This window comes from Parabacteroides sp. AF19-14, from assembly GCF_003635485.1.
GTDB classification, from domain to species: Bacteria; Bacteroidota; Bacteroidia; order Bacteroidales; family Tannerellaceae; genus Parabacteroides; species Parabacteroides distasonis.
This window is the reverse complement of record NZ_QTMJ01000001.1, coordinates 230,686-346,028: the sequence shown is the minus strand read 5'-3', so window position 1 is coordinate 346,028 and position 115,343 is coordinate 230,686. Positions and strand designations below refer to the sequence as shown.

General features: G+C 45.5%; 100 protein-coding genes, 3 tRNA genes and 1 pseudogene (2 of these 104 only partly in view). 52 read left to right on the top strand and 52 right to left on the bottom strand.

Annotated features, from left to right (window positions below):
• The 5 genes from DWX33_RS01500 to DWX33_RS01480 all read left to right on the top strand — a co-directional run.
• Window positions 1-2,455, top strand: partial view of a PD-(D/E)XK nuclease family protein gene (locus tag DWX33_RS01500; protein ID WP_117678479.1) — the 3' portion only. It extends 431 nt beyond the left edge of the window; 2,455 of the gene's 2,886 nt are visible here — the last part of the coding sequence; the start codon falls outside the window, past its left edge; the stop codon is at window positions 2,453-2,455.
• 22 nt (window positions 2,456-2,477) lie between these two features.
• Window positions 2,478-3,638 (top strand): hypothetical protein, encoded by a 1,161-nt coding sequence (locus tag DWX33_RS01495; protein WP_018697426.1) that lies wholly within the window; start codon window positions 2,478-2,480, stop codon window positions 3,636-3,638.
• Between the two features lies 1 nt (window position 3,639).
• Entirely contained in the window at window positions 3,640-4,449 is an 810-nt protein-coding gene (locus DWX33_RS01490; protein WP_117678478.1) for a hypothetical protein, read from the top strand.
• Window positions 4,450-4,951: 502 nt separating this feature from the next.
• Window positions 4,952-5,701, top strand: coding sequence for a polyprenol monophosphomannose synthase (locus DWX33_RS01485; protein WP_008780511.1), 750 nt, complete (start codon window positions 4,952-4,954; stop codon window positions 5,699-5,701).
• 39 nt (window positions 5,702-5,740) lie between these two features.
• On the top strand, window positions 5,741-7,087 hold the full coding sequence (locus tag DWX33_RS01480) for a dihydroorotase (protein WP_122379710.1): 1,347 nt from the start codon (window positions 5,741-5,743) through the stop codon (window positions 7,085-7,087).
• Window positions 7,088-7,122: 35 nt separating this feature from the next.
• Here DWX33_RS01480 and DWX33_RS01475 read toward each other — a convergent pair whose 3' ends face one another.
• From DWX33_RS01475 to DWX33_RS01435, 8 genes are all read right to left on the bottom strand, one after another.
• Window positions 7,123-7,668, bottom strand: coding sequence for a radical SAM protein (locus DWX33_RS01475; protein WP_005868354.1), 546 nt, complete (start codon window positions 7,666-7,668; stop codon window positions 7,123-7,125).
• Entirely contained in the window at window positions 7,655-7,987 is a 333-nt protein-coding gene (locus DWX33_RS01470) for a 6-carboxytetrahydropterin synthase (RefSeq protein WP_005856525.1), read from the bottom strand. Before DWX33_RS01470 ends, DWX33_RS01475 begins: the two co-directional genes overlap by 14 nt.
• 160 nt (window positions 7,988-8,147) lie before the next feature.
• On the bottom strand, window positions 8,148-9,272 hold the full coding sequence (locus DWX33_RS01465) for a hybrid sensor histidine kinase/response regulator (RefSeq protein ID WP_005856527.1): 1,125 nt from the start codon (window positions 9,270-9,272) through the stop codon (window positions 8,148-8,150).
• Between the two features lie 112 nt (window positions 9,273-9,384).
• Entirely contained in the window at window positions 9,385-10,572 is a 1,188-nt protein-coding gene (locus DWX33_RS01460; protein ID WP_005868356.1) for a glycosyltransferase family 2 protein, read from the bottom strand.
• Between the two features lie 9 nt (window positions 10,573-10,581).
• Window positions 10,582-11,637, bottom strand: coding sequence for a glycosyltransferase family 2 protein (locus DWX33_RS01455; RefSeq protein WP_005868357.1), 1,056 nt, complete (start codon window positions 11,635-11,637; stop codon window positions 10,582-10,584).
• Window positions 11,638-11,644: 7 nt separating this feature from the next.
• Window positions 11,645-12,544 (bottom strand): glycosyltransferase family 2 protein, encoded by a 900-nt coding sequence (locus DWX33_RS01450; protein ID WP_122379709.1) that lies wholly within the window; start codon window positions 12,542-12,544, stop codon window positions 11,645-11,647.
• Complete coding sequence (locus tag DWX33_RS01445; RefSeq protein WP_122379708.1) at window positions 12,537-13,721, bottom strand: glycosyltransferase family 2 protein; 1,185 nt, start codon at window positions 13,719-13,721, stop codon at window positions 12,537-12,539. Before DWX33_RS01445 ends, DWX33_RS01450 begins: the two co-directional genes overlap by 8 nt.
• A gap of 409 nt (window positions 13,722-14,130) precedes the next feature.
• Entirely contained in the window at window positions 14,131-14,598 is a 468-nt protein-coding gene (locus DWX33_RS01435) for a glucosaminidase domain-containing protein (RefSeq protein WP_057327201.1), read from the bottom strand.
• A 91-nt stretch (window positions 14,599-14,689) separates the two neighbouring features.
• Here DWX33_RS01435 and DWX33_RS01430 point away from each other — a divergent pair, with 91 nt between their 5' ends.
• Window positions 14,690-14,914: a DUF4248 domain-containing protein gene (locus DWX33_RS01430; RefSeq protein ID WP_005856539.1), complete on the top strand. Its 225-nt coding sequence runs from the start codon at window positions 14,690-14,692 to the stop codon at window positions 14,912-14,914.
• Between the two features lies 1 nt (window position 14,915).
• On the opposite strand, the gene DWX33_RS01425 is transcribed toward DWX33_RS01430, so the two are convergent.
• On the bottom strand, window positions 14,916-15,356 hold the full coding sequence (locus DWX33_RS01425) for an HU family DNA-binding protein (RefSeq protein ID WP_005868367.1): 441 nt from the start codon (window positions 15,354-15,356) through the stop codon (window positions 14,916-14,918).
• 198 nt (window positions 15,357-15,554) lie between these two features.
• On the opposite strand from DWX33_RS01425, the gene DWX33_RS23115 reads away from it, so the two are divergent.
• A complete protein-coding gene (locus tag DWX33_RS23115; RefSeq protein WP_334312122.1) occupies window positions 15,555-15,779 on the top strand; it encodes a DUF6722 family protein in 225 nt (74 codons plus the stop codon).
• Window positions 15,780-16,029: 250 nt separating this feature from the next.
• Here DWX33_RS23115 and DWX33_RS01415 read toward each other — a convergent pair whose 3' ends face one another.
• From DWX33_RS01415 to DWX33_RS01350, 14 genes are all read right to left on the bottom strand, one after another.
• A complete protein-coding gene (locus DWX33_RS01415) occupies window positions 16,030-17,751 on the bottom strand; it encodes a DNA primase (RefSeq protein ID WP_122379707.1) in 1,722 nt (573 codons plus the stop codon).
• The gene (locus DWX33_RS01410) at window positions 17,745-19,202 is read right to left on the bottom strand and encodes a DnaB-like helicase C-terminal domain-containing protein (protein ID WP_122379706.1); all 1,458 of its coding nucleotides are present in this window, start codon (window positions 19,200-19,202) and stop codon (window positions 17,745-17,747) included. Before DWX33_RS01410 ends, DWX33_RS01415 begins: the two co-directional genes overlap by 7 nt.
• The gene (locus tag DWX33_RS01405; protein ID WP_122379705.1) at window positions 19,192-19,584 is read right to left on the bottom strand and encodes a hypothetical protein; all 393 of its coding nucleotides are present in this window, start codon (window positions 19,582-19,584) and stop codon (window positions 19,192-19,194) included. The genes DWX33_RS01410 and DWX33_RS01405 overlap by 11 nt, the downstream gene beginning before the upstream one ends.
• Before the next feature lie 682 nt (window positions 19,585-20,266).
• Window positions 20,267-21,385, bottom strand: a complete 1,119-nt coding sequence (locus DWX33_RS01400; protein WP_005868374.1) for a glycosyltransferase family 1 protein — start codon at window positions 21,383-21,385, stop codon at window positions 20,267-20,269.
• Window positions 21,382-22,827, bottom strand: coding sequence for a lipopolysaccharide biosynthesis protein (locus DWX33_RS01395; RefSeq protein WP_005868375.1), 1,446 nt, complete (start codon window positions 22,825-22,827; stop codon window positions 21,382-21,384). Before DWX33_RS01395 ends, DWX33_RS01400 begins: the two co-directional genes overlap by 4 nt.
• A gap of 14 nt (window positions 22,828-22,841) precedes the next feature.
• Window positions 22,842-23,768, bottom strand: coding sequence for a glycosyltransferase (locus tag DWX33_RS01390; protein ID WP_005868377.1), 927 nt, complete (start codon window positions 23,766-23,768; stop codon window positions 22,842-22,844).
• Window positions 23,753-24,379: a DapH/DapD/GlmU-related protein gene (locus DWX33_RS01385; RefSeq protein ID WP_057327205.1), complete on the bottom strand. Its 627-nt coding sequence runs from the start codon at window positions 24,377-24,379 to the stop codon at window positions 23,753-23,755. The genes DWX33_RS01390 and DWX33_RS01385 overlap by 16 nt, the downstream gene beginning before the upstream one ends.
• Before the next feature lie 12 nt (window positions 24,380-24,391).
• Window positions 24,392-25,504: a glycosyltransferase family 1 protein gene (locus tag DWX33_RS01380; RefSeq protein ID WP_057327206.1), complete on the bottom strand. Its 1,113-nt coding sequence runs from the start codon at window positions 25,502-25,504 to the stop codon at window positions 24,392-24,394.
• On the bottom strand, window positions 25,501-26,712 hold the full coding sequence (locus tag DWX33_RS01375) for a glycosyltransferase family 2 protein (RefSeq protein WP_057327207.1): 1,212 nt from the start codon (window positions 26,710-26,712) through the stop codon (window positions 25,501-25,503). Before DWX33_RS01375 ends, DWX33_RS01380 begins: the two co-directional genes overlap by 4 nt.
• Window positions 26,713-26,716: 4 nt before the next feature.
• Complete coding sequence (locus DWX33_RS01370; protein WP_233570102.1) at window positions 26,717-27,898, bottom strand: O-antigen ligase; 1,182 nt, start codon at window positions 27,896-27,898, stop codon at window positions 26,717-26,719.
• 291 nt (window positions 27,899-28,189) lie between these two features.
• Window positions 28,190-30,349, bottom strand: a complete 2,160-nt coding sequence (locus DWX33_RS01365) for a hypothetical protein (RefSeq protein WP_122379704.1) — start codon at window positions 30,347-30,349, stop codon at window positions 28,190-28,192.
• Between the two features lie 3 nt (window positions 30,350-30,352).
• Window positions 30,353-31,129 (bottom strand): TolC family protein, encoded by a 777-nt coding sequence (locus tag DWX33_RS01360; RefSeq protein ID WP_005868389.1) that lies wholly within the window; start codon window positions 31,127-31,129, stop codon window positions 30,353-30,355.
• Between the two features lie 32 nt (window positions 31,130-31,161).
• Complete coding sequence (locus DWX33_RS22680; protein ID WP_005868390.1) at window positions 31,162-32,337, bottom strand: sugar transferase; 1,176 nt, start codon at window positions 32,335-32,337, stop codon at window positions 31,162-31,164.
• Window positions 32,337-32,702, bottom strand: coding sequence for a PleD family two-component system response regulator (locus DWX33_RS01350; RefSeq protein ID WP_005856577.1), 366 nt, complete (start codon window positions 32,700-32,702; stop codon window positions 32,337-32,339). Before DWX33_RS01350 ends, DWX33_RS22680 begins: the two co-directional genes overlap by 1 nt.
• Before the next feature lie 179 nt (window positions 32,703-32,881).
• On the opposite strand from DWX33_RS01350, the gene DWX33_RS01345 reads away from it, so the two are divergent.
• Both DWX33_RS01345 and DWX33_RS01340 read left to right on the top strand, forming a co-directional pair.
• On the top strand, window positions 32,882-35,371 hold the full coding sequence (locus tag DWX33_RS01345; protein WP_122379703.1) for an alpha-L-arabinofuranosidase C-terminal domain-containing protein: 2,490 nt from the start codon (window positions 32,882-32,884) through the stop codon (window positions 35,369-35,371).
• Between the two features lie 80 nt (window positions 35,372-35,451).
• Window positions 35,452-36,987, top strand: a complete 1,536-nt coding sequence (locus DWX33_RS01340) for a carbon-nitrogen hydrolase family protein (RefSeq protein WP_005868392.1) — start codon at window positions 35,452-35,454, stop codon at window positions 36,985-36,987.
• A gap of 202 nt (window positions 36,988-37,189) precedes the next feature.
• Here DWX33_RS01340 and DWX33_RS01335 read toward each other — a convergent pair whose 3' ends face one another.
• From DWX33_RS01335 to ettA, 4 genes are all read right to left on the bottom strand, one after another.
• Window positions 37,190-39,541, bottom strand: coding sequence for a family 20 glycosylhydrolase (locus DWX33_RS01335; protein WP_122369843.1), 2,352 nt, complete (start codon window positions 39,539-39,541; stop codon window positions 37,190-37,192).
• 129 nt (window positions 39,542-39,670) lie between these two features.
• Window positions 39,671-40,951, bottom strand: coding sequence for a serine hydroxymethyltransferase (gene glyA, locus DWX33_RS01330; RefSeq protein WP_005856586.1), 1,281 nt, complete (start codon window positions 40,949-40,951; stop codon window positions 39,671-39,673).
• A 131-nt stretch (window positions 40,952-41,082) separates the two neighbouring features.
• Window positions 41,083-41,736, bottom strand: coding sequence for a DUF1080 domain-containing protein (locus DWX33_RS01325; RefSeq protein WP_036651046.1), 654 nt, complete (start codon window positions 41,734-41,736; stop codon window positions 41,083-41,085).
• A gap of 26 nt (window positions 41,737-41,762) precedes the next feature.
• Window positions 41,763-43,451 (bottom strand): energy-dependent translational throttle protein EttA, encoded by a 1,689-nt coding sequence (gene ettA / locus DWX33_RS01320; RefSeq protein WP_005856590.1) that lies wholly within the window; start codon window positions 43,449-43,451, stop codon window positions 41,763-41,765.
• A gap of 495 nt (window positions 43,452-43,946) precedes the next feature.
• On the opposite strand from ettA, the gene DWX33_RS01315 reads away from it, so the two are divergent.
• Window positions 43,947-44,019, top strand: a tRNA-Lys gene (locus DWX33_RS01315).
• A 425-nt stretch (window positions 44,020-44,444) separates the two neighbouring features.
• Window positions 44,445-45,866: a PLP-dependent aminotransferase family protein gene (locus DWX33_RS01305; RefSeq protein ID WP_008772066.1), complete on the top strand. Its 1,422-nt coding sequence runs from the start codon at window positions 44,445-44,447 to the stop codon at window positions 45,864-45,866.
• Here DWX33_RS01305 and DWX33_RS01300 read toward each other — a convergent pair.
• Window positions 45,854-47,050 (bottom strand): PLP-dependent aminotransferase family protein, encoded by a 1,197-nt coding sequence (locus DWX33_RS01300; protein ID WP_005856630.1) that lies wholly within the window; start codon window positions 47,048-47,050, stop codon window positions 45,854-45,856. The two genes, DWX33_RS01305 and DWX33_RS01300, sit on opposite strands and share 13 nt — an antisense overlap.
• 117 nt (window positions 47,051-47,167) lie before the next feature.
• On the opposite strand from DWX33_RS01300, the pseudogene DWX33_RS01295 reads away from it, so the two are divergent.
• A pseudogene (locus tag DWX33_RS01295) lies at window positions 47,168-47,452 on the top strand (response regulator transcription factor); the annotation flags it as partial.
• A gap of 223 nt (window positions 47,453-47,675) precedes the next feature.
• Here the strand turns inward: DWX33_RS01295 and DWX33_RS01285 are convergent.
• On the bottom strand, window positions 47,676-48,884 hold the full coding sequence (locus tag DWX33_RS01285; protein WP_122379702.1) for a hexokinase: 1,209 nt from the start codon (window positions 48,882-48,884) through the stop codon (window positions 47,676-47,678).
• Between the two features lie 215 nt (window positions 48,885-49,099).
• On the opposite strand from DWX33_RS01285, the gene DWX33_RS22450 reads away from it, so the two are divergent.
• Complete coding sequence (locus tag DWX33_RS22450) at window positions 49,100-49,273, top strand: hypothetical protein (protein ID WP_005856636.1); 174 nt, start codon at window positions 49,100-49,102, stop codon at window positions 49,271-49,273.
• A 202-nt stretch (window positions 49,274-49,475) separates the two neighbouring features.
• On the opposite strand, the gene DWX33_RS01280 is transcribed toward DWX33_RS22450, so the two are convergent.
• Window positions 49,476-49,994, bottom strand: coding sequence for a cupin domain-containing protein (locus DWX33_RS01280; RefSeq protein WP_199713237.1), 519 nt, complete (start codon window positions 49,992-49,994; stop codon window positions 49,476-49,478).
• Between the two features lie 200 nt (window positions 49,995-50,194).
• On the opposite strand from DWX33_RS01280, the gene DWX33_RS01275 reads away from it, so the two are divergent.
• Entirely contained in the window at window positions 50,195-50,812 is a 618-nt protein-coding gene (locus tag DWX33_RS01275; RefSeq protein WP_005862072.1) for a helix-turn-helix domain-containing protein, read from the top strand.
• 6 nt (window positions 50,813-50,818) lie between these two features.
• Window positions 50,819-51,094 (top strand): zinc ribbon domain-containing protein, encoded by a 276-nt coding sequence (locus DWX33_RS01270; protein ID WP_122115036.1) that lies wholly within the window; start codon window positions 50,819-50,821, stop codon window positions 51,092-51,094.
• Here the strand turns inward: DWX33_RS01270 and DWX33_RS01265 are convergent.
• Window positions 51,056-52,144, bottom strand: a complete 1,089-nt coding sequence (locus tag DWX33_RS01265) for a winged helix DNA-binding domain-containing protein (RefSeq protein ID WP_122379742.1) — start codon at window positions 52,142-52,144, stop codon at window positions 51,056-51,058. The genes DWX33_RS01270 and DWX33_RS01265 overlap by 39 nt on opposite strands.
• Before the next feature lie 111 nt (window positions 52,145-52,255).
• Between DWX33_RS01265 and DWX33_RS01260 the strand changes: the two genes are divergently transcribed.
• Window positions 52,256-52,855 carry a recombinase family protein gene (locus DWX33_RS01260; RefSeq protein ID WP_005856646.1) on the top strand — a complete coding sequence of 200 codons (600 nt, stop codon included), beginning with the start codon at window positions 52,256-52,258 and terminating at the stop codon, window positions 52,853-52,855.
• 9 nt (window positions 52,856-52,864) lie between these two features.
• Here DWX33_RS01260 and corA read toward each other — a convergent pair whose 3' ends face one another.
• From corA to DWX33_RS01245, 3 genes are read right to left on the bottom strand one after another with little or no spacing between them, the layout of a single operon-like run.
• Window positions 52,865-53,941 (bottom strand): magnesium/cobalt transporter CorA, encoded by a 1,077-nt coding sequence (corA, locus tag DWX33_RS01255; RefSeq protein WP_008772072.1) that lies wholly within the window; start codon window positions 53,939-53,941, stop codon window positions 52,865-52,867.
• Window positions 53,942-53,956: 15 nt separating this feature from the next.
• On the bottom strand, window positions 53,957-56,425 hold the full coding sequence (locus DWX33_RS01250) for an endonuclease MutS2 (RefSeq protein WP_008772073.1): 2,469 nt from the start codon (window positions 56,423-56,425) through the stop codon (window positions 53,957-53,959).
• Window positions 56,426-56,440: 15 nt separating this feature from the next.
• Window positions 56,441-57,871, bottom strand: coding sequence for a DUF4136 domain-containing protein (locus DWX33_RS01245; RefSeq protein WP_005862083.1), 1,431 nt, complete (start codon window positions 57,869-57,871; stop codon window positions 56,441-56,443).
• 216 nt (window positions 57,872-58,087) lie between these two features.
• Here DWX33_RS01245 and DWX33_RS01240 point away from each other — a divergent pair, with 216 nt between their 5' ends.
• The 3 genes from DWX33_RS01240 to DWX33_RS01230 all read left to right on the top strand — a co-directional run bounded on the left by DWX33_RS01240 (window position 58,088) and on the right by DWX33_RS01230 (window position 60,570).
• Window positions 58,088-58,672, top strand: coding sequence for a nucleotide exchange factor GrpE (locus DWX33_RS01240; protein WP_005862085.1), 585 nt, complete (start codon window positions 58,088-58,090; stop codon window positions 58,670-58,672).
• A gap of 30 nt (window positions 58,673-58,702) precedes the next feature.
• A complete protein-coding gene (dnaJ, locus tag DWX33_RS01235) occupies window positions 58,703-59,857 on the top strand; it encodes a molecular chaperone DnaJ (protein ID WP_005856657.1) in 1,155 nt (384 codons plus the stop codon).
• Between the two features lie 140 nt (window positions 59,858-59,997).
• Window positions 59,998-60,570, top strand: a complete 573-nt coding sequence (locus tag DWX33_RS01230) for a cob(I)yrinic acid a,c-diamide adenosyltransferase (protein WP_122379701.1) — start codon at window positions 59,998-60,000, stop codon at window positions 60,568-60,570.
• On the opposite strand, the gene DWX33_RS01225 is transcribed toward DWX33_RS01230, so the two are convergent.
• Complete coding sequence (locus tag DWX33_RS01225; RefSeq protein WP_122377407.1) at window positions 60,567-61,412, bottom strand: histidinol-phosphatase; 846 nt, start codon at window positions 61,410-61,412, stop codon at window positions 60,567-60,569. The genes DWX33_RS01230 and DWX33_RS01225 overlap by 4 nt on opposite strands.
• Window positions 61,413-61,490: 78 nt before the next feature.
• Window positions 61,491-62,681 carry a glycine C-acetyltransferase gene (gene kbl / locus DWX33_RS01220; RefSeq protein WP_005856664.1) on the bottom strand — a complete coding sequence of 397 codons (1,191 nt, stop codon included), beginning with the start codon at window positions 62,679-62,681 and terminating at the stop codon, window positions 61,491-61,493.
• Between the two features lie 179 nt (window positions 62,682-62,860).
• Between kbl and DWX33_RS01215 the strand changes: the two genes are divergently transcribed.
• Window positions 62,861-63,814 carry an NAD-dependent epimerase/dehydratase family protein gene (locus tag DWX33_RS01215; protein WP_005856666.1) on the top strand — a complete coding sequence of 318 codons (954 nt, stop codon included), beginning with the start codon at window positions 62,861-62,863 and terminating at the stop codon, window positions 63,812-63,814.
• 88 nt (window positions 63,815-63,902) lie between these two features.
• On the opposite strand, the gene trmD is transcribed toward DWX33_RS01215, so the two are convergent.
• Window positions 63,903-64,577: a tRNA (guanosine(37)-N1)-methyltransferase TrmD gene (gene trmD / locus DWX33_RS01210; protein WP_008772076.1), complete on the bottom strand. Its 675-nt coding sequence runs from the start codon at window positions 64,575-64,577 to the stop codon at window positions 63,903-63,905.
• Between the two features lie 254 nt (window positions 64,578-64,831).
• On the opposite strand from trmD, the gene pheT reads away from it, so the two are divergent.
• From pheT to DWX33_RS01180, 6 genes are all read left to right on the top strand, one after another.
• Window positions 64,832-67,294, top strand: coding sequence for a phenylalanine--tRNA ligase subunit beta (pheT, locus tag DWX33_RS01205; RefSeq protein WP_122143780.1), 2,463 nt, complete (start codon window positions 64,832-64,834; stop codon window positions 67,292-67,294).
• A 39-nt stretch (window positions 67,295-67,333) separates the two neighbouring features.
• A complete protein-coding gene (locus tag DWX33_RS01200) occupies window positions 67,334-68,065 on the top strand; it encodes a YebC/PmpR family DNA-binding transcriptional regulator (protein ID WP_005856672.1) in 732 nt (243 codons plus the stop codon).
• A 146-nt stretch (window positions 68,066-68,211) separates the two neighbouring features.
• Window positions 68,212-68,976, top strand: coding sequence for a hypothetical protein (locus DWX33_RS01195; protein WP_005856675.1), 765 nt, complete (start codon window positions 68,212-68,214; stop codon window positions 68,974-68,976).
• Between the two features lie 132 nt (window positions 68,977-69,108).
• Entirely contained in the window at window positions 69,109-70,167 is a 1,059-nt protein-coding gene (locus DWX33_RS01190) for a DUF4621 domain-containing protein (protein ID WP_122379700.1), read from the top strand.
• Between the two features lie 36 nt (window positions 70,168-70,203).
• A complete protein-coding gene (locus tag DWX33_RS01185; RefSeq protein ID WP_005862097.1) occupies window positions 70,204-71,610 on the top strand; it encodes a DUF5723 family protein in 1,407 nt (468 codons plus the stop codon).
• Window positions 71,611-71,751: 141 nt separating this feature from the next.
• Window positions 71,752-72,936 carry a glycosyltransferase family 87 protein gene (locus DWX33_RS01180; RefSeq protein WP_122369460.1) on the top strand — a complete coding sequence of 395 codons (1,185 nt, stop codon included), beginning with the start codon at window positions 71,752-71,754 and terminating at the stop codon, window positions 72,934-72,936.
• Window positions 72,937-73,026: 90 nt separating this feature from the next.
• On the opposite strand, the gene DWX33_RS01175 is transcribed toward DWX33_RS01180, so the two are convergent.
• The 3 genes from DWX33_RS01175 to yaaA form a co-directional block, all read right to left on the bottom strand.
• Window positions 73,027-76,269 (bottom strand): S41 family peptidase, encoded by a 3,243-nt coding sequence (locus DWX33_RS01175; protein ID WP_122379699.1) that lies wholly within the window; start codon window positions 76,267-76,269, stop codon window positions 73,027-73,029.
• A gap of 85 nt (window positions 76,270-76,354) precedes the next feature.
• Window positions 76,355-77,425: a 6-bladed beta-propeller gene (locus tag DWX33_RS01170; RefSeq protein ID WP_122379083.1), complete on the bottom strand. Its 1,071-nt coding sequence runs from the start codon at window positions 77,423-77,425 to the stop codon at window positions 76,355-76,357.
• A 97-nt stretch (window positions 77,426-77,522) separates the two neighbouring features.
• Window positions 77,523-78,287, bottom strand: coding sequence for a peroxide stress protein YaaA (gene yaaA / locus DWX33_RS01165; protein WP_122379698.1), 765 nt, complete (start codon window positions 78,285-78,287; stop codon window positions 77,523-77,525).
• A 151-nt stretch (window positions 78,288-78,438) separates the two neighbouring features.
• On the opposite strand from yaaA, the gene DWX33_RS01160 reads away from it, so the two are divergent.
• The gene (locus DWX33_RS01160) at window positions 78,439-79,071 is read left to right on the top strand and encodes a DUF4858 domain-containing protein (protein ID WP_008778334.1); all 633 of its coding nucleotides are present in this window, start codon (window positions 78,439-78,441) and stop codon (window positions 79,069-79,071) included.
• A 341-nt stretch (window positions 79,072-79,412) separates the two neighbouring features.
• On the top strand, window positions 79,413-82,001 hold the full coding sequence (clpB, locus tag DWX33_RS01150; protein ID WP_122379696.1) for an ATP-dependent chaperone ClpB: 2,589 nt from the start codon (window positions 79,413-79,415) through the stop codon (window positions 81,999-82,001).
• Window positions 82,002-82,123: 122 nt separating this feature from the next.
• On the opposite strand, the gene DWX33_RS01145 is transcribed toward clpB, so the two are convergent.
• Window positions 82,124-83,215, bottom strand: a complete 1,092-nt coding sequence (locus tag DWX33_RS01145; RefSeq protein WP_048927348.1) for a HAMP domain-containing sensor histidine kinase — start codon at window positions 83,213-83,215, stop codon at window positions 82,124-82,126.
• Window positions 83,216-83,636: 421 nt separating this feature from the next.
• Between DWX33_RS01145 and DWX33_RS01140 the strand changes: the two genes are divergently transcribed.
• From DWX33_RS01140 to DWX33_RS01120, 5 genes are all read left to right on the top strand, one after another.
• Window positions 83,637-83,960, top strand: coding sequence for a hypothetical protein (locus tag DWX33_RS01140; protein ID WP_005856696.1), 324 nt, complete (start codon window positions 83,637-83,639; stop codon window positions 83,958-83,960).
• A gap of 46 nt (window positions 83,961-84,006) precedes the next feature.
• Window positions 84,007-84,687, top strand: a complete 681-nt coding sequence (locus DWX33_RS01135) for an OmpA family protein (protein WP_005856698.1) — start codon at window positions 84,007-84,009, stop codon at window positions 84,685-84,687.
• A 107-nt stretch (window positions 84,688-84,794) separates the two neighbouring features.
• Complete coding sequence (locus DWX33_RS01130) at window positions 84,795-85,856, top strand: endonuclease/exonuclease/phosphatase family protein (RefSeq protein ID WP_005856700.1); 1,062 nt, start codon at window positions 84,795-84,797, stop codon at window positions 85,854-85,856.
• Window positions 85,857-85,964: 108 nt separating this feature from the next.
• Window positions 85,965-86,615 carry a DUF4136 domain-containing protein gene (locus DWX33_RS01125; RefSeq protein ID WP_005862113.1) on the top strand — a complete coding sequence of 217 codons (651 nt, stop codon included), beginning with the start codon at window positions 85,965-85,967 and terminating at the stop codon, window positions 86,613-86,615.
• A 30-nt stretch (window positions 86,616-86,645) separates the two neighbouring features.
• A complete protein-coding gene (locus DWX33_RS01120; RefSeq protein WP_005862115.1) occupies window positions 86,646-87,266 on the top strand; it encodes an outer membrane beta-barrel protein in 621 nt (206 codons plus the stop codon).
• A gap of 78 nt (window positions 87,267-87,344) precedes the next feature.
• Here the strand turns inward: DWX33_RS01120 and DWX33_RS01115 are convergent, their stop codons facing one another.
• From DWX33_RS01115 to DWX33_RS01090, 6 genes are all read right to left on the bottom strand, one after another.
• Window positions 87,345-87,971, bottom strand: coding sequence for a hypothetical protein (locus DWX33_RS01115; protein ID WP_005862117.1), 627 nt, complete (start codon window positions 87,969-87,971; stop codon window positions 87,345-87,347).
• Window positions 87,952-88,758 (bottom strand): metallophosphoesterase, encoded by an 807-nt coding sequence (locus DWX33_RS01110; protein ID WP_087342825.1) that lies wholly within the window; start codon window positions 88,756-88,758, stop codon window positions 87,952-87,954. Before DWX33_RS01110 ends, DWX33_RS01115 begins: the two co-directional genes overlap by 20 nt.
• A gap of 90 nt (window positions 88,759-88,848) precedes the next feature.
• Window positions 88,849-89,571, bottom strand: a complete 723-nt coding sequence (locus DWX33_RS01105; protein WP_008778335.1) for an HAD family hydrolase — start codon at window positions 89,569-89,571, stop codon at window positions 88,849-88,851.
• 22 nt (window positions 89,572-89,593) lie between these two features.
• Complete coding sequence (locus DWX33_RS01100) at window positions 89,594-90,499, bottom strand: CDP-alcohol phosphatidyltransferase family protein (protein ID WP_087342822.1); 906 nt, start codon at window positions 90,497-90,499, stop codon at window positions 89,594-89,596.
• 22 nt (window positions 90,500-90,521) lie between these two features.
• Window positions 90,522-91,385: a hypothetical protein gene (locus tag DWX33_RS01095; RefSeq protein ID WP_122379695.1), complete on the bottom strand. Its 864-nt coding sequence runs from the start codon at window positions 91,383-91,385 to the stop codon at window positions 90,522-90,524.
• A 16-nt stretch (window positions 91,386-91,401) separates the two neighbouring features.
• The gene (locus DWX33_RS01090) at window positions 91,402-92,100 is read right to left on the bottom strand and encodes an NDP-sugar synthase (RefSeq protein ID WP_005856716.1); all 699 of its coding nucleotides are present in this window, start codon (window positions 92,098-92,100) and stop codon (window positions 91,402-91,404) included.
• A gap of 349 nt (window positions 92,101-92,449) precedes the next feature.
• Between DWX33_RS01090 and DWX33_RS01085 the strand changes: the two genes are divergently transcribed.
• A complete protein-coding gene (locus DWX33_RS01085; RefSeq protein WP_005856718.1) occupies window positions 92,450-92,695 on the top strand; it encodes an RNA-binding protein in 246 nt (81 codons plus the stop codon).
• Between the two features lie 123 nt (window positions 92,696-92,818).
• Window positions 92,819-94,057: a hypothetical protein gene (locus DWX33_RS01080; RefSeq protein ID WP_122379694.1), complete on the top strand. Its 1,239-nt coding sequence runs from the start codon at window positions 92,819-92,821 to the stop codon at window positions 94,055-94,057.
• Between the two features lie 99 nt (window positions 94,058-94,156).
• On the opposite strand, the gene xyl3A is transcribed toward DWX33_RS01080, so the two are convergent.
• Entirely contained in the window at window positions 94,157-96,763 is a 2,607-nt protein-coding gene (gene xyl3A / locus DWX33_RS01075; RefSeq protein WP_008780553.1) for a xylan 1,4-beta-xylosidase, read from the bottom strand.
• 205 nt (window positions 96,764-96,968) lie between these two features.
• Between xyl3A and DWX33_RS01070 the strand changes: the two genes are divergently transcribed.
• Both DWX33_RS01070 and DWX33_RS01065 read left to right on the top strand, forming a co-directional pair.
• Complete coding sequence (locus DWX33_RS01070; RefSeq protein WP_005856724.1) at window positions 96,969-97,802, top strand: DUF5032 domain-containing protein; 834 nt, start codon at window positions 96,969-96,971, stop codon at window positions 97,800-97,802.
• Window positions 97,803-97,928: 126 nt separating this feature from the next.
• Window positions 97,929-98,684: a NigD-like protein gene (locus tag DWX33_RS01065; protein WP_005856726.1), complete on the top strand. Its 756-nt coding sequence runs from the start codon at window positions 97,929-97,931 to the stop codon at window positions 98,682-98,684.
• Between the two features lie 143 nt (window positions 98,685-98,827).
• On the opposite strand, the gene DWX33_RS01060 is transcribed toward DWX33_RS01065, so the two are convergent.
• From DWX33_RS01060 to DWX33_RS01050, 3 genes are all read right to left on the bottom strand, one after another.
• Window positions 98,828-98,910, bottom strand: a tRNA-Tyr gene (locus DWX33_RS01060).
• Between the two features lie 19 nt (window positions 98,911-98,929).
• A tRNA-Thr gene (locus DWX33_RS01055) sits at window positions 98,930-99,003 on the bottom strand.
• Between the two features lie 148 nt (window positions 99,004-99,151).
• Window positions 99,152-99,799 (bottom strand): superoxide dismutase, encoded by a 648-nt coding sequence (locus DWX33_RS01050; RefSeq protein WP_005862137.1) that lies wholly within the window; start codon window positions 99,797-99,799, stop codon window positions 99,152-99,154.
• Between the two features lie 196 nt (window positions 99,800-99,995).
• Here DWX33_RS01050 and DWX33_RS01045 point away from each other — a divergent pair, with 196 nt between their 5' ends.
• From DWX33_RS01045 to DWX33_RS01020, 6 genes are all read left to right on the top strand, one after another.
• The gene (locus DWX33_RS01045) at window positions 99,996-100,535 is read left to right on the top strand and encodes a pyruvoyl-dependent arginine decarboxylase (protein ID WP_005856730.1); all 540 of its coding nucleotides are present in this window, start codon (window positions 99,996-99,998) and stop codon (window positions 100,533-100,535) included.
• 107 nt (window positions 100,536-100,642) lie between these two features.
• On the top strand, window positions 100,643-101,119 hold the full coding sequence (locus DWX33_RS01040) for a PaaI family thioesterase (protein WP_005856732.1): 477 nt from the start codon (window positions 100,643-100,645) through the stop codon (window positions 101,117-101,119).
• A gap of 28 nt (window positions 101,120-101,147) precedes the next feature.
• The gene (nfo, locus tag DWX33_RS01035; RefSeq protein ID WP_122379693.1) at window positions 101,148-101,993 is read left to right on the top strand and encodes a deoxyribonuclease IV; all 846 of its coding nucleotides are present in this window, start codon (window positions 101,148-101,150) and stop codon (window positions 101,991-101,993) included.
• Window positions 101,994-101,997: 4 nt separating this feature from the next.
• The gene (gene nhaD / locus DWX33_RS01030; protein ID WP_022192130.1) at window positions 101,998-103,407 is read left to right on the top strand and encodes a sodium:proton antiporter NhaD; all 1,410 of its coding nucleotides are present in this window, start codon (window positions 101,998-102,000) and stop codon (window positions 103,405-103,407) included.
• Window positions 103,408-103,419: 12 nt separating this feature from the next.
• Window positions 103,420-105,060 carry a dipeptidase gene (locus DWX33_RS01025; protein WP_122379692.1) on the top strand — a complete coding sequence of 547 codons (1,641 nt, stop codon included), beginning with the start codon at window positions 103,420-103,422 and terminating at the stop codon, window positions 105,058-105,060.
• A 43-nt stretch (window positions 105,061-105,103) separates the two neighbouring features.
• Complete coding sequence (locus DWX33_RS01020; protein WP_008772096.1) at window positions 105,104-105,586, top strand: porin family protein; 483 nt, start codon at window positions 105,104-105,106, stop codon at window positions 105,584-105,586.
• A 256-nt stretch (window positions 105,587-105,842) separates the two neighbouring features.
• Here DWX33_RS01020 and DWX33_RS01015 read toward each other — a convergent pair whose 3' ends face one another.
• Entirely contained in the window at window positions 105,843-106,481 is a 639-nt protein-coding gene (locus tag DWX33_RS01015; protein ID WP_005856741.1) for an HAD family phosphatase, read from the bottom strand.
• A 112-nt stretch (window positions 106,482-106,593) separates the two neighbouring features.
• Between DWX33_RS01015 and DWX33_RS01010 the strand changes: the two genes are divergently transcribed.
• From DWX33_RS01010 to DWX33_RS00970, 9 genes are all read left to right on the top strand, one after another.
• Complete coding sequence (locus DWX33_RS01010) at window positions 106,594-107,403, top strand: DUF1080 domain-containing protein (protein ID WP_022192133.1); 810 nt, start codon at window positions 106,594-106,596, stop codon at window positions 107,401-107,403.
• Window positions 107,404-107,509: 106 nt separating this feature from the next.
• Window positions 107,510-108,811, top strand: a complete 1,302-nt coding sequence (locus DWX33_RS01005; RefSeq protein WP_121961036.1) for a phenylacetate--CoA ligase family protein — start codon at window positions 107,510-107,512, stop codon at window positions 108,809-108,811.
• Window positions 108,812-108,831: 20 nt separating this feature from the next.
• Entirely contained in the window at window positions 108,832-109,257 is a 426-nt protein-coding gene (locus DWX33_RS01000) for a hypothetical protein (RefSeq protein WP_005856748.1), read from the top strand.
• A gap of 66 nt (window positions 109,258-109,323) precedes the next feature.
• Window positions 109,324-110,133, top strand: a complete 810-nt coding sequence (locus DWX33_RS00995) for an outer membrane protein assembly factor BamD (protein WP_005856750.1) — start codon at window positions 109,324-109,326, stop codon at window positions 110,131-110,133.
• Window positions 110,134-110,157: 24 nt separating this feature from the next.
• Window positions 110,158-110,490 (top strand): DNA-directed RNA polymerase subunit omega, encoded by a 333-nt coding sequence (locus DWX33_RS00990; protein WP_005856752.1) that lies wholly within the window; start codon window positions 110,158-110,160, stop codon window positions 110,488-110,490.
• A gap of 76 nt (window positions 110,491-110,566) precedes the next feature.
• Window positions 110,567-111,028, top strand: a complete 462-nt coding sequence (locus DWX33_RS00985) for a DUF4293 domain-containing protein (protein ID WP_005862150.1) — start codon at window positions 110,567-110,569, stop codon at window positions 111,026-111,028.
• 181 nt (window positions 111,029-111,209) lie between these two features.
• The gene (locus DWX33_RS00980) at window positions 111,210-112,745 is read left to right on the top strand and encodes a sulfatase (protein WP_122379691.1); all 1,536 of its coding nucleotides are present in this window, start codon (window positions 111,210-111,212) and stop codon (window positions 112,743-112,745) included.
• A gap of 19 nt (window positions 112,746-112,764) precedes the next feature.
• Entirely contained in the window at window positions 112,765-113,757 is a 993-nt protein-coding gene (mgrA, locus tag DWX33_RS00975) for an L-glyceraldehyde 3-phosphate reductase (RefSeq protein ID WP_008772101.1), read from the top strand.
• 69 nt (window positions 113,758-113,826) lie between these two features.
• Window positions 113,827-115,343 carry the 5' portion of a PD-(D/E)XK nuclease family protein gene (locus DWX33_RS00970; RefSeq protein ID WP_122379690.1) on the top strand. The gene runs 1,363 nt beyond the window's last position, so the window shows 1,517 of its 2,880 coding nt (coding positions 1-1,517); the start codon lies at window positions 113,827-113,829; the stop codon falls past the right edge of the window.

Below are 115,343 nucleotides of genomic sequence, written 5' to 3'. Positions count from 1 at the left end.
CAAATCAATAATAATAAGTAATATTACGGAAATAATAGATTTCGATAGGCGGCAAAAAGAGTTTTTAAGTACCGAAGAATGGGAAAAGGCACAAATAGCTTTTAGTAAGTTATGTCGTAGCAAAAAATCTACAACGCCACATTCTGGTTGCTATTTTTATAACATGAATTTTCAAAAAACCGACTATAAAGGAAATATCATACAAGGAGAATATCGCATATGGCAATTCTTTTTTTCAAGTTTTTGCACTGCAACCGATTTAGATTACACTCATTTTAAACAGACGCAAGAGAATAACATTAATATAGATAAATATAAGGAGGGAAAAATAAATACCCCTTCTTATATCAACATAGAGATTAGTAACTTTATAAAATCATTGGGTGTCCCTGTGCAAGTAATCGCATATGGGGCTGAATTCGATGAAAATCTTCAAGTTCAGTTTTTAACTCTTGATTTGGCTGTACTTGGATTTCAATCATGTGCTCTCCATCATATAGATGAATTATCTTCAAACTATGTTGTTATTATTGATGGAGTAACAACACAAGACTTGTTTGTAAAAAGATGCGAATCTGTAATACAGAAATTTAAGCATCAAAAGCCCTGTATTGTTTATATTTCTTTAATGAAAGAGTTTTCTCGGGAAGAGATGCAAAAACTCATTGATAAAAAGAACATAGAAGTGCAGCAACAAAAACAAATAAAAGATGAAATCAATTCTATTTCTAATGCATTAAAGTCTGCTGATATTGAGACGGCAAAAGAAAAAGTCAAGAAGGTTAAAGATTTTGCTTTGTCTAAAAGCGTAGATAAAGAATTGATAGATGTCATTTGCAAAACAGAGAAAAAAATAGAAAGTGATTATGCTGTTGGAGTGGTTGATGATTTTGATGTTCAATATGTTGATTATTTGATGCCATCAGTTGTCCAAGATAAGAGTAACTGGAAATATCCAGTAACTAAATATCCTGAAGATGGCTGTATTGTTTTTCCATACAGAAGAAAAGCTATAGCAAGAAGAGGGTTCAGTGAAGCTAAATTCCAAAATTATCTACAAGATACTTTCAGGGGATGTGATTTACTTATACTCGGTGATTGCAATATACTTCCTGTAGAAGATAACAGGCCTTTTGAACCAGATATAGCGATTATATGCAAAAAGCACCCATCTATAAGAATAGACATTGAAATAGACGAACCATATGCTGCATTTACACGAAAACCTATACATTATATAGGATGTGGAGATGATTTTCGTGATGCACTTCTGAATAATATCGGATGGATTGTTATTCGTTTTACTGAATATCAAGTTTTTTCCAATCCTAAGGGATGTGCGGCTTTTATAGCACAAGTTCTTCATTATATACAACCCTCTATGGTTTTACCAATCGATTTTCTCTCATGTTCTACTCCAAAGGAAATTGAACGATGGACAGAAATCGAAGCCAAAGTTATGGCAAGTGAAAATACTCGCGAGAAATACTTGAACCATGAATTTGGTATTGTTGACAATGAGAAACTTGAAATTGCAGACATAACACAAACGGAAAAAGAAAGGGTTTGTGCCAAGAGAATGAAACCATTGGTGTTTTCTTCAAATAGAAAAGTAAACTATAAAATAGGAGAACCTGTTTTTTGCGAAAAAGACGTTCATATTCAATTCTATCCACAAGAACATATTTATCTATATGATGGACAGGAACAATTTATTCCTGTCAGCAGTGTGATATCTTGTTTCTTTAAGCCATTTGATTCATACTATTGGTCAGAATATAAAGCTAATCAACGAAATATATCACAAGGACAGATTCTTGAAGAATGGGATTCAAAAGGTGCGTGTTCACGTGATGTCGGAACTTTTATGCACCAACAAATAGAAAACTATTATAAGGGACTTCCATATCAACAAGAATTCTCTTTCAAATATGACGGAAAATATGTTCACATAGAAGAACAAATTTCTCTTGAACTTGAATATATGCAATTCATAGAGTTTCTCGAAAACCACAAATTTAAACCGTTTAGAACAGAATGGGCTATATATGATGACGAACTAAAAATTGCTGGTACAATAGATATGATACATAAACGTGGAGATGTTTTTGACATATATGATTGGAAACGTAGTCATCGCATTGTCGATTTTTGGGGTAAACCGATTGCGGTAAACAACTATGGCGAGAAAGGGTTAGGTGAACTCAATCAAATTGAGGATACGCCATATTGGCATTATTGTATTCAACAGAACCTATATCGCTATATTCTCGAAAGAAATTATGACATAATTATCGAAAAGATGTATCTTGTGGTTTTCTGTGATGATACAAATGAATACAGAAAATTGGAAGTGCCACGTATGGATGAAGTCATAATTTCTATAGTAAAATCCTGTAAGAACGGGACTGTTAAGAAGCGGTTGATAACATTACAGGGAGAAAATCTATCATAACATTGATAATTAAGTTTTTTGTATGGAAGATAATTATTACATCAAAACTCTCCTTGAGAAAATTGAGTCTGCTGACCCAAAATCGTTCAGTCAATTTGCACATGAACATCCCATTTGTTTTCAAGAGAAAAAGGGCAATTGGCTCTTTCCTATGATGTTTGATTTTTATGTGAATAAAATACACAATGAGTATATCATATCTTTACTTAAAGAGTTGGGACTGTATCTACACAATAAATGTAAGAATTATGAAATGTCTGAAATTACTATGATTGATAGAAGTTTGTGCATAGATGATTCGTTTGTGGATAATTATGTCCTCAAAGTTCAAAATGCACAAAATGACAAGCCTAAATTCAAAGATTTAAATTCTCCTTGGCGTACAAGGGGAATTTCATTAGCATTATATGAAATTCCTACTTTTGTATTAAATTCTATCATATTTGAATTTAAAGATACAGAGCATCCATATATACTTGCTGATATAGCAGGTATGTATATGTATGGGCAAAAGTTCGAAGAAGGGCTAAATTATCTTTATCGAAGTATAAATCAACTTGCAATGTTCCCGAATCGATATTGGAATAGTGATTATGGATTAGCTGGGGCAGCAAATACTTTTAGATTATTACTATTGATGTGCCCTAAAAACCATATGGAACTATATAGAAAGATTTATTCATATGATTATCTATATTTGACAAAATTAGCCTGTACAACAAATGATGAAATCTTTCAACAGGAAGCTTATGTAAATAGGGCATCTATTGCTATGGATTCTATGGCAAGGTATATAATTCCAATAAATATCAATCCTGACTTGTTGTACATTTCTGATATGTACTATGCGCATTATTGTAATGAATTAGCAACCCAAATATCAATATCTTCGGGATGGAAGTATAATATGAAATCACTTACCTATTATCAACACGCATCTATTAAACCTAATGATACGGGAGGATATGTTGATATTGAAGAAAAAACATATAATGAAATTGTATCAGCAAAACACGAGCAGGCAAAATCAATAGCTTTGTTGTTTTATACAGGAATCTGTGCGGAGGATGGCAAATTAACAAGTCGTAATATTGAATCTTTATTTAAGATATTACAATATGAATGTAGGTACAATTACAAAGAAACAAGAAAAAGAGTGTTAAACTTTAAATCATACAAATAACATGGATTTTTTTGAATTTTTATTCGGTAAAAAGGAAGATAAAAATGTGAGTTCACAATCATCTTCAAGTGTAAACAATTGTAAGTCTGAATCTACGATAAAGTCAGTTCTGCAATCAGAAGCTCCATCTATGGACCCTATAGAACAATATGTAAAGGAAAGTGTAACAGACCTGAAAAAACACATGCCTCTTAATACAAAAGACCTTGAAGCAGAAGCTATTTATCTTGCAGCATATCTTTATCTGAAAGGTTCTTATCAGATTGACTTTGAATTAGATTACTTCTCGGAAGGTCTTATTGATAAGATCCCATCAAGAAACTTCAATGTTGCTGATAAGGTGTTTTCATACATGGTAAAATATGGAGAAGGACACTATGGAGTAGAAGAACGGGATTATGGTATTAATGGTTATAAAATGAATATTCAAATGTGTTCTGATTATGGTAGTTATGTGAAGAGCTATTTTATAAGAGCACATAAAATCGGTTCAGGGCAAGATTATAATCACTTTAGTTCACCAAGAAACTGTTTATGGAGAAATGGAGAAAAAACTATAGATAGTCCAACCCAACGAGACATCTACTACAAATTTAGCAAGGGCACGTTTGAATTTATGATACCACCATACAATCCTCTTGTTGTAGGACGTGTAACAAAACAAGATGAATCAACTCTACGTTGTGAATCAAATGATGGAAGAAGAACATTTGTTTTCCACTTTAATGGCGCATTAAAGCCAAGTTGTTTGGATTATATAGAGATGTATCGAAATGATAAGGGAGATATGGTTTCTTATCACAAAGAATAGCCTTTAAAACATTTTTTCTATATCAAAAGAAATTAGACAAATATTCAAGTGCTGTACTATCTAAGGGACATAATAAATAGTACAGTGCTTTTTATATATAAGTAAAATTCGTATCTTTGCAACAAAATAAGAGTTCCTTGTAAGCAATTCAAGGTAGAACGCAGCAGATTGCACAGTTGCCAAGTCATTACCTCAAAAATGGGTAATTCTCCCAAAGTCCTTTGTATAAGGCACTAACGAAAGTTTTCCAGAATTACTGAAAAACGCTGGAATAATCGAATAAAAGTGGAAGAATAAAGCAACTTAATTTGAGTATTAGGCATTTAGGGGGAAATCGGGGAAGTTGGGTGAAAAGCCAAAATACATTTGCTTATCATGGAACAGACGAATGGGCTAACTGGATGATAGATTTACACAGAAAAAATATGTAACTTTGGAGAGTAATTTACAAATGGTTTACAGTCGTATATATAATGAGCTAAAAATTAATTGATTAAAGTATATGTCAGACAGTATCGTCATTATTCCTACATACAACGAGAAGGAGAATATTGAGAATATCATTCGTGCCGTGTTCGGGCTGGAGAAAGTGTTTCATATCTTGGTGATCGATGATGGCTCTCCGGATGGGACGGCGGCTATCGTGAAGGGCTTGCAGAAGGAGTTCCCGGAGCGTCTTTTTATCGTGGAGCGTAAGGGGAAGCTGGGATTGGGTACCGCTTATATCCGGGGTTTTAAATGGGCTATCGAGCATAAATATGATTTTATTTTCGAGATGGACGCCGATTTCAGTCATAATCCCAATGACCTGCCGAAGCTATACGCCGCTTGTACCGCGCAGGGTGCCGACGTAGCCATCGGGTCGAGGTATTGCAACGGGGTGAATGTGGTGAACTGGCCGCTGGGCCGTGTGTTGATGTCTTATTTCGCCTCGGTGTATGTCCGTATCGTCACGGGTATGAAGATACAGGATACGACGGCGGGCTTTAAATGTTACCGCCGTGAGGTGCTGGAGACGATCGATCTGGACCGTGTCCATTTCAAGGGATACGCCTTTCAGGTGGAGATGAAGTTTACGGCTTATAAGTGCGGCTTCAAGCTCGTGGAGGTGCCGATCATCTTTATCAACCGTGCCTTGGGTGTCTCCAAGATGAACTCTTCGATATTCGGGGAGGCTTTATTCGGCGTCCTTCAATTGAAATGGTGGAGTTTCTTCAGGAAGTATCCGAGGAAACATGCGAGCCATGCCTAATGAAAACAGAGTTTGACAATTTATAATAGAATAAGAAAGATGAATAAAATATTAATCCAAAATCCGAGAATCATCAATGAGGGCCGTTCTTTTATCGGCTCGGTGTTGGTGGAGGGGGATAAGATTGCGGCGGTGTTCGAGGGAGAGGTTCCCGGGAACGTGCGTGCCGAGGCGAACCAAGTGATCGACGCTACGGGGAAATGGTTGATACCGGGCGTTATCGATGATCAGGTGCATTTCCGGGACCCCGGGCTTACCCATAAGGGGGATATCGGGACCGAGAGCCGTGCGGCCGTGGCCGGTGGCGTGACGACCTTCATGGACATGCCGAACACGAAGCCACAGACCACGACGATCGCCGATCTGGAATGGAAATTCAACCGTGCCGCCGAGGTCTCCCGTGCGAATTACTCCTTCTTCTTCGGTGGGACAAACGATAATATGGACGAGATCCGCAGGCTGGATCGTAGCCGTGTGCCGGGACTGAAACTCTTCCTCGGCTCGTCTACGGGAAATATGCTGGTGGACAAGAAAGACTCGTTGGAGCGTATCTTCGGCGAGGCCGGTATGCTGATCGCCATCCATGCGGAGAAAGAGGAGGTGATCCGGCGTAATATCCAGTATTACACGAACCTGCATGGCGAGGATCTGGATATCTCTTTCCATAGCAAGATCCGTAGCGAGGAGGCCTGCTACCAATGCTCGGCCGAGGCGGTTGAACTGGCTACCCGCTTGGATTCCCGTTTGCATATCCTGCATCTCTCCACGGAGAAGGAATTATCGTTGCTCGGCAACCGTCTTCCCTTGAGCGAGAAAAAGATAACCGGCGAGGTCTGCGTGCACCATCTGTGGTTTCATGACGGCGACTACGCCCAATTCGGTAATCGTATCAAGTGGAATCCTTCTATCAAGACGATCGAGGATCGCACGGCGCTGCGTGAGGCGGTCAATAACAATACGATCGATATCGTGGCTACCGACCATGCCCCGCATCTACCGGAGGAGAAGCAAGGCTCTTGCTTGAAGGCGGCTTCCGGAGGACCGCTTATCCAGCACTCCTTGATCACGATGTTGGAGCTGGCGATGGAAGGCCGTTTCACGTACGAGAAGGTGGTCGAAAAGATGGCGCATATGCCGGCGGAGCTGTTTCGTATCGATAGGAGGGGATACATCCGTCCCGGATACTACGCCGATATCGTATTGATCGATCCGGAGCAGACTTGGACGGTATCGAAGGAGAATATCTTGTACAAATGCGGCTGGTCTCCTTTCGAGGGCTATACGTTCCACCATGGCGTATGGAAGACTTTCGTGAATGGCGAGTTGGTCTATGGCGATGGAGAGGTGAATGACGCCGTGAGAGGTAAAGAAGTCCGTTATCTATAGCAGTAGAGACGGGGCATGCCCCCGTCTCATCCTATCTATTGGATATCGATCAGTTTATGGGTTTGCAGACTTAGTCTCCACCGGGGATGCCGGAGGATGTAATCCACTACCTCTTTCGTATTTTGGCAGGAGCAGGGTTGCAGGAAATGGTACCGTGCGGGGATTTCGGCGTATGCGGACAGGTCTTGCCCGGTATAAACCACCTTTATCTCGTCGACTCTTTCCAATACCACCGGGGCGTTCTCCTTGGGCGAGCAAGTCACCCAGTCGATGCCGTCGGGCAAGGGGCGTGTGCCGTTGGTCTCGATACAGATCTGTTTCCCCGCCTCACGTAAGCGGGATATAAGCGCCTTGTCGATCCACAGGCTAGGTTCTCCTCCCGTCAGGATTACCATCCGTGCGGGAAAGGAAGATACCTTCTCCACGATCTCCTCGTCCGTCATCATTACGCCCTCCTCGTGGCGGGTGTCGCAGAAGCTACATCTCAGGTTGCAACCGGAGAAGCGGACGAATACGGCGGGAGTCCCCGTATGGAACCCTTCGCCTTGCAAGCTGTAGAATATCTCGTTAATCTTCCTCATAGATCGCCGTGTTACCCTCAGACTCTTTTACCTCTACCTTGAAACAAGACGGGATCTGCTCGTATACCCAAAAGGCTATGTTCTCCGCCGTCGGGTTGAAAGGCAAGATATCGTTCAAGTTCTGGTGGTCCAACAGGGATTTCACCGATCTCTTGATATGACTGAAATCGACTACCATGCCATCGGCGTTTAATTCCTTGGAGCGGCAATAAACCGTGATCATCCAATTGTGACCATGTAGATTCTCACATTTGCTGGGGTAGGACAATCTCAAGCTATGGGAAGCGGAGATCTCCATACGTTTAATTACGGTATACATACGATAATAATGTTTATACGATAAATAATAATGTACCTAATGTCACCTCGGCACACAAAAAAATCCCGGATATTAATCCGGGATGCAAATATACGAAATATTTAGTTTGTTTGTACGACACTTGTCTACGATCGGTAGAGACAGGCGGTACGTCGATCGGCTATGCCTCTTGGTTCAGCGCCTTCATCGAGAACAGGAAGGTCGTTCCTTTGCCCTCGCCCTCGGACTCGAACCAAAGCTTTCCTCCATGAAGCTCCACGAAGTCCTTGCAAAGCATCAATCCCAGACCGGAGCCTTTCTCGTTCTTCGTCCCGTAGGTCGTGAAATGCGAGTCTTGTTTCAAGAGCTTGTCTTGATCCTCTTTCTTGATGCCCTTGCCGGTATCTTTCACGCTAACGGTTACGAAATCCCCCTCGGAGCGTGAGGATAAGGTGATCGTGCCCCCCTCGAAACTAAACTTCATGGCGTTAGAGATCAGGTTACGGATAATCGTCTTGAGCATATCGATATCGACCAAGCCTACCAGCTCTTTATCCAGATTTTCTAGGATAATCTTCACGCCTTTTTGCGCCGCCATCGGGACATACATCTCGGCGGTACTATCGATGATACTGTTTATGTCGGTCTGTTGCTTATATACGTGCTGCTTGTTCAAGCGGTTCTTGGCCCATTTCAGCAGGTTGTCCAGCAAGAGGAAGATCTCCTCGGAGGTCTTGTTCATCATCTGGATCATCTCGTACACCTCGTCGCCTACCCGCTCCTTGTCCACCATCATCAAGATGGCGTTATTCATCATTTTCAACGAGCCTAGCGGGGAACGCAGGTCATGGGCGATAACGGAGTATAGCGTATCCCTAGACTCGATCGTGTTCTCCAGCTCGGCCTTGATGCGCTTGATGCTGTAAAGCTCGTAGCGGTGGGCCACCCTCTTCACCAGCTCCTCACGTTGGAAAGGCTTTGTGACGTATTCGGTGGCGCCCAATTGGTAACCTTTCACGATGCTTTGCATATCGCTTAGGGCGGACATGATAATCACGGGTATATCCGTAGTCTCGGGATTGCTTTTCAGATGCTGGAGGACCTCATATCCGTCCATCTCAGGCATCATGATATCGAGTAATATCAGATTTGGGTGTTTCTCGTTAGCTATGCGTAGCGCTTTTGTCCCGCTGTCGCAAGTCAAAAGCGTATATCCCTCTTTCTTCAGTATGGCTTGTACTAGCATGACGTTTGTAGGGACATCATCTACGATAAGAACTTTATACTCTGAGGCCAATTTATCCATTGTATCTAAATTGTGTTCTAGTTTTCTTGATATTCAAATAGTATCAATAGCGCAAAAGTATTAATTAAAGTCGACATATAACGACTATTTATCCATCTATTTTTTTATTTTTTTATCCCGCGCCTCGTTTGGCTTTTTCCCAAGCGCCTGTGCCTTTATGCTTAGCGAGATAGCTATACCCTCGTATGACATTGATATTCATGAATAAAAAGTAATAAGGAATGAATAATAGCTTGTTCCGGATGTTCCGTTTTTCCATTTTATACCCCAAGTATCCCAGCAGGTAAAACGCTAATTGCAGGGCAAGGATGACCGTGTAAAGGGTATGCCCGGTACAGGCAAGGAGCAGGTTGAGGGGCAGGAGGGCGAAGAGCACGACCGGCGTCAGCGTCCAGCGCAGTACCCGGTGGCTGATGTATTGGAAGCTCAGTATCCCGTACCGGAAGATATTCAATAATCCCCGTAGCCGCCATACCGATTGCAATCCTCCGGCCGATATGCGTACTTTACGTTTCTCCTCCTCCCGCATGTTCAGGGAGGCGCTCTCGAGGGCGTACGCCTCTTTGCTGTAGGCGATCTTGTAGCCTCTCATCGCTATGCGCAGGGAGAGGATGAAATCGTCCAGCAGGGTATCCGGGGGCATCTGCTCGAAGAGGGAGGTACGGATGGCGAAGAGCTCGCCTGCCGCTCCGACGGCGGAGTATAGGCGGTAGTCCAGTCGCTTGAGGGCGGACTCGTATTTCCAGTATATGCCTTCTCCGGCGGTGGCTCCTTGCTCGGCTTGTATCTCTACCCGTTTCTCTCCGGCCACGCAGCCTACCCGTGGGTCGCTGAACTGGCGTATGATCTCCTTGATGGCGCCCTTGTTCAGCATCGTGTTGGCGTCGGTGAAGATGACGTAGGGGGTATTGACGTAGGGGAGGGCTCGGTTCAAGGCGGCGGTCTTTCCTTGTCGCCGCGGTTGGTACAGTACGGTGACCTCCGGGTACTCTTTCAGTCTCTCATTCGTGTTGTCATTGCTTCCATCGGTGATCCAGACCAGTCTCAGCTTATCCGCCGGATAATCCAGTTGTCTGCAATTCACCATCTTGCTCGCCACGATCGCCTCCTCGTTGTAGGCGGCTATCAGCAACGTGGCCTCCGGTAGTGTCTCGGGAAGGCGGGGGAGCCGGGGTTTAACGAACAGCTCCTTGATCTTTACCATAAGGTATAATACGATCCCATACCCCAGATAGGTATAGAAAACGATCCCGATGCCGATCCAGAAGAGGATCTCAATGACTTGACAGCTCTTTTCCATAAAATCTATTTAATTGAAGTGAAACCATTTTTGAAGTATATCCTTGATTTTAAATTTGATGGCTAAATTCACCAAATTGATTTTTATAGTTATAGGTAAACTGTAAAAAATGTATATAGCAAGAAAACGAAGGTAAGAGGTACTACAGATAATTCGGTTAGGTAGTTGGAAATTTCGAGTTAATAAAGAGCATGCGAGTTTTTTCCTTTCTTGTTTTTCCATTTTGTTATCTACGCATAATATTCTGTAGGCATGATATAGGCCCATGAACATGGTATCGAAGAGCAAACAGGGATAAATTGAGTGTGCTCTTAAGTGGGCTATATAGGCTCTTTTTGTTTTTTCTATTTCTGCGTAGCTGATACTTAATTTCATCGAATACCCTTGTGTCTTGATCTTTGAGGTTGTGGATTCTGGATTTATAGTATAATACAAGGTTTGATCGGATATTAATTGGCAAGACTTTGCGGATATAATAACTTGATATGTGAACCAGCAATCCTCTACCAGTTGATGAGGTATACACTGTATATTATGGGATTTTAAAAAGTTTAAATTATAAAGTTTGTTCCAGCTCATTACATATATATCATTGTTTTGTGCATATCGATATTGTGCGACTGGTAAATCATCTCCTTGGATTAAAATCGGGCTATACGTATAAGTAGGGTAGGTCTTTCCTGAGAGATCTTTCTTCATGTGTGATGCTGCGATGAAATCAACAGGATGTTCTTGCATTTTATGTACGAGAATTTCTATGCATGTAGGGATGATCTCATCGTCACTATCCATAAAAAACAGATACTCGCCTTGCGCATTATCGATGGCAGTATTTCTTGTAGCCCCAAGGCCAATATTATACGGATGCTCGATGATACGGACATCCTTTCCTCTTGGATGATCTTTAATAATTCTATGGACAATGTCCATGGAATCATCTTGCCCTTTATCGTCTACTATTAAATATTCTATATTATCATATGTTTGGTTTAATACGGATAGTAACGCTCTTTCTACGAATAGAGACACGTTATAAATAGGTATTGCTAAAGAAACTTTATACATAACTTTGTTATTTTGAGTTATTGTTTATGAAATAAATACCATCTTTTATTCCTTTAAACAAAAATGGAATAAGATGGAATTTTGCTTGAATCGTAAATATTAGAATCTTTTTGCAAAGAGCAAATGTCGTTTGATATATATATGAACATATACGAATTCTTTTTTTTGATAAAATGCGCTGGGCAAATATGAGACGATTTCGGGTGTGATAATATATACGCAAAGGACTCTCAATACCCACACTAGCGCTTTCCTTATGATAGATTATAGCTTTGGGCTCAAACCAAATAGAGAATCCAGTCTTTTGAATTTGAGTACACCAATCTAACTCTTCATAATAAAGGAAGTAGAATTCTGGCATTTTCCCGAATTTTTGTATGTCAATCGCCTTGACTGCCATGGCAGCTCCATGAGCGAATGAGGTTTCATGCGCTTCTTCGAACTGTCCTTGGTCTAACTGATCATAGCCAATGGAGGTGTTCCGGAGCGTTATGTGGCTCATTGGTGTGGAACCTGCGTATTGTAAACGTTCTTTTTCGGGCCAACAAGCTATTTTAGGAGAGACGCATCCTATTCGAGGATTGCTGTCCAGTCTATTTACTAATGCTTTTAGGAATGGTTGGGTAATGATTGTATCATTGTTAAGAAGTAATAAATAATAGCCTGTGGCATATGATATTCCCAAGTTATTACCACCGGCGAATCCAAGGTTTTTCTCACTCCGTATAACCTGTATGTCTGGGAACTTGGATTGGAGAAGCTTATGTTCCAGAGGGTCGGTAGAAGCGTTGTCTACGACAATGATCTCATGAGGATAAGTCTCATGGATAGCCAAGGATTCTATCATCTCGACGGTATCTTTCAACCCGTTATAATTGATAGTGATAATGGAGACTTTTTTAATCATGGCTTTCTTCTTTTTTTATCGTTATGTCATGTGGAGTGCTCTGAAAGCTCGTATCCTTGTTTTTTATCCGGATGAATGAGGCTATATATCCTTTTGTCAAGATGAAAAAAAGGAAGGGAAGCTTCGACAGATTCCTGTAAAGTTTCCGTGTATGCATCTTGCGGGGAATGGCCAGCGTATATGTCAAGATGCTGATTAATATCAGTCCATACCATTTCAGGGCAAGCGGGAAAGTTGTGAGGCTCCATGCCAAGGCGAGGAGAGACGGGATGATCAGTTTTAATATTCTCGGGAGCGGGAACCATTGGACCGCCTTGTCCATATAATTCCAGTTGAGGGTACGGAGGTCGAGATGCCGTATGATCAAAGAGAATGCCAGCAGTTGGGCGTGGAACCAGCGGGATCTTTGCCGTGCCATGACCTCTTGGCGTGAGGTCTTCTCGTCGTACACGAGGATGTCCTCGGCGTAATCGACAAAGATATTTTCCGTGGCGAGATAGATCTCCAGCTCCTTGTCCTCGGCGAAAGTGCCGCATTGGGGCATGTGGGATTTCAGCCATCCGAAGTCGAATACCATGCCGGAGCCTATCAAGGAGGAGGAGATCCCGACATTGACCCGCCCCTTGCGGAAGATGGTGTTGTTGATCTCCTCGGAGATACCGTCCCATACCGCTATCGGCGTATTGTCGTTCTTGAGGGTACGGTGCGCTTGCAGGGCGATGTTGTCTTGCGTGATATCGTTGACCCGGGTCAGGAAATCCGTATCCGTGAGGTTGTCGGCATCGAGGATGACGACTTTATCGATTCCCTCTTTCAGGTATTCCAAGGCGTAGGTGATGGACTTATGTTTCATGCTATGCTTGAAATCCGGCGTGAGGAGCTCGATCGGGAGCTTGGCGAGCGCTTGGTTCGTTTCCTCCCGCATATGGTCCGATACCACGATCACCCGGTATTTGTCCGCCGGATAGTCTTGCAGGAGGATGCGCTCCACGGATTCCTGTATGACTTGGTCTTCCTTATAGGCGGCGAAGATGACGGCGAACTTCTGGAGCCGTATGCTCCGGTGCTTCCGGTGCCTCCTCCGAAAAAAGGACGCCAACGTAAAAAATAGGTCATAGCCTATGAAAAAGGCGATGAAAATGAATAGGGCGATATCTATGTAGATCAACAAGTGCATTCGCTTTTTTTTACAAAAGTACTTATAATTTTCAATAAGAGTTTGATTCTGCCGTTTTTTTCTCACCTAAGGAGGCCATATCTTTCCCAGCGAGCTCAGCACCGCCGAGAGTATCAGCCCCCAGCCCAGCAGGTTCAAGGGGCCGGGCGAGGGGTGGACGAGAGCGAGAGTATCGCCCCGATAGCTGCCAACGCCGCCTCCCGCATGTCTAGCAGGAGGGAGAGTGCCGCCAGCAGGAAGAGGCTGGCCAAGGCGAGCAGGCGGAAGTGGGGGAAAGGGGGGCGTGGGCTCCGTGGGAGTGTCGGTCGTGTCATGGGGCGGTTGTTTTTGGGGCGTGTGAGATCCTAGGTTTAGCAAGAAATCCAGCAGGCTGCGGACGAAGGCTAGTATTTGTCGTATCTTATTCATATCAATTGTTGTTTTTTAGGGATGAGTAAATCGGTTCGATCTCGTGGCAGAGCTGTACCAGCGTCTCCCGGTAGCGCTCCCGGTTGTCACCGTTCAGCTCGCTGATGTAGGGGCTGTAGGCGATGGCCTTGGCGTAGTCGGCGGGGAAACGGCTCATGGCGGCGGCCTGCGGGTAGGAGCAGACGAGGAGGCGGGCGAAGTCGAGGTAGGAGTTGCGTGCCGAGTCGTAGCGGCGGAACAGCAACTCGCCCCGCTTGTATCGGGCGGTGATGCGGCCCCCGTGCCAGAAGGCGTTGCTCGCCCCGTAGCCAGTGATGCCGAAATGGTTGTTGGCCTCCCGGGCTAGGCGGGAGGTGCCCCAGCCGCTTTCTAGGGCGGCTTGGGCAAGGAGGATGATGGGGTTTAGGTGGAAGCGGTCGCCGGCGGACTGGGCGTCGGCAAGGTGGGTGGAGATATAGGCTTGTTTCATGATATATACGATGAATTATGATTTGATTTTTCTTGGAAAATTAATCTTAAATTACTATCTTTGAATAAGTTAATAAATAAACAGCATCAGTATGGAAAAGCGGGAGACCGGTGTCGGCGCCTATTATTTTTGTGATATAGCGATGAGTTATTTTCCCTTATTGTCGAAGAAGAAAGCCTCGGATAAGCTGTCCCGGTGGATACGTGTCAGCGGGAAGTTGATGGAGCGGCTGGAGGAGTGCGGATGGCATCCCCGCCAACGGATCTTATCGCCCCGTCAGCGGGAGTGCATCGTTTCTCATCTAGGGGAGCCTTGAGTCAGATTTCGTCGGGGGATTCGCTGTCGCCTCCTCCCGGGGCGGGTGCGTCGGGCACGATCTTCTCGAACTTGGCGAGGCCGGTGACGCTCTTTAGCGTCACGCTCGGACGGAAGACGATCCGGGGACGTTTGATAAGGGAGGCGTTGAAGTCGGACTCCAGCTTGGTGCCCTTGCTGCCGATCACGGCTTGGAAGTGGCCGAGATCGCCCAGCTGGACGGTCTCCCCTTTCTGGAGGCGTTGCTTGAGGATGTAGAGAAGGCCGTCTACCACGACCTGCACGTCGCCCCGGGAGGCGGTGCTGCGGTCGGCGATCTGGTCGCACAGCTCCTCGAAATCGCAGGTGCCGGTGGACTTGTTCACGGCGTAATACAACTTGGAGCCGGCGGCGGCTCCCTTGGTCATGTCTTTTCGTAAGACTAATCGGTACTTGATCGGCATAATGTCTGGTGTTTTATTGATTACGTCGTAAAGGTACGACATGCCGCCGGTGGGATTCCGGTCAACGGGGACGAAGGGGGGCGAGGTCGGGTGAATGGGGGTAAAGAGGTGGATTTTGAGTGAATAACGCTTGGTTTTCTAACGAAATAAGCGTATGTTTGCTCAATCAAAATTCGATTGACATGAAAAATTTACGGTATGAAAGAGAAAGACAAGCGGCGAGACGCGAGAGGTGAGTCCCGTGAACGGGCGAAGTGCCAGCGTGAGACGTTGGGCAAATATTTTTACGATTTGTCAAAACTGACGTTCACGGCATTGGTGCTGGGTGGAATAGCTATGTTATTCCAATCGGAAAAGATAGAGATAAGTTGGAATGTTCATGGTAGGGATCTTGTTCTCTGTCGGGTTAGCTTTCTGTGGTAATAAAATCTTGAAATAATAAAGAGCTATGAATCCATTGACATTTCTTTTCGGGGTAATGCTATTGATACTTGTGGTGTTTATCGTTTGGATGTACACGCCATCCGGCAAGCGTTGGTTGGATAGCATGAAATAAAAGGACTATCGTATTTCCGGTCCGGACACTACTGTGTTTGGCTCCGGATACTACTGTGTTGGCTTCCCAACGCAATAGTGTTCGGCGCCAAACACGGTAGTTTTTTTTGTCTCCCCCCTATATCCCCTCCGGCAGGATACTTTGGCTTTGCAATTCCCGGGCGATACGGTCGCTTAGGGCGAAGTGATTCTCGAGCGTGGCTTGTAGGCGCAGGCGCTCTTCGGGTGTCGCCGCCGTGCGGACGGACTCCAAGGCCCGGGCTAGCTTCCGGTGCGCGAAGGACTCGCCGTAGAGGAGCACTTGGAAGCGGGTCTCGCCGGGAAGCCGTTCGTCCGGTACCGGCCCGGTATCCTGCGGCGCGGAGGCCCGGAGGGAGAGGACAAGGGCGGAGAGCCGCTCGTCCGCTATCCCGTCCGGGTGCTTGCCCTCGGACAGGAGGTGGAGCAAGCGGGCGTGTTCCGGGTCCTCTAGGGGAAGCTCGTTGTCCGCCAGTTCGCCAGAGACCCATGCGGGCAGGGAAATCTCGCTTCCGTCGGGGTCGTAGAACATCCGGTCATGGTGCGTGAGGCAAAAACGCAGTAACGCCCTTTCTCGTGGCAGGGCGTGCGTGAGGCCTGCGACTTTCTTCCTCGGTGCCGCTGCCGCTACGCTTTTCGGGTCTGTGGCGACAGACATTTCCTGCCGTAATACCTCCATCGGTATACCCGTCGCCCCGGATAGCTCCCCAAGCCTCCGGTACACGGCCAGCGGGGAGGAGAGGAGGCCGATCTCGCCCAACGCCCCGTTGATGGCGGTGGTGTCCGTGCGAGGGCGGGAAGCCGCTTGGCGGATGCGGTAGGAGAGGTAATCGAGGGTACCCTCCCGTGCCAGACACGCCAGCTCGCCGCTCCCTTTCCGGCGGTATACCTCGTCCGGGTCCATGCCGTCGGGTAGGGGAAGCAGGCTGACGGCGCACCCCATGGACAGTAGCATATGGGCGCACCGGACCGTGTTCTGCCGTCCCGCCGGGTCGGGGTCGAGGGAGAGTGTTACCTGCCCGGCCAGCCTCCGTATCGTCCGGACATGCTCCTCGGTGAGCGCCGTGCCGCATAGCCCCACGGCATACCGTATGCCGGAGGCGTGGAAGGCGAGCACGTCCTTGTAGCCCTCGCAAAGCAGGATGCGCCCCTCGGAGCGTACGGCCTTTACCGCCTTGTGCAGGCCGTAGAGGATATGCCCCTTGTGGTAGGCGGGGCTGTCGAGGGAGTTGACGTATTTCCGCCCCTTCTCCGACGGGGTAAGGCTCCGTCCGGCGAACCCGGACACCTGTCCCCCGGTGGTGTGTATCGGGAAGACGAGCCGGCCTAGGAAGGGGCGGAACGCTTGGAGGACATCGGGCGGGCAAAGTCCCACGCCGAAGCTGCGGTAGGTCTCTTCCAGCCCTTGGCGATCCACCTCCGTACGTGCCGTCCCCGCGAGGTCGCCCGGCAGCAAGCCGCCGGCGAACGAGGCGTTCGCCAGCAACAACGCTTCCCGCTCGTCCCGCCGCCGCTCACGACCAGCGGCGGCGGTCTCTTCCACCTCGATATTGTATTTGCGTGCCAGTAGGCGTACCGCCTCCTCGAAGCCGCATCCCTCCATGTGGCACACGAGCCGTATCGGGTCCGCCGCCTCGCCGCAACTGAAGCACTTCCCGATGTTCCTCGCCGGGGAGATGCGGAAGGAGGGATGTCGCTCGTCGTGGAACGGGCACAGCGCCACGAAGTCCTTCCCCGAGCGATGTAGCGTGAGGTAGTCGGAGGCTACCTCGTCGATGCGAGCCGTCTCCCGCACCTTGCGCAGCGTATCGTCCGTCAGCATTCGAAGAGGCCCTTTCCCTTCGGTTTAGGCTCCGCCGCCCGGGCCTTGCGGACGCATGCCGGCTGGGTGTCGTCCCAGAAGGAGGTCACGCCCTCGTTGTGCATGAAGCGCACGTGCCCCAGCTCGCCTTGGCGGTTCTTGGCCAGCAGGATCGTGCCCCTCCCCCGGGTAGGCAGGTGCGTATCCGGGTCCTCGTGTATGTTCACCACGGAGAGGCGGCTGATGAAGGCCACCGTATCGGCGTCCTGCTCGATAGAGCCGGAGTCCCGGAGGTCGGATAGCTGATGCTTGAAGGAGTACGTCCCCCTCGTCTCGCAGTTGCGGTTCAGCTGGCAAAGCAGCACGATCGGTATCTCCTCGTCCATCGCCGTAATCTTGGCCTTGCGGGTGATGTTCGAGATGGCCTCGTTCGGGGTTTGCCCCTTGTCGTCCCGGTTTACCAGCTGCAAGTAATCGATGATGGCGAGGGAACACTTCCCTTGTCGCCTTCTGAGGGAGATATCGCAGCGTATCTCGTCTATTTGGATGTCCGAGCGTTGGTTGATACATATCGGCAATTCTTTCAAGAGGAGGCTCGCCTCCTCCAAGGCCCTCATCTCCTCCTCGGTGGCGGTTCCCTTGTCGATCTTCGAAGGCTCCACGTTGGCTATCTGGCCCAGCATCCTGAAGATCAGCTGTTCCCTCGACATCTCCAGACTGTAGACGCAAACCGGTACCCCTTGCTTAGCGGCGTTCACCGCCATGAAAAGAGCGAAAGCCGTCTTTCCCATGCCCGGGCGGGCGGCGAACACGTGGAGCGAGCCTGTCCGCAACCCTCCCATAAGCCTGTCCAGTCCCCCCAGCCCGGTATGGATACCCGCTGTACCGCCCCGGGCTACCCGCTCGCGTATCTCCCGTACCCGTGCCATGGCCTCGGCGGTGGCGGTAGGCATGTCCGGTATCTCGTGGGTGAGGGAGAGCTGCTCGCCCAGCTCGTCGGCCACCGTTCCCAGCTCCGATATCAGCTTTTGCGTATCCCGGTCGTCGGCCGACGCCTTATGTGCCAGCTCGTGGCACCTCAGGATGAGCCGCCTTGCCACAAAAGCCTCCCTTATGTACTGGCAATGCTGCCGTACGAACTCTCCGCCTATCTCCATGTAGCCGTCTTGCCGGGCCAGCTCGAAGAGGTCGGGCAACTGCCCGGCCCTCTCTGGCGAGAGCCTCCGTATCTCTTTCTCCACCGAGAGTATATCCGTTCCTTCCCCCTTCTCGTGAAGGTTGAGGTAGGCCTCTATCGCCAAGGCGATATCCGGGTGGGTGAACATCTCGGGCCTTATCCTGAAGGCGATCTCGGGAAGGCTCTTGCGTGAGGCCAGCAGCCCGAAAAGCAGGGCTTTCTCCGCTTTCCGCTCTTGTGGCAGCGTGAGGCTGGCGGGGAGGGAGGTAGGGGTTAGCGTTTTCTTATTTGCCATAAGATGTTTTGTTTAGTATGAACGACTGATAATTGATAATTTCCACCGCCATACCGTGATCTAGTTTTTTCTTGGTTATCACGCTGCTTTGTTCTAGGTCTTCCAATCCTTTCCGTATGGCATAGACCGTGCAGCCAAGATAAGCGGCCAGCTCGGGTATTTTCACGATACATTGCCCTTTTTGGATGGTGTACGTGTCATTTTTCCATGGACATTGGTAAGGGCTATAGGCGACTTTGCTGTACAAGTACAGCATGATCCCTATTTGCGCCGGGATCCGCTTTCCCTTGCAACAATTTCTTATGAGCATATCCAAGAAAACTCTGGGATAGCGGATGTAGCCGTTCTTCCGTAGCTCATCCGTGTTGAATAGTTTATACATAATGTTTTGAATTATACCCCTTTAGGGCGTGTTAATAAATATCGTACTCTGAATCGCATTCTAGATCAAACTCTGAACTTCTTAATCCTTAGCGGATAAGCTTGGAATCGTTGCTTTTTTTCGCCACGATTTCGCACCGCTATATATAAATATACAAGGGAGTTATTAAAAGATTTAAATAGGAAACGTGTCGTTTCCGTCTTTTTTGAAGAACCATTTCATTTAGATCGTTTTTTCACAATGGCCGTAAATCATGAATGAATAAATATTCCACTCTTTTTTTATGAAGATCGTGAGGATTTATAATTGTTGTTTAAATCTCTGCAAAGATCGGAATAAAATTGCGATAAAACAAAATATATACGAAGATATTAAATGTTTACAAACATGTGTTATAGTACGCTTTATTTAGATAGTAATAGCTAAATTTATGGAGGATTATTATGTGATGTTAATTGGAAAATAGATATTTTTTTAGGGATTGAATATTTTAATAAACTATGAGTGATTGTGCAGCCTTGAGGCTGATTCTAGACACTAAAATATATTTGTAGATAATGGCCTATAACTCGTGAATTCTAGTCATGTGAATATTATTTATGTATAGTAAGTGCTCCCTACAAATATCATAGGAAAAAGAAGGCGTCTTACCTTTTTGCGAAGGAATAACCATGTTTTTTTCTTATGAGATTTTTATAGAGTTAATTATTTTGTTCATTTGAGTTTCCCATGAGAGAGATCGAATTGATTCCCTGATCTCAAGGGGAGAAAGAGATTGCTTTTCATAAAAATGTATTAATGAGTTTATATCGATGGCGGTTTCATCTGCGGGCACTTTAAGTATATACGGTTTATTCTCAAAGTCGCTATCTGTCTCAGAGTAAATAAAAGAAAGGCCCCGGGCGGCATATTCCCTGTTCTTTAATGTTTTAATATGGGTGATACCGCTACGATGCCGTGCAAGACTACCGATGGCCATGTCTGCTTTCTCAAAAAGCCGGTCAAGCTCTTCGCCGTGCTTAGCGCCGTGAAGGGTTACGTAGTTCTCTAATTTATGCTGTTTGATGATTGGAAGGATATCATCTTTTTCTCGTTGCCCGAAGAAATCTCCTACAATATGGAAAAAGACTTTGTAATTGGGATGTGAATCATAATAATCAGCCAGACCTTTAACCAGACGGTCAAATCCATGCCAGTAATGAATCTCCGCTACTCCTATTAGGTGAAGTTCCTTGTTTGTATCGTTGACCTGTTGTTTCAATTTAATTTGCGAGAAGTCAATGCCGTTCGATATTTGTATAGTGGGAATGCCGAATATGGTCTTATAGTCGGAGAAAGTCACGATCCCGCATAATTGTTTGGCCAAGGAATGACGGAAACATTGATCTATAAATAGTAATTTCCGACGAGAGAAACCTATATATTCTTGGTCATAAGGATAAGTTGGTATTTCCATTACAACCTTTATCCCCGCTTTACGCATTTGATGAACCATATGAATCGTGAATGGATTAGCGTTATGATCAGATCGCATATAAATAAAACTAATATTTTCTTTCTTCGCATATTCAACGATTGAAGAATATTCTATCCTTTTCAGTATTTTACCCTTGAACCCTGCTCCATAATCTTGTAGTACCTCGGAGTCTATCATTCTCAATTTCCTGCCGTTAGACTCATTTAGGTAACAGAGTCTCGTATCAATGCCACATGCTCTTAAGGCATTGACTTGGTAGTAGATCTTCTTGCTGATCCCATTAGCAGGATTAAGACCGTGAAATATCAGGAATAAAGCTTTCATTTCTGTATCTTGGATTTAAGTAGGTTAATAATATCATAAGTTCCACTTAATTGTATATATATGGAAGAAAAAGATATAGCTAACAGAATCTTAACGGATAAGCTTCCTAGCTCAGTCATCTTGTATGATATCTCATATATAGGCCATAGTAAGAGTATCAAAATACTTGTTAATACAATAGGTGATAAAAATTGTCGGATAAAGATTTTCACATTACGCTTTAATGTCACTTTATACATCCATATATAGCATTGGATGAAATTGATCGTAAATGTGATAGTAATGCACCATGCGATCGCTTCGAGCGTTTTAAATACAAATATCCCTATTACAATGCCAGATACGTTTAATAAAGTGGAGAATACGCCGCAAATGAATAAACTTTTAGTGTCGTTGGCCGCTTGGAAAATAGAGCCGGATGTTGATAATATTATTTGTATACCAACAGATATAGATAATATCTGGAATACCGGAACGGAGGGCATCCATTGATCCCCAAACAAAATGAGAGTGATTTCCCTTGCGGAAAACCATAATAACGCAGACAGGGGTAAACCAATAAAGGCTAGAATATGAATAACCTTCTCGTATGAATCCGCTAGCTTATGCAAGTCATCTTGAAAACCGGAAAAGATTGGATGCATGACAGGAGAGATCACATGGGTTATATTTTGCAAAGGAAGCATCATTAGCCGATATGATTTTTCGTAATACCCTAGGGCATTCATATTCATGTATTTTCCGATTAATAATTTATCAAGGTTTCTGCTGAAATAATTAATTACATTAAATAAAAATTGATAGGCTGAGAAACTGAATATCTTTTGGACCGAATCCAGACCGAATGTATATTGTAACTTTTGAGGGTTTTTCCGATATGATATGATAAACAAGAGAATGCTGGAGAAAATAGGATTAATGACTAATGCATATAGTCCGGCACCTGCGATGGCGGCACTGATGGCTATGCTTCCTCCAATAAATTGGATAGTTAAGCTACGATATGCGATAAACTTAAACTCCTTATTCTTGAATAGGAGTGCGTTAGGAACGATGTTTGCCGAAGCAAAAAATAAATTGATGGATAGTAGTTGGCATATTGTCAGTAATGTCTTTTGTTTATAAAAAAAAGAAATGGGCCAAGAGCATAGGAAAAAAAGAATAGATATCATGATTCCCAACCATAAGGTAAAAGAGAATATTCTGTTAAGATCTTTGCCTGTTAAATCCTTATTTTGAATAATAGCGGGCGCAATACCTAGGTCACTGAAAATACCAAAAAAAGAAATAATTACAGTTGCTATTGCTACTATACCAAATTCTTCGGGGGCAATTAAGCGTGCTAATATTCCGGTGACAACCAGAGAAATAATTATTCCGGAATATTTGGATATGGCCGTATATAATACTCCTGATATTAATTCTTTTTTTATGGATGCCATAGTTTCTTTTGTTTTTATAGGAATGATTTGAATAATAAAACTATTAGATTTTTTGTTGTCACGTATTGCCTATATTCTTTTAGACATCGTCTGGCTATTTTCAAGCGATCTTTAAAGGGTATTTTATAGGATAGCCATACTGCGGCGTTGAGCATTCTTGATAAATATAAGTCGATTATTTCACGGAACATTGGGTGTGAGTCCGCGAATTTGCTTAAATGGGCAGTTATCGTAAAGTAACTTTCCATGTTTCGCATTGAGAACTTACTGGTCATGATTGAGTCTTCCCGTAGCCTACGTTTGAAGAAATCCTTGTGTATGGAGGATACTCTTTGGGCCTGTAAATATAACAAGCATGTGAATAATTGATCTTCATGGATGATTCCGGGAAGAAAATCGAGTTGGATCTCTGTTAGGTATTCTCTTCTTATGAAATTAAGACATGGGGATGGAGAATATGCCTTATGATCTATTAGGAGTTTTAAGATATATGGGCCTTGATATACTAACTCCGGATTTGTACAATCTTTTCGTTGATAGTTTAAAGATATGTTTTTATGTTTTTCCTTGTTTAATATGTCCGCATCAAAAAAAACGAAATCTAAAGCCTGTCGTTCACATTTAATATAGCATGTTTCTAAGGCTTCTGGCTCCAGATAATCATCACTATCCATAAAATAAACGTATTTACCTTGGGTATATTCGTAGCCTTTGTTTCGGGTGACTGATGGCCCTTGGTTATACTGTGTATAAATTCGGATACGTTTATCTTCATCAGCTAGGCGTTTTATGATAGATAGACTGTTATCTGTTGAGCCGTCATTTATAACAATGATCTCTATTTCTCGTAAAGTCTGGCACATGATAGATCTTACCGCCTCTTCTACGAACTCCTCGGTATTATATAGGGGTATGATTACGCTAACTAGATTCTTATCCATTTTTGTTTGTTAATATCATAACGTTTGATAACTCTAGCGGGATTACCTATAGCAACGGAGTAATCTGGAATGTCCTTAGTTACTACGCTTCCAGCTCCGATCTGGCATCTCTTACCAATATGGACACCTGCTACGACTACACAGTTTGCTCCAATATGGGAGTCTTCATCTATTACTACAGTTTTCTTTACTAAAGGTTGTTCATTGGAATCCACATTTCCATCCTCATATCCATGATTAAAACCGGAGATGAAAACGTGCTGACCTAATCCGACTTTATTTCCGAATCGTACGGGACCAATCACCACCGAACCGATTCCAATACGGGCGTTGTCGCCTATGATAACATCGCCTGCCCCATTGTTGATGGTCGTGAAATCCTCAATGAGGGAATTTTTACCTACCGTGAACTGATTCCAAGGGAATACATCAATACGGGATCTTCTCCTTCGAATGATAGCTCCTTTTCCTTTCTTATGGATCCAAGGATTGACAAACCATTTTACCCAACAACGAGGTTTAGGATTTTTAGGAGAGGTTATTGAATAGAATACTATTTTCTTCAAAAACTCATTTTGCTTGATTTTCTGTTTGATTGGGCCTATATCCATGACTTATCAGGTTTAAATCGTTTTATATAGGGTCAAAAGATTTTCCGCTGTTTGTGACCAAGAGAATCTTTTGACTCTGTTTAAACCATATTCTATTTGATTTTGATAGAATATTTGATCTCGCTCTAAATATAGTATCTTGTCTGCGATTTCTTTTTCACTCAACGGGTCAACTAGTATTCCGCCTTCTCCAGCTATCTCTGGCATTGCGGATGTGTTCCCCGTAATTACAGGTGTGCCGCAAGCCATGGCTTCTAGCAAGGGAATACCGAAACTTTCCCTTAGGGAAGTATATAAAAAAGCGAAAGCGCCGTTATATAGATAAGCTAGGTCTGTATTAGGGATGTATCCCGGGTATGAGAGAAAGGGCTTGATCTCTTCTATCCGTTGCTCTCGTAGGATAGCGTCTAGTTTATCCTCGCTTAAGTCTGCGATAAGTAGAGGTCGTTTCTTTTCTGAGTGCTTCAAATAAAGGCTATATGCCTTTAACGTGCGGGCGACGTTTTTTTTAGGATCTGTATTGCCTAGGAAAAAAATATAATCGTCATTATTAATATACTTATGGATAATAGATGATATCTCTGGCAGGGGATGAAAGTGCTCGCTATATCCATTATAGATAGCTGTGATTTTATCCTTGGGTAATCGCAATACCTCACGTATGCGATCGCACTCAAAACGAGAGACTGTGATGATCTTCCTACATTGGGGGAGTATGCGAGGAACCACCATGCGGCGATAATACCAACCCATGTTTTGATACCAAGATTTATTTCCTCCCTGACGGGGTTCTAGGAAAATAATATCATGTAATGTCAACACTAACGGGACAGGGCAATTTAGTGGGGCGGTATTACTGGTACAATGCAAGAGGTCTGGCTTTATCTTGCTTACATTTCGTGGAAGCGCAACTTGTTCCCAAAGAGGGTAGGTAGGGCATTTTACCTCAATAATATGTACATTGTCTGTCTCTTCTAGGCAATGATCTTCACCTGGACTGACAAATATAAAATATTCATTTTCCTTGTCGATTTTTTGTAACTCTCGAATACTCTCAAGAGCGACAAAGTCCATCCCATGTTTGTTGGTCCGGAATATACGTTGTGCCTCAATTGCTATTCTCATGGTTTTAAAGAATGTTTAGTTGGATTAAATTTGTGTCCTCCTATACGGAAAATATTGAGGAACATAAGTATGAATAAGACAGGAACGCTCGCTATCGCTTTCTTGAATTTCCTGTCGACAAGATAGTCTGGTACCGCTATACTGAATGTAATACCTAACAAGACCAATAAGAGCCACCACTTGATGGATGTTATAAAATCGAGAACAGTCAAAAATGAGGCTATTAATATAATAAAACCTAGCAGTAATATGCGAGGAGGCATCATCCATTGAAATAATTTGTCGCAATAGTCCCAATTTCCATTAAATATGGCTGCCGGCATTTGGAAAAGACCCGAGAATAAGTTGCTGATTTGAGTTGTCAACCAACGACGGCGCTGGTTATAGAAATCCCTCTTACCTCGAACTTTCTCGTCATAGGTATATACTTCTTCCAAATACTCGATATAAACATTTTGCAACAAAAGCTTTCTTTCCATGTATTTATCTTCTCCTATATCGTGACATTCTTGTATGATATCCTTGAAAAGCTCGTATTCGAAAGCCATGCCGGAGCCGCTAAGGGCGGAAGAGAATCCAAGACGGGTATGGCCTTTACGAAAGATAGAGTTGTTAATTTCTTCGCTGACAGAATCGAGCACAGCGATATTGCTATCACGGTTTTTAGCGACCCTGTGTGTTTGCAATGCGGAACAGCCCGCATAAAGGGCATCGTTTATTTTCTCGAGATAACTTGGTTTTACGATATTATCCGCATCGAGGATAACGACATTATCATACTTTATATCTCCTTTCTCAATATAATGTATGGCTTCTTTGAGAGCCTCGATTTTTGTGCTTTGGGGACTATCCATTTTAACGACTTTCGCCGATAATGCTTTTAAGTTATCTATCGTATCTTGTCGCATTTGATTAGATATAACGATAATGTCGTATCGTTCTCTTGGATATTCTTGAACGAGAAAATTTTTTACGGAGTCTATGATAACTTCGTCTTCTTGATAAGCGGGGAACAAGACAGCGAAACGATACTTCTTCTTGGCAGTAGGATAATTATACTGTGGTTTCCGTTTTGAATAGATGGCAAACACGAATAAATATAGTACAAATATCAGAAAACAAAGGAATAAGATGGCATCTCCTAATTGAAAGGCATATTGTTCCTTATCAATCCAGTTTTCTCCTATTTGAAAGAATTGTTCAATCATAGCGTTATTTATTTGAAACAGTTAATTTTTTTATTCGTATCTCTTTGTCAAAGTAAGGACCGTTTAACACAAATGTTAGCCCCATAAATGCGATTATCATTGTTGGAAATTGACCCCAAAACGAGTTTGCGTATGCGTTAATGAACATACCGAATATACCACAAAGTAATCCGGACAATAATCCTTTTAGTTCAAGATCCTTGATCTGTGTGGCAATGATCCACCCTCCCCATCCTATAGTAAAAAAAATCATACTAAGATAAAGAATCAATCCAACTATGCCTGTTTCTACCCAAATTTTCACGTACCAAGAATCAGTTGGAATAGAAGTGGTAAAACGAGTGGATATTTTTACTCCTAATCCATCTCCAGATAGTCCAAGCCCTTCTCCAAAGGGCTTATATTTGAGATATGTGGCTAATTTTTTTTGATTTTCTTTGCGTACGATATATGAGGCATCTTTGGTTGGGTTAAAAGCGGTTCTAATTCTTCTGATAGATGAGTTGCTTTGTCCTATAGTCGTAAAAGCGAAAAAGATATAGATAAACAATAACATACTTGCTCCCCCAATGACCATTTTAGTTTGTTTGCTGATCAGTGTGTAAAGTGCTAGCCCTGCTAATGGTACGATTATAGCTCCTCTTGTCCCGGAAAGGAACAAAGCATAAAGTGCTAGAATCGCTATACATGAATAATATATCTTGCATAATGCAGATCGCATGTAGAGCGAGGCTATACCGAAAAACATGATGGCGGCACCCATATTGGCACCCATATTACTGGCATCCGTAAAGAATGAGAAATAGCGGATTCCAGACCAAATAATATGCGTTGTGGCTCCTCCGGCATTAAGCCATTTTGTCTCAAAACTATCAAATCCAATAAACTTTTGCATTAATGTCTTAATTATCGCAAATAACGTGAATATGGATAAACAAAATATGATAGCTTTGAGTATGGAATAGCGTGTACATAATAGAGATGTAATAATGACTATAATCAATCCATTGAATATTAATCCTCTTGATAATATCCAACCTTCTAATGAGCTGGTTGGATTGATTATTTCTAAAATGCAATAACCCATCCAGATACATAATGCGATACTTAGGATATTAAATGCTCTACGCCATTCTATGTTTTGGAAAAGGGCAGCTTGAATAAAGATCAGTACCAAAGCTATCATATATAGGATTTCCATAATAACACTGATCCCTTCTATGGGAATGTATCGGGTGATGCCTAATATGAAGTAATTGGTCGTGAATATAACGAATAATATAAGCCATGGATATCTTAATAAAAGGATACCTCCTACACAGAATAATGGAATCAAAGTTATTAGTATGAATACTGGAATTGAGTTATACAGCAAGGATATGCCAATACCTCCCAACCCTAAGACAAGAAAGAGCTGAGATATTTTGAACGAAGTATTGTCCTCTTGTATGTATCTTGATGTTTCCATGTGTTTTCGTTATTTTACAGCGGTATTAGTCGCCGTTAATCCCATATACATCATCCGGTTTGCGAAAGATCGCATAGATGTTTGAGGGGGTAATTGCCCCGTGAAATCTTCCACGGCCTCTCTCGTGGCATTGTTTAGATATAAGTACAATGCCGTGCCTTCTGTAATGTCACGCAGATATTTAACTAACTCCGTATCGCTATTTTTCCAAACCCGGCAAGCGTTAGCTACTAACAAATTGACTTGGCTTGACCCTAGTAAATGGGATGGAACACCATACTGTTGGATAGAAGGATACTCAACGATTAATATATCCGGCCTGCTTTCAAGCTGGATATGTTTGTCTATATGTTCAGCCATGAATAAGGAGGCATCGATTGGGATATCTTGACCGACTCTTAGGTATTTTACGTTGAAGCCAAGCTCTTCCCAAGATTCCTGGAAATATCGTGAGATAAACGTTTTTCCTTCTTTTTCCTCTAGACTTAGTATATTGATACAAAATGTATCGCCCTTTTTGATGTAAGGTGTTAACCGGTTACAAGCATAAGCCGCAGAGATACGGTTACAAGTTTTTACGAATCCACGATATTTTAATTGGGAATTACGTCCTGTGAAAGCCCCTAATATATTCATGCCAGTAAGACGTCTGGCCCGTTCGGCATCCCGGAGCGTACGATCTAGCAACTCGATAACTAGGTTTAATCCGATAATAAAGATAATGCTACCAATAAATGCGGCAACAACTAATAGAAACCGCTTTCCTTTATCACTGAATAAAGGATAGGAGGCATCCGAGATCGTATTTAAGTTTGAAGAGGTTAATTGAAGATTCTTCTGCTTCATCTTTGCCATATTTAAAGCATGAAGTACTTCAAGATAAGATTGCTCGGTTACATGAATCTCACGTTCTTGTTGATTTATTCGTGTACCAATAGGAGAATAATTCTTGTATTGATCTGCAAAATCATTCTTGCGCTCGTTTAGAACCTTCAAATCAGCTTGAGCTTTCGCTTGTATAAGTGTTTGATTTAACCATTCTTGAACTAAACCTTCAATGGCTAAACCTTCTTTACTTTCTTTATAACTATTAATATTATTAGTAATTAGACCTATTTTCTTTTCGGCATCTCGTAGTTCTTCCCTGTATTTTACTAACTCTTGGTCTTTACTTAGCATTTCATCGGAGGTGAAAGTCTCTATTTCTGTTATTTTACCACTAATACGGGATACCTCGGCTAAGGTATTAATGAATTCCTCATTGGACTTAACTAATTTAGTACGAATATCCATGTACTGCTCCAGATTTTTGATAATGCTGGATGAGCTCTCGTAATTTCGCCGTGTCTCCTCATATCGATTCTCAAAGTCTGCGAAAGAGTGGGCGATAGCTTTAGTTTGCTCAATATAGTTAATAACACTATTCTTTACATTATAATCAGTAAGCTCGTTTTCTTGCTTATTCAGTTGTACACGAAGTTTCTTAAGTTCTTCCTCATAATATTTAACAATATCATTTGCGGTTTGATATCGTAAGTTGTTATACGAATATTTTAATTCTTCACTCACCAATTTGACCGTATTCCATGTAATACCGGGATCGGTAGAAGTATAAGCTATCTCTATTAAGTCGCTGTTTCCTTGCCTTCTGATGATAATACTGGATAAGGCATTGTAACTGTAAAATGCACTAGATCCATTAAACAACTCATGTAAATAATTACGACTGTCGCTGTATTTATACTCCTTGAATAAGTTAACGGTTTTGTCAAGAGAAGTTGTATCAACTAAAAGTAAGATCTCTTCTGGCACGGAAGCTATCAACTTTTTATAGTTATTTGCTGTTATATATAGATTATCTATTTCCGGATCTCCATGCATTAAGTTTAGAGCTAGTAATTTCAATGAGACATTTTCTAAGGTTCCTCTTGATTTGGTTAGATTTACCAAGTTATCATAGGTGTTATTCACAGCTTGCCAATCAGGCCGAGTCTCATCATCTAATCCTGTATTAGACGTAATGCCAGTGTAAATTGAGGTGGTAACTGTATATTTTTTTTCTAAGAATTGACTGAAATAAGCAACCAACGCTGTTATTATTAGCGTTCCGAATACTAATTGATGCCGGATTCTATATATAAAACGCGATATATAAAGTGTTATATCCATGGGTTATCGATTTATAATCTTAACATTTGTGAGCATTTCTAATAAAGTTACGGCATTGTGTAAGGTCGCACGACCTTCTTGGTAAGAAATCACGGCACCAGAACGACGTCCACGTTCCATGGATAATGAGATAATATCAATTTTTCCATTAATAAAATCTTGTTCGGAGATTTTCATCTGGGCGTTGTAAAGTGCGGCAGCATCTGATTTAGCTTTTAATGTAGCCAATGCTTGTAAGACACTATTATAAGCTTCCAGTATTCTTAATTTCCGTTCTTCTATGGACATTTCATACTCATAATCCAATTGACGGAAACGAGCTTTCTTCATCCGTACTTTTTGGCCTCGGCTGAATAAGTCTCCGAATGGGATAGACACGGAAATACCTACACTGTAAGTATGCTGATTACTGCCTATACTGGTGAGAAATGAAGGATCTTCTATGGTTTCTCTTGTAGAAAGTTGAACTAATCGCCCATATTGATATTGGCCGTATACCCTGAAATAGTCCAACCATTCTCTTTTTGTAATCTTCATATCGGCGTTAGCCTCATCTCTTTTAGCTTCATAAATTCTGACAGAAGGATGGTCATATACGGATTCCAGAAAAACCGATAGAGGTGGTAATTGAATACGTTCATAGTCATCTAGCATGGCATTTATAGAATCCGTGCCGGAAGTTACTTCTATTGTTGTCGCTTTATCGAAGTATGTCTTCTTTTTTTGTGCGACAATTGAAAAAGCATTTAATATGAATAATAGAATAAATAGTATCTTCATGTGAATTATGTTTGTTATCAGCTATGTATAGTTTATACATCCTCTTTCTGCACGAACGCCGTAAACGTCTTGAATATAATCTTTATGTCTAGCCAGAAAGAAAAGGTATGAGCATATTTGATGTCTAATTGTTTACGTTCCTCGGCGGACATACTACCAGAATTGCCACGTTTCTCTACTTGCCAAAGACCTGTAAGGCCGGCAGGAGCCATGAAGCGTTGTATGTATTCGTCACTGGTCAGTAGCTCAGCCTCGTATATGGGAAGAGGGCGGTTACCAACTATTGACATGTCTCCATTTAATATATTGAATAGCTGGGGGAGTTCGTCAATGCTATATTTCCGGATAATATGGCCGATCTTTGTTATACGGGGATCATTCTCTAATTTGATGAAAGCGTTGGAACGTTCGTGACGCTTTATTTTTAGATAGTCGTTTTCGGGAGTAGCGTCATTATCAGAATATAAAATGATATTTTGTTTATTCTCTTTAAAAAAAGAGGTCGCATTCTGTGAATTCACAGAAGTTGATGAAGAGGCCACGGCCTCTTCATCAATAGATTCCATATACTGATTAAGTTTCTTATATTCAGCCAAGCGCTTGTCCGCGTCCATATACATAGAGCGGAACTTATAAAAATCGAAAACCTTGTAATTGCTGCCTACTCGTTTCGACTTGTAGAAAGCGGGGCCTTTGTCCTCCAGCTTGATCCAAATCACCGTGATGATAAAGATAGGGGAGAGGCAGAGGAGCGCCATGGATGAGAAAATGATGTCGAAGACCCTTTTCCATAAAGGCAGCTTGAAAATGGCGAGATCAGGCTCTTTTATTTGAGGCTTACGCGCTTTTTCCATTCTCTTGCATTTCTCGGCGATACCCAGTAGCTTCACTAAATCTTCCTTAGAGGTAGACTCGGAGATGACACAGTCCGTTCCGGCTTGCAAATAGGATATTTTCTCCTCCCGGGTCATTTCCGGGGCGATTAATACGATATATATATTTTGAAACGTCTTATGCAAATGCATGATCGCAGGAATGTTTAACGTAGGATCTGTTTTCTCGATGAATACACAATAATCCATTTCCTCGGCAGGAAGAAGCGTGTTTTTCATCTGCAGAAGCGTTATACATTCTATGACCCCGGTGCCTAATGCCTTACGTAAACGTTCGGCCAACGGCACGTTATTACCGAAAAAGACATAATTCATTATCTTAATATTCGTTTTACCCTTACCCTTAATTCCTCTGGATTGAAAGGCTTCAAGATAAAGTCTTCCGCCCCTTCCTCAAACAAACGTATTCTATTTGAGCTGCTCTCTACGCTCGATAGGATCAAGACCGGTATATGGCTGAACATATCGTTCGCTTTTAAATAAACCAAGAATTCCTCTCCGGACATTTCTGGCATATTCAAGTCAGAGATGATCAAATCCGGTAAATTGCCTTCTTGAAGCCAAGCGATCGCTTTCAAAGGATTTTCTTTATAGGATACCTTGTAAGTACTTGATAAATAAAGCATGATTATCTTTGCGATTTCTTGCTTGTCATCCACTAAAAGAACAGATTTCTCCATAGAGTCGTATAATATTGTCGTCTTTTGTTTTATCTATTATGCAAATTTAGGATATTAAATTGGAAAAATCTATGTTTTTCAATTGTTTTTTTGAAAAAACAGTTCAGACTTTGAAAATAGGGGAAACTGCGATTTTTTGATTAAGTTTGTACGCACATAAATGAGATGAGTATTCGAAGATGCGTTGGAGGAAATATATAGATTTTGATGTTATTCATTTATTGGTTGGCGCTATTGTCGGGATGGGCTTGTCCTCTTGCCAGCCGGAGATGCCGGTGATCTCTACGATAACCGTGGAGGCGGATGGCCTGACGGTTCCCGTGAACCCGGATCTGTATGGTTTGACCATTGAGGAGATCAACCACGGGATCGATGGGGGGCTGTACGCCGAGCTGATCCAGAACCGGAGCTTCGAGGATGGCGTGCCACCCTTGAACTGCCCTTACGACGCCGCCCGGAACGTCTTGATTACCCCGAATGGATGGACGATCCCTTTCATGCGGGGAGATTCCGTACCGGGATGGAGGCGGATCGTCCCTAATACACAGATATACCCGGATATGAAGGAGCTGGTGAATGATAAGAACCGGCGGTCGTTGCTCGTGGCCGTATCGACTTCCGGGGAGTCGGGGCGCGGAGGCGTGATAGCCGAGGGATACCGGGGGATACCGATCCGGAAAGGGGAACGATACGATCTATCGTTTTTCGCCAAGGGGGCGAATATGGTGCCCCGTACCATCCGGGTGGCCTTGGAGGACTCGATGGCTAATACGGTCTTGAGCGATGTGTTTCAGGTAGCGCCGCTATACGAGTGGAAACGATACAGGCATACGTTTACGGCTACGGAGGATGCGCCGAACGCAGTCTTGACGATCACGGCCGATACCTCCGCCGTGTTTTGGCTGGATGTGGTATCGCTCTTCCCGGAGGATACGTGGAAGGGACGGAAGAACGGGCTGAGACCGGACTTGGCGGCGCTGGTCGATTCCTTGGCCCCTCGTTTTATCCGTTTCCCCGGAGGCAGTTTCGTGGAGGGGTATACGGCGGGTACGTACCCTATCTGGAGGGAGACGCTGGGCGATATCTCGGAGCGTAAGCATTTCTGGAACGTATGGGCCTATGGTACGACGAACGGCATGGGCTACCACGAGTACTTGCAAATGTGCGAGGATATGGGGGCGGAGCCTATCTACGTTATTAATAGCGGGATCACGAGCCAAAGCCGCCGGCCCCGCTACGAGGATATCACGGCGATGGATAAGCTCACGGGAGATGCCTTGGACGCTATCGCCTACGCGAACGCCCCGGCGGATTCCCTGCCGGGCGCCCTGCGTGCGAGGAACGGGCATCCGGAACCTTTCAACTTGAAGTATGTCGAGATCGGCAGCGAGAACTATGGCGGGGAGTATTTCAGGCGCTTTGAGCTTTTCCGCAAGGCGATCAAGGAGGCCTATCCGGAGATTACCGTTATCAGCAGTTCGCCCCTCACGAAGCGAGGCCGTAGCGAGTGGGTGGATTCCCATTATTACGCTGGGGAGAATTTCTTCCTATCGAACTCCGGCCGGTTTAATAGCGACCGGTATTCCCGACGTTCGCCGGCGGTGTTTATCGGGGAGTTTGGGACGACGGAGCGGCCCTTGGCCGGTACGCTCCGGGCGGCGGTGGCCGAGGCCTGTTTCTTGGTCGGGGCGGAGGAGAACCCGGATATGGTACGCCGCTTGGCGTATGCCCCGGTATTGGGCAACGCCGGGTTCGAGAACCAGCGCCATCCGTTGATCTCTTTCAACACCCATCAGGCGGTGGTCTCTCCTTCCTACCATTTATTAAAGATGTTTACCCGCCATCGGGGGGATGAGGTGCTGAAGACGATCGTGGATACCTACGAGAAGCCACAGGTACGTACGGGCCGGGCGGGCGTAGAGATGTTTGATAATAGCTATGAGTTCAAGGACGTGCGGATCGACGGCGTGCCCGTATCGGATATATCCGTGATGAGCGGGGGATGGAGGGTCCCGGAGGCTGGTATGTTGGTGCCGGAGGCCAACCGGTGGAACCAGGTATTGTTCGGCGACTCTACGAGCTACGCCTATGAATATACGGCTACCGTCCGGCGTACGAAAGGTAGCGGGCAGATACAGCTTCGCCTCCGCGACAACGGGCGGACGGGCGAGCAGGCGGATTATATCGCCCTGACGATCGGGGCGGGAACGAGCGAGCTGTACCATCAGGTAGGTGGCGTGAAGGATAGCTTGGTCTCTCCCGTGCGCTTCCCTTTTGAGAGTAACCGGTGGTATACGGTTCGCATGACGTGCGAGTACGAGCGCGTCCGTTGCTATGTGGACGGCGTATTGCTGCATGAGGTGGATATGCGTCCGATCCCGTCGTTGGTATCCGTCGCTACCCTCGACAAGGAGAACCGGGTGATTTACTTGAAGGTCGTGAATACGACCCGCCACGAGGAGAAGACCTCTTTGCGTATTGAGGGAGTGAATATCCGTAACGAGGCGGAGCTGATCCAATTGAGAGGGGAGCCGGAGGCTCGTAATACGTTTGAGAACCCGGGGGCCGTAACGCCTGTCACCGAGCCTATCGTATTCCCGATGAGCGGCCCGTTTATCTATAATTTCCCGCCTAATTCAGTGACGATCTTGAAATTATACATGGAGTAGGTCAGATAGGGCAGGAGGGCCGGTACACTTTATCTGTATTTATCCTAACTTCGCGGCGACTTTAACAAAAAAAATGTGTTATGGAACCAATGCATAAGATAAACAAGGTAGAGCTCCGAAGTTTGCAGCTTGAGGACTATACGCAGTTGTCGCAATCTTTCAAGAGGGTATACGCCGACAAGGATGTTTTCTGGACCCGCAAGCAGATCGAGACGTTGATACGGATATTTCCCGAGGGACAGGTCGTGACGCTGGTGGATGACCGGATCGTAGGATGCGCCCTCTCCATCATCGTGGATTATGACATGGTGAAAGGGGATCATACCTACGCCAAGGTAACGGGCAACGAGACGTTCAGCACGCATAACCCGAACGGGAATATATTATATGGTATAGAGGTGTTCATCCATCCGGACTACCGGGGCCTCCGGCTGGCCCGCCGTATGTACGAGTACCGGAAGGAGCTGTGCGAGAAGTTGAACCTGAAGGCGATCATGTTCGGCGGACGTATCCCGAACTATTATAAATACGCCGATCATATGCGTCCGAAGGAATACATCGAGAAGGTGCGCTCACGTCAGATCTACGACCCGGTGCTCACCTTCCAGCTCTCCAACGATTTCCACGTGCGGAAAGTGATGATGAACTACTTGCCGAACGACGAGGAGTCGAAGCATTGCGCTACCCTGCTGCAATGGGATAATATCTATTACCAGCCGCCTACGACGGATTACGTGGATAAGAAGACAACCGTGCGTGTCGGTCTGGTACAATGGCAGATGCGGCCTTATAAGACACTGGACGACGTGTTCGAGCAGGTGGAGTTCTTCGTCGACGCCGTGTCCGATTACAAGAGCGACTTCGTCCTTTTCCCCGAGTATTTCAACGCTCCGCTGATGGCCAAGTTCAACCATCTGGGGGAGGCGCAGAGCATCCGTGGGCTGGCACAGTACACCGAGGAGATCCGTGAGCGATTCGTGAACCTCGCCATCAGTTACAATATCAATATCATCACCGGTAGCATGCCTTTGCTGAAGGAGGACGGGGCGCTATATAACGTGGGATACCTGATCCGTCGTGACGGCTCCTACGAGATGTACGAGAAGGTACATGTCACCCCGGACGAGCAGAAGAGCTGGGGACTCTCGGGCGGGAAGATGGTGAAGACGTTTGATACGGATTGCGCCCGGATCGGCGTGCTGATCTGTTATGACGTGGAATTCCCGGAGCTTTCCCGTATCATGGCCGACCAAGGGATGCAGATCCTCTTCGTGCCTTTCCTTACGGATACGCAGAACGGTTACTCTCGGGTTCGTGTGTGTGCCCAAGCCCGGGCGATCGAGAACGAGTGCTTCGTGGTGATAGCGGGCAGCGTGGGCAACCTGCCTCGTGTGCATAATATGGATATACAGTACGCCCAGTCGGGTGTGTTCACGCCTTGCGATTTCGCTTTCCCTACCGATGGCAAGCGTGCGGAGGCAACCCCGAATACGGAGATGATCCTTGTATCGGACGTGGATCTTGATTTGCTCAACGAGTTGCATACGTATGGTAGCGTGCGTAACCTTCGGGACCGTCGCCACGACTTGTATGAGTTGAGGGTAAAAAAACAGTAGTGTTTGCGGTTGAACACAATAGTATTCATGGTTGAACACAGTAGTGTTCGCTATTAAACACAATTATATTCGCCGGAAGAATGCAGTAGGGGCGGGATCTGTCCGCCTCCCGTGCCGTGTATGCGTGGGAGGGCGGACGAATCCCGCCCCTGCGGTTTATATCGGGGGGAGGATCGCTCGCTTCCCCCCTTCGGAAATGATCTTAATGACTTAGCATCTCAGCCGTGATCGGCGTGAATTTCTCGGCATCCGATTTACGGAGTTGTACGCTGCCGTCGTTCCAGTTGGAAGGCCAACCTCCGATGATGTGTCCAAGGAATACCAGCTTGATCTCGTGCAAGCCTTTTGCCAAGGCCGCGGAGGTGTCATGACGGGAGAAGCGTTTTACCTCGCCACCGTTATTGACCATCAACTTGCCGTCGATCCATACCTCCTCTAAATCCGAAGAGATGTAATAAACGCCATCCTCCGGGATATTCACGTAGCCGGTAGCGATAGCGGCGTATTGCTTCACGCCTCGCATGGATTCGGGGGCGGGCACTTGGTTGGTCAGTTCACGGGTTGTCTTGATAACCTGTTTCTTACCGGTCTTCTGAGCGGCCTCCAGATTATTTACGCTTAGGTACATGCCATCGAATACCTCCATGTCGAGGCCCGGGGTCGTCTTGGCTACCTCCTTGGCGGGAGCCAGCGTTTGTTTCTCCACGAGGATCGTGCGAGGCTTACCCATCTTGCCGGAAGGCAACACGGAAGCGATCTTCACGGTCGTAGTCTCTGTGATGTCGAAAGGAGCCGTATATACGGTAGATTCCGGGGTAGGCTCGGTGCCATCCAGCGTGTAGACCATCTTCATCGGACGGTTCGTGGTGAATGTCATGGTAGCCTTGTCCGTGAAAGCCACGAAGTTGCAAGAACCGTTCGGTTGCTCGGGCTGCGGGATGTAGTAGTTGATATCGTGTCCGTCTAGGCGAACCTGAGCGTTGTCCAGACGGCGTTCGAAGTCCTTGTAATCCTTCCGGTCCAGCGGGCTCCAAGCGATCTCGGAGAGGGCTAGGATACGAGGATAGATACGGTACTCCATGATGTCCGTGTTATAAAGGTACTCACTCCATACGTTGCATTGCACGCCCTTGATGAAATGTCCTTTACCGGCCGCTGCCAGCGTGTCGGGGACGGGGTTGTATTTATAGACCCGCTCCGCCGTGGTGAATCCTCCGATAGATACCGGGTTGATCTTGTAGTCGCCTTGGAACTGGTCGATATACATACCCTCGCTTCCCGGGGTCATGATCACGTCGTGGTTCATGCTAGCGGCGGCGATACCGCCTTCCTCACCTCGCCAAGACATTACCGTGGCCGATGGAGCCAGACCTCCCTCGAGGATCTCGTCCCATCCGATCATCTTCTTGCCGTGCTTGTTTACGACCTTCTCCATGCGTTGTACGAAATAGCTCTGCAATTTCTCCTCGGCGGAATGTTCGTTGTCGCCTTTCAAGCCTTCCTTACGGATACGGGCCTGACAAAGCGGGCATTTCTCCCAGCTCGTCTTCGGGCACTCATCGCCTCCGATATGGAAATACTCGCCCGGGAATAGGGGAGCTACCTCGGCGATCACGTCCTCGAAGAACTGGAAGGGCTCTTCCTTCCCGGCGCATAATACGATGTCTTCCACGCCCCAGATGATACGGGGAGTACCCTGCTTACCCTCGCAAGACAGCTCCGGATAGGCGGCGATAGCGGCCATCTCGTGTCCCGGAAGCTCTATCTCGGGAACGATCGTGATGAAACGATCCGCCGCGTATTTAACGATATCCTTCACCTCCTCTTGGGTATAGAAGCCTCCGTACTCGGTACCCTCGCCATCGATGCGCTTAGAGCCGATCTCGGTCAGTTTCGGATACTTCTTGATCTCGATACGCCATCCTTGGTCGTCGGTCAGGTGCCAATGCATGCGGTTGATCTTGAACAAGGCCAATACATCCAGCTGCTTCTTGATATTCTCTACCGGGATGAAATGGCGGCAGGGGTCTAGCATGATACCACGGTAGCCGAAACGAGGCTCGTCCTTGATAGATACGGCCGGAGCGGTCCATGCGATACCTTTCACGGCGGAAGGACTCTCGATCTCGGCGGGCAGCAATTGCAAGAACGATTGCATACCGTAGAAAAGACCTTGAGGGGTCTTGGCTTTGATACGGACGCCGCTGTCGGCTACGTCTAACGTGTATCCCTCGTCGTTTACGTCCAGAGAGCCGTCGATAACCAACGAGATACCGTCGGAGGTCTCTTTGTCGGCGGTAGCTATCTGGTAGCCTGTCGCCGTGTTCATTTTAGCCGCGAAGAACTCGGCTACGGTTTTCGCCTCCGGGGTGGAAGCGTAGATCTTCGTGTTTTTGTTTAGCTTGAAGTTTCCCTCGTTCTGCGTAAGGCTGACCGGTGTCGGGATGATGTTGATACCTTGGTTGTAAGCTTTCGCTTTACCGGGAGCATCATCACACGAGGCCATCAGGCCCAAGACAGCGCCGGCGCAGATTGTAGCAAGGAGCTTTTTCATAGAATTAAAAATTGAAAGTTGAAAATTGAATATTGTTTAGATGTTTTTGAGAGTTTAAAAAGAGAATTGAGAGTTGAAGATAAGATGCCGTTTGGCATCCTTTTCAATTCTCAATTCTCAATTTCCTATTTACCATGCGAAGATAGGATATTCCTTCATGATACCGTTCACCTTCTCACGAACGGCGCCGATGGTCTTATCGCATTCGGGAGCGGCCAATACGGTGTCGATCAGTTCCACGATCTCGCCCATAAGCGGCTCTTTAGCGCCACGGGTCGTGATAGCGGGCGTACCCACACGGATACCGGAGGTCTGGAAGGCCGAGCGGCTGTCGAACGGAACCATGTTCTTGTTCACCGTGATGTCGGCGGCTACCAAGGCTTTCTCGGCCACCTTACCGGTCAGGTCGGGGAACTTCGTGCGCAGGTCGATCAGCATACTGTGGTTGTCCGTACCGCCGGAGATGATCTTGTACCCTTTGTCCGTGAAGGCCTTGGCCATAGCGGCGGCGTTCGCTTTCACCTGTGCTTGGTACGTCTTGTATTCCGGCTCCAAAGCCTCTCCGAAGGCTACGGCCTTGGCCGCGATCACATGCTCCAGCGGACCACCCTGGATACCCGGGAATACGGCGGAGTCCAACAACTGAGACATCTTCTTGATCTCGCCTTTCGGTGTCTTCTTGCCCCAAGGATTCTCGAAATCCTTACCCAGCAGGATGATACCGCCACGAGGACCCCGCAGGGTCTTATGCGTCGTAGACGTTACGATGTGAGCGTACTCCAGCGGGTTGTTCAGTAAACCGGCGGCGATCAGGCCTGCCGGGTGAGCCATATCGATCATCAATAAGGCGCCTACCTTGTCGGCTATCTCACGCATACGTTTGTAATCCCAGTCACGGGAATAAGCGGAACCACCGCCAACGATCAATTTCGGTTTCTCACGAAGGGCTACTTCCTCCATTTGGTCGTAGTCCACCCGTCCGGTATCTTCCTTTACATTATATTCGGTAGCGTGATAGAGAACGCCGGAGCTATTTACTGGTGAACCGTGGGACAGGTGTCCGCCATGCGACAGGTTCAACCCGAGGAACGTGTCGCCCGGATTCAATACGGCGAAAAATACGGCTGCGTTGGCCTGCGCCCCGGAGTGAGGCTGCACGTTGGCCCATTCGGCGTTGAATAGCTTTTTCAACCGTTCGATAGCGATCGTCTCACTTTGGTCTACTACCTCGCAACCCCCATAATAACGCTTGCCGGGATATCCCTCGGCGTATTTGTTGGTCAGACAGCTTCCCATGGCCTGCATGACCTGGTCGCTGACAAAGTTCTCGGAAGCGATCAACTCAATGCCTTTCAATTGGCGTTGGTGCTCCTTCTCGATAATGTCAAAAATGATGTTGTCTCTTTTCATTACCTCTTAAATTGGTTATTGCAATGATATGTTCCTCATTGAAAAGGAATCCTCGCGAATGTACTATATTATTTTAATACTATTTAAAAGATTCCGTTTAATTATTACAGATGCGCCGGAAACGGCTCCGCTTACCACTTGGTGAGGGTTACGTTTCTGAACTCAACCTCCTTACCCTCGCTCTGTAGCCCGATATGGCCTTCCTTCACCTTGTTGGTTCCGGTGTTCTGGTATACGCCGTTGATGTAAACGGTGATGACGCCGTCTTTCACGAAGATGTTCGCCTCGTTCCACTCTCCGGCGGGCTTCTCGCTGGACGGGTTCACGTTCTTTACGACAGGGAAGAAGGGACGTTCCTCTCCCGGGCGTTGCTGGTACTCGACAAGGTCGGAGCCTCCCAGCAGTACGAACAATCCGGCCCTCCCGGCTTGCAGATTACACTCGATCCCGTTCGGGAAGGGGTTCTTTAGGTCTGCGATATGCAGGAAGATGCCGCTGTTCGCGTTGGAATCCCCATTCGGCCAACGCCATTCCACGTGCAATTTATAGTCGCTGTATTTCTCCTTGGTGTACATATAGCCGAAAGGCTGGCCGGTGATGAAGATCTTACCGTCGCGTACGGAATAGACCTGATCGGCGGGGACGGAGTTTTTGTCGACTACGAAATTCCAGTTAGACAGGTCTTTCCCGTTGAACAGTTTCTCGGTCTTCTGTGCGTTCGCCCCATCGGAGAAACAGAAGAGGGAAGCGGCTAATACAGCCAAAGATAGCATTCTTTTTTTCATGGCATTAAACTCTATTTATAGTATGATTAATCAACGATTAGTTTGCGATAGCGTACCCGTTTCGGCTCGGCGTCGCCCAAGGTCTTACGTTTGTATTCCTCGTACTCGGAATAGGTCCCTTCGTAGAAGACCACGTTGGAATCACCCTCGAACGACAGGATATGGGTACAGATACGGTCCAAGAACCAACGGTCGTGAGAGACGACGACGGCGCAACCGGCGAAGTTCTCCAGCCCCTCCTCCAAGGCACGTAGCGTGTTCACGTCGATATCGTTGGTCGGCTCGTCGAGCAGCAATACGTTTGCGTCCGCTTTCAGCGTCAGCGCCAGATGCAGGCGGTTACGCTCTCCTCCGGAGAGTACGCCGCATAGCTTCTCTTGATCCGCTCCCGCGAAATTGAATTTAGACAGGTAAGCGCGTGCGTTCACCTCCTTGCCGCCCATACGGATGAATTCTTGTCCGCCGGATACGACTTGGTAAACGGTCTTTTTCGGGTCTATATCCTTATGGGTCTGGTCGGCGTAACCTACTTGTACGGTCTCGCCCACCTCGAAGGTCCCCTTGTCGATGCTTTCCATGCCCATGATCATCTTAAATAAGGTAGTCTTACCGGCACCGTTTGGCCCGATGACTCCCACGATACCGTTCGGGGGAAGCATGAAGTTCAAATCATCGAACAGCAGCTTATCGCCGAACGCCTTCGCCACATGCTGTGCCTCGATCACCTTATTGCCCAAGCGAGGGCCGTTCGGGATGAAGATCTCCAGCTTAGCCTCACGCTCCTTCTGGTCCTCGTTCAAGAGGGCCTCGTACGAGTTCAGACGTGCCTTACCCTTGGCGTGACGGGCCTTCGGCGCCATATTGATCCATTCCAGCTCACGCTCCAAGGTCTTACGGCGCTTGCTGACTTGCTTCTCTTCTTGAGCCATACGCTTCGTCTTCTGGTCTAGCCAAGAGGAGTAATTACCCTTCCAAGGGATACCCTCGCCACGATCCAGCTCAAGGATCCATCCGGCCACGTGGTCTAGGAAGTAACGGTCGTGCGTGATGCAGATAACGGTACCGGCATATTGTTGCAGATGTTGCTCCAACCAGTCGATCGACTCGGCGTCCAAGTGGTTGGTCGGCTCATCCAACAGCAATACGTCCGGCTGCTGGAGCAGCAATCGGCAAAGGGCCACCCGACGACGCTCGCCTCCGGACAACGTATCCACCACCTGATCCTCCGGCGGACAACGCAAAGCGTCCATGGCACGTTCCAGACGGCTGTCGAGGTTCCATGCGTCCGTAGCGTCGATCTTGTCCTGCAACTCCGCCTGACGGTTGATCAAGGCATCCATCTTATCCGGATCTTCCAGCACCTCCGGATCGCCGAATCGCTCGTTCACCTCCTCATATTCTTTCAAGGTGTCCACGATCTCCTGCACGCCTTCCTGCACGATCTCCTTCACGGTCTTGCCCGGCTCCAACTTAGGGTCCTGCTCCAGATACCCTACGGAATACCCGGGGGAGAAGACCACCTCTCCTTGATAATCCTTATCGATACCGGCGATAATCTTCAGCAACGTAGATTTACCGGAACCATTCAATCCAATGATTCCGATTTTCGCCCCATAGAAAAAGGACAGATATATATTCTTTAAAACCTGTTTTTGAGGCGGAAAGATCTTGTTCACGCCTACCATCGAGAAAATAATCTTCTTATCGTCTGCCATATAATTTTTTGTGTGTTAATTGGTTCCTTAACTTAAAATAATGGTGTACAAATCTACGTAAATATCTTTTATTTTACAAATGAACAAAGATCATAGGTATCAGATATCTACCGATTGCCAAGTTTGGCGTGTGGAGATTACTCGGTTTAATTCTCTTGTGCAAGAAGCCGGTAGATATGCTATTCCTCGGAAGTTGAGTTTTAGCGTTATCATAAATGAAGGGTAGGAGAGGTTGTGCGGCGTTGTGGTTAGGACTGTGCGATCATGTGGCTTTAGGTTGTGTGATCCTAACGATTTAGGATTGTGGTTCGTCTTCGTCTCGTGAAGATATGTAACCGGTTTATGCATGATTGTAATACGTGATGTAAAGTGCTTATATCTTGTTTCTTGCATTTGCTCCCCATGAAAAAACTAAAATTTATCCCTCTTGAAATTTGTATAATAAAATAAAACCCCCTATCTTTGCACTCGCATTACAAAAGTAACGCACAGGATGATTCGCTAGCTCAGCTGGTAGAGCACAACACTTTTAATGTTGGGGTCCTGGGTTCGAGCCCCAGGCGGATCACATAGGAACAAAGCCAAACGGCGACAAAAAAGAGACAAGTCCTACAATATCAACGTATTGTAGGACTTTTTTTTATGTTTTAGTCTTGCCTGAAAGACAAAAAAGGGGCACGAAAAGACACGGTTGAGTATCCAAATCGTACCCCCTTCCCCAAAAAACGATTAGGGGGTACGATTGTCGGAAATCACTATCCATGCAGAAGGTTTCAATCTCTGTATTGATTTTAGATATTATCATCTGAAACCTGTTTTACTGTGATTTTTTTATTAATGGTGTTTAAATTCAGTTGTTTACTCGAATACCTTTCTTTTATTTAAGAATAGCAAAGCAATACAAAAGTCATTCTGTAAAAGTAATTCAAAGTCCAAAACAGATACAGACACGATTTTTGTATATTTGCAGGATACAGATAACACCTGACAAGTATGAAAAAAGAAATCCTATATCAAGAAATAGCGAGAACTATTGCCTGTCAAATTAAGAAAGGCGTGTGGAAAGCTGGTGAGAAACTACCTTCTTTACGCACTATTAGCAATGAAAATGGTGTAAGTCTTAATACGGCAATTCAGGCATATTATGAATTGGAAAAAGACGGATTTATAATATCACGCCCAAAATCAGGGTATATTGTCAATTACAAACCCATACGCCTATCTGTTCCAGCGACAACACAACCGTCTGTAAAGCCTGAGAGCAAAGAGGTGATAGATTTGATTGCTGACGTATACAGCTCGTTAGAAATAGGAGATAAATCGATCACTCGATTTTCATTAGGAATGCCCGAAGATATTTTATTACCAATTGCAAAACTTAATAAAGAACTTATAAGAGCTATGCAGGCACTTCCGGGTAATGGAACCCGGTATGATGAAACACAGGGAAATATGCGATTACGTAAATCTATAGCTCGTTTTACGTATAGTTGGAAGGGAAACTTGACAGAAGATGATATAGTGACAACTGCTGGAGTTACTAATGCGGTTGCTTTAGCTTTATCTGTAATTACTAAGGTAGGAGATACTATTGCGGTTGAAAGTCCGGTCTATTTTGGAATGTTACAATTAGCCAATAGTATGGGGTTGCGTATATTGGAATTACCTACCAATCCAGTAACAGGGATTGATCCAGATGCGCTGAAAAAAGTTTTACCACAAATTAAAGCTTGCCTGCTTATAAGCAACTTTAATAACCCATTGGGAAGTTGTATGCCTGATGAACATAAAAGGGTAGTTGTTGATATGCTGGCCGGATATGATATACCTTTGATCGAGGATGATTTATATGGTGATTTATTTTTTGGTAATTCACGTCCTAAGCCCTGCAAGGCTTTTGACAAGAAGGGGCTTGTTTTATGGTGTGGTGCGGTATCTAAAACATTAGCGCCGGGGTATCGGGTAGGATGGATTGCTCCCGGCAAATTTAAACATGCTATTATTCGCCAAAAGAATATTCACCTTATTTCTACGCCTGCGCTTAATCAAGAAGCGGTTGCCAATTTCATGGAGAATGACAGATACGAAAACCATTTACGTAAACTGCGACAAGAATTATACGCAAACAGTATTCATTTTGCCCATTCCATCATGGATTACTTCCCCGAGAATACAAAAATTGTTACTCCACAAGGAGGATTTATGCTTTGGGTGGAATTAGACAAACAGATTGATACAACAGAACTTTATTATCGGGCTATGCAGCGAAAAATAAGCATAGCCCCCGGACGTATGTTTACATTACAAGAGCAATATACCAATTGTATGCGTTTAAGCTATGGACAACGATGGACTCCACTTCTTGAAGAACGTTTAAAACAATTGGGAGATATAATTAAAAATCACTTTAACTGATGTATGTATTCCTTTAGTACTTCCCCTATTACTTGAAGTCCTTTCATGATTCTATCTTCTGGCATATTAGAGTAATTTATTCTAAATGTATTTTCTTTGTGCTCAACAGGATAAAATGAACTGCCGGGTACAAAGGCTATTTTCTGTTCAATGCATTTTTGCAGGATGTCATGCGCTGAAATATTTTCGGGTAATTCAATCCAAGTAAATAACCCGCCTTGAGGATGAGTATATTTTATGTCATTAGGAAAATAGCGTTCAATACATTCTAAAGCTATATCTCTGCGTTTTCTGTAGACTTCTACTATTTTGCTAATATGCTCATCAATATCATATCGTTTTAGATATTCGGCAATAGTCATTTGAGCTATTGTGTTACACTGCAAATCAGTGCCCTGCTTAACTAACACATACTTGCGGATAATATCTTTATCACCTGCAATCCACCCAATCCGAAAGCCCGGACAAAAGATTTTAGAAAAACTACCAGTACATAAGATATTACCTACCTTATCAAAAGACTTTATAGAGGGTAAAGACTCTCCTTCAAACCTTAATTCTCCATAAGGGTTATCTTCAATAACAGGAATATCATATAAAGCAGATAGTTCAGCCAGTTTTTTTCGTCTTTCCAAACTCCATGTTTTTCCAGTGGGATTTTGAAAGGTTGGTATTACATATATTAGTTTTATATTTTGAGTATTATTCAGTACCTCTTCCAAAGTAGCCATATCCATGCCTTCTTCATCTGTTGGAATTTCAATGAAGCCACTCCCATATGATTTGAATGCGCTAATTGCTGCTAAATAGGTGGGGCTTTCACACAATACGATATCACCATCGTCCAGAAATACTTTTCCGGATAAATCTAATCCTTGTTGCGAACCGTGAGTTATAAGAATATTATCCTTATCAAACGATGTCCCTAAGCGTTCATTCATTCGTTTGGCAATCCATTCACGTAAAGGATAATACCCTTCAGTAGTCGTATATTGAAGAGCTTTTGCTCCTGCTTCTTGCAAAACGACCTGATTCATTTTGTTAATTTCATCTATGGGGAATAGCTCAGGGGCAGGTAGTCCACCAGCAAATGAAATAACATCTTCCCGTTCTGTAACTTTGAGTATTTCTCTTATTTCCGAAGCCTTTATATAAGACATTCTCTTGGCAAATTTCAACTTCATAATCATTAAATATATTTGAAAACTAAAATAATGCAAAGTAAAGCATAATAGATAAATGAGAACAGATACAATTTGCACAATATCAGCGGGTACAGATTTTCGGAACCAAGTATTATCCCGATTGTATCGCCTACCGAAAGAATTAAACGGACAGTTATCAATAGAAAGACAGGACTGATACTTGCGTCGACAGTTATTCTAGCCGAACCTCAATTAACCAAGCGTGAGAAAGAAATACTAATATTAATTCGGCAAGGTTTTCTGAGCAAAGAGATCGCTTATAAGCTAAATCTTAGTATTTATACGGTAAATAATCACCGAAAGAATATATTGGCAAAGCTAAATGTAGATAATGCGATCGAAGCTATCAATAAGGCGGAAAATTTCGGTATTCTCTATTGATTACGATATCCAATCCAAACCACTAGCTAATATTGATATGATTGCGGTTATATTTCATCCTCTGGGGCTGAATCCATTTGTGCGATGCGCTATGAGTGAATTATACAATCATTTTTCTGCGGAAAAAGTAGTGCGGGTATCGTATGTAAAGAATACCCGCACTTTCTATTTATTTTGAAAAACGTAATTTTATAGTTCAAGATTCACTTCATTCATATTGATTTCAAGAGAGCGCCGCTATACCTGTTCCTATCAAGTTTGCGTTATTCATATTGTTGATATGGATTTCGACATCCGCTAATGCGGATTCATTAAGGAGTTCTTGTAATTTCTCCAGAACAAGAATGTTATAGTTTTTATCTTTTCTATTCTCGCTCCAAAATAGACTGCCTTCGGCTACTAGACAGATTTTTTGTATATCTTTATTATATGATCTTAGTAACTGAATAAGGCCCAGTAGCGATGCGGCGACTAATTGTGCTGATCTGTTGTAGATCCAATGAGCTACATCTACATATACGTCCTTGTGAATATCCGGATAGTTCATGATAGCGGTCAATTTTTGGGCATCGAATTTATTCTCAAACTCATCCAAAGGGAAAGCCGCTTTCAATATATCGCCTAGATACATACCCGAAACCGCTTTCTCAAACCGCTGTTTTCCAAGGCTGCCTGAAATGGCGTCAACCGTATCATCGACTGTCGTGAGGAATGGAGGATGGAAGTTACCCGACTCTAGGTTGACAGGGACTAAGCCTTGTATATTATAGCTCGGATCTAATTTCTTTATTTTATCCGCCGGAATGAAAGTGGCCATGTTGGTGCCTGTTCCTACGATCAGACCGATATAGGCGTCATAGCTATTGTCGGTTAGGCCGGCAAACAAGCTGGCGATAGTATCGTTTAATACTTTAATACCTGTAAATTTGATTTTACAATGTTCGTTTAGGTAGTCGAGAAGTGGTTTACCTACTAATTGCCCTACCATTTCTTTAATGTCGACTCCTTTTGTCCAACGTAACAATTTGGCGTCTCCACTGAGTACGGATTCTGCTGGATAAGAAAAACAATAGCCGATTGGCATTTCCTCATCCCGTTTTATCCCGACAATCATATCGGCTAATTCTTTAAATAGCTCCTCACGAGTATATCCCGGTGATTTCATGATCGACATGTCTTTTTTCCACCCATTGTTGGGATGGATGGTTGGTGATCCTTGTCCAAGATCGACGGTCGCTACTCTATAGTTGGTTCCTCCTAAATCGAGAACCAATGCTTTTCCATTAATATCAGAGGTTTTGGGAGAGATAAAAGTCGGTATGCATTGTATCTCCGCATTTTCATGTTTTAATCCCTCTTCAACCTTTTCCCGAAATGAACTGGCTATCTCTTTGAGTTGGTCATTTTCTAACCAGAAAATATTTTTCTCCATAAGATTGATTTTTTGATTTTGAAATATCCTTGTTAGTGAATAACAATTTAGAAAGGGATTTGACTATCCTTATTGGTTGATTAAGTTAAGGGGATAAATTTCGGATACTGTAAAATTTGTCGTGTTAAATTTAAATTTTGTATAAACAAAAGGGTGACGATGTCTGTTTAAAACACCAAACAGATGATTTTATTTATTAATCTAAATTAAGATATATGATACCGAAAGTGGAGATAGAAGCAGGCAAGGCGGATTTAATCCGTGAGATTTTAGGCGTTAATGATTTGCAGGACATTAACTTACTTGATGAGTACCGTGATATATTTATAAAATCACAAAAGTCTGCGTATGAGAATGAATCTGTTAATGATATTAATTGCACGGATTGAATTTTGTGAGAAGAATGTCTTATATACAGGGCATAGGATGAGAATATATTATTCAATATTCTGTTTACTAGTATATTATAGTTTCTTTGTATTTCTTTCTTAGGAAACTACAGTTTCCCGCTAGGATAGAAACTGCAGTTTCTTCTAGGGGAAACCGGAGTGTCTTTTAGGCTCGGTTTGTGTAAACGATAAGGAAAATCTACTACTTATCATTTACGGCCTTCCCATATTCCTCATCACTTACCGGCTCAAGCCAAGTGTTTTTATTGGTTTGGGGATTACATTCTACGGCGATATGCGAAAACCAACTGTCCGGTGAGGCGCCGTGCCAATGCTCTATGTTTGGTGCGATTTCGACAACATCCCCGGGTAGTAAACGACGGGCGCTTTTACCTCGTTCTTGATAATAACCCACACCACCTACGGCGATGAGTATCTGCCCTCCTGTATGCGTGTGCCAGTTGTTTCGGCAGTTAGGTTCAAACGTTACGTTAAACATTGGTACGTTTAAATCCTTATTGCTTGTTAATGGCGCCAGCCAAGACTTCCCCGAGAAATATTGTTCAAACCCGGTGTTTTCATTTCCTGTAGGGAATTCACTAATTTTTGGAATTTCAGTTTTCATTTCTTGTGCGTTTATATTGCCAATGGAGATTAATGTGATCAACATGGCAATGGTTATTTTCTTTATATTCATATTTGTTTTCTTGATTTTATTCATATTACAAAATTATTTAAGATATTCCATTGCTTTTGTATACCAATTACTGATAAGTGTAACAGAATTACTGATTTTACAATCTATAGAATCTTGAAGTTGATGGCTTTTAAATAAATATAGGGGAAATCTCAAATTGGCGAGATTGGACAATTGTTAGTCTGTTGGGATTATGTATTTTTGTCATCATAAGAATCTATAGGATGAAGCCTGATACGGAAAACATATATCAACGGAAAATTAATCAAGTAATTGATTATATCAATGCGAATTTGCATCTCCCTTTACGACTGGATATAATAGCCGGGCAGGTAAACGTGTCCGAGCGGCAGCTACTACGTATTATGAAAGGAGCCTTGAATGAGTCATTATATGCTTATGTGGCAAGGCAACGTGTAGAGCGAGCGGTTCTATATATGCATACGGAAGATATGAGTCTGGCAGATCTAGCGAGTCGGGTAGGCTATGATAACCCCCAATCTTTCTCGAAAGCGTTCAAGAAACAATTCAGCGTATCTCCGAAAGCTTATATGGATAAGTTGCGAGCACGTCTGAGAGAAGAGACCGAGAAGTGGAGTAATGCTTCGGTCGGGAAGGAGATTATTCCATCGGGGATGTTCGGTACGATTCGTTTGCAGAAAGGAAAATATGCGGTTTATACCTTAAAAGGTAGTTATGCGGGATTACAAGAACTATATAATACTATAAATATAGATTTCAATTATACCAAGCGGCATGGAATGGCGTTTGAGGAATATGTGAGTTATTCGGAAGAGGATGACGATACGCAAGTGACAAAGATTTATATACCTATAAAATAAATTAGTATGGAAACAAAATTTTGCCAAAGCTGCGGTATGCCGCTGCAAAAGAATGAGGAGTTAGGAACGAACCATGACGGAAGCAAGAATGAGGAATATTGTTGCTATTGTTATAAGGACGGGGCCTTCACGATGGACTGTACGATGGATCAGATGATCGATCATTGTGTCCAGTTTGTCGATGAGTTCAATAAAGATGCGGACCTTCATTATACGAAAGAGGAGGCCGTAGCGAATATGAAATTATTTTTCCCGACATTGAAGCGCTGGGCAGTACAATAAGCCTCTATAAAAAGCGTCTATCTGCGCTTCGGCTTGCTGGATTAGTTTCACTGGAATGCGGGGCTTCTTCTCGAAAAAGTCCATTTCTATTTGAATGGTGTTTTTTTTAATGGAGCGGCTCCAATTACCTATTATCTTTCCGTTATACAAGATAACCGGGTAGAAGGTGCCGAATCGGTTGAACGCTTTTGGATGATGTTCTAGCGGCAATACGTCCGTGCGGTTTTTGTAACTGATCAAGTATTCATCGAAGGCGGGGAGGAGACGCAGTACAGGTTCGCTCTCATTTTTTCCTTTCCATGATTGGTGGATGAAATATTCACGGGAATCGAACGTCTCGGTCATTAACTCCGCCTTGATCAGATTGATAGCGAGCCTACACTCGGTAGCGGTTAGCCCGGACCACCAAACAAAATCTTGTAACTGGGCAGGGGAGTGGCTTTGAAAATATCTGGATGCCAATCTCGCCAGAGCCTCTTCCCTGCAAAGTTCACGAGTAGGAGGGACACGTTCGTCCAATAAGGCGTAAGTCGTTTTCTTTCCTTTATCGATCCCGCTACAGACGATGCCTTCCACCTCACCCCATGTAAGGAAAAGGTTTACGTGATCTATGGTGGGCAAAATCCCGGATTTTTGCAATTCCGCCGTTACTTCTTGTTTGGTCAGGCTTTTGTATCCTTCCAGTATCTTTCCGATCTGATCTAGGCATCTTGTGAACAGCGTTTTTTCTATCTTCCCGAAATGTCCCTTGGCGTACGACATAACGGCAGCCTTGATACGCTCGGAAGATAGCATAAGCATCCAACGGATATCCTCGGCGGCCACGAAATGCCAAGTAGGACGCATCACATGGGTACGTAGAATATCACCTTTGTACAAAGCCTCATTTACCTTTTCAAGGGAAGAGGATCTCAAGCGAATACCGATCGCCCATTTGGCCATCTCATACTCCTGCGCCTGGATAGCGCCCATCCAAGAGACCAACTCTTTCGGGGACTCGAATCGGGGTTGTTCCAATTGTTGGCTAGCTACTCGTATATGTGTTATCATAATATATGAATATAAACGCAAATGTACGAAATAAAGCGTTAAACATCCCATAATCTTGAAGATATACTCATTCTTTTTGTACCTTCACGCTAGAAACAATTAGTGAAATTTATGACGATAGCGTATTTAAATGTGGCTACAGACCGGCAACACTTGGATATTCAAAGGGAAGAGATCTCTTCTTTTGCCGCGGCCAAAGATATCCATGTGGATAAATGGGTCATGGAAGTATCCGGAGAGAAAGCGAAACAGCCGGGACCAAAGTTAAAACTTGTTCTCGAACGCTTGAAGAAAGGGGATGCCTTGATCGTATCGGATATTACCCGTTTGTGTCTTACCTTATATGAGTTGATGGGGATACTTACCGTTTGCATGGAGAAGGACGTGACGGTCTATTGTATAAACGACCGTTATATATTCGATGACCGGATGGATCGCCAATTGATGATTAATGTCTTCAAGCAAGTAGACGAGATTGATCACAGTCTGGTTTCCATACGTACAAAAGACGCCTTGGAACAGGTGAAAAGTACGGGAAAGCGGTTGGGACGTCCTAAAGGCTCGGAATCCAAGTTGTTCTTCTTAGACGCCCATAAGGGGGAGATCATGAACATGTTGGAGCGGGGAGAATCGGTAGGATCGATTTGCGAGCATTTCAACGTCTCTAAGAATACTTTTTATAAGTATAGGAAGAAATTCTTCAGATCGTAAGGATTGGTTTTAATACCAATCCTTTCGTTTCATATATAGCCAAGTCAATACTCCGGTAGCTATCATGACGGCCCAAGCTATGAAATAACCGTAACGCCAATCCAATTCCGGCATTATCTTGAAGTTCATACCCCATACGCCCACCAAGAATGTCAAAGGGATGAAAAGGGTGGAGACAATCGTCAGCCGTTTCATGATGGCGTTCATCCTAAGATCGTTATTGGATATATAAAGATCGACAAGGGAAGAGGTGATTTCCCGGCAGCTTTCCGTTGTTTGGATAACGAATTGGAGTTGGTCTTGCAGGTCATTATAGATCGGCAGGATATCCGGGGTGATAATCCCGTTCTCTGTTCGTAATAGTTTTGAGAATTGATCTTTCAGCGGTAGGCTATTCTTACGGATAATCATGTACTCATGGCGGTGTTGTTGGATTAGGGAACCCATATTACCCTGATCGTTCTTAGGATCGAGCAAAGTCTCTTCTATATCCTCTAGTATCTCTTCTACCTTTGAGGCGGATTCTACTAGATTCGCTATGATGGTGTTTAGAAGGAAAGCGAGCAGCAATCCACTGCCTTTTTTCCGGATGTTCAGCATGTTGGATAGTAGCGCTTTATGAGCGGCCTCGAATACGGGGTTGTTGCTTTCCGTAAAAGTGATAACCGTATTGTTCGCTACCAGTATACTGATGTGCTCAGACCGCATCTCGTTATTGACATCGTAATAGCAGGAGTTTAATACGATAAGCATTCGTCCTTTGTATTCCTCTACCTTGACCACGTGTTGGGGAGTCAAGATATCCTTAGCGTCCAGATTATGCAGTCCGAAATCTTTTACGATACGGGTAATGGCATCCGCGTTGGTCAATCCGCTAACCTCGAACCAATTGATCTGATCCGGGTCGGATAGTTTGCTGAAAGAGGTGTCGGTTATCCGCACCTCTTTCGTATGCAAAGATTGTTCGTTGTATTGCGTGAGACGGATGCCGGTTGCTGTCTCATGTTCGCCGGCGTAATAATACTTGTCCGATAAATGCCGGTTGGATATATGTCTTCTCCTGTGTGTATATTCATTCCGTCTCATAATAAGGATCTCTTTTTAATCGAATTCAACAACGGTGATGCCGGCGCCTCCGAACTGCACATGCTCGTCTTGAAAACGACGGACACCGGGAACCGTGCGCAGATAATCCCGGATTAGCTGACGTAAGATACCCGTACCGGTTCCATGTAAGATGCGAACCTTGCCTGCCCCGACTTGAATGGCGTCGTCGATAAAATAAGTCACGCTTTGCAATGCCTCATCGCCCCTCATTCCTCTCACATCGATTTCTTGCTTAAAGTTTATCTTCTTCTCATGCATATTGTCAGTGGTCTGGGAGCTGACGAACGTGCTTTTCTGGATTTCCCGTTTGATCTGGCCTTTGCTTACCTTTTCCAACTGCTCCAGCTTAACCGTGCTTTTGATCATCCCGAATGCTACTACGGCCTGCTTTCCTTGTAGTTCCATAACGGTTCCGGCGGAAACCTGCCCTTTAAGGCGTACATTGTCGCCGACCTCTATCACCTCTTTATTAAATATCGGCTGGGCCGTCACTTTTTGTTTCTGTTTCTTCCGTTCGTTCCGTTCCTTGAGCTTCGCCATCTTGCGTGCGATCTTATCGTCTTCTTCTTCGGTCGCCATGACGGAGTTCTTGAACTCTTCCAAGGCTTTGCGGGCCAGTTTGGTCTGTTCTTTTTCCGCTTGGGCCTCCTTGATCTCACGGACGGTATTCTCGATCTTGGCGTTAGCCTCCGCTAGAATACGTTGGGCCTCGGCCTTTGCCTCCCGGATGATCTCTTTCCGTTGCTTGTTTACGGCTTCCAAGTCTTGTTCATAACGGGAAGTGACATCTTCCAGTTTTTTCTCCTGCTGACGGATATTCTGCCGTTTGCTTTCCCAGTACCGTTTATCGCGTACGATATCTTGCAGGTATTTGTCCATATTGATATAATCCGCTCCGACGTTCGCGGAAGCGTCGGCTATCACGTCCTCGGGCAGACCGATCTTGCGTGCGATCTCTACGGCAAAAGAGCTACCCGGGTTTCCGATAGAAAGCTTGAACAAGGGCTGCATCAAATGGCGGTCGTACAACATGGCACCGTTTACGATACCCTCCGTATCCTCGGCGAAATGCTTCAAATTCTGGTAGTGGGTCGTGATTACCCCAAAGCTATGATTCCGGTTGAAGCGATCCAATAAAGCCTCGGCGATAGCGCCGCCAATCTGGGGTTCCGTACCGCTACCGAACTCATCGATTAGGATAATGGTCCGCTCGTTACAATTCTTCACGAAATACTTCATGTTGGTAAGGTGGGAACTGTAGGTACTCAAATCGTTCTCGATGCTTTGCTCATCGCCTATATCGATGAATATATGCTCGAAGATCCCGGTTCTTGATCGCTCATGCAAAGGAATCAATAAACCACATTGCAACATGTATTGAAGTAATCCGACCGTTTTCAGGCAAACGGATTTACCACCGGCGTTCGGACCGGATATGATCAAGATCCGTTTTCCCTCGGTCAGCTCGATATCGAGGGGAACTACCTGCTTGCCCTGTTTCTGTAAAGACAGGAATAAGAGCGGATGCACGGCACGTACCCAATCCATTTGTCGCTTATCCTCCACGATCGGCTTGATCGCCTTGACTTGCTCCGCGAATAACGCTTTCGCACGAATGAAGTCAATGTCGGCAAGAAACTCGTAAGATTGTAGGATATCCGGAGCTAAAGGACGGATCACGTTCGTGAATTCCGTCAGTATCTTAATGATTTCCCGGCGTTCTTCCCCTTCCAGTTCCCGGATGCGGTTATTCGCTTCCACGACCACCTCTGGCTCTATAAAGACCGTCTTGCCACTGGCGGACTCATCATGTACGATACCTTTTATCTTTCGTTTGAAGGCCGGGGCTACCGGGATCATCAAACGACCGTCGCGCATGGTCGGTGTCACGTCCTTATCGACAACCCCGTCCGATTGAGCCGCACGGAGGATGGATTGCAGGCTGCGGGATATACCGCTCATCGTGATCGTCATTTCCCTGCGGATTTGCGATAGGGTGGAGGAAGCACTGTCCTTGACCTTGCCGAATTTATCGAGGATGCTATCGATCTTTCCAATCAATTGGGGGAAGACAAAGATATCTCCCGCCAATTCAGTCAAGGCCGGATACTTGATTTCCTCATCGTCCATGGGCTTGAAGAAGCGTACGATGTCATTGATCGTTTGCAAGGAACGTTTGAGGTCGAACAACTCCCGTTCATCCAGCCAAGTACCTTCCGGCCGAATCCGTTTCAAGGAATAGCGCACGTCGAAGAAATAACTGGCGGGGAATTCCGTGTCTCCGTGTAAGATACGGATAAACTCATCGGTTTGTTCCAATCGCTTGGATACGACCTCGAAATCGGCGGAGAATCCCATCTCCGCTACCCGCTCTTCCCCGAGCGGGCTTAAACATTTTTCTGTGATTAAGTGACGGATCTTATCAAAGCCCGTCTTTTGTTCAAAATTTTGTGGATATATCACGTGTTTGTAAAATCTTTATTTGATCTCTACCGTCACTTCAGAGCGAATGGTAGGACGGATAATTACTTCTAATTTTGTCTTGCCACGCTTTATATTAAATGTACAGGCGTTGTTGCCGGACGGATTAATATAAGGGGCGAAATAGTATAAATAAGAGAACGCCGGCAAGTAATCGGAGCTTTGCGACGCATCCGCTATTTGGGGATATTTGAATACGTCCCAAAACATGCAATATTTGAAACCGTTCGCGTCCGTAAACATCGTCTTCGGATCACGATATTGCATCGTGTTCGTGATAAAGCGTTTGTAGGCGGATGAGAACTCCTCTGCCGAATGATCCATCTTATGGCGGCCGATCTTTTCTATAATGTCACGGGGACGGATGCCTGCCGCATAAGCGGGAGAGTTACGATCTACGTCAACCACTTGATCCAATTTATCGATATCGTAGCTGATCCCCGTATAATTATAGGTCTTCTTGCTCACCTTGAACGGTACGTTACGTCCGTATTTCGTGTATGGGTATTGCATACACATCAACGGGACATGCACCCGGGCGTATTCGTCTAAACGATAAGAGTCTTCCAGCAACTCGTTCGCCTCACATTCCCAGAGTACACGTCCGGGGATATCTTTTTGATCGATGATACGGATACCGAATTGCAACAGATATTCGGCTTCCGCTTCGGCGGCGGCGTAATTCAAGAACGGGAATTTCTCCATCTTACTGTGCGAGAAGTTGTACCGGTAAGTCGGTTCTTTTTCTACCAATACTTTATTCGCTCCCAGATAGTTCGGGTTCTTATCGAAAAAATAGAAAGTCTGTATCAATAAATCCGGCTTCGCGATATCAACCGTAAGTCCTTTTTTGGTCAACTCGTTCTCGATGCATTCGTTGATGACCGTTTCCAGTTTACGGTTATTCTCGTCGATGGTCGAGAAGGCGAATGTCTTGAAGTTACCGAAATCTACGCCGTCGGATGTGACAGTAGTCTTGAACGGGCATACGAATTCTTGCTCATTGGTTGTCTCCAAGCTATACATCGCATAGGCGGACGCCAGCTGGTCTTCCGTGATGGCGTTACTTTTCTTGCAGTCCTTCTTTACCAATACTTGTTTAGAAGGAGAGGAAAGGTTGCTGATAGTCAATAGGACATCGTTTCTTCCGGCGGGATTCAGCAGTTGTGGGATCTCATCGACAGATATTTCCGTCACAGGTACACCGTTGATCTCCTCGATCACGTCGTATTTCTTAATACCTGCTTGCTCGGCGGATGAATAAGGGATGACGCTTTTAATGACCGGCTTGTTATTTCCCCAGTTCTTGCTCTGGCTGATATCGTATGTGAAGCCTAGTCGGCAGATGGATGTATTCCTGTTTTGGGCGGAAACCGTACAGACCGCCAATACTAATAGCAACGTTGATAAAATCACACTTCTCATCATATTCTGGAATTTTATTTACTCTAAAAATACCTGTTTCGTTTAAAACATAGGCAAAGGTAAAGATATTTTTGATGTGGTGGAATAGTTGGCAATATATTTGCTGCTATAATAGTGTATGAACTTGATATGGATGCTGTGTATATACTTTTTAAGGGTATTTATGTGGTACCGTATTTCGCTTACAATTAGTTAGTAATGAAAAAAATCAGATAGATTATGAGCAAGATGAATCCAAACGAGAAAAAAGAAAACGCTTCAAAAAACGAAAACGTGAATAATGAGGAAGCGACAAATTTGCAGGAAGAACAGTCAAATGCGGCAGATGAAACTGCCGGCTCTGACAATGTGTCGGGCGAGGTGGAAGCCTTGCAAAAGAAATATAACGAATTGAACGATTCCCACCTGCGCTTGATGGCGGAGTTTGACAATTACCGTAAACGTACGATGCGTGAGAAGGCCGATTTGATCAAGACTGGCGGCGAGGGTGCGTTAAAGAACCTTCTTCCTATTATCGACGATTTCGAGCGTGCTTTGCAGAACGTCCGCACGGCTGAGGATGTAGAGGCCGTTAAAGAAGGCGTGGACTTGATTTTCGGTAAGTTCATGGGCTATCTGTCTCAGCAAGGCGTAAAGCCGATCGAGGCCATAGGTAAGCCGTTCAACACGGAGGAGTTTGAGGCTATCGCTACGATTCCCGCTCCGGAACCGGACATGAAGGGCAAGGTATTGGATTGCGTACAAACTGGATATACCTTATTTGACAAGGTAATACGTCACGCTAAAGTAGTAGTGGGAGAATAATCGGAAAATCGGCAAATAACAAATACAAGGATGGCTAAAAGGGATTACTATGAAGTGCTGGGCGTTGAGAAGAATGCATCGGCGGATGAGATAAAGAAAGCGTACCGTAAGAAGGCGATACAATTCCACCCGGATAAGAACCCGGGCGATAAGCAAGCGGAGGAGAACTTTAAGGAGGCGGCAGAGGCATACGACGTGTTGAGCGATCCGCAAAAGCGTCAGCGTTATGACCAATTCGGCCATGCGGGTGTCGGCGGGGCTTCACAAGGTGGCGGCTTCGGTGGTGGTATGTCCATGGAGGATATCTTCTCCCAGTTCGGCGACATCTTTGGTGGACATTTTGGCGGTTTTGGTGGCTTCGGTGGTTTCGGCGGTTCTCGTGGAGGACGCCGTGTGAACCGTGGATCGGATTTGCGTGTGAAGGTGAAGCTGAACCTGAAAGAGATCGCTAACGGCGTGGAAAAGAAGATCAAGGTGAAGAAGTATGTGCCTTGTTCGCATTGTCACGGTAGCGGGGCGGAAGGCTCGGAGGGTGTGAAGACGTGTGATACGTGTAAAGGTAGCGGTGTCGTTACCCGTATCGCCAACACGATCCTTGGGCAGATGCAGACGCAGACGACTTGTCCTACTTGTGGTGGCGAGGGCAAGATCGTTGTCAAGAAATGTACGGAGTGTAACGGTGAGGGCGTCGTTCGCGACGATGAGATTATCACGATCAATATCCCTGCCGGTGTAGCCGAGGGCATGCAGCTCTCCATGAATGGTAAAGGCAACGCCGCACGACATGGTGGAATCAACGGCGACTTATTGATCCTTATCGAGGAGGAACCGCATCCGGAGTTGATTCGTGATGAGAACGATCTGTTATACAACCTGCTATTGAGTGTTCCGCAAGCAGCCTTGGGAGCCACGGTAGAGGTCCCGACCATCGACGGAAAGGCGAAATTGAAGATCGAGCCGGGTACACAGCCGGGTAAGGTGCTTCGTTTGCGTAATAAAGGACTTCCTTCCATCAATAGTTATGGTACGGGCGATTTGTTGGTGAACGTGAGTGTATATATCCCCGAGACTTTGTCGTCTACGGAGAAAGAGACGCTGAACGGATTGGAGAATTCACCGAACTTCCAGCCTAATAAGACGATGAAAGAGAAAATCTTCAGTAAGTTTAAGCACTTCTTTGATTAACGAATAGGAAAGACTACTGTGTTCGTGTGAGAACACTATAGCATTCGTGGATAAACACAGTAGTGTTTGGAAATGAATACTATAGTGTTTATCGCCGGAATACGGTAGTCTTTTTTCATAAGTCCTAAAATGAGTATCCTATGAGAATATATACCCGTGGAGGAGATAAAGGAAAAACCGGCATACATGGCGGTGAGCGTGTCGATAAGGATGACATCCGTATTGAGGCGAATGGGACGTTGGATGAGTTGAACGCCGAGATCGGCATTGTCCGTACGTTGCTGTCTCCCGATCATGAATGGCAGGTGTTGCTGGGTAGGATACAGCGTGAGATGATGGCCGTGATGTCTCATGTGGCGACACCATCGGCGATCCGTGATAAGAATCCGAATCCGCTTCCCGATGATTTGACCGTCTTTTGTGAGTCCCATATCGATGATCTATCCGCCCAGATGGAGGATAACGGGTATTTTATCCTTCCGGGAGGCACACCTGTTTCGGCGCACCTCCAATTGGCCCGTACGATCACCCGCAGGGCCGAACGCCGCTTGTGGACATTGAATCGGAAAGACCCGGTTCCTGCCGGGATCATGGCGTTCGTGAATCGTTTATCGGATCTGTTCTTTACGATGGCACGTTATGACATGTTTCGCCAAGGGAACGCCGAGGAACGTTGGCAATCCTTCCTGTATAAGCGGAAAAATAAATCCTAGAGGGCGATATCTTGCCATTTGCCTTTCACGAGCTCACGGGTGGACTTGAAGCCGGCTTGCTTCAGCAACTTGAAAGCCTCCTTGCGACCGTCGTTCACCAAATCCGGATAATGGCAATCGGAGTTCACCATGACAGGGATATTCATTTCCCGCATCCGTGATAGGTATTCCACACGGGGGTAAAGCTCTTTTTTCTTGGTCCAGTTCTTGGTGTTGACCTCTACCATCAATCCTTTCTCCTGAACCAGATCCAGACAAGCCTCAAAAGGCTTCCGATACCAATCCTCCTCAAAATTGAAGATCTCGTACTTCTGTCCGTTCATATAGATCTTATCCATATGCCCGACGATATCGATGCCTCCGGCCTCTATCATTTTCATCGTGGTATCGAAGAAACGCTTGACAAGCAACCGGACATCTCCCTCGAAATGACGCTCCACGGAGTGGGCGTATTCCCTGAATGAGCCGTCTATACAGACCATGTTCTCTTCGACCAGACGCTCTGATACGGGCAAGAAATGGATGGAACCGATCCGGTAGTCCAAAGGCAACTCTTGGAAATAGGGGATCGAGGCGTTATAGGTCTCGTCCAGATAATCAATCTCCAGACCGGCATATATTTCTAGTTGATCGCTGTATTTCTGTTTCAGTCGTTTTATCTCTTGCAGATACTCCGGCATATCGTCTTTAGACATATTCCAGAAGGTCTCGAACGGAAGCGGCGAGTGGGAGGAAAAACCGTACGCACGGAACCCGTGTGTTATGGCGAATCTCACGAAATCCTCCGGAATACTTCTTCCATCACAAAAAGTACAATGACTATGGTAGTTACTGAGTTGCATGATTGTTCTTAGTGATTAAAAAGCCACATCCAGATCATCTTGCCCGGATGTGGCCTTGTATGATGAATGAGAGAGGTGTTATTTGATAACGCCTAGCTCTTTTCCTACCTTGATAAACGCGGCGATAGCCTTGTCCAGATGCTCAGTCTCGTGGCCGGCGGACAATTGTACACGGATACGAGCTTGTCCCTTCGGTACTACCGGGTAATAAAAACCGGTTACGTAAATACCCTCTTCCTGCATCTTGGCGGCGAAATCTTGAGACAACTTAGCGTCGTACAACATAACAGCGCAGATAGCGGATTGAGTCGGCTTGATATCGAAACCGGCTGCCAGCATCTTGTCGCGGAAGTAACTTACGTTGTTCATTAATTTCGTATGTAAAGCGTCGCTTTCCTTCAACATCTTGAACATCTCCAAGCTTGCGCCTACGATGGCCGGAGCCACGGAGTTAGAGAACAAGTAGGGGCGAGAACGCTGGCGTAACATATCGATAATCTCCTTCTTTCCGGTCGTGAAGCCACCCATGGCACCACCGAACGCCTTACCCAGCGTACCCGTGAAGATATCTACACGTCCGTAAACATCAAACTGCTCGGCTACGCCATGACCCGTCGGGCCTACGACACCGGCAGAGTGAGACTCGTCCACCATAACCAATGCGTCATATTTCTCGGCAAGCTCGCAAATCTTGTCCATCGGAGCGACATTGCCGTCCATGGAGAACACGCCGTCCGTGGCGATGATACGGTGACGTTGGGCCTGCGCCTCTTGTAGGCAACGCTCCAAGTCCGCCATATCGGCGTTGGCGTAGCGATAACGTTTAGCCTTGCATAAACGAACACCGTCGATGATAGAGGCGTGGTTCAAGGCATCCGAGATGATAGCGTCTTCCTCGCCGAACAATGGCTCGAACAAACCACCGTTAGCGTCGAAACATGCGGCGTAAAGGATCGTGTCCTCAGTCTTGAAATAGTCGGAGATGGCTGCTTCCAATTGCTTGTGCAAATCCTGCGTTCCACAGATGAAACGAACGGACGACATGCCATAACCGTGTGTATCCATGGCTTCTTTCGCGGCCTTGATCAGTCGTTGGTTATCGGACAGGCCAAGATAGTTGTTGGCGCAGAAGTTCAAAACATCACTTCCGGCATTTACTTTGATGTCGGCTCTCTGTGGCGTAGTAATGATACGCTCGTTCTTGTATAAACCAGCGGCTTTGATGCCTTCAAGTTCATTTGTCAAGAATTCTTTAAGTTTTCCGTACATAAAAACTTCGTTTTTTATTAGTATTTAGATGTGAGTAGTAGCTTCGTTGTCAAAGCGACAGACAAAGGTCTGTTTTTTTTTTGAATTTTAATACTAAAAAAGAGAAGAAATTCATGTCTAAACTGTTTTATTCTCTATACCTTTGCCGACGGAAAAAAACTTAAATCTCATTAAACGCGATGAAGAATGTATTAGTAATTGGTTCTACCGGTCAGATCGGATCAGAGTTAACCATGAAATTAAGAAGTATCTACGGTGGGAACATAGTAGCGGGTTATATCCCGGGTGCGGAACCTAAAGGCGAGTTGTTAGAATCGGGACCTTCCGCTATCGTGGATATCACGAACGAGCAGCAGATCGCTGAGACGGTATCAAAATATAATATTGATACGATCTACAACTTGGCGGCTCTTTTGTCGGCTGTAGCAGAGGCTAAACCTCAGTTGGCGTGGAAGATCGGAATGGGGGGCTTGTTCAATGTGCTTGAGGTGGCCCGTGAGATGCACTGCGCCGTATTTACGCCGAGCTCTATTGGCGTTTTCGGTAACAATACCCCGAAAGACAAGACTCCTCAAGATACGATCCGTAATCCTCGTACGATGTACGGCGTGACGAAGGTATCCGGTGAGTTGTTAAGTGATTATTATAATATCCGTTTCGGCGTGGACACACGTTCGGTTCGGTTCCCCGGATTGATCTCTTACGTAACACCTCCGGGTGGTGGTACGACGGATTACGCTGTCGATATTTACTATTCGGCCGCTAAGGGCGAGAAATTCGTTTGCCCGATCGCAGCCGGTACTTTCATGGATATGATGTACATGCCGGACGGCTTGCGTGCCGCTATCGAGATTATGGAGGCGGATTCTACGAAGTTCGTTCACCGTAACTCTTTCAACATTGCCTCGATGAGTTTCGATCCGGAGATCATCTTTAATAATATCAAGAAATATATGCCTGAATTCCAGATGGAGTATGAGGTAGATCCTTTGCGTCAGGCTATCGCCGAGTCGTGGCCGAACTCCTTGGATGATACTTGCGCCCGCCAAGAGTGGGGCTGGAAGCCGGAGTATGATTTGGATGCCATGACAAAAGACATGTTAGCTAAATTGAAAGAACGTTTCAATAAATAAGAGTGATGTTGTAGCCATGATTGTTTGTGGATAGAGGGGCCGGGGTATCATCAGGGGGGATGATCCCCGGCTCTATTTTTTACCGCTGCTATTTCAATAAATCCGGCCGGAGGCGTGCCGTACGCTCTTGTGCTTGTTGCAAGCGCCATTCTTCGATCTTGCGCTGGTGCCCGGATAATAGTACCTCGGGTACTTTCCAACCTTTGTAATCGGCGGGACGTGTATAAACAGGCGGGGCCAGTAAGTCATCTTGGAAGGAGTCGGAGAGGGCGCTTTGCTCGTCGCCGATCGCTCCCGGTATCAAGCGTACCACGGCGTCGGTTATGATAGCGGCGGCCAGCTCTCCTCCGGTAAGGACATAGTCTCCTACGGATATCTCTTTCGTTATCAAATGCTCACGGATACGATAGTCGATCCCTTTATAGTGCCCGCAGAGGATAATCATATTATTTAGTAAAGACATACTGTTGGCCATGGGCTGGTTGAGTGTCTCACCATCCGGGGAGGTATAGATTACCTCGTCATATTCCCGTTCGCTTTTCAACGCTGAGATCGCCCGGTCTATCGGTTCGATCTGCATCACCATTCCGGCCTCTCCTCCGAACGGATAATCATCCACCCGCCTCCATTTATTAGTGGTGTAATCCCGTAGGTTATGTAAATGAATCTCTGCTAATCCTTTATCTTGCGCCCTCTTGACGATAGAGCAATTAATCATCCCCTCGATCATCTCGGGAAGTACGGTAAGTATATCTATACGCATAAAAAATAGTTGTAACGTTAAAACCTCCCGCAAAGGTACATCTTTATTCTGACTCATCGTAAAGTGAGTCTCTATTATCTATGATTCGCGATAGAAAATTAAGAATGAATGAAACGCATGCGTTGGCGCAGTTAAGAGTTCGTAGAAGTTCATGAGGATATTTTTGTATCGTTTGAATTATTATTCGTACTTTTGTCCGTCAATTCGGCGGCTATCAATAGAGGCCGTCTCTTTAGAGAATAAATTTTATAGCGATGAATATATCTTACAATTGGCTGAAAGAGTATCTTGATTTCGATCTGGAGCCAGAAGAAGTTGCTGCGGCGCTTACCTCTATCGGTTTGGAAACCGGTGGAGTAGAGGAAGTTCAAACCATTAAGGGCGGACTTGAGGGACTGGTTATCGGTGAAGTGTTAACTTGTGAGGAACACCCGAATTCTGACCATTTACATATAACGACCGTAAATGTAGGTGGCGAGGCTCCTTTACAAATCGTATGCGGCGCCCCGAACGTGGCTGCCGGACAGAAAGTGGTCGTAGCCGTGAACGGCACGAAACTGTACGACGGTGACGAATGCTTTACCATCAAGAGATCCAAGATCCGTGGCGTTGAGTCCAACGGTATGATTTGCGCCGAGGACGAGATCGGTATCGGTACCGACCATAACGGTATTATCGTACTTCCCGCCGATGCTGTTGTAGGTACGTTAGCTAAAGATTATTATAATGTAAAGAGCGACTACGTGCTGGAGGTGGATATCACCCCGAACCGTGTAGACGCTACTTCCCATTTCGGTGTCGCCCGTGACTTGGCCGCTTATTTGAAGCAAAACGGCAAGCCCGCCGAATTGAGACGTCCTTCGGTAGACGCTTTCAAGATCGATGACGAGACACCGGGCGTAGAGGTCGTGGTAGAGAATACGGAGGCTTGTCCCCGTTATTCCGGTGTTACGATCAAGGGCGTTACGGTGAAGGAGAGCCCGGAGTGGTTACAAAACCGCTTGCGTGTGATCGGCCTTCGTCCCATCAATAACGTAGTGGATATAACGAACTTTATCCTGCATGAGTTAGGGCAGCCTTTACACTCTTTTGACGCGGGTAAGATCAAAGGAAATAAAGTGATTGTCAAGGCGGCCGAGGCTGGTACGAAATTCGTCACGTTGGATGGCGTGGAGCGTACGTTGACCGATCGTGACTTGATGATTTGTAACGTCGAGGAACCTATGTGTATCGGTGGCGTGTTCGGCGGTTTGGATTCCGGCGTGACGGAGGAGACCACCGACGTATTCTTGGAATCCGCTTGTTTTCATCCGACGTGGATTCGCAAGACCGCTCGTCGTTTTGGCTTGAATACGGACGCTTCTTTCCGCTTCGAGCGTGGTTTGGATCCGAACAATACGATGTATGTATTGAAACGTGCCGCCTTGTTGATACAAGAGTTGGCGGGAGGTAAGATCACGGGTGCCGTACAGGATGTTTATCCTACCGTGGTGGAACCGTATACGGTTGAGGTGACTTACGAGAAGATCAATACGTTGATCGGTAAGGATATTCCGGTAGAAACCGTGAAAAGTATCTTGGCAAGCCTTGAGATGGAGATCGTATCCGAGACTGCCGAGGGCTTGACTTTGCATGTTCCCGTATATCGTATCGATGTGCAGCGTGATGTAGACGTGATCGAGGACATTCTTCGTATCTACGGATATAATAACGTGGAGTTCAGCGATAACGTGAAGTCCAATTTAAGTTACCAGACTCCTACGGATCGTAGCTGGAAATTGCAGAACTTGATTTCGGAGCAACTTTGCGGTTGTGGTTTCAACGAGATCATGAACAATTCCTTGACACGCTCCGCTTATTATACGGATCTGTCTGTTTATCCGGAAGCGCATTGTGTCATGTTGATGAACCCGTTAAGCGCTGATTTGAACTGCATGCGTCAGACCTTGTTGTTCGGAGGTTTGGAGAGCATCGAGCATAACATGAAGCGTAAGAATGGCAATGTCCGTTTCTATGAGTTCGGTAATTGCTATGATTATAATATCGATAACAAGAAGGAAGATGAGGCCTTGGCGCAGTTCAGCGAGGATTACCGTCTAGGCATCTGGGTAGCCGGCAACCGGGTGGAGAACAACTGGGCGCATCCGGACGAGAAATCTTCCGTTTATGAGTTGAAGGCTTACGTAGAGAATATCTTAGCCCGCTTGGGCGTGGATATGAAACGGGTTATTTTCGGTAACTTGACGAATGATATCTATTCTTCGGGCCTAAGTATCACGACCGGTTCCGGACGTCAATTGGGTACGATGGGTATCGTAAGCAAGAAACTTCGTAAGATGCTGGATATCGATATGGAGGTTTATTACGCTGAGTTGTCGTGGACCCAGTTGATGAAGGAGATCAAGAAGGCGAAAGTAACCTTCTCCGAGATTTCCAAGTTCCCGGCCGTTAAACGTGACTTGGCGTTGTTGCTTGATAAGAGCGTACAGTTTAGCGAGGTCGAGAAAATCGCTAAGGATAGCGATCGCAAGCTATTGAAGGAGGTATCTCTGTTCGACGTTTACGAGGGCAAGAACCTTCCGGCGGGCAAGAAGTCGTATGCCGTAAGCTTCTTCATGCAAGATGAGAGCAAGACTTTGAACGATAAGCAGATCGACGCTATCATGAAGAAGATCCAGACGAATCTGGAACAAAAGCTAGGTGCTCAATTGAGATAAGAATTTAATTACATAAAATAAAGATAAACTGATAAACATATGGGAAGAGCGTTTGAGTTTCGTAAAGCGAGAAAGTTTAAGCGTTGGGGCAATATGGCCCGTGTATTCACGAAGTTAGGTAAGGAAATCACGATCGCGGCAAAACAAGGTGGGCCGGAGCCTGAGAATAATCCTCGTTTACGTGTGTTGATGCAGAACGCCAAAAAGGAGAATATGCCGAAGGAGAACGTGGAGCGTGCCATTAAACGTGCCGTATCCAAGGATTTCACGGATTATAAGGAGATGAACTATGAGGGATATGGTCCTTTCGGTATCGCTATCTTCGTTGAGACCGCTACGGATAATACGACTCGTACGGTAGCCAACGTTCGTAGTTATTTCAATAAGAACGGTGGTTCTCTGGGAACATCCGGTAGCTTGGAGTTCTTGTTCGATCATAAATGCGTATTCCATATCGCTAAAAAAGAGGATCTTTCTTTAGAAGACCTAGAGTTGGAGTTGATCGACTTCGGTGTAGATGAGGTTGAGGAAGACGAGGACGAGGTTGTTCTTTATGGTGAGTTCGCGCAGAATTCGGCGATCCAGAAATATTTGGAGGAGAATGGTTTCGAGATCTTGAGTAGTGAGTTCGTACGTATTCCGAACGATTTGAAGGAGGTTACTCCGGAACAGCGTGAGTCTATCGAGAAGATTATCGAGAAATTAGAGGAAGACGAAGACGTTCAAAACGTATTCCATAATATGAAGGAAGACGATTCTGAGGAGGAATAACGTACGCTTATACGTAAAATAGTATACTTTATCCGTAAAAAAGCGACATCGAGGCAAATTCGATGTCGCTTTTTCTTTTTTACAACGAATGTTTCATGTTTTTTATTTATTTTTGTGAGTCTAGGGTGAATAACAATTTAACTTATATGGTGAAAATGAAAAGACTATTTCTTCTTTGTGCGTTCGTGAGCATGTTTGCGACGTGTAATTTTATCTCAGCTCAAAAGGAGTTAGGGATTTTCAATTCTGTTTCGGCAGGAGTGGGTGTTGGTTTGACGGGTGTAGATGTGGAGGTCGCTACTCCTATTACGCCTTATCTGGCGTTGAGAGGTGGTCTTACCTTTATGCCGGGTTTCAGCATTAATACGGACGTGGATGTAGATGTTAACGATCCGCGAGCGGGTGTGTATAATGATACATACTCCATGGATGTCAAAGGTAGCTTGAAACGTACTTCCGGACAGTTGTTGGTGAATGTTTACCCGTTTCCTCACGCTTCTTCGTTCTTCGTTGCGGCCGGCGCCTATTTCGGTGGTTCTTCTTTGGTGAAGATAGAAGGGCATAGTGATAAGCTGAAAGACCTGATCGCCCAAGGAGAAAGTGCGGGCATAGTTATCGGTGATTATACGATTCCGGTGGATAATAACGGTAATGTATCCGGTGGATTGAAAGTGTCCGGTTTTCGTCCTTATCTAGGTCTTGGATTCGGTCGTGCGGTTCCTAAGAAACGGGTTGGCGTGATGTTTGAGCTGGGTGTGCAATTCCATGGCAAACCGGAGGTGTATACGGATTCAGGGGATGTAAAGGACTTGTTGAATGAGATAGACGAGGATGATACCTTTACGAAGATCATGGACAAGCTAACGGTTTATCCGGTCATGAAGATTCGTATTTGCGGAAGAATATTTTGATTGTCAAAGATAGTATAAGCTAAGAGTGGCGTTAATAATACGATGCCACTCTTTTTTTATGGCTAAACTTTCATTTATTTTGTTTATTTTTGCGCGCTGTTAGGGTCATAATTTTGATAAAAATAACTTTATATGAAAAACAAACATTTAGTGATGCTATTGCTATCATCTTGCTGTTTAGCGGCATGTGTGGATAGTAAGTATGATTTAAGCGATGTCAATACGGACGATGCGGTAATGGGTGAGTCTTGGGTAGCTCCCCTCGGTACGGGTTATGTAACGTCGGATGACGTTGTGAATGTAGAGAAAGTCCCTTCCATTCGGGAAGTCGACGGGGCTTACGTCATGATCTATGATGGAGAGATGAAGATTAAGGGGAAAAGCTTACGGGCCGCCTCTGATAAAGTGGAGATCGCCTCGGAAGATATAACGACTGGGGATATCGATGGCTTGTTCGATGGCGATTTCGTTTTGGCGTTAACGAACCCCCACATTACGTTAAAGTCGAATGTAAAGAATGCCTCTTTGGATTGTAGCTTGTCTATCGAGGCTGAGAACGCAAGTAAAAAGGAGGCTACTTCCTCTGATTTTACCTTGTCAACGGTGTCTCCTAATATTTGGATCGGCCCTCTTGATCCGAAGACGGATGCTTTTAAGTTTGTCAAGAACGAGAAGTTACCGGGAATCGTACAGATTGTTCCTCAAAAAATACATTTGTCTTTGTCCGCCGATAGCAAACAATGGGCGAACGCTCCTATGGATGCCTTGAGCGAGTTACGCTATGCGGTAGAGCTTCCGTTGACTCCGGCACCGGAATTTAGCGCCGTATCCGTCGAGCGGATCGAGGACGCTTTTGATGAGGATTTCGTAGACTATATTTTCTCGGACGGAAGCGCGAGGATCTATGGAGAGGTTACGAACGAGATGCCGTTCGATATGTCTATCGAGATGGTGATCATGGATGAGAACAATGTACCGGTAGATATCCAATTTCCGGCGCAAGAGGTAAAAGGACAATCCGGAGAGGTTGTCTTCGAGATCACGAAGGAGGATATGCCGAAAATGAAGGACGCACGTCATATAGACCTGAATTTACATTTAACGGGTAGAGATCAAAGCGAGGCTTTGAAGAAAGGCCAGAAAACGACCTTCAACTTGAAACTCAAGAAAGAAGGCGGAATTTCTATTTGATCCCAGTACTAACCATTTAAATTACGAAAAAGAAAGATGAATACTATATATAATATGTATAAGAGAGGTCTGTGCGCTTTATGTTTATTGACCACTGTGGGGATGTCGGTATCCGCCCAGCAAATACGAACTTCTTACTTCATGCAATCCTCTACGGCACGCACGACAATGAATCCGGCGTATCGTCCCGAGAGAGGCTATGTCTCCATTCCGGTATTAGGCGCGGTTGGCGCTTCGTATGGTACGAACGGAATAGCTGTGGATAATTTTATTTATCCGAAGAATGGTGAGACCGTTACGTTCATGGATAACTCCGTGAATACCGAGTCTTTCCTGAATGGCTTGAAGGACGAGAATCAGGTAAACATGGATTTTGGCACGCAGGTTCTATCCGGTGGCTGGTACGCCGGCAAGGGATTCTGGACGGTTGATGTTTCTATCAAGGGCTTGGCGAATATTCGTGCTCCGAAGACATTGTTCGAGTTCATGAAAAAGGGTAATGGATCTCAGAGTACCTATGATATTCGTAATATCAGGGCGTACGCCGAGGCTTATTTGGAGACAGGTGTAGGATATTCTCGTCCTATCACGGATAAGTTGACAGTCGGAGGTAAGGTTAAATTGTTATGGGGCGTAGGTTCTATGGACGCTACGATCGATCAGATGCATGCTGAGATGGGAGAGACTAGCTGGAAAGTTACCTCTACCGGCACCTTGCAGACGAATATGAAAGGCTTGGTCCCGGAAATGGAAGTAGACGAGCAAGGCCGTGATTATTATAATAGCTTTGATTTCGATTCTCCGGGTCTTAGCGGTTTCGGTATGGGAGTGGACTTGGGTGCTACGTACCAATTGACCGAGAATATCATGTTATCCGCCGCTGTCCTTGATTTAGGTTTTATCAGCTGGAGCAAGGGAGGTAGCACGCTAGGTAAGTTGGATGGAACTTTCGACTTTAACGGCTTTGATCTGGCTATTGGCGAGAATAACGGTGATATACCGAGCATGGGCGATCAGTTTGACGCTATCAAGGAAGATTTCGAGAACTTGCTTCATTTCAAGAAAGAGGGTGAGTCCGGAAGCACTACCCGTCTTCGTTCGACAATCAATATCGGTGGCGAGTACCGTTTGCTGGAAAACAAGTTAGGTATCGGTTTATTGTCGAGCACTCGTCTTTATTCCCCGAAAGCCTATACGGAACTGACATTGTCCGGTAATTACCGTCCGGTGAAATGGTTTGAGGCTACGCTGAGCTACTCATTTATCCATAGTAAGTTCAAGACGTATGGTATCGCCTTGAATTTCTCACCGTCTTGGATCAATTTCTTTATCGGATCGGATTATATGTTGACAAAGGTAACTCCACAATGCTTACCGGTCAGCGGTAACGCCATGAATCTTTACATGGGAGTAAGTGTTCCTTTGAAATCATTCGCTAATTAATAGGGAATACTCAGAATAGAGTCTGTATCATAAAGGAAAAGGCTGTCCGGGTTATATACCCAGACAGTCTTTTCTTTTTTATTAGGCTCGTTTTATTAGGTTTTTTATCTTTGTGGACTGATTGAAAGGAAGAAATTGGATATGAGATTAAAGACTTTAGCCACCCATCCGGTATGGAGAGAGCCCCGGGCTGTATTCGGGGTATGGATGCTAACAGGTGTTATTTTTGCTATTGTCAAGTTGTTGATCGGGAAATATAATAATTATAAGATATTTGAAGGAGTCTACTGGCATGCTATCGAAGGCTTAACCTTATATGGGGATCATTATCCGGAATATTATGATTCAAACCATTATGGAGTCTTATTCAGTCTTATCATAGCTCCTTTCGCCCTGTTACCGGAATGGCTGGGTATGATCTTATGGATAGCGGGGAATACCGCCCTATTATTTTATGCGATTAGCCGATTGCCATTGTCGAGTACCCAAAAAATCATTATTTATTGGTATTCGTATTGTGAGTTGATGACGGCTCAAGGAGTACAGCAATTCAATATATCAGTAGCGGCCTTTATCTTATTATCGTTTGTCTTGATACTGGAGAAAAAGGATTTCTGGGCGGCAGGCATTATTATGCTCGGAACATTTATCAAGATCTATCCAATCGTGGGATTGGCGTTCTTTTTCTTCTCAAGGCAGAAAGTGAGATTATTAGTCTCTTGTCTTTTCTGGGGATTGGTTTGCTTTGTGATCCCGGTACTTTATACACCGGGGATTGAGTATGTGATCTCTCAGTATATAGATTGGTTTGAGCGATTGAAGGTGAAAAATATGTTGAATATGTTCGCTGATCCACAAAATATATCATTATTGGGAGTGGTTCGAAAGATATCCGGGAATCCGGACTATAGCGATATGTGGCTTATCATACCGGGCTTGATTTTATTTTGCATTCCATATTTAAGGATCTCGCAATATAAATATCCGGCTTTTCGCTTTATGCTATTAGCTAATGTTTTATTGTTTGTCGTATTATTCAGTACGGGAAGCGAGGCGAGTGGGTATATCATAGCGATGATAGGAGTCGCTATCTGGTATATATGCAGTGTATCGCCCCATAAGAAATATACTTATTGGCTTTGGATAACTACCTTGGTGATTGTTGGCTTATCCACTACAGAGCTGGTTCCATCGATTGTCCGGAATGGACTGATCCGTCCGTATGTGATAAAAGCTTGGCCTTGCATTGTAGTGTGGCTGACCATTTGCTATGAGATGTGTTTCTTGGATTTTAGTCATTCTCCCTATAAGCATATCACGACTTAGGCAGAGTGAATATCGCCTGTTTTTTAATAGAAGGTTACATAATAAAACGAGACTACTCCCGACAGGCGATGAGAGTAGTCTCGTTTTAAACTACTTTTTATCGATCTCTTTCAGCAATTCATTTACCGCTGTTCTCAATTGCGTATCTTCCCCTTTGACAACAGTTTCCGGAGAATTAGCGACTTTAACATCCGGTTCCAGCTGTGTGTTCTCTAAGTAACTACCGTCCGACAGGCGATAACCGGTAATAGGTGTGCCGAATACCAGCGTCGGATCTTGCAGGGTTTCCCAAGAGACGGTAGTCATTGTTCCCGGTACGGGCATACCAACTAAACGTCCGATGTGTTGATGCTTATAAACCCACGGGGTTCCATGTGCGTTACTATAATTAGCCTCGCATTGGAGCATGATGGAAGGTTTATTCCAGCGGCGGCTAGGCATATCGCAAGCCTCCCGGCCACGTGTTATTTGTGTGAGGTATTTCTCTCCGCTGAACAAGATCTCGATATCCTCATGCAAACGTCCACCACCATTAAAGCGGGTATCAATGACGATGCCCTCCCGGTCGTTATATTTACCTAGGATATCGGAGTAAACGGAGCGGAAACTAGGGTCTCCCATGGATTGGATATGGACGTATCCCAATCGTCCGTTCGACCATTTATCCACGTCGGCGGCACGTTGTTTCACCCAGCGGGTATAAAGCAAGTTATTTAACTCACCGTTACTGATAGGCAAGACTACCTCTTCCCAACGTTCTTTGGTTTGTGGATCGTAGAGGGAAACCAAGGTCTTCTTTTTGGCCTTATTGTTTAATAGCTTGGAGTAATCCATGTCCGGGGTTATTTCTTGTCCGTCTATTTTCTCCATGACGGTACCGGCTTTTACCTTGGAACGTGCATGATCGAACGGGCCTTTTTCCACTACCTCAGCGATTAATAAACCTTTGCCGCTATGGTTCCAATCGAAAAGTAGGCCTAGGTTGGCGGTAATATTGCCGCTTGTTTGCGGACGGAAGCGGCCTCCAGTATGAGATACGTTGAGTTCTCCCAGATATTCGCTTAGCAACTCTGCGAAGTCATAGTTGTTATTGATATGTGGCAAGAACTTACGGTAGGCGGCGGTCATAGCGTCCCAATTTACGCCGTGCATATTCACGTTGTAGAACCGTTTTTGCTCTTGTTTATAGACATGGTCGAACATATACTCACGCTCGGCGGCCAAGTCCATTTTTAAGTTCGCTTGGTAATGAATCGGTGTTAGTTTCTCCGATCCCATATCCATTTTTTGCATGGAATTGCTACCCAACAAGAACAGGTTCTTACCTTCCTTATCCATTTCCATGTTCGCCCATCCGGTATTCATCTTGTGGAGTAGCTTGGTCTCTTTCTTGCGCAAGTCCATTTTCCACAGGTCGTATTTGTCTTCGAAAGCCGAGAAATAATATAAGGTCTCGCCATTCTTCGAGATGACGGCGCTACCCATTTCGGAGGAATTAGGAGTAAGACGTAGGATACGATCTTGGGTTCCTTTCAGTTCCACTACGATATCCTTGGGCTTTTCGTCTTTCTTTTCATCGGCTTTATCTTCTTTTTTCTTGTCGTCGGTTTTGTCCCCGGCTACCTCTTTCTGCTCCTTTTCCAGTTCCTTTTGCAACTCATAATCCTCTTTGCTCAAGCGGAATTTATCATAAGCGTCTTGATTCATGAATACCAGCATGGCATCATTCAAGGAACCCCATGAGGCATGCGCACGCATTCCGTAACGCTCGGTGGTGAATAAGATGGCGTTTCCATCCAGTACCCATTGTGGGGAGATGCTGGTGTAACCGCTATTGGTCAGGTTGGTGATCTCCCCGCCTTGCGCGCTAACCAAGCCGATATCCGAATAAGGATCGTGCTTGTTTCCGATAAACCGGAGCGTGAACCATTTACCGTCCGGCGACCATGAGTAATCGAAACCGCCGGCTGTACTATACCATGTGGAGCCATCCGTGACTTGGCGTACTTTCTTCGTCTCAAGGTTGACTACCATCAGCCGCATACGATCTTCTATGAAAGCGAGTTCCTTAGCATCCGGCGAGAATTGAGGATAATTACGCTCTACGGTCTTAGAAGGCAGGAGAACTTCCTCTTCGATAATCGTCGCGTTCGGGAAATTAGCTTCTTCCTTACGGGCGATCTTAGCCAAGTAAAGTTGCCAATTACCACCACGCTCGCTGGCATAAGCCAAGGTACGGTTATCCGGCGAGAAGCATACGCCTGTTTCGGCGGCCGGGGTATTGGTGATTTGTTTGGTCGTGTTGTAATCGGCCGAGGTGACGAATACCTCGCCTCTTAGGGTTAAGGCGATCTGCTTGCCATCGGGGGATACGGTGGCAGAGGTAGCTCCTTTGCTGGAATTCAGATCGCTGATTTGCTCTTGATCGTCACGGATCAAATCAATCCGCACTTTCTGCGGATTGACTCCCGGACGTTGTGTATAGATCTCGCCATCGTATGTGTAGCATAATGTATTGTCGCTACTTGTAGAGAGGAAACGTACGGGATGCGTCTTGAACTTAGTAACCGCCGTTATAGATTGTGGGGTGTTGAGAGGGAATGAATATACATTGAAAGAACCTCCGTTGCGTTCGCTCAGAAAGTAAACCGTCTGTCCATCCGGGGTAAATACGGCGTTGCGGTCTTCTCCCGCATGGTCGGTCAAATTGGTATGTTTTCCAGTTTGCGTATCGTACATCCATATATCCCGGGTGACGGACGAGGTATGATGTTTACGCCATTCATCCTCGAAGCCCTTACGGTCTTGGTATAAGAATGTCTTTCCGGATTTATCGAAGCAAACCATCTCGGCGGGTGTTCCCAATACTTGCTCCGTACGTCCGCCACCGATCGGCACTTTATAAAGTTCCGTCATGGCCGAGGTCGGGAATAAGGCACTCTGGGCGGGATCTTGTATGGATGCGGAGAAGAGTACGTATTTGCCGTCGGGAGTAAAGGCCGATGGAATCTCGGAGGCGGAATGAGTGGTGAGGCACTGTGCCGTTCCACCGTTGGAGGGCATTACGAATAAATCGAAATTGCCGTTACGATCGCTGGCGAAAGCGATTTGTTTTCCGTCTGGAGACCAGATTGGCGTGCATTCATACGATGCTTGGGTGGTAAGTTGTGTCGCTGTTCCTCCTTTGGCCGGTACTTTATAGATATCTCCTTTGTAACAAAACGCTATCTCTGTTCCATCAGGAGAAATTTGTACATCACGCATCCACAAAGGGGTTACAGCGTAGCTGGTAGTCGCAAAGCCCAAGGCAATGCAGGTTAAAAGTTTTTTCATGTACTTAATGCTTTTTTAGAATGGTACGAAGATACATATTATTTTGTACCCATCAGTCTGCTCTCTATTGAAATATTAACTGGATTTACCCTTTCAATTTCACGATAAATAACACGAGGCTTTCCCCTTGGGCCTGTGCGGGGAAAGTATTTCGCAGATCCTCTCCGGATTTGCTGAAACAATAGGAATGGCAATAGGGATCGATAGGGTCCATTCGTCGCACATTACCGGTTTGATAAAAATTATCTTTTAATCCTTCTTTTACCTGCCAGCATCGTTCTTTCTCCGTATCATAACAGAAGGTGTAATTTTTGGACTCATCCTCTGCGTTATAGTAAGTAGATACCCAGAAACGGCTACCCATGCGGATCGGTAGCAAAGGTAGTGTATTCTTTCCGGCAAGGTTCTCCAAGGCTTGGCTTTGCCGCTTTTGCTTAATATATAAAGTGTCCCGTAATAAGTTCCCGGGTTGATAGGAGGGGGCGTAGGCATAAACCGTTCCGCTTCCGGGCTCCACGGCTACTTCCGGGGCGAGACAACCGATCGGGCATGCGGAACGTTCCAGATCGACCGGACGGATCGTATGAGATTGTAATTTATGGAAAGAGGAATCGTATTCAACGATCTGTTTCTCAATCGTGGCGGTTTTCCCTGCCGTATCCCCATGAACACATTCCTCGGTGGTAAATATCCGGTTATTGTGCATGGATATGGATAGCATATGCCTATTCTCCGGAAGGTCGCATTTCAGTTTCTTGCGGGTAAGGAGATCACCATTGAATGAGTAATAGAAAATATCGTCCGTGTTTCCAAGTACGATCAGCTGCTGGTTGGCCGGGTTCACTACATACCCCGCTACCCGTATGTCATCCGGATGGGTGATGCGACAGATAAATTCTCCCTTGCGATTGAAACGGTAAAGCGTCTCATTGCTGATAAGGAATAGGTTGTCTCCCTCTTGACGGATATACTTGGCCTCCTTGATCGAATGCGTCCCTGAGTCCTGTAATGGAATGGCGATTACCTCATCCGCGATGTCAGACAAGGCTCCGGTAGGGTTGCTCCGGATCGATTCATTCGAGATTAACAGGTTATAGGCTTGCTTTCCGCAAACCAATAGAACAAGTAGTAATAAATATGTAAAGGTTCTTTTCATATCACCGCTAAATTAAAGAAGGATAAACCTTTTTATGATTTTTACGAATTGTTCTTATAAAACGTAGATCATCTGATTTTATTGGATAAGCCTAGAATTATTCTTGTAGAAATACCCAATTATCCCCCTCGGACATGGATTCTTTATAGGAAAAGCCTTCCCATGTGAATGCTTTTAATGCCTCCGGGTCAGAAATCCGGTTCTTTATGAGATAGCTGCTCATTTGTCCCCGGCACATCTTGGCATAGATCACGATCGTCTCCGCTTTGCCGTTCTTCCAGATCTTGAACTCGGGCGTGATGATCCGGACGGATCGCTCCACCTCCTTCCACTGGAAAGAGGGTTGGATATCCAAGCTGGCTAGATTCAGTAGGATTCTGTCTCCCTGTCGGACGTCATGGATTAATGTATTTGTTTGCCTGTCCTTCCAGAAGGCGTACATATTCCCGTCGCCTAGTTCCGGGATTTTTACGTCGAACTCCATCCGGTAAGGCTTGATAAGGTCTAATGGGCGAAGTAACCCGTAGCATCCCGATACGAAACGCATATGTTCTTGCGAGAAAAGAAAATCCTCCTCCGTGAAGTCTTTCGGGCTGATATTCTTGAATACGACACCGGTATAGGCGAGTATCGCTTGCAAGGGCTGGTTGTCTTCCGCATGAAAATCTTGGTATCTGCGGTAACATTCCGCCGCCAGTTTCGGGCTGAGCTTGAGGATACGACTTAATTCGTCAATGGGAAATTGGGTCATATGCAGGGCGATCTCGTTCGCCTCTTGCTGGAAACGTGGAGTCGTGCCTTGCGGCGCTTTTATCTTGGATGTCCCGGTCATTGTCTTAGCCGGAGATAATAATATCAACATATCTATATTGGATTTGGATTGATCGCATAAAGGTAATCCATATTAAGATTCAAATAGGGTATAAGCATCCCAATAAATCTTAAAGTATCTCGACTCGAATGGGGGATTTAATGGAGGAATGAGTCTTGGTGATAGAAATGTAATGAGGATTATGAAGATGAGAGATGTGAAGATGCGACCTATATTCCTTTTGATAGTATTCATCCTACCTACGATGGCCCATGCGCAGTGGACGGAACAGGATTCTTTGCGCCTGCAAGAATTTTTATCCGGCAAGGAGGAGATACGTTTGAATCCTGAGTTTCAGAAGGCGATAGAAAGCGGGACTTTTCTACGACCCGATCAACCGGGAACCCATATGTTATCCTCACCAAGTGAGTTGCCGATTACGAAAGACTTCTCGGAATATGTACAGTTAGATACTTTACGTAGGTTGACTAATTATGATTCGATTACCCCAGTCCTATTCATGCTGCTGAATTTTAAGTCACCTTCCCGTTCATTGGCCATACAGAAGCAAGCGCACACGATTAGGCTCCCTAAGAATCAGGATTGGAAAGAGTTTAAGGTAGGTAAGGTTCCTATGGCTGCCAACGTAAAACTGACTAATATATACTCGGATGTCGTGAAGGATGGCCAGCGAAGGGGAGGGGTACTCGCTACCATAAGAGTCTATTTCGACGCAGAGGATTTACTAGAGACTATTTTCTGGAAAAGTGCCCGTGACAAGAAGAGAAACAGGAAACGGGAGAATACGTGGAAGTATTATAATGACTATCCGTAAATTATTGGATTTATAGGATATAACCACTCGAAAAAAACACGTACGTGAATTTCAAAAAACATGTACGTGTTTCCGGAAAAACTCGTACGTGTTTTTTTGAGAACATTGACTGTTTTTACCTAGATACTGTGTGTTTACTATCAAAACCTTTTTCTCTCTCTTTTGTTCTTTCTGAAAAGATACGTCCGAATGACATCCGAAATGGACGGTTTGACGGGAAGTTCTCTATTCTGTTTTATAATATTAAGACAAAATGTCATATTTTCGTTTTGGTATTTCTTTTGTAAGGATATAAGTGTAAAATAAATTTAGAAAAGAATATAAGAAAGGAGCTTAAATACATGAATTTAAACAATTTTACAATCAAGGCGCAGGAGGCTGTTCAACAAGCCGTACAGTTGGTTACTAAAAATAACCAACAGGTTATCGAACCTGTTCACTTGTTGAAAGCTGTCATTATGACGGGTGAGAGTGTTACTAATTTTATCTTTCAAAAATTAGGGGTAAACGCTCAAAACCTGAATATGGTACTGGATCGCCAAATCGAATCTTATCCTAAGGTTTCGGGAGGCGAACCCTATCTCTCTAGCGAGTCGAACGCTGTCTTACAGAAGGCGATCGATTATTCCTCTAAAATGGGGGATCAATATGTATCGTTGGAGCCGATCATCTTGGCGTTGTTTACGGAAAAGAGCACCGCTTCACAGATATTGAAAGACGCCGGCGTGACAGAGAAAGAGTTACGTCAAGCGATCGAGGAATTGCGTAAAGGAAATAAGGTGACAAGCCAATCCGCCGAGGAGACTTACGATGCCTTAGGAAAATACGCCATCAATTTGAACGAGCGTGCCCGTAGCGGTAAGCTAGACCCCGTGATCGGACGTGACGAGGAGATCCGCCGTGTCTTGCAGATATTGAGCCGCCGTACGAAGAACAATCCGATCTTGATCGGTGAGCCGGGTGTAGGTAAGACTGCTATCGCTGAGGGGTTGGCCCATCGTATCGTTCGGGGTGACGTTCCCGAGAACTTGAAGTCTAAACAGATCTTCTCGTTGGATATGGGCGCGTTGATCGCCGGAGCTAAATATAAAGGCGAGTTCGAGGAACGTTTGAAAGCGGTGGTGAACGAGGTTACGAAATCCGAGGGCGAGATCATCCTCTTTATCGATGAGATCCATACCTTGGTAGGAGCCGGTAAAGGCGAAGGCGCCATGGATGCCGCTAACATCTTGAAACCGGCCTTGGCTCGTGGTGAGCTACGTTCGATCGGTGCCACGACGTTGGATGAGTATCAGAAGTATTTTGAGAAGGATAAGGCGCTTGAGCGTCGGTTCCAGACCGTTATCGTAGACGAGCCGAGTGAGTTGGATACGATCTCCATCCTTCGTGGTTTGAAGGAGAAATATGAGAATCACCATAAAGTACGTATCAAGGATGATGCTATTATCTCTGCCGTACAGTTGTCTACCCGTTATATCACGGATCGTTTCTTGCCGGATAAGGCGATCGATTTGATGGATGAGGCCGCCGCCCGTCTGCGTTTGCAGATCGATTCCGTACCGGAGTCGTTGGATGAGGTTTCCCGCCGTATCAAACAGTTGGAGATCGAGCGTGAGGCGATCAAGCGTGAGAACGATACCTCGAAGTTGGAGCAACTCAACAAGGAGATCGCCGACTTGAAGGAGGAGGAGACCAAGCAAAAGGCTCAGTGGCAAAGCGAGAAGGAGCAGATCAATAAGATCCAGCAAAATAAGATCGATATTGAGAACCTGAAGTTTGAGGCTGATAAGGCGGAGCGTGAGGGTGATTACGGCAAGGTCGCTGAGATCCGTTACGGTAAGATCAAGCAAAAGGAAGAGGAGATCAGGGAGGTACAGGCTAAGTTGAAGACGATGCAAGGTGCCGCGGCTATGATCAAGGAGGAAGTGGATAGCGACGATATCGCCGATGTGGTATCCCGTTGGACTGGAATTCCGGTCAGCAAGATGATGCAGAGCGAGAAAGATAAGTTATTACGTCTGGAGTCCGAGCTTCATACCCGTGTGATTGGTCAGGAAGAGGCGATCAACGCTATCGCCGATGCGGTTCGTCGTAGTCGTGCCGGCTTGCAGGATCCGAAACGACCGATCGGTTCTTTCATCTTCCTCGGTACTACCGGTGTGGGTAAGACGGAGTTGGCCAAGGCGTTGGCCGAGTATCTGTTCGATGACGAGAATATGATGACCCGTATCGATATGAGTGAGTATCAAGAGAAATTCAGCGCGACTCGTTTGATCGGTGCGCCTCCGGGATATGTGGGTTACGATGAGGGTGGACAGTTGACGGAGGCGATTCGCCGGAAACCTTACTCAGTTGTCTTGTTCGATGAGATCGAAAAGGCGCATCCGGATGTATTCAACATCTTGTTGCAAGTCTTGGATGATGGACGGCTGACGGATAACAAAGGCCGTGTTGTCAACTTCAAGAACACGATCATTATCATGACAAGTAACCTAGGTTCTTCCTTGATTCGTGAGAACTTCGAGAAGATGACACCCGCCACGCATGACAAGGTGGTAGACGAGACGAAGATCCAAGTACTGGAACTGTTGAAGAAGACGATCCGTCCGGAGTTCTTGAACCGTATCGACGATATCATCATGTTTACTCCGCTGAACGAGGAGGAGATTCGCAAGATCGTATCCTTGCAGTTGAACAGCGTGAAGAAGATGTTGGCTACGAACGGTGTCGCCTTGGACTTCACGAACGAGGCCTTGGACTTTATCGCCGACAAGGGCTTCGATCCTCAATTCGGTGCCCGTCCGGTAAAACGTGTCATTCAGAAGTATGTCTTGAACGAGTTGTCAAAGGCTTTGCTGGGTGGAACGGTAGACCGTAACCGCCCGATCGTGATCGATAGGAAAGACGATGGTCTGGAATTTAAGAACTAAAGTAGACTTGAACGCTTGACGTTAAGCGTGGTGTTTCTATAAAATAATGAAGGTGGAATGATCCTATGTGAATCATTCCGCCTTTTTATTTTTCACTAATAGGTAGATACGGCTTGGTGCGATTATTTCCGGGTGGGAACCGTGCACCAAAATGTAGATCCTTTTCCAACGCTTGACTCCACGCCGATCTCTCCACCTAAATGTTTAATGATTAATTCACAGATAGACAGCCCGAGCCCCGTACCTTGGGTGAAGGAATCTAATTTAGCGAATCGATCGAAAACACGGGAGATATTTTCTTCCGCTATCCCTTTTCCCGTATCGGTAACAAAGAAATAAATATCGTCTTTCCTTATTTCATATCCGATCGTTATCATTCCCTCGAAAGTGTATTTGCAAGCATTATTGATGAAATTAGCCAGTACTTGGGATAAACGGTTTCTCTCAGTATGGATAATGTAGCTTTCCGCAGGCAGTTCCGTGCGGAATTCTACTCCTTCCTTGATCTTGAATCGGTAACTCCGCCATAGGGTTTGTATAAGCTCGTTAATCTCTACTTCCGTATAAAGGAAATCCAATATACCGGCTTCTATTTTTGACATATCGAGTATGTCATTGATTAAATTAAGGAGTAGCTCATTGTTTGCGTGAATGATTTTAGCGAATTCTTTGATCTCCTCTTTATCCTCACTTTCGCTGATAAGGGTCGAGAAACCTACGATCGCATTCAATGGGGTCCGTATCTCATGGCTCATATTGGCGAGGAAAGCACTTGTCAACCGGTTTGATTCTTCCGCCTTCTCACGTAAGCGGATCACTTCTTCGGCCATATTTCGTTCGGTGTCAAGAATGTCTTTCTTATGCCGATGTTCCCTCATCGAAAGGAGGATAAGTAGAAAGGCGATAAGGGCTATCGCCACTATCTCGAATGGGGATTCTATCATGAAACTCGGGACTACTACGAGGCTCATTTGCTTAAAGGTAGAAATAGGGTAAAGTTTGGGGTTGATTGTTGACGTGGAATGGCCGTATGCTTGATCGGTTTTAGACAGGAATGATTTGTAGGCACCTTTCATGGAATGTTTAAGATCGCTTGGCGTGATTGGACTGATTACATATGAGGTCTTGAATAAGTAAGCCTTGATAGGCCCGATTTTGCTCCGGAGAGCTCGGGTACTTGTGGTACTTTGTATTTTAGGTTCCATTGTAATCATAATTTAATACATTTACTGAGTTCTAAAAGAACTTGAGTATCAAATGACTATATGTAAATAAATGATGGGGTGTATTTTGATTTTAACACAAATAAGACTGGCTTTAGTGTTTTTTGTGATCCATAAAGATATTGGAAGTCTCTTTGGGGTACTCGGTTGGAAATATATTCTTTCAAAGAAAATATCATGCGGAACAGTAAATTGCCCGGAAGCTATAAAAAATAATAGGTCTATATGATAATCAAGTATTTTTATTACCTTTGCTTCCTATAAAACCTAAGCTCTTTTAGAACTATGTTCAAGTAAGGGCATTTGCTTTTGTTAAGTCACGTCCGTAAATAAGCTTAATTGTTTTTGGGATATAAAATCAAAATATTTCCGTACATTTGCCGCTATTCAAACCAATTAAACAAGATTAATTATGAGCACGAACAATGACGAGCTACTTTATGACGAGGATGATTCCGTAAAATTTATCCAGAATTATCTTCCCCAAGAACTGAAAGGAAAGTTCAGTAATGACGATATCAACTATATCGTAGACTTGATCTACGACTTCTATGAATCTAATGGCATGCTAGATGATGATGGCGACGATGAGATCGAGATCGATGAGGAAGAGGTTGTAAATTATGTAATTAAGAACGCCCAGAAAGACGGCGTAGGCAAATTCGAACCGGAGGAAATCACTTTTATAGTACAAGGAGAACTTGAATATTGCGATTCGATCAACATGTTTGATTGATATTTGTTATATATATAAAGTTGTTTAAGTGAAATTGTAGAAGATGATGAGGAACATTAAATTATTATCTGTTTTACTGCTATGTATGGCAGTGGTGTTTACGAGTTGCGGAACGTGGAATAACACGGCGAAGGGTACGGCGATCGGTGTAGGCGGTGGTGCCGCTGTCGGAGCTGGCGTTGGTGCCTTGGCCGGAAATACCGCATTGGGTGCCGTGATCGGTGCGGCCGTAGGTGGTACAGCCGGTGCGTTAATCGGTAAGAAAATGGATAAGCAGAAGAAGGAGCTGGAAGCTACCCTGCCTGAGGACACGAAGATCGAAAGCGTGAACAATGGTGAGGCCTTGAAGGTTACTTTTGACTCCGGTATCTTGTTTGCCACGAACTCGAGTACGTTGAGCGACGCTTCCAAGAGTGCCTTGCGTAACTTCGCTACCAGTTTGAAGGCCAATCCGGATACGGATATCCGAATCATCGGCTTTACGGATAACACCGGCAAGGTGGATTATAACCAGACCTTGTCCGAGAAACGTGCGAAGAGCGTTTACGATTACCTGATGATGCAGGGGGTAAGTACGGATCGTATGGTTTATGAAGGCAAAGGTATACATGATCCTGTGGCTAGCAATGACACTCCCGAGGGTCGTTCGTTGAACCGTCGTGTTGAGATCGTGATCTTGGCTAATCAGAAGATGATCCAAGAGGCTCAACAAGGAACGCTTCGATAAGTTTTTTAAAGCTATCCCTGCCGGAAGCGGACAGGTTATAGTGTATGAATTGGGGGACTGTCTTTTCCGGATAGTCCCTTTTTTGTTTAAATCGCAGGATAGGAAGGATGAAGAAGTTGATATATATTTTATTTGTGTTGATTACGATCGCTTTTGCCGTGGCAGCCATAGCCGGATTCGCTACCGGACGTATGAATCCGGAAGGGAAGGAGTGGATCTCGTTTCCCGGATTGGTGTTATTACCGGTATTGGCGGTCAATCTATGTCTTTTCTTGATGTGGTGTGTCTTTAGGAGCCATTGGTGCTGGGTACCTTTGGCGGCGTTATTGTTGAACTGGGAGTTTTTGATATCGATGTTCCAGATACGGGTCTTCCCTAAAGAGATTCCGATAGGGAAAGAAGCGGTTAAGGTGATTACCTATAACGTGAATAATTTCAATACGGACGGAAAGAAACAGCTTCCTAATATAGCGGATTGGCTGAGAAAGGAGGACCCGGATATCGTTTGCCTCCAAGAATGCCCTGTTGAATCGGCCCTGCGGATGGATTCTGTCGCCAAGACCTTATCGTTCCTACCGTATTATTGCTCTACCCGTTCGGCTACGAAAGCGGCGGGCAACGCTATTTTCAGTAAATATCCGATCCTTCGTTTTGAGTCTATCCTATACCCGGAGTCTAGCAATAAATCCTTGTTTGCCGTCATGGATATCCAAGGGGATAGTGTTCGTGTATTTAATAACCATTTCCAAACGACTAGCGTGAATGCCGTAAAGCCTCGTCTTTACCAAGCCCATGCCGAGGGTAAACAATTGGAGGAAACCGAGGCCGCCTTCCATATGGCTTTTCAGATGAAGAAGAATTTCGTGAAACGGGCTACTCAGGCGGATTATATCCGTCAGATGTTGGATGCCGGGGAGGGGCCCGTGATTCTTTGCGGTGATTTTAATGATACACCGGCCTCTTATACGTACCGTACCGTGAAAGGTGATTTAACGGATGGGTTTCGTGACTGTGGCTCCGGTTTCGGGTACACCTTTCGTCAATTAAAGCGTATATTTCGAATTGATTACATAATTTATTCTCCTGATTTTAAGGGTGTAACTTATGATTCTCCTAATTTAGACTACAGTGACCATAAGCCCGTCGTATGGTTAGGATATGTTAATTAACACACCCAAAAGGATAGTTTTAGAACCTTTTTCAACTCATGCTGTTTTAATAGTGACTTATATATAAGCACAAATAATAGTATAAACTGTTTTAAACGTTAAAATGAGATGAAAAAGATTTTTCCTTTTTTTCTGTTAGTTCTTCTGCTGGCTTCTTGCCAAAAGGACCCGGACATGTCGAAATTGGACAATGATTTTCTGGTGTTCACGAATCATGATAAGGACGCGAAATTCGAATCGTTCACTACGTTCTACATTCCGGATAGTGTATTGGTTATCGGCACAAGCGAGAAACCTCAGTTCTGGACAGCCAATGAAGCAGACGATATTATCACTACGTTGGTGAATAATATGGAAAGCCGCGGTTTCAAACGCACGCTAGACAAAGATAACGCCGACTTAGGTCTGCAAGTTTCTTACGTACAAAGTACTCAATATTTCGCTGACTACAACGATGGCTACAACTACCCGTACTGGTGGTGGAACTATCCGGGATATTGGAGTCCGGGTTACTGGGGACCGGGTTGGGGTAATTGGTATTACCCGTATCCTGTAGTGTATAGCTATAGTGTAGGTTCCTTGTTGACTGAGTTAGTGGATTTGGATGCTCCTGCCGCTTCTAAGGCAGATGCTAAACTTCCGGTTCTTTGGACCGCTTACATGAGTGGCTTGTTGTCTGGTTCCGATAAATTCGACACTCAGCTAGCTGTTCGTGCTATCGAGCAAGCATTTGTACAATCTCCGTACGTAAAGAAATAATAATTCGAATGATTAAAAGTTTGAGGTTCTATGAAAAAGATAAATAAATTAATCGCTTTACTCATCGTTTGTATGGCGATGCCTGCTCTGGCTGGCGCCCAGGTTTTGAAAAACGCGTATTTTAATGTAGACTGGCAGATCAACTCTCCATTCGGTCAAGACTTCTCAAAGAAGACTAGCGGTTGGGGTGCTCACGCTGAGGGTGGTTACTATGTGATTCCTAATTTCGCTATAGGTGCGTTCATCTCTTATCATACAAATAATGAGTATGTGGACCGCCAGACGATTCCGGTAAACTCAACATCCGTAATCACTTCCGATCAACAGCATTCTATCTTCCAGTTGCCTTTTGGCGCAGCTTTCCGTTATAACTTCGCTCCGGAAGGACAATTCCAACCGTATGTTGGCGCTCAGTTAGGTGCTAGCTATAGTGAGATGTCTACCTACATGAACGTGTTGAAGGTTTATGATCGTAACTGGGGATTCTATGTAGCTCCCGAGATCGGTATGACCGTGTACTTCACACCTCAGAAACAGATCGGCGTACATATGGCCGCTTATTATAACTACGCTACCAACAAGGGGGATGTCCTCAGCTATCATATCGATGGTTTGAATAACTGGGGTATCCGCTTAGGTCTAGCGTTCTGATAGACAACGTTTGTTCTTTTAAGTGTTTTATGTAGTTTAGGGAAACGGAGGGCAGTGAATGTCTTCCGTTTCTTGCTTTTATAGGATCTGTAGTTTCACCCCGAATGAAAGGCTTAAATAATCTTTTGGCTTCAAGTAGCTGTTGCCGATAGCGTTTATTATATACAAATCGCAAGTGCTCAACTCATAGAAGAAGCTGATGGATTTATGCCAGCTACTATTTGGATTCAGTTTGAGCGTGATCCGCTCCCCGATAAAGATATGGTTACGGATGCGGGTGGAGAACCAATAATATCCCGGGGGATACTTATTCGGTTGCTTGGCCCAGAAATCCCGGTCAAATAGGAAATTTACGTAGATACCGCAACAAAGAGGCTCGAAAGATACTTTTTCTCCCAGATCGATATTCCAAGGAAAATAGTTTTGTTTCAAGGTGAAAGTCACGTTCGCGTGATCATTCGCGTTGCGGGGGACGATACCCAGCAACATATCCGTTTCCCAATGATTCCGGTAATAATTCCAACCGGTACCCACGGAGAGCATCGCCATGGAACCTGCGAATTGTACTTTCGTATAGCGGGGGATGACCCGTTGCCATGCGTTCTCGTACCGTTGCACTCGTTTCGTGTATTTATCCTCTTGCGCATGGAGTGTAAGGGGAAAGACACAAGTTAAGAGGAGAAGCTTAAAAATTGACCACTTCATACATATAATCATCAGGGGTTAAGGTAAAAAGAAGATAACTTCGTTTGGCGATATTGGCGCAACCGTAGTAGATAATACCATCCTCAAACAAATCGGCTGCCGATACGCAATGGTTATGCGCATGCAAGCAGAACATTAAAGATGGTAATGTCTTGATATAAAGTTGGAACACGTCTTTCACGTTATTGTCGAACTGTTCGTTCCCGGGAGGGGCGTGCATGACTACGATCGTGCGTTTATTACGGGTACTATCCGCTATCTCATTCTTTAGGAAATTAAAATCGGGTACCGGATGGGAATAATCATACTCGATAGCGTTCGTATTGAGGCATACGAATTTCACGTCGCTCACGACAAACGAGAAGTTCTCATTCCCAAAGATTTTACGAAATACTTGGTCGCCATTACCGATCACGTCGTGATTACCGATCAACCCTACGTAAGGCACTTTTAGTTTGGACAAGATATCATCGTTCCACTCGAATTCCTTCTTTAAGCCGAACTCCGTATAATCTCCTCCATGGATAATGAAATCGATGCTATCTAATTGATTAACGTACTTGACGAAATCTTCCGTCTCGTTATAACTCCGCTGGGTATCGCCCATAAAAATAAAACGGATCGTGTCTTTCCCTTCGCAGACTTTCTCGATACGCTCGATATTGGTCGGGTTGATCTCCTGGGAAGTATCGGAATCCAGACGGCCGTCATACGGATGATAGTCGATTAAGTCGCAAGCCGTGAGGAGCGTAGCGGCAGAAAGCCATATGTATTTCTTTAAAAACATAGCATCCTAACTTTTTTATATGCAAAGTTAGGATGCTATCAGTACCAAAAAAGGTCATTTCTGAGCTTATACTGGTCTAAAATGTATATTCTATAAAGCGAATACTTGCTTTATTTCCGTGAAGTCAGATAATACGATATCGGCAGTCTCATTTCCTTTATAAGCGCTCCAACCAATACTTTTTAGCCAGATTGTCTGGCATCCGATCCGGGTGGCGGGGACGATATCCTTATCATAGGAATCACCTACGACAACAATCTCGTCGGCGGGAAATCCCAGTTTATCCACTCCTAATCGGAAGATCGCCGGGTCCGGCTTACGGATACCTACGACCGCCGATTCCACGATAGCGCCGAATAAATGATCCAAACCGAAATCTTTCAACACGGATTCTATGTTCCCATAGAAGTTCGATACCAATACCAATGGGTAACGTTCCGCTAATTGCTCCAGAATGGGGCGGGCGCTATCGATTGCCTTCCGGGCGTATTCGTAACACCAATCCGCTAATTGTTCCGGTAACTCCGGGGTAATCGCCTCGGCGGATAAATGCCCGTTCTCTTTCAGCCATTGGATTTGTAAATCGCTTTTCAAGCGCAACATATCCAAAAACGTATGATGAGGCTTCACGATCGGATTCTTTCCAAGCGTTCTTTCTCCATGTACATAGGCATCACGGAAAACCGCTTTGGATACGGGAACCTTCAAGGCCTCATACGCCATCCAGATCACCTCTGCCCAGTGCATGCCGTTACTGTCTATCGTTCCGCCGTAATCAAAGAGGATTCCTTTTACTTTGTCTAAATTGAACATAATCGAATGGGGTAAAAAAACGTTATAACTGTTTGCTGAAATCTTCACAAATATGCTCATGCTTTTTGATCATATAGAGCAACATCGAGTTTAATACGGTCAGCTCGAATACGAAATACAGCCAAGGCATGTCGATGAAAAGGCTGACAAACAAAGCGATCACCCGAGTATTGAATGATAGCATATTTGTATATTTCATTAATGGCAGGCTCTTTGTTCGAAAAGCCTTACGGAACCATTCCGGCGCTTGTCCGTTGTATTTCTCACGGATGATGTTCATCATGTGTTGGAATTTAGGTGTCCATGCTTCTTGACCTATCGTATAATTAATGTAGAAGGTCTCGAACAATTTATAGATAAAGTCATGTTTCCAACTCATCTTCTTATAATTCTCCTTCAATAGGGGAGAGTGGGAGAGCTCGCTACCCGATTTACCTTTCAAGAACAACAAGTGAATATTGCGATAATAATCCGCCATGGCCGCTTGCTTGCTATGGAAGAATCCCGTCGTAGCCGCCAATAGCCAGATCCATATTCCCCATTCCGGCGTGAGGCGTAAGCAGATTGCCGCGTAGATAGCGATAAACCAGAAATCGCCGGCGGCACCGTCCAAGATACGTCCCAAGGCACTTTTCTGTCCGGTCATACGGGCCAATTGTCCGTCTGCGCTATCATATGAGTTTGCCCAGATTAACAGTAACATGCCGATCACGTTGATAGCGAGGCTCTGGAAATAGAAACAGATACCTGCCGCTATGCCGATAAAGATGCTGGCGATCGTGATGCTATTGGGCGATACTCCCAATTTATTAAAGAACAAAGCCCATTGGTAACCAATGGGACGATAGAAATGAATATCGATAAACTCCTCGGTGTCCAGAGATTTTAAGGTTGACTCCAGACTGGGAGTAGACTTAGTCTTACTCATGATTGATTTTGTTAAAACGATTTTAGATGTGTTCTCGCATAAGATCCCAGATGCGACGTGCGATGTTTGGCGCCGCTTCTTCCCGGCAAGGGGCGAAACTGGGCCAATCGTTGAAATCGATAATTCGCATGACACCATCCTCGGAGACGATACAATCTCCCCCGTATATATGCACGTTCAATACCTCGGCTGCCTTGTGGCAGAGCAGACGAAGCTGCGCTTCGTCGAAGGGGATCCCCTTCGCTGTACCATTGATAACTTCTAAGCCAAATTTACTATGATGCATGTTCGATGGATAGAACCAATAAAAGAAATCGGTTCCAGCTACCCCGTAAAATTTCACCAAATCGCCTACCAGATGCTCATTGATTACCGCCGACGGGATACCACGGATGGCGTATTCCTTCAGTATGCTTCTCGCCTCTTCCGGATTTCTTACGTAGGTGACGTCTTCCCTATGAATGGCGTGGAAATCTCCCCGTTTGATCCAGCAATTAAAGAAACCGGCTTTCTCAAGGGCTTCTGTCGGATCCTCATCTGTCCGTAAGATTAAGCTTGCCGGATGGGAGATATGGTTGGATAATAGGAGGCGGGTCATTTTCTCACGGGTACAATTCTCGATCCCGTAACCCGAGTTCACCACGAAATAATTTTTATCCTCTAGTTCTTGCAGCTTATGGATGGACTTCCAGTCTCTTACCATATTAAAGATACCCTTTTCCTTCGGGTCTTGTAGCAGCAGATCCGATTCGATATATTCGTTTACATCGCATCCCAATTTTCGTAAATGCTGGGCTGTCAAGGCGAAGATCGCCGCGTCGTTGCCGATATGATTGGGGGAGAATTGATTTCCTCTGCGGATACCTGCTAAAGTTAATTTACTCATTGTTAGACAGTATTCTTTATGACTTTAAAAATGATTCGGCTTTCAAAATGTCATCGGCGTGATCCACGTCGATGATCTTGCTGAAAGGATAGGCCTTTAGCCTCAACCCCTCGGCGATGAGCTGCCGTTGATAATTGCGCATTCTCGACATTCCCTGCGAGATGGCGTTGTTCAATACACCCAGAGCCGGACGCCTCAAGCAATAGATACCTCCCGATATGTAACGGCAATCACCGTCTGCCTGATCTAGGAAATTCCGGATGTAAAGTTCGTTGTCTGTTTCTACATATAAGGGTTTCTCGTCATCAATAAAATCAGTGACGGCCATCAATCCGTCCAGTTTATCCTCTTGGATGAACTGTTGGATATAGCCGCTGAACTCTTCTTCCTTGAAGATCGTGTCTACAGTAGTTAAACAAATCTTATCACCGTCCAGATAATGACTCAGCTCGTAGAAGCTGTGCATAGAGCTGGGGGTGGATTTTACCAACAGGTAAAAGGGTATAGGTAGTCGCAGGGCCTTCAGGTAATCCTGTACCTCGGTCATCTCCTCGTTTACGATGATACTGATAGAGGTAGCGTTATTTTTCAAAAAAACGTCTATCAACCGGTCTATCAGAGCGACACCGTTGAGTCTAACCAGAGGCTTTGGCCACTTAACACCTTCTTGCGCCAAGCGGGAGCCTTCGCCGGCGGCAATGATCGCGTAATCCATAACTTTTATTAGTTCAAATAATAATTTCGCAAAGTTACGAGATTTCTGAGATAGTTTTAGGCTATATCGTTGATATAATTGGTCAAAATTTCTATAAATTAGGACTATTTGACTAGAACAACAAAGACGTTATAAAGAGCTTGAATGTTTTTTTGAAAATAATTATCGTTTTATAGTTGCTAATTCAAATAGAATGCTTTCCTTTGTGCCATGAACAAAAGATAGTTTGTATAGCTCTTTTATCTTTTAGCATTTATTCATCAGCGATGATAATACTTTCTTTTAGAGATTGACTTCACCAACCATCCTTGTTTTATTATTAATTTTTATTTTTTTATATCATTTTCGTATGAATATTTACATTGGAAACCTGAATTATCGGGTAAGAGAATCAGACTTACAACAGATTCTGGAAGAGTATGGTGTTGTAGACTCAGTTAAAATCATTGTTGACCGTGACACAAAACGTTCTAAGGGCTTCGCTTTCGCTGAGATGCCTAACGCTGCAGAGGCTCAAAAAGCTATCGAGGAGTTGAACCAAGCTGAGTACGAAGGTCGTCAGATGGTTGTTAAAGAAGCTATCCCTAGACGTTAAATTTTAGAAGAAAGAAATTTTTAAAATAAGACGAAAAAGCGGGGAAACGAGGTGAAAACTTCCGTTTCCCCGCTTTCTTTTTTCGGTGTATTTTGTTTATGTTCGCGAGAAATTTTAAGAGTGATGAAGAATATAGGTGTTAGGAGTCTCATTGTGGGTCTTTGCTTGATGGGATTGGGGAGTTGGTCTCTCTCGCTGAAGGCGCAGATCGCGGATCGTGTCTATAAGACGGATTATCATATCGACCCGGAGAAGGCCCGGGAGTTGTCCGTGGAGTTGGATAATATTAGCTTCTTCAAGGATAACGAGTATACGGGTAAATTTACCAAAGGGTATTCGTTGCCGGGGCTTTGGGTACAAGGCAAAGCGGTTTATTATCCCTTGCGGAATATCAAGTTGGAGGCGGGTGTCCATATGTTGATCTATCATGGGGCGAATAAATATCCGAGCATGGCTTATCAGGATATCGCTTATTGGAAGGGAGACCAATACCAAAAAGGGGTACATGTGTTGCCCTATTTCCGGGCGCAGATGGCCCTCTCGGATCATGTGAACATCGTGCTGGGAAATATTTACGGCGCTTCCAACCATAATTTGATAGAGCCTCTTTATAATCCGGAGTTGAATTTGACCTGCGATCCCGAGGCGGGCTTGCAGTTGTTGTATGACTCGAAGGCTTTCGACTTGGATGTGTGGGTGAACTGGCAGAGCTTTATTTTCCGGGAGGATGTGCATCAAGAGGCGTTTACCGTCGGGATCTCTTCACGGCTAAAGTACAACGACCCGGCTTCCCGTTTCCATTTCTATACGCCGGTGCAAGGATTGGTGCAGCATAGGGGAGGCGAGATCGACACGATCTTCAACAATTCCGTGCAAACCTTGATGAATGGCGCGATCGGTGTCGGAGGTGTATGGAATACCGGACATCGTATTTTCAAGAACTTGAACGTGGAACTGGATGCTACCGGTTATTATCAGCAAGCGGGAGAGATATGGCCTTTTGACAGCGGATATGGCTTGTATGCCCGTGCTTCCGCCGATATCTATGATTTTCGGGTGAAAACGTCGTATTGGACCTGCAAGGATTTCATCTCTATGTTTGGTAGCCCGTTTTTCGGGGCGGCCTCGATGATTGATGAGGGGGTTACGTTCGACCGTCCGCAAATGATCTATCTGGGGGTGGAATATTCCCGGCAACTAGCGAAGGGTTTCTCGATAGGGGTAGATGTGGACGTTTTTCATCATCTCTCCGGAGATATGAATGATGCGGATGGAGTAAAACAACCGATGGGAAGCGCCACGAGTTTTACGGCAGGGGTTTACATGCGTATCAATCCGTCTTTCTTGATTAAAAAATTCTGATCATTACCTTCATACATAAACACAGTAGTATTCGATTGTGAATACTACTGTGTTTTTCTATGAATACTATTGTGTTCAGCCGTGAATACAATAGTGTTTTTATTCAATTACTAAATCAATCTTTTTCAGTGTCTTATCGTCCGAGGAACCTCCATATAGGATTTGGTATTTACCCGGGCGAACCTCCATGGTCTGCGTATTGTCATTGAAGGATTGGAAAGCTTTCGGTTCCAATTGGATGCTAACCGGTTGTTCGCTGCCAGCCTTCACGTTCACACGTTTGAATGCTTTCATCGCTTTTAGCGGTCCGGCAGGATCGTTCGGGTTCTTGATGTAGATCTGAGCGACCTCGTCACCATCCATCTTGCCTGTATTGGCGATATCGAAGGAGAGGGTAACCGATTCGTTGGAAGCGATCTTATCCTTTGATAACTTGGCGTTCTTATAATCGAATGTCGTATAGCTCAAGCCATAACCGAACGGATAAAGCGGAGTCTGCGTCATGTAACGATAGGTACGGCCTTTCATGCTGTAATCTTGGAAGTCCGGAAGCTGGTCTACGGATTTATAGAACGTGATCGGCAAGCGTCCGGCCGGGTTATAGTCTCCGAATAAAACGTCGGCCACGGCTGTTCCACCTTCTTGTCCGCCATACCAAGCGTTCAAGATAGCGTTTACATGATCGTTCTCCCAGTTCAATGCCAATGCGCTACCCGTACATACCACGTATACTACAGGCTTTCCGGTGGCTACCAAGGCTTTGACCATTTCCTTCTGTACGGCCGGGATCTCGATATTCGTGCGGTCGCCTTTCCGGAAACCTTCAGCGTCTACCGGCATTTCCTCACCTTCCAGACGTGGAGAAATACCACCTACGAATACGATGACATCAGCGTCTTTAACCTTGCTGGCCGTAGCTTGGAAATCTACGGGTGTGCGTACGCCTACCGTAAAGTTCAGATCAGCGCTACCCGTGCGTTGCATGTATTCGATCTTTATGGGATATTTCTCACCTTTCTTAGCGTTTAGCGTATAGAGTTTTTCCGCTCCATATTCGTTTTCCCATACCTCGGCGACTTTAGCCGTATCGATATACAGGCGGAATGCGTCGTTTCCGGATAGTTTGAACTCGACAGGACCATCTATCGGAGACTCGAATTCACCCGTAAAGCGAGCCGTGAAATTCGTCAAGTTCACGTTCGGGGCGAATTGGGTGTTACCTCCAGTGGTATAATGAAGCTCTTTCGCTAATCCCTTGTAGGCGGGGGTACCCTCGAACTCGGTATTGTTGAAGAATTCGGAGGCGAAACCCTGTCCCGCCGTGGAAGATACGTGGCTACCTAGGTCTGTCACGACAAAATCGGCAGTATGGTTGCAACCCAGCTCGTAGATAACCTCTGCGTTCGGGACTTTATTGCGGATACCTTCCACGATCGTAACGGTCTTGCTAGGGAAGCCGTTGTAGTTGGCCCATAGCATGGTAGAGTCCGCTGCGTTCGGTCCTACTACGGCGATCTTCTTGATATTCTTGTCCAGAGGAAGCATATTATTCTTGTTCTTCAACAAAACGATACTTTTACGTGCCATATCCAGTGCCTTGGCGATATGCTCCGGGCTCTCGACTACGCTGTAAGGTATTTTAGAATAAGGAACCCGCTCGTCCGGATCGAACATACCTAGCTCGAAGCGACCTTTCAGCAGGCGGCGTAAGGATACGTCCAGATCTTTCTCCGAGATCTTACCGTCGGCCAAGGCTTTGTTTAGCGCACGGTAGCTACCGCCACATTCTAGGTCGGTACCGTTCAATACGGCGTCGGCGGATGCGCTCTCAGCGTCCGGGTGCGTCTCATGACGAGGCGTATTCTTGTCTTTCCTCCAGAAATCATCGATAGCACCGCAATCGGACAGGATGATATTGTCGTATCCCCAACTGTTACGCAAGATATCGATCAATAATTTGTCGCTACTACAGCAAGGTTTACCCTCGAAACGATTGTAGGCGCACATTACCTCTTGTACATCGCCTTCCTTAACTAATGCCTCGAAAGCTGGAAGATACGTCTCGTACAAGTCACGAGGGGTAGCTTCTGCGTTGAATTCGTGGCGGTTCCATTCCGGGCCGCTGTGTACGGCGTAATGCTTGGCGCAAGCGTGTGTCTTATAATAATTAGGATCATCGCCTTGCAATCCGCGGGTTACGGCTACACCCATCTTCTCGGTCAAGTAAGGGTCCTCGCCATAGGTTTCCATACCCCGTCCCCAGCGAGGGTCACGGAAGATATTGATATTCGGGGTCCAGAAAGTAAGACCTTTGTAACGGTCGTACTCCTTGTCTTTCTGGTATTGGTGGTATTTGGCACGGGCCTCGTCGCTGACCATCGTGAAGGTCTCGTGAACGGCGTTATCGTCGAAGGTAGCCGCCATGGCGATCGCTTGCGGGAATACGGTCGCACGTCCGGCACGAGCCACGCCGTGAAGAGCCTCGTTCCACCAGTCGTAAGTCGGGATTCCCAAACGCTCGATGGCGGGGGTTACGTTCATCATTTGGCCGATTTTCTCCTCCGGTGTCAGCCGGGATAGTAAGTCGTCGATACGTTCCTCCAAGGGAAGTTCCGGATTCCGGAAAGGGTAATCTTGTTGTTTTTCACTACAAGAGGCGGTGAGTAGGAGGGTGATCATCGCTACTGTCAGTTGTTTCATTTTCATGTTATTAAATTTTAGATATTGTTTATCTTACATTATTACTTATTGTAAACTATTTTAAGATAGATCGTTATCTTTGATATTGATGATGCAAAACTACGATTTTAGAAGCATTTTTTCAAACAGGAATACTTAAAATAGGTTACTTTCGTGGTTATTCATTTAAAAGCCCTACTTTTGCCGTAACAGATTAAAACACGAAAGAATGATGAAGAAGTATCTATTTTTGTTACTAATAGGGGCCGCTAGTTTGACGGCCTGCGGAGACGATGACGATCCCGTTGTTCCGGAATTGAATAAGCTAACGAAAGTTTCTTGTTATAAAGATGGAGCTTCAAGCCCGCTTTTTACCGCTGATATCAATTATACGAGCGATGGCAAGATCTCAAATATAAATTTGGGAGTGGATAAGTTATTGTTCATTTATTCGGATGGTAAATTCTCTGTCACGGGCATTCATTCCGGTGAGGTTATAGAGGAATATACATTAAGCGGAAATGTAATTACAAGTAAGAAGATCTCTCAAGAGAATCCATACGCCAGCAACGAGATCTATGTAAGCGATGAATATTCCTATCGTTATTCAGGCTCGAATTGGGTGTTGACTTCTTGGAATGCCCGTTGGCCGAAAGAGTTTGGGACGGGATACGAGGAGAGAAGTTATCCGGAGTACGAGAAATATACATGGGAGAACGGCAACGTGGTTCTATATGCCCAGTCATTGGATAGCCGGGAGATGAGGTACGAGTATAGCGTGGCGGAGGCTCCTAAGAACTTCCCTCTGCGAGTGATCGGTTCTTTCTCGCCGGTTGGCTTTGAGTCTGTAACTCCTCTGAACTTGTTATATGGTATCCAGAACCGGAATCTTCCGATCCGTGCCTACACCTATACGATCCCTAACCAGAGCGAGGTGAAAGCTGAGTACAAATACACCTATACCACCGTGGGAGATTATATAACGGGTATGACTATCGATGAGAATGACGGAGGAACCGCAAGCTCTTATAAGTATACTTTCGAGTATAATTTCGCCGTGAAATAAGGAACCATGCCTTGTTTGGTTTAATTAACATACGCATATGCAGCATTTCCGCCCTAAAACGCATTTCTAATTTTATAGAATTAAAAGGTTGATTAGTTTAATTGATAAACTTAGAAAGGAAGTATTATGAACGGATTCTTTAATTTTAGGAAATTAGTTGTAGGTGTAATGGCGGCTACTTGTTTTATGGGGTTTCAATCTTGCTTGGACGATGATGATGATTATCCTTACAGTAAAGTGTTGCCGAATGCGTTGGTGACGGTTAAGCCGGTCGATGATGGTTCATATTTTCTTCAATTGGATGATAGCACGACCTTGTTGCCTGTCAATATGACCTCTTCTCCCTTCGGGCAGAAGGAGGTGAGAGCGTTGGTGAATTTTGACGAGACGAACGAGTCTAGCGGAATTTACAGCAAGGCCGTAAATATTAATTGGATCGACAGTATCCTTACAAAACCAATCGCTCCGGATTTGGGGGTGACTAGCAACGATTCGATCTATGGCTCCGACCCTGTGGAGATCGTGAACGATTGGGTTACCATCGCCGAGGACGGATATCTGACACTCCGTTTCAGGACGATCTGGGGAGACCGCAATAAGGCTCATTTTGTAAACCTACTGACAGGCAAGGACCCGGAGAATCCTTATGAGGTAGAGTTCCGCCATAATGCTTATGGCGATGTATATGGCGCATATGCGGATGGACTGGTCGCTTTTAAATTGGATAGCCTTCCGGATACGAATGGTAAGACGGTTAAGTTGAAATTAAAATGGAAGTCATTCGATGGCGATAAATCTGTGGAATTCAATTATTGTTCACGCAAGTCTACTCCGGCAAAAGCATCCATAGCTGCCGAGAGAAGCGCCTTAAATTTGAAATAGGTCGGTTTGATCGTTTAAATAGATGGGGATTTGGCAGGGAGTGAATCTCCCTTGCTTTTTGAAAGTTCTTTCCTAGTGATAGGGAAGGACTTTTTTTATGGATAGAAACAAAAAAGGACTCTAAGAAGAGTCCTTTTTATTCGTGGGCAGTGATGGATTCGAACCACCGAAGGCGAAAGCCAGCTGAGTTACAGTCAGCCCCATTTGGCCACTCTGGTAACTGCCCATTCCAATACATTCTTTTGAGCCTCTTGTCGGATTCGAACCAACGACCCCGAGATTACAAATCACGTGCTCTGGCCAACTGAGCTAAAGAGGCATCTGTTATTCGTTTGCGGGTGCAAAGGTAGTAATAATATCTTACGATGCAATAGCTGGAGGTATTTTTTTTCAAAAGGGAACGAAAAAAGCCGTCCGGGAAAACTCCCGGGCGGCTCTTCTCTACACGTAACTTACATCAAATTAAATCAATATCTCTTACCAACGGTTTCCCAGTCGATAATCCCCCACAATGCGTTCAAATGATCCGCACGGCGGTTCTGGTAATCCAGATAGTAAGAATGCTCCCATACATCGAATCCCATGATCGGAGTCAATCCCTTAACGACCGGGTTACTACCGTTGGGTTCTTTGGTAATTGAAAGTTTGCCGTCTTTATCTTTAGCCAACCATACCCATCCTGAGCCGAACAAGCCTGTACCGGCAGCCACGAACTCTTTCTGGAAGTTCTCGAACGATCCCCACGTAGACTTGATAGCCTCGGCTAGCTTACCCGTAGGCTCGCCACCTCCGTTCGGGGAGAATTGGGTAAAATATAGATTGTGATTCAATACTTGGCCGGCATTGTTGAAAATGGCTCCGTCAGACTCACGAACGATCTGCTCCAGCGGAGCGTTCTCGAATTTCGTGCCCTCAATCAGCTTATTAAGGGTATTTACATAGTTCAATAAATGTTTTCCGTAATGGAAATCAATTGTTTGTTTGCTGATAACTGGTTCTAAACCGTCGTTTGCGTACGGTAACTGGATTAACTCGAATTTCATAACTTCTTCTTTTTTATCTGTTATTTGACTATTTGTGATCATTAATAATAAACTTAAACATAATGTAAGCATTGTCTTCTAGTTTTTTATGTTGATTTACTATATAAACAGAGCCGAGGGGATGAAAGTTCTGGGTTCGGTGATGATTTTTTAGTGAAAATATGTTTGCGGCTAAAGTTTTATAGGGAAAACTATGCGTTATATATCGCGAAAGTTTCTATTTTTGTGCGCTCTTAAGCTTTTATTAATTAGTAAAACATATTTGTAGATGGTAAAGAAAGTTGGGAATTTAATTCCAAACACCTTTTTTATTACAAAAGGAAGTGGCGAATCAGACTTGGAGAAACACGCTGGTTCTTACCACATGGCTCTTTATGACGCCGGTATCTCTGATTTCAATATCATGACGTATTCGTCAGTGATACCCGCTACGGCACATCTGGCAACCATGGATGAACTAGACCTTCCTCCATTTGGTTCGGAAATGAAAACGATCATGGCTGTATCCCATGGATATCAGGATGAGTTCGTGTCTGCTGGTGTGGTTTACGCATGGATGTATAAGGATGAGAACTTTGATGAGAAGGTTGGTGGCCTTGTGTGTGAGGTCAGCGGACGTTACCGTATCGAGGAGCTTGAGTCTCGTCTGATCCGTGTTATCAACGATCTTCATCAGAAGACGTATGGGAAGTATTATCTTGGAGAGCTTAACTTTATCACCGAGGGAATCACGATCGAGAAACGCTATGGAACGGCGTTGGCCGCCCTTTGCTTTGTGGATTTCCTTCAACCGGAGATCGAGGAATAAGTCGTGTTGAGTATTTTTTGTGATATTTATAGAGCCGGTTCCTTTCAAGAGCCGGCTTTTTTGTTAACTTTGAGCAACAAAAAACATATAAATATTGTTTTCGTGATATGAAAAAGATAATTAATCCGTGGGAAGGGCTGGACGGTTATATGTGTTTCGGTTGCGCTCCGAACAATCCGCTGGGGCTGCATATGGAGTTTTTTGAGGATGGTGACGATATCGTGGCGTTCTGGAAGCCTCAAGGTACTTACCAAGGATGGCTGCGTACGTTGCACGGAGGTATACAGACTACGCTGATGGACGAGTTGGCCGGCTGGGTGGTCTTGCGGAAGTTGCAGACCTCCGGGGTGACTTCACGCCTCGACGCCAAGTTTATGAAGAGTATCTCTACGGACGAGCCCCAGCTGACGATACGGGGACGGATGACAGACCGGAAACGGAACGCCATCTTCATAGAGACCGAGATCTATAACTCGGCGAATGAGTTGTGTACCCGTGCCGAGATGGTTTATTTCATCACCCCGCAAGAACGTGCGATGGAGGAGTTTGGTTTTTGTGGGTGTAAGACTGAGGATGAACATTAGTATAAATAAAAAGAAAAGTTAGGTTATTATGAAGTATGTTGGGGCTCACGTGAGTGCGGTCGGTGGGGTTGAGAATGCCCCCGTTAATGCCCATGAGATCGGTGCGAAGGCTTTTGCCCTTTTCACCCGGAATCAGAGGCAATGGAAGTCGCAGCCGTTGAAGGCGGACAGTATCCATTTATTTAAGGAGCGGTGTGAAGCGTACGGTTACGATCCGGGATGTATCTTGCCGCACGATAGCTATTTGATCAATCTGGGGAACCCGGACGCCGAGGGATTGCAGAAATCCCGTGACGCTTTTCTGGACGAGATGACACGCTGCGAGCAACTGGGACTGAAAATGTTGAATTTCCATCCCGGAAGCCATTTGGGGAAGATGGAGGTGGATGCCTGCCTGTCTCGCATCGCCGAGTCGATCAATATCACGTTGGCTCAGACGAGTGGCGTATGTGCCGTGATAGAGAATACGGCGGGGCAAGGCTCGAACTTGGGATATACCTTCGAGCAGATCGCCTATATTATAAACGAGGTAGAGGATAAGAGCCGGGTGGGAGTATGCCTCGATACGGCGCACACGCTTGCCGCCGGTTACGATATAAAGACACCGGAGGGATTTTCCGAGACATTCCGTCATTTCGACGAAGTGGTCGGCTTTTCTTATTTAAGGGGGATGCACTTGAACGATTCTAAAAAGGAGCTGGGATCACGTGTGGACCGGCACGAGAGTATCGGTAAAGGCTTGATGGGCCTTGATACCTTCCGCATGATCATGGCGGACCCCCGTTTCGACAATATGCCCTTAATCCTAGAGACCCCGGACGAGGCGCTTTGGCCGGAGGAGATACAGCTTCTATATAAACAATTAAAATCTTGATTATATGTTTATTTTAATGCCTGTCATTTTTGTCTTAGGAATCCTCGCTATTGCCTTGGAGGATAAGATCAAAATAAATAAAGCGGCCATAGCGTTGTTCATGGCTATCTCTATGTGGATGATATTGATGTTCGATGCCTACAATATTTTCGTCGAACGCTCTAATACGATCTTTCAAGAGTTCTTGACCCAGAACCCGGAGATGGCCAGCTTGCCCCCGCATGAGCAATTTATTAATTTTATATCGAACCGTGCGATTGTTTATCATTTAGGAAACGTCTCCGAGACGCTTTTCTTCGTGATGTGTTCCATGTTGATCGTGGATATCGTGGATAAGCATGGTGGTTTTAGGGCCGTGACCGGGTATATCCGTACGCCGAATAAACGTAAGCTGTTGTGGTATATAAGTTTCGCTACTTTTTTCTTCTCCGCCTTGTTGGATAACTTGGCAGCCGCTATCGTGATCATGGCGGTGTTGCGTAAGCTGGTACCGGATCGTACGGATCGTTTGAAATATGCCTGTATGGTGATTATAGCGGCGAACGCCGGTGGCTCATGGTCGCCGATTGGTGATGTGACGACCATCTTGCTTTGGGTCGGAAAGAATATCTCGGCGATGCACCAGATCTCTCACGTATTTATCCCCGCTTTGGTTAATATGTTGGTGCCGTTGACGATCGCCCATTTCTGGTTGTTCAAGAAAGGATCTACCTTGCGTGTGTTGAGCGAGGAGGAGCAAGGTGACGAGTACATACCAGAGATACCGAACCGCTCACGTCGGATGATCTTTGTGATCGGCGTGCTTTCCTTGGCGTTGGTGCCTGTCTTCCAGATGGTGACGAACTTGCCGCCGTTCTTGGGCGTCTTGCTTGGATTGGTGATCCTTTGGTTCTATACGGATTTGATGTATAGCAAGCTGCACATGCATGAGTCCCAGAAACTCCGTATTTCCCAATTGTTGCCGAATATCGATTTGGCTACGATCTTCTTTTTCTTGGGGATCTTGATGGCCGTGGGAGCGCTGGAGACCTCCGGGCAGTTGGGTATCATGTCCGCTTTCTTGGATAAGCATGTGCATGAACCGTATCTGATCAGCTTCGTGATCGGTGCCTTGTCCTCCTGCGTGGATAACGTAGCCTTGGTAGCTGCTACGATGGGTATGTACCCGATCGTGGAGCAGGTGGCCGACTTATCGCCTTACGCCCAGTTCTTCGTATCGGACGGTGGTTTCTGGACCTTCTTGGCTTATTGCGCCGTGACGGGTGGTAGCATCTTGATCATCGGATCGGCTACGGGCGTTACGGTAATGGGATTGGAGAAGATCGATTTCATGTATTATACGAAACGGTTCTCTATCTTGGCGTTGATCGGCTATTGTTGTGGCGCCGGTGTATATATGCTTTTATTTGCTTAAAACTTTATTTATATGAAGAAGAGTTGGATTTTATTAACCGCTTGCGCCGCCCTGTTATCCGGGGTGGAGGCTATCGCCTGTACCGGTTTGCTGGTGGGCAAGAAGGCTTCGACAGACGGTTCGGTAATGATTAGTTATGCGGCGGACTCGCATTCCCTGTATGGGGAGATGTATCGTTGGCCCGCCGCTACATGGCCGAAGGGCGCCATGTTGGAAGTGAAGGAATGGGATACGGGGAAACCGCTGGGCAAGATCGCCCAAGTGGAGAAGACCTATTCCGTAGTGGGTAACATGAACGAGCATCAGGTGGCTATCACGGAGAGTACGTTCGGCGGACGCCATGAATTGGTGGATACGACGGGTATCATGGATTACGGTAGCTTGATCTACATCGCTTTGCAACGTTCCAAGTCGGCCCGTGAGGCGATTAAGGTCATGACGGACTTAGTAAAGGAATATGGCTATTACAGCAGTGGCGAGACGTTCTCTATCGCCGATAAGAACGAGGCTTGGGTGATGGAGATGATCGGTAAGGGACCGGGTAACAAAGGTGCCGTTTGGGTAGCGATCCGCATCCCGGACGATTGTATCTCGGCGCATGCCAACCAGTCCCGTATCCAGCAGATACCGTTTGACGATAAGGAGAATTGCATATACTCGCCGGATGTGGTTTCTTTCGCCCGTGAGAAAGGATATTTCAAGGGAAAGGACGCTGATTTCAGTTTCGCCAAGGCTTATTGCCCGTATGATTTCAGTGCCTTGCGTGGATGCGAGGCTCGTGTATGGTCTTTCTTCCGTAAATATGATACCACGATGGATCAGTATACGGATTTTATCAAGGGTGATCCTTCCAAGGAGCCGATGCCTCTGTATGTGAAGCCGAATCGTAAGCTTTCCGTTCAAGACGTACAGAATGGCATGCGCGACCATTACGAGGGAACGGATCTGGATATGACGAAAGATGCCGGTGCCGGCTCGTATAAGGTTCCTTACCGCTGGCGGCCGATGACGTTCGAGGTAGACGGGCAGGAATATACGAATGAACGTGCCATAGCGACGCAACAAACGGGCTTCGTGATTGTTCCACAAATGCGTAACTGGTTGCCGGACGCTATCGGTGGTATCTTGTGGTTTGCCGTGGACGACGCTGATATGGCAGTCTTCACTCCTGTATATGCGTCGGTAACGGATGTTCCGGAGTGCTATCGGGTGGGAAACGGCGATTTGCTGAACTTCTCTTGGACTTCCGCTTTCTGGATTCATAACTGGGTGGCTAATATGGCTTACCACAAATATAGCTTCATGATTCAGGATATCCGTAAGGTACAGCAGGAGTTGGAGAATGGTTATCAAGAGACCGTACCGGCTATCGATAAGGCGGCTCAGGAGTTGTATGCCAAGGACCCGGCGGAGGCTGTCAAGTTCTTAACGTGGTATAGCACGACTAATTCAGACTCCGCTACCGCCCGCTGGAAGCAATTGGGTGAGTATTTGCTGGTAAAATACATCGATGGAAACGTGAAGAAAGAGGTGAACGGACAGTTCAAGCGTAATCCGTACGGCCAGCCCGCGTCTCCCGATTTTCCCGGATATGACGAGGACTATTACCGTAGCATCGTGAAGAGTGCCGGCGATCGACTGAAAGTAAAATAAATACCAATAATAATCTAATGTTGAACTAAACGAAAGAAAGCGTATGAAAAAGTTTGTAATGATGCTGATGTTAGCAGTCTTTAGTCTGGGAGCTTATGCGCAGACGCAGCAAGGACAATCTGCCGTGGGATTTAACATCGGTTATGGATTCGATTCGAAGAATGCCACGTTAGGAGTTGATTACCGCTATTGTATCACGGATGCGGTACGTTTGAGCCCCTCTCTTACTTATTTCGTAAAGAATGACAATCACAGCACTTGGGCGATCGACTTGAATGCTCATTATGTAGTGAAGTTAAGTGAGATGTTCGGTTTTTATCCATTAGCGGGGCTTAGTCTGTCCTTTTGGAATTGGGATGCGGGCCATGGCCTTTCTCATAACGAGACTCGTCTGGGAGCCAATATCGGTTTAGGCGGTGAGGTTTATGCTACCGACAATCTTTCGATAGGATTGGAGGTGAAGTATAATATCATCAAGGATTTCGATCAGGCCATGCTGGGTGTTCGCGTAGGATATAGTTTCTGATCCCAATATAGTCACAGCCCCACGGCAGTACTGCCGTGGGGTTACACCAGTACTGCTTCCGGCTCTCGCCGATACTGGTGTAGCCCATTGACGGTACAGGCGTTTCCTTTATTCCTTCATTCCTTCACCGGCTCCTACACACACACGCACGTATACGCATACGCGTATTATTAATGTACGCATACATGTGTGTGGGTGTGTGTAAAGGGGTAGGTGAAGGAATGAAGGAAATAATCATTTCCTTTTTCTCGATTGCTTACCATCTCAAATAATCCTCGAACGTGACTTTCTCGAAATTGGGGATTACCTCATATACTTTATCTCTTAAAGATTCCGCCGGATTCGTCGTACTTAACCCGATGACACGCATCCCTGCGTCCTTCCCGGACTGTATGCCGTTGAAAGAATCCTCGAATACGATACAATCCTCGGGAGATACGTTCAAGTCTTTCGCCGCCAATAGATAACACATCGGATCGGGCTTACCTTGCGTGATGCGGTCGGCGGTCACTAGGGTATCGAATAGATTGTCCAGATGTAGAAGCCCGAAAGCCCGTTTCACCTTCGCGTTATCCGAGCTGGTAACCAAGCCTATCTGTACGCCGTGCTCCTTCAGCATACGGATGAACTCGATGGAGCCGGGCATGGGAGGCAAGGGCATCGTCTTCTCATACTCTGTAGATTCTTTGGTCACCATTTGGCGGAACTCCTCCGTATATCCGGAAAAATACTTCTCCAGAATATACGGTAGGGTCGTACCCTTTATAATATCAGCGAAATTATCGATACCTAAGCCATAACGTTTAGCGGCATCGTTCCAGAATAAATCGTAAATAGGTTCCGTATCTACTACTACGCCGTCAAAATCGAACAAGGCGGTCTTTAGTTGTTTCATATAAATAATCATTTAATATTTATATCGCGAAGATACGTCTATTTTTTATGAAATCGATTATCTTTGTGGACGCACACATTGCTTGATTATATACATTAAAAATAAATAAGACATGAAGACACTAGTAATTTGTACCGCCATGAGCGCTATGATCCTTTGCGCCTGCGGTGGAAAAAACACGCAAAGTACGGAAGAGACAGCTAAGGTAGTACCGATGGCCGTAATTACACCGGCGATCAATCAATTGACCGACCAAGAGAAAGCCGAGGGTTGGGCGCTCCTTTTTGATGGTAAGACAACGAAAGGTTGGCGTGGAGCGCACAAAGACGCTTTCCCGGATCACGGATGGATGGTGAAAGATGGCGAATTGATCGTGCAGAAATCCGACGGTAGCGAGTCTACGAACGGAGGCGATATCGTTACGGAGGATGAATATTCCGCCTTTGAGTTCAGCGTGGATTTTAAGATCACCGAAGGGGCCAACAGCGGTATTAAATATTTCGTGACCGAGCAAGAGAAGCAAAAAGGCTCCGCTTACGGCTTGGAGTTCCAGCTATTGGATGACGCTAAGCACCCGGATGCCAAGCTTTACACGACTTTCCCCGGTAGTCGTACCCTTGGAAGCTTGTATGATCTGAAGAAAAGCGAGAACATCCATTTCAACGGCGTAGGAGAGTGGAATACGGCCGTGGTGAAGGTATTCCCGAACAACCACGTAGAGCACTGGCTGAATGGTGTGAAGGTATTGGAGTACGAGCGTGGCAGCAAGGAGTTCCGTGATTTGGTGAAGGGCAGTAAATACGCTGATCCATCTTATAATGCGGGTGGTGCTTTCGGCGAGGCTCCGAAAGGACACATCCTTTTGCAGGATCATGGGGATGAGGTAGCGTTCCGCAATATCAAGGTGAAGGAGTTGAAATGATCGCCTCGTGACTAATTTTTCGTAACAAAAGGGTGCCGATTTAAAAAAAGTTGTTACTTTGCGGCGGATTTAGACTACTAACTTTAAAAGATAACAGACAAATACCATGATTTGGAACGAAACTATTGAATGTATGGACCGTGAGGAAATGCGGAAACTACAGAGCCTACGGTTGAAAAGAGTTGTTGAACATGCTTACCATAACTCCCCGTTTTATCGTAAGAAAATGCAGGAGATGGGCATTACTCCCGACGATGTACAGACAATAGATGATATAACGAAATTACCGTTCACGGTAAAACAAGACTTGCGTGATAATTATCCTTTCGGCTTGATGGCCGTGCCGATGTCCGAGATTGTCCGTCTGCATGCCTCTTCCGGTACGACAGGTAAGCCTATCGTCGTGGGATATACCCGTAAGGACTTGGGTATCTGGGCCGAGGTAGTGGCTCGCTGCCTGACCGCCTACGGTTTGACAAGGAACGACTCCGTGCAAGTATCCTACGGCTACGGAATGTTCACCGGAGGTCTGGGCGCCCATTGCGGCGTGGAGAATATCGGTGGTACAGTGATCCCGATGAGTAGCGGTAACACCCAGAAACAAATCCAGTTGATGCACGACTTCGGGGCGAAGGGTTTGGCTTGTACGCCTTCTTACGCCTTGTATCTGGCGGAGACCATCCACCAGTCCGGTATTCCCTTGGAGGAATTCCAGCTACGTGTCGGAGCGTTCGGTGCCGAGCCTTGGACGGAGAATATGCGTAAGGAATTAGAGACGAAACTAAATATCAAGGCTTACGATATCTATGGCTTGACGGAAATCTGCGGTCCGGGCGTTGGAGGCGAGTGTGAGTGCCAGAACGGTACCCACCTGTGGGAAGACCATTTCTTCCCGGAGATCGTGGACCCGAATACCTTACAACCGGTGGAACCGGGACAAGTAGGAGAGTTGGTCTTCACCACGCTTACGAAGGAGGGTATGCCGATGCTTCGTTACCGTACACGTGATTTGACCTCGCTGACTTACGAGAAGTGCGCCTGTGGACGTACGGCGGTTCGTATGGGACGTATTTTAGGTAGAAGTGACGATATGTTGATTATTCGTGGCGTAAATGTTTTCCCGTCTCAGGTAGAATCCGTAATTTTGGAGCTGCCGGAGTTCGAGGCGCATTACCTGATCGTGGTGGATCGTATGAACAATACCGATACTTTCCAGATACAGGTGGAGGTTCGCCAAGAATACTACTCGGACGAGATGAACAAGATGATCGCCTTGAAAAAGAAGATCGCCGCCCGCATGCAGAGCGTGATCGGTTTGCAACCGGACATCAAGATCGTGGAGCCGCGTAGTATCGAACGTAGTATGGGTAAGGCAAAACACGTGATCGATAAACGTAAGTTAGTATAACCTCTAAAAGATTAAGTACTATGTTAATAAAACAATTATCAATCTTTCTGGAAAACAAGAAAGGCCGTTTTACGGAAGTCGCCAAGATATTAGGGGAGGCAGGGGTCAATATGTCCGCTTTCACGGTAGCCGAGAATTCCGATTTCGGTATCCTTCGCCTAATCGTATCCGATACGGAGAAAGCGATATCCGTGCTTCGTGAAAAGTTATACGCTGTAAGCGTGGCCGACGTGGTATGCTTGCATTGTCCCAACCAGCCGGGAGCCTTGGCAAAGGCGATGGATATCATTACCTCGGCCGGGATCTTCATTGAATATATGTACGCTTTTTCTCAAGGCGACGCTGCTAACGTGATCATCCGTCCGGACGATGTCAATAAGTGCGCGGAGGTTTTGAAAGCGAATAAATTGGAATTGATCGCTGCTAGCGATTTATATAAGTTGTAAATATTAACGTTTTGGGTTTCATTTATTCGCCTAAAAGCACTAATTTTGCACGCTAAAAGTATGTGAATGAAAAAGGTTGTATTTTTACTGATGATGATGACAGTACTATTATCCTCTTGTGGAGAGTATAATAAGATACTGAAGAGCACGGATTACGAATTGAAATATTCGTACGCGAAGAAATACTTCAACGCGAAGCAATACTCGAAATCCGCTACTCTGCTGGATGAACTGGTTACAATCTTTAAAGGAACAGCTTATGCCGAGGAGTCCTTGTACTTGTTGGCGCAAAGCTATTACGGTCAGAAAGATTATCAGACGGCTTCGCAATACTTCGAGACCTATTATACGACCTATCCGAAAGGGGAGTTTACGGAATTATCCCGTTTCTATTCCGGTTATGGTTTGTATCTGGACTCTCCGGATCCCCGGTTAGACCAGTCGCAGACGTATAAGGCGATCGAGCAGTTGCAACTTTATTTGGAGTATTATCCGCAAAGTGAACGGGCCGAGGAAGCGCAGAACATCATGTTCGAGCTTCAGGAGAAGTTGGCTTACAAGGAATTGATGGCCACCCGCTTGTATTTCAATCTAGGTACCTATATGGGGAATAACTTCCAGTCTTGCGTGATCACGGCGCAGAACGCCTTGAAGAATTACCCGTATTCCAAGTATCGTGAGGAATTCATGTTCCTTATCATCCGTGCGAAGTACGAGTTGGCGCTAGTATCCGTAGAGGAGAAGTTGCAGGGCCGTTACCGGGATGTGGTTGACGAATATTACAACTACATGAACGAGTATCCGGAAGGTAACTACGTAAAGCAGGTAACGAAGTTCTACGACTATGCCAGCAAGCGAATTACAGATGCATATTAAGCGAATTTAATCAATAAAACGAAAATGGATTACAGAAAATCAAACGCTCCTACCAATACGGTAACCCGTGACATGATGAAGTTAAGTGAAGAAACGGGTAACGTATATGAGACAGTCGCTATCATTTCAAAACGGGCGAATCAGATTAGTGTTGAGATGAAACAAGATCTGGAAAAGAAACTTCAAGAGTTCGCTTCTTACAATGACAACTTGGAGGAAGTCTTTGAAAACCGTGAGCAGATCGAGATTTCACGCTACTATGAGAAACTTCCGAAATCAACGTTGATCGCCGCTCAAGAGTACGAGGATGGCAAGGTTTATTACAAGAATCCTGCTAAAGAGAAGAATAACTTCTAAGAAGAAATATTTTTGAACATCGGAAAGGCTGACCCTCAAATGAGTCGGCCTTTCCATTTAAAACGAACTAATTACCATGTTACAAAGAATACAAACTGTTTACCTGCTAATTATCGTGGCGCTTACGGTCGCTACCTTATTCTTGCCGTTGGCCGTGTTGCAACAAGGAGACGCCCTCTTCTCGTTCGATGCTAGCGGGTTGAGCACGATGATCGGTGAGCCGGAATTACTATACCCGGCGTGGGGCTTATTTGCCTTGACTGCTATCATCGCTATCATTGCCTTGGTGACGATCTTCTTATATAAGAAAAGAATCCTGCAAATCCGTCTTTGCGTGTTCAACGCATTGCTGATATTGGGCTTTTATGGTTTCTTCGCCTTCTTGATCTATTCCTTGAAGGGGGATATGGAAGGTGCCAGCGTAAGTGTTAAGATCGCTCTTTCCTTCCCGTTGGTCAATCTGATCTTGGATTATCTGGCGATCCGTAATATCGGGGCCGATGAGGCGCTGGTACGTTCTTTGGATCGTTTGCGTTAAGGCTTTCCAGATAAATCATTGGGTATAAGATATTAGGTAAGGGACTCTTTTTGTCAAGGGCCCCTTATTTTATGTCCGGAAAAGTATAATACATAAGACAATATTATTTTGTATATGAAACAATATTGTTTTTCGGTGAAATATATCTACTTTCGTAGAATACAAATATCCGTTACCAATCATGAAGAAGACTCAGCTTATCCCCATCGCTTTATTGTCGGTATCGGCGGTAGCGAACGCCCAGAATACCAGTTGTCCCCCGAATATTATCCTGTTCTTGGTGGATGATATGGGATGGGAGGATACGTCCTTGCCTTTCTGGACTCAAAAGACGCATTATAATGAGGTATATGAGACCCCGAACATGGAACGATTGGCGAAAGAGGGCATGATGTTTACCCAAGCCTACGCTAGCAGTATCAGCTCGCCTACCCGTTGCAGCTTGATCACGGGGACGAACGCCGCCCGTCACCGGGTTACGAACTGGACGCTTTTTAAGGATAAGACGACCGATCGGGAGAGCGATGTGCTTACCTTGCCGGATTGGAATTATAACGGCGTGGCCCAAGTGGGCGGGACGAATAATACGTTTGTGGGTACTTCATTCGTGCAGATATTGAAGAATAACGGATATCACACGATCCATTGCGGCAAGGCGCATTTCGGGGCAATCGATACCCCGGGGGAGGACCCGCATCATTGGGGATTCGAGGTCAATATAGCCGGGCATGCCGCCGGAGGTCTCGCCAGTTACCTCGGCGAGAATAATTACGGGCATACCAAGGATGGTAAACCTTACGCTCCGAACGCTATCCCCGGATTGGAAAAGTATTGGGGAAGCGACACCTTCGCTACGGAGGCCTTGACGCAGGAGGCGATCAAGGCGTTGGACAAGGCTAAGAAATATAACCAGCCGTTTTACCTATATATGTCACATTATGCGATCCATATCCCGATTGATAAGGACAAGCGTTTCTACCAGAAATATATCGATAAGGGGTTAACGGCTAAAGAGGCGGCTTACGCTGCCTTGATAGAGGGTATGGATAAGAGTCTGGGCGATTTGATGGACTGGTTGGAGAAGAATGGCGAGGTGGATAACACGATCGTGATCTTCATGAGCGATAACGGCGGTCTTTCCAGCGAGCCCGGATGGCGTGACGGCGAGATCCATACACAAAACTATCCCTTGAACAGTGGTAAAGGCTCCGCCTATGAGGGAGGAGTCCGTGAGCCTATGATCGTGCGTTGGCCGGGGGTGGTGAAGCCGGGAAGCAAATGTGATAAATACTTGATTATCGAGGATTTCTATCCAACTATCTTGGAGATGGCAGGCATAAAGGGGTATAAGACCGTACAGCCGATAGATGGCGTCAGTTTCATGCCTTTATTAAAAGGTACGGGAGATCCTTCCGTGGGACGTAGCTTATTCTGGAACTGCCCGAATATATGGGGTAATGACGGGCCGGGAATCGGTCCGACTTGCTCGGTTCGTAATGGAGACTGGAAACTGATCTATTATTACGAGACGGGGAAGAAGGAATTGTTTAATATCACGGAGGATATAGGGGAACATAATGACGTGGCAAGGCAGCATCCCGATATCGTAAAGCGTCTGTCCGGGGAATTGGGTACGTATTTACGGAAAGTGGACGGGCAACGTCCGTCGTTTAAGGCGACAGGCAAACCGGTTCCTTGGCCGGATGAGATATATTAATTAAAAAAAGAAAGAGCATATGGAGTTTTACAAAGCGGAAGAGAATCGCTATGCGGATATGATATATCGGCGGTGCGGACGGAGCGGTATCTTATTGCCGGCCGTTTCCTTGGGATTGTGGCACAACTTTGGTAGTGTGGATGTGTTCAGTAATTTTATCCAGATCGCTCACGCCGCATTCGATCATGGCGTGACTCATTTCGACTTGGCGAATAACTATGGTCCGGCCTACGGATCGGCGGAGGAGAATTTTGGCCGGATATTGAAGAAGGGCTTGGGCGCTTATCGGGATGAGATGATTATCTCTACGAAGGCGGGCTACGATATGTGGCCGGGACCGTATGGGAACTGGGGAAGCCGTAAATATTTAATGGCTAGCTTGGATCAGAGCTTGAAACGGATGGGACTGGAATACGTGGATATCTTTTACTCCCATCGTCCGGACCCGGAGACTCCGATCGAGGAGACGATGGGGGCCTTGGCTGATATCGTCCGGCAAGGAAAGGCTTTGTATGTAGGTATCTCCAACTATGATGCGGACCAGACCCGTAAGGCCTTGGCCGTACTGAAAGAACATAAGGTGCCTTGCTTGATTCACCAAGCCCGCTATTCGATGTTCGATCGTTGGACGGAACCGGATTTATTGCCTGTATTGAAGGAAGAGGGTGTGGGTATGATAGCGTTCTCGCCGTTGGCGCAAGGCTTGCTTACGGATAAGTATTTGCGTGGAATTCCGGAGAATTCCCGTGCGGCGAAATCGACCGGTCATTTGCAGACCTCTCAAGTTACCCCGGAGGCCGTGGAAAAGGCCCGTAAGCTAAACGAGGTAGCCGCCCGCCGTGGACAGACCTTGGCGGAGATGGCGCTCGCTTGGTTATTAAAGGACGAACGGGTAACTAGCGTATTAATTGGCGCTAGCTCTGTCGCCCAATTGATGGATAACCTGAAAGCGTTAGATAATATCTCTTTCTCCGGGGAAGAATTGCAGGAGATAGAGAACATCTTAATATAACGTGAATCGTATCCGATTGTAGAGACGGGGCGTGCCCCGTCTCTACAGCCTGTACAAATTTTTGAATAAATGAAACCGTTCTTATATCAAGTAGCGTCTCTTTTTTACGAGAAATGGGGGGCGGAGGTCAGTCGTCTGGCCTTTGTTTTCCCAAACCGGCGTACGGGGCTTTTCTTCCAGAAATATCTCTCGGAGGTAGCCGATATTCCCCTTTTCTCTCCGACAATCCTTACGATCAACGATCTCTTTATCCAGTTGAGCGGAAAACAATCCGCCGACCGGATCAGTATGCTTTTTACCCTGTACGACATCTACATCCGCCAAAGCGGTTCCACCGAGACTTTCGATGAATTCCTGTATTGGGGCGAGATGTTGCTCAACGACTTCGACGATATCGATAAGTACATGGCAAATGCCCGCATGCTATTCAGTAACGTGACGGACCTACGGGAGATAGAGAATGATTTCGATTTCTTAAGTGATGAGCAGATCGCCGCTATCCGTAGTTTCTGGTCCAGTTTTTATCCCCGGGGCGATACGCCGAACCAGCAACAGTTCTTGGCGGTCTGGCAAGTGCTATACGATCTCTATGAGGAATTCCGTGCGACCTTGGCCGCCGAGGGAAAAGGTTACGAGGGCATGATCTTCCGGGAGGTCGTGGAAAGTATGGAACGGGGCGAGTCTCCGGATTTACCTTATGAGCAAATAGTCTTCGTCGGTTTGAACGCTTTGTCCGTATCGGAAGAACGTTTCTTAGCCCAGTTGCTGAAGCGGGAGATAGCGGATTTCTATTGGGATTATGTATCCGATAAGGTAACCGATCCGGATAATAAGGCCTCTTATTTCGTCTCCCGTAACCTGAAGAGCTTCCCTTCCTCGATGAAATTACCCCCCGAGGAGAAGGTAAAGACCGAGATCGAGGTGATCGGCATCCCTTCCGGTATCGGGCAGGCCAAGCACGTCTACACCCTGTTGAGCGATTGGTGCAAGGAAGCGGAGATGAGTTCGGAAGAAGCCCTGCGTACGGCGGTGATCTTGCCCGATGAACATCTGCTGATCCCGGTGCTGAACGCCATTCCGGAGCAAATCCGGCGTATCAACGTCACGATGGGTTATCCCTTGGCGGGAACCCCGGTCGCCTCGTTGATCGAGTATATCTTGGTGTTGCAGAAGAACGTACGCTACATAGACCGGAATCCGTTGTTCTATTTCCGTGACGTGCTACCAGTATTGAACCATCGCTACATCCTCTCCACCTCACCGGAGATTATTTCCTCCTTGGTGAAAGAGATCACGGAGAACAACAAGATCTATATCTCGCATACGGAGTTAGGGAAAACGCCTTTGCTAGAAATCCTGTTCACGCCGGTGACCGGGGTGGAGGCCTTCTCGGACTATCTGATCAAGGTGTTGGAAGAGCTGAACAAGGTTATGTCCGCCCTTTCCGATGAAGAAGAGGAGGACGCTACCCTACGGACGAACGATTTGGAGCAAGAGTTCATCTTCCATTATTTCACCACGGTAAACCGCATGAGAGAGGTAATGAGAGACGCTTGTGTAGAGATGAAAATAGATACCTTCTTCCG

Excerpts from the sequence above, each read along its gene's own strand:
- DWX33_RS01240 (WP_005862085.1), top strand. The coding sequence starts at position 58,088 with ATGAGCAAGATGAATCCAAACGAGAAAAAAGAAAACGCTTCAAAAAAC.
- DWX33_RS01370 (WP_233570102.1), bottom strand. The coding sequence starts at position 27,898 with ATGATAGCTTTGGTACTGATCTTTATTCAAGCTGCCCTTTTCCAAAAC.
- DWX33_RS01325 (WP_036651046.1), bottom strand. The coding sequence starts at position 41,736 with ATGAAAAAAAGAATGCTATCTTTGGCTGTATTAGCCGCTTCCCTCTTC.
- DWX33_RS00995 (WP_005856750.1), top strand. The coding sequence starts at position 109,324 with ATGAAAAAGGTTGTATTTTTACTGATGATGATGACAGTACTATTATCC.
- DWX33_RS01145 (WP_048927348.1), bottom strand. The coding sequence starts at position 83,215 with ATGATTACAATGGAACCTAAAATACAAAGTACCACAAGTACCCGAGCT.
- DWX33_RS01495 (WP_018697426.1), top strand. The coding sequence starts at position 2,478 with ATGGAAGATAATTATTACATCAAAACTCTCCTTGAGAAAATTGAGTCT.
- DWX33_RS01465 (WP_005856527.1), bottom strand. The coding sequence starts at position 9,272 with ATGGATAAATTGGCCTCAGAGTATAAAGTTCTTATCGTAGATGATGTC.
- DWX33_RS01215 (WP_005856666.1), top strand. The coding sequence starts at position 62,861 with ATGAAGAATGTATTAGTAATTGGTTCTACCGGTCAGATCGGATCAGAG.
- DWX33_RS01335 (WP_122369843.1), bottom strand. The coding sequence starts at position 39,541 with ATGAAAAAGCTCCTTGCTACAATCTGCGCCGGCGCTGTCTTGGGCCTG.
- DWX33_RS01200 (WP_005856672.1), top strand. The coding sequence starts at position 67,334 with ATGGGAAGAGCGTTTGAGTTTCGTAAAGCGAGAAAGTTTAAGCGTTGG.
- DWX33_RS01135 (WP_005856698.1), top strand. The coding sequence starts at position 84,007 with ATGAGGAACATTAAATTATTATCTGTTTTACTGCTATGTATGGCAGTG.
- DWX33_RS01455 (WP_005868357.1), bottom strand. The coding sequence starts at position 11,637 with ATGTATAAAGTTTCTTTAGCAATACCTATTTATAACGTGTCTCTATTC.
- dnaJ (WP_005856657.1), top strand. The coding sequence starts at position 58,703 with ATGGCTAAAAGGGATTACTATGAAGTGCTGGGCGTTGAGAAGAATGCA.
- DWX33_RS01115 (WP_005862117.1), bottom strand. The coding sequence starts at position 87,971 with ATGAAGTGGTCAATTTTTAAGCTTCTCCTCTTAACTTGTGTCTTTCCC.
- DWX33_RS01095 (WP_122379695.1), bottom strand. The coding sequence starts at position 91,385 with ATGAGTAAATTAACTTTAGCAGGTATCCGCAGAGGAAATCAATTCTCC.
- DWX33_RS01300 (WP_005856630.1), bottom strand. The coding sequence starts at position 47,050 with ATGAAGTTGAAATTTGCCAAGAGAATGTCTTATATAAAGGCTTCGGAA.
- DWX33_RS01020 (WP_008772096.1), top strand. The coding sequence starts at position 105,104 with ATGAAAAAGTTTGTAATGATGCTGATGTTAGCAGTCTTTAGTCTGGGA.
- DWX33_RS23115 (WP_334312122.1), top strand. The coding sequence starts at position 15,555 with ATGAAAGAGAAAGACAAGCGGCGAGACGCGAGAGGTGAGTCCCGTGAA.
- DWX33_RS01130 (WP_005856700.1), top strand. The coding sequence starts at position 84,795 with ATGAAGAAGTTGATATATATTTTATTTGTGTTGATTACGATCGCTTTT.
- DWX33_RS01490 (WP_117678478.1), top strand. The coding sequence starts at position 3,640 with ATGGATTTTTTTGAATTTTTATTCGGTAAAAAGGAAGATAAAAATGTG.
- DWX33_RS01275 (WP_005862072.1), top strand. The coding sequence starts at position 50,195 with ATGAAGCCTGATACGGAAAACATATATCAACGGAAAATTAATCAAGTA.
- pheT (WP_122143780.1), top strand. The coding sequence starts at position 64,832 with ATGAATATATCTTACAATTGGCTGAAAGAGTATCTTGATTTCGATCTG.
- DWX33_RS01175 (WP_122379699.1), bottom strand. The coding sequence starts at position 76,269 with ATGAAAAAACTTTTAACCTGCATTGCCTTGGGCTTTGCGACTACCAGC.
- DWX33_RS01170 (WP_122379083.1), bottom strand. The coding sequence starts at position 77,425 with ATGAAAAGAACCTTTACATATTTATTACTACTTGTTCTATTGGTTTGC.
- DWX33_RS01120 (WP_005862115.1), top strand. The coding sequence starts at position 86,646 with ATGAAAAAGATAAATAAATTAATCGCTTTACTCATCGTTTGTATGGCG.
- DWX33_RS01385 (WP_057327205.1), bottom strand. The coding sequence starts at position 24,379 with ATGGATATAGGCCCAATCAAACAGAAAATCAAGCAAAATGAGTTTTTG.
- DWX33_RS01470 (WP_005856525.1), bottom strand. The coding sequence starts at position 7,987 with ATGTATACCGTAATTAAACGTATGGAGATCTCCGCTTCCCATAGCTTG.
- DWX33_RS01285 (WP_122379702.1), bottom strand. The coding sequence starts at position 48,884 with ATGGAGAAAAATATTTTCTGGTTAGAAAATGACCAACTCAAAGAGATA.
- kbl (WP_005856664.1), bottom strand. The coding sequence starts at position 62,681 with ATGTACGGAAAACTTAAAGAATTCTTGACAAATGAACTTGAAGGCATC.
- DWX33_RS01065 (WP_005856726.1), top strand. The coding sequence starts at position 97,929 with ATGAACGGATTCTTTAATTTTAGGAAATTAGTTGTAGGTGTAATGGCG.
- DWX33_RS01410 (WP_122379706.1), bottom strand. The coding sequence starts at position 19,202 with ATGGCAAATAAGAAAACGCTAACCCCTACCTCCCTCCCCGCCAGCCTC.
- DWX33_RS01345 (WP_122379703.1), top strand. The coding sequence starts at position 32,882 with ATGCGTTGGAGGAAATATATAGATTTTGATGTTATTCATTTATTGGTT.
- DWX33_RS01400 (WP_005868374.1), bottom strand. The coding sequence starts at position 21,385 with ATGAAAGCTTTATTCCTGATATTTCACGGTCTTAATCCTGCTAATGGG.
- DWX33_RS01365 (WP_122379704.1), bottom strand. The coding sequence starts at position 30,349 with ATGGATATAACACTTTATATATCGCGTTTTATATATAGAATCCGGCAT.
- DWX33_RS01085 (WP_005856718.1), top strand. The coding sequence starts at position 92,450 with ATGAATATTTACATTGGAAACCTGAATTATCGGGTAAGAGAATCAGAC.
- corA (WP_008772072.1), bottom strand. The coding sequence starts at position 53,941 with ATGAGACGGAATGAATATACACACAGGAGAAGACATATATCCAACCGG.
- clpB (WP_122379696.1), top strand. The coding sequence starts at position 79,413 with ATGAATTTAAACAATTTTACAATCAAGGCGCAGGAGGCTGTTCAACAA.
- DWX33_RS01270 (WP_122115036.1), top strand. The coding sequence starts at position 50,819 with ATGGAAACAAAATTTTGCCAAAGCTGCGGTATGCCGCTGCAAAAGAAT.
- DWX33_RS01005 (WP_121961036.1), top strand. The coding sequence starts at position 107,510 with ATGATTTGGAACGAAACTATTGAATGTATGGACCGTGAGGAAATGCGG.
- DWX33_RS01195 (WP_005856675.1), top strand. The coding sequence starts at position 68,212 with ATGGTGAAAATGAAAAGACTATTTCTTCTTTGTGCGTTCGTGAGCATG.
- DWX33_RS01480 (WP_122379710.1), top strand. The coding sequence starts at position 5,741 with ATGAATAAAATATTAATCCAAAATCCGAGAATCATCAATGAGGGCCGT.
- DWX33_RS01090 (WP_005856716.1), bottom strand. The coding sequence starts at position 92,100 with ATGGATTACGCGATCATTGCCGCCGGCGAAGGCTCCCGCTTGGCGCAA.
- DWX33_RS01280 (WP_199713237.1), bottom strand. The coding sequence starts at position 49,994 with ATGAATAAAATCAAGAAAACAAATATGAATATAAAGAAAATAACCATT.
- DWX33_RS01190 (WP_122379700.1), top strand. The coding sequence starts at position 69,109 with ATGAAAAACAAACATTTAGTGATGCTATTGCTATCATCTTGCTGTTTA.
- DWX33_RS01225 (WP_122377407.1), bottom strand. The coding sequence starts at position 61,412 with ATGCAACTCAGTAACTACCATAGTCATTGTACTTTTTGTGATGGAAGA.
- DWX33_RS01110 (WP_087342825.1), bottom strand. The coding sequence starts at position 88,758 with ATGTTTTTAAAGAAATACATATGGCTTTCTGCCGCTACGCTCCTCACG.
- DWX33_RS01405 (WP_122379705.1), bottom strand. The coding sequence starts at position 19,584 with ATGTATAAACTATTCAACACGGATGAGCTACGGAAGAACGGCTACATC.
- DWX33_RS01415 (WP_122379707.1), bottom strand. The coding sequence starts at position 17,751 with ATGCTGACGGACGATACGCTGCGCAAGGTGCGGGAGACGGCTCGCATC.
- DWX33_RS01360 (WP_005868389.1), bottom strand. The coding sequence starts at position 31,129 with ATGAAGATACTATTTATTCTATTATTCATATTAAATGCTTTTTCAATT.
- DWX33_RS22680 (WP_005868390.1), bottom strand. The coding sequence starts at position 32,337 with ATGAATTATGTCTTTTTCGGTAATAACGTGCCGTTGGCCGAACGTTTA.
- nfo (WP_122379693.1), top strand. The coding sequence starts at position 101,148 with ATGAAGTATGTTGGGGCTCACGTGAGTGCGGTCGGTGGGGTTGAGAAT.
- DWX33_RS01180 (WP_122369460.1), top strand. The coding sequence starts at position 71,752 with ATGAGATTAAAGACTTTAGCCACCCATCCGGTATGGAGAGAGCCCCGG.
- nhaD (WP_022192130.1), top strand. The coding sequence starts at position 101,998 with ATGTTTATTTTAATGCCTGTCATTTTTGTCTTAGGAATCCTCGCTATT.
- yaaA (WP_122379698.1), bottom strand. The coding sequence starts at position 78,287 with ATGTTGATATTATTATCTCCGGCTAAGACAATGACCGGGACATCCAAG.
- ettA (WP_005856590.1), bottom strand. The coding sequence starts at position 43,451 with ATGGCAGACGATAAGAAGATTATTTTCTCGATGGTAGGCGTGAACAAG.
- DWX33_RS01125 (WP_005862113.1), top strand. The coding sequence starts at position 85,965 with ATGAAAAAGATTTTTCCTTTTTTTCTGTTAGTTCTTCTGCTGGCTTCT.
- DWX33_RS01050 (WP_005862137.1), bottom strand. The coding sequence starts at position 99,799 with ATGCTTACATTATGTTTAAGTTTATTATTAATGATCACAAATAGTCAA.
- DWX33_RS01100 (WP_087342822.1), bottom strand. The coding sequence starts at position 90,499 with ATGAGTAAGACTAAGTCTACTCCCAGTCTGGAGTCAACCTTAAAATCT.
- DWX33_RS01435 (WP_057327201.1), bottom strand. The coding sequence starts at position 14,598 with ATGAAACAAGCCTATATCTCCACCCACCTTGCCGACGCCCAGTCCGCC.
- DWX33_RS01185 (WP_005862097.1), top strand. The coding sequence starts at position 70,204 with ATGAATACTATATATAATATGTATAAGAGAGGTCTGTGCGCTTTATGT.
- DWX33_RS01450 (WP_122379709.1), bottom strand. The coding sequence starts at position 12,544 with ATGATTAAAAAAGTCTCCATTATCACTATCAATTATAACGGGTTGAAA.
- DWX33_RS01245 (WP_005862083.1), bottom strand. The coding sequence starts at position 57,871 with ATGATGAGAAGTGTGATTTTATCAACGTTGCTATTAGTATTGGCGGTC.
- DWX33_RS01430 (WP_005856539.1), top strand. The coding sequence starts at position 14,690 with ATGGAAAAGCGGGAGACCGGTGTCGGCGCCTATTATTTTTGTGATATA.
- DWX33_RS01350 (WP_005856577.1), bottom strand. The coding sequence starts at position 32,702 with ATGGAGAAATCTGTTCTTTTAGTGGATGACAAGCAAGAAATCGCAAAG.
- DWX33_RS01000 (WP_005856748.1), top strand. The coding sequence starts at position 108,832 with ATGTTAATAAAACAATTATCAATCTTTCTGGAAAACAAGAAAGGCCGT.
- DWX33_RS01340 (WP_005868392.1), top strand. The coding sequence starts at position 35,452 with ATGGAACCAATGCATAAGATAAACAAGGTAGAGCTCCGAAGTTTGCAG.
- DWX33_RS01425 (WP_005868367.1), bottom strand. The coding sequence starts at position 15,356 with ATGCCGATCAAGTACCGATTAGTCTTACGAAAAGACATGACCAAGGGA.
- DWX33_RS01140 (WP_005856696.1), top strand. The coding sequence starts at position 83,637 with ATGAGCACGAACAATGACGAGCTACTTTATGACGAGGATGATTCCGTA.
- DWX33_RS01485 (WP_008780511.1), top strand. The coding sequence starts at position 4,952 with ATGTCAGACAGTATCGTCATTATTCCTACATACAACGAGAAGGAGAAT.
- DWX33_RS01080 (WP_122379694.1), top strand. The coding sequence starts at position 92,819 with ATGAAGAATATAGGTGTTAGGAGTCTCATTGTGGGTCTTTGCTTGATG.
- DWX33_RS01025 (WP_122379692.1), top strand. The coding sequence starts at position 103,420 with ATGAAGAAGAGTTGGATTTTATTAACCGCTTGCGCCGCCCTGTTATCC.
- glyA (WP_005856586.1), bottom strand. The coding sequence starts at position 40,951 with ATGAAAAGAGACAACATCATTTTTGACATTATCGAGAAGGAGCACCAA.
- DWX33_RS00985 (WP_005862150.1), top strand. The coding sequence starts at position 110,567 with ATGTTACAAAGAATACAAACTGTTTACCTGCTAATTATCGTGGCGCTT.
- DWX33_RS22450 (WP_005856636.1), top strand. The coding sequence starts at position 49,100 with ATGATACCGAAAGTGGAGATAGAAGCAGGCAAGGCGGATTTAATCCGT.
- DWX33_RS01380 (WP_057327206.1), bottom strand. The coding sequence starts at position 25,504 with ATGAGAATAGCAATTGAGGCACAACGTATATTCCGGACCAACAAACAT.
- DWX33_RS00990 (WP_005856752.1), top strand. The coding sequence starts at position 110,158 with ATGGATTACAGAAAATCAAACGCTCCTACCAATACGGTAACCCGTGAC.
- DWX33_RS01105 (WP_008778335.1), bottom strand. The coding sequence starts at position 89,571 with ATGTTCAATTTAGACAAAGTAAAAGGAATCCTCTTTGATTACGGCGGA.
- DWX33_RS01015 (WP_005856741.1), bottom strand. The coding sequence starts at position 106,481 with ATGAAACAACTAAAGACCGCCTTGTTCGATTTTGACGGCGTAGTAGTA.
- DWX33_RS01010 (WP_022192133.1), top strand. The coding sequence starts at position 106,594 with ATGAAGACACTAGTAATTTGTACCGCCATGAGCGCTATGATCCTTTGC.
- DWX33_RS01045 (WP_005856730.1), top strand. The coding sequence starts at position 99,996 with ATGGTAAAGAAAGTTGGGAATTTAATTCCAAACACCTTTTTTATTACA.
- DWX33_RS01390 (WP_005868377.1), bottom strand. The coding sequence starts at position 23,768 with ATGGATAAGAATCTAGTTAGCGTAATCATACCCCTATATAATACCGAG.
- DWX33_RS01265 (WP_122379742.1), bottom strand. The coding sequence starts at position 52,144 with ATGATAACACATATACGAGTAGCTAGCCAACAATTGGAACAACCCCGA.
- DWX33_RS01305 (WP_008772066.1), top strand. The coding sequence starts at position 44,445 with ATGAAAAAAGAAATCCTATATCAAGAAATAGCGAGAACTATTGCCTGT.
- DWX33_RS01460 (WP_005868356.1), bottom strand. The coding sequence starts at position 10,572 with ATGGAAAAGAGCTGTCAAGTCATTGAGATCCTCTTCTGGATCGGCATC.
- DWX33_RS01260 (WP_005856646.1), top strand. The coding sequence starts at position 52,256 with ATGACGATAGCGTATTTAAATGTGGCTACAGACCGGCAACACTTGGAT.
- DWX33_RS01230 (WP_122379701.1), top strand. The coding sequence starts at position 59,998 with ATGAGAATATATACCCGTGGAGGAGATAAAGGAAAAACCGGCATACAT.
- DWX33_RS01445 (WP_122379708.1), bottom strand. The coding sequence starts at position 13,721 with ATGCACTTGTTGATCTACATAGATATCGCCCTATTCATTTTCATCGCC.
- DWX33_RS00980 (WP_122379691.1), top strand. The coding sequence starts at position 111,210 with ATGAAGAAGACTCAGCTTATCCCCATCGCTTTATTGTCGGTATCGGCG.
- xyl3A (WP_008780553.1), bottom strand. The coding sequence starts at position 96,763 with ATGAAAATGAAACAACTGACAGTAGCGATGATCACCCTCCTACTCACC.
- DWX33_RS01160 (WP_008778334.1), top strand. The coding sequence starts at position 78,439 with ATGAAGATGAGAGATGTGAAGATGCGACCTATATTCCTTTTGATAGTA.
- DWX33_RS01375 (WP_057327207.1), bottom strand. The coding sequence starts at position 26,712 with ATGATTGAACAATTCTTTCAAATAGGAGAAAACTGGATTGATAAGGAA.
- DWX33_RS01475 (WP_005868354.1), bottom strand. The coding sequence starts at position 7,668 with ATGAGGAAGATTAACGAGATATTCTACAGCTTGCAAGGCGAAGGGTTC.
- DWX33_RS01395 (WP_005868375.1), bottom strand. The coding sequence starts at position 22,827 with ATGGCATCCATAAAAAAAGAATTAATATCAGGAGTATTATATACGGCC.
- mgrA (WP_008772101.1), top strand. The coding sequence starts at position 112,765 with ATGGAGTTTTACAAAGCGGAAGAGAATCGCTATGCGGATATGATATAT.
- trmD (WP_008772076.1), bottom strand. The coding sequence starts at position 64,577 with ATGCGTATAGATATACTTACCGTACTTCCCGAGATGATCGAGGGGATG.
- DWX33_RS01040 (WP_005856732.1), top strand. The coding sequence starts at position 100,643 with ATGAAAAAGATAATTAATCCGTGGGAAGGGCTGGACGGTTATATGTGT.
- DWX33_RS01070 (WP_005856724.1), top strand. The coding sequence starts at position 96,969 with ATGAAGAAGTATCTATTTTTGTTACTAATAGGGGCCGCTAGTTTGACG.